Origin of the sequence: Chryseobacterium tagetis, from assembly GCF_016735585.2 — a bacterium.
Lineage (GTDB): Bacteria > Bacteroidota > Bacteroidia > Flavobacteriales > Weeksellaceae > Chryseobacterium > Chryseobacterium tagetis.
The window spans coordinates 57,672-173,014 of the sequence record NZ_JAERSE020000003.1 but is presented as its reverse complement, the minus strand read 5'-3'; the positions used below and the strand labels follow the sequence as shown (position 1 = coordinate 173,014).

Sequence of the window (115,343 nt, the reverse complement as noted above, 5' to 3'; positions counted from 1 at the left end):
CAAAGTGTGATCTCCAAATTCCTGGAGGAAGATTTTGATATTGAAGATTATAAAATGAAACGTAAAAATGCAATCATTTCATTAGCCAATCTTTCCGACAGCTTTCAGAGAATGATTTCTGAGCCTAAAAATCAGCAGAAAAAACTGGAGGTCGTTCATCAGTTTGTGGCAACTTCTCATTTGATTACCGCTTATACCGCCTCTCTTTCCCAATATATAAAAAATGATGAAAAATATCCTGAAATAGATGCAGAAGGATGGGGTAAAAAAATAGAGGCAGAACTTCAGCAGGTTTCCAATCTTTTGAATGGAGATACCATCAGTGAGTCTTTGAAAATGGAAAGCCGTATCGAGCCCGAAGATTCTTCTTTTGATGATTTAATTTCAAAAAGAAAAACTGAACTTGCAGACCATGAGGCTAGAAACCAAAGAGACCCCAACAAAATTTCGCACTTGACCGAACTGAAAAACGTTCACGATATTTTAGAACTTATTTATGATGTGGCGAAAGAACAGCGAAAAGTGATTGAAAAATACAGAAACGAATCAGAAAATGAGACCGCTTCTGAGATTATTCCTCAACAATCGTAAAACAATAGTCATCAAAAAACTCCACTCTGGCTTTTAATTCATCAGAGATCTGATCATCATGTACCCTGCATTTTATCTGATAAAGATGTTTTAATTCAAACGGTCGAACTTCGTAGTGTTTTTTCAAAGACCAGTGTTTGGAATGATGAATTTTATACATACTTTCTTTCACGCTCCAAATGATCGTGTAAAAAGTAACTTCATTATCAAAAGGAATAAATCCTCTCTCATTCTCGTAAGTAAACTTATCAATTACCCTTAAAATCTTAGGATTGAATCTCTCCAAATCAATCCCTATTTTATTTTTAGAAATGGCAATCGCAGCAAAAGGAAAAGAATGGGTGATAGAAATCTCGGCATCTTTTGGGGAAAGAAAAGGTTCTCTTTCTTTATATAGAATTTTTGAATTGGGTTTCAGCCCTTTCAATAGTTTTCGAACCATTAATACCTCCAATAGTTTTTTCGGATGATAATCTTTCACTTTTTCAGCATTTTCAGGCTCTAAAAGTTGATGAATGTCCAAGTCTTCAGTTTCATCGTATTTCCATACGAGAATAGTGGCGTTGTCATCAGAAAAATCGCGATAAAGAGGCATTGAATGATTTTATTCTGTAAAAGTAATAAAAAAGATAATGATTCCCAATTTGATACAATCAGTAAGGTTTCATCATAAAAATGGGTTGATTCATTTCTGAAAAAACCCATTTTATTTATCTATATACTTGAATTTATTTTGTCTGATGATTCACATCATTTCTGTGCTCCATAATTTCAAGATTTTCATCTACGAAATAGGCACTTCCGAATCCGTTCACATAAGAACCTTTCACCGGATGAAGCCCGATTAAAATAAAATCTTTCATTTCAGCAATTACATCTACTACTTTCCCATGAGTTTCTTTTAATTGAGAAACAACCGTATTCCATGTTTCAGAATCTCTTTCAACTTGAGAAGTTGATGCTTCGATTGTTAATCTTTCACGAGCGTAAATTTGCTTTGTTGCAGATTCGTCTTCAATAAACATTACTGAAGTTTTTCTCCCGTCCGCAAGATTTTTAGTATGTTTTGCCATGAATGAAACCAAGATATAGAACGTATTCTCCACCTGTACAAATGGTGCGTAGCTGGAATTAGGAGTTCCTTCTGCATCTACCGTTGCCAAAATTACACTTTTACTTCTCCCAATTAATTCCTTTACTTTCGGTGCTAATGGTTTTGCCTGTCTTTGAGCTTCTTCCTGAGTATTTGTATGATTCATAATAATGATTTATTTCTACAAAAATAGTTTATTTAGAATAAAGAAAAATAATTTCAGGTATGTATAATTTCATATAATTGAATCTTATTCAGCGTTTTTATATCTAGATTATATGTTGTAATTTTGCAATTCGTTATAAACCGAATTTTAAAAAATTATTCATCAGATATGAGTACTACAACACAATACGTTCCTTATAAAGTAAAGGATATTTCCCTAGCAGAATGGGGAAGAAAAGAAATTACCCTTGCAGAAGCTGAAATGCCTGGTTTGATGGCTATCCGTGAAGAGTACGGTCCGTCTCAACCATTAAAAGGAGCAAGAATTGCAGGATGCCTTCACATGACGATCCAGACTGCAGTTTTGATCGAAACTTTGGTTGCTCTTGGAGCTGAAGTTACCTGGTCTTCTTGTAATATTTTCTCTACTCAGGATCACGCTGCTGCTGCTATTGCTGCTGCAGGAATTCCTGTTTATGCATGGAAAGGTCTTAATGAAGAGGAATTCGACTGGTGTATTGAGCAGACTTTATTCTTTGGTGAAGACAGAAAACCATTGAACATGATCTTGGATGATGGTGGAGATTTAACCAACATGGTTTTTGATAAATATCCTGAATTCACAAAAGATATCAAAGGACTTTCTGAAGAAACTACAACCGGAGTTCACAGATTGTACGAAAGAATGAAGAACGGAACTTTGGTAATGCCTGCAATCAACGTAAACGATTCAGTAACTAAATCTAAATTCGACAACAAATACGGGTGTAAAGAATCTGCAGTAGATGCTGTAAGAAGAGCTACAGACGTAATGTTGGCTGGAAAAAGAGTGGTAGTTTGCGGATACGGAGACGTAGGTAAAGGGACGGCTGCTTCTTTCAGAGGAGCGGGTTCTATCGTTACTGTAACTGAAATTGACCCAATTTGTGCTCTACAGGCTGCAATGGACGGTTATGAAGTAAAAAGATTAGATACTGTGGTTGATAACGCAGATATCGTAATCACGACTACAGGTAACTTCAACATTGTAAGAAAAGAACATTTCTTAAAATTAAAAGATAAAGCGATCGTTTGTAACATCGGGCACTTCGATAACGAAATCGATATGGCTTGGTTAAATGAAAACTATGGCCACACGAAATCTGAAGTTAAGCCACAAGTTGACATCTACACCATTGAAGGTAAAGAAGTAATCATTCTTGCTGAAGGTAGATTGGTAAACTTAGGTTGTGCTACAGGTCACCCATCTTTCGTAATGTCAAATTCTTTCTCTAACCAGACGTTGGCTCAGATCGAACTTTGGAACAACTCTGCAGCTTACGGAAACGAAGTATATATGTTACCTAAGCATTTAGATGAAAAAGTTGCTGCTCTTCACCTTAAGAAATTAAGCGTAGAATTGGAAACTCTTTCTCCTGAACAGGCTGAATATATCGGTGTAGATGTGAAAGGACCATTCAAACCTGAATATTACAGATACTAATATTTTCTAATTTTAGTCAATAATAAAAACTCTCCAATAACTTGGAGAGTTTTTTTGTTTTTAATCATAAGATAGTTAAAATGTAAAGAATCTTTCCCATTCGGTAAGAAATACCTAATAAAAATTCAACATCAATAAAAAACATATATTAAATATTCATTAAATAAGTTATTTTTACAAAACAATTCATCACTAAATATTGAAATATGTTTAAAAAACTATTAACTGTTCTCTTATTTTCATTACTTTTTCAAAGCATTTCAGCCCAAAATGAGTTCATCACCATCTGGAAACCTAATATGATTTCCAACATGGTTGTTACAGCTCCTTATCCTGCAGGTTCTAATCAAATATGGTTTCCCGGAATTGGCAGCAACTATACTATAAACTGGGAAGAGGTAGGCTACCCTTCTCACAACGGCACCATGAATAATGTAACATCTACTGCACAGGTGTTAATCGATTTTGGAACTTCATTAAATCCTACTACTGCTCAAGCAACCTATAAAGTAAAAGTAAGTAACGGAAACGGATCTTTTCAGAAGATGCTTCCCTCTGAAATTGGAACAACCGGGTGGATATTTAATGGGAACATTGATAAGCTAATGGAGATTTCACAATGGGGAAACATTCAATGGACTTCTATGAATAATGCTTTTGCCAACTGTTACAATGTTAAAAATACAGCATCAGACATACCCAATTTATCTAATGTTACCGATATGTCTGGAATGTTCAGAAATGCTACCAATTTCACATCCATTATTTCAATAAACAACTGGGATACTTCGTCAGTTCAAGATATGTCTTATTTATTCTCCGCAACATTAGTATTTAACTCTCCTCTTGGGAATTGGAATACTTCCAATGTTACTACTATGTCGAATATGTTTTCGAATGCAAAAATTTTTAATCAGCCTCTAAACACTTGGCAGACTTCTAAAGTGACAGATATGACCGCGTTGTTTAAGGGCGCACAAGCATTTGATCAGCCTTTAAATAATTGGAATACCTCAATGGTTACAAGTTTGGTCGATATTTTTAGCAATGCAAAAGTATTTAATCAGCCAATTAATAGTTGGGATACTTCAAAAGTTACCGATCTTACCGGAGCTTTTGGGTTTGCAACGAATTTTAATCAACCTTTAAATAACTGGAACACTTCAAATGTCACAAAGCTTACCCGGACTTTTATAGGTGCGGTACTTTTTAATCAGAATATCAATAGCTGGAATACATCAAAAGTTACCGATATGTCTTATACCTTCTCGGAAGCTATGGCGTACAATCAGCCATTATCATCATGGGATACTTCTCAGGTTACCAATATCTCTTATATGTTTCATTTTATTCCTGTCTTTAATCAGCCAATCGGAAACTGGAACACAGGAAAGGTAACCAATATGGAGCATATTCTTCACGCATGTACTGCTTTCAATCAATCATTAGAAGATTGGGATGTTCACGCTGTCACCAATATGGATGTCATGTTCACTTCAGCAACTTCGTTCAACTATCCTTTAGAAAAATGGAATCTCAACTCATTGACAACTGCTGCCGTAATGATCAATTCAGCAGGAATGGATTGCGTTAATTACAGCAAAACGTTGGTTGGATGGGCTAATAACAGCAATACTCCTAACAATATAAATTTGGGGTTTGTTTCAGGTTTAACCTATTCAAACAATATAGCTTCTTATAGAGATACCCTTCTCAATTCAAAAGGATGGGCGTTTACCGGAGACATTTCTGGTGCGTGTGAATTTCATTTAGGTGTTTCAGACTATGAACATGATAATGAATTTTCGGTATATCCAAATCCTGCCACCGATGTTCTTTATCTTAAAAATATAAGAGATATTAAAAGTTACAAAATCCTTGATTTTAGCGGAAGAATTATCATACAGAATTCATTGAATAGTAATCATATTAGTATAAAAGAACTTAAAATCGGGAATTATATCCTGATGATCACTACTTCTGATAAGACCTATACTGTCAAATTTATAAAACAGTAAAAATGTAGTTGAATGTGGTTTCTTACTTTCTTACAATAAAGTTTCTGAACCCAAATTATCATAAACAGTCAAATAAAAATGATATATTTGAAACCTTTAACAAAAACATATATAAATGAAAAAACAAGGAGTATCGAATGCATTTGTTGCAGCATCCTGGATTGCTTTAGGAGCAGGAATGATTGGTTTTATCGTAGGTTTAGTAAGAGCTGAAATGCAGCTTAATGAAAAAGGGTATTATTTTACCATTTTATTATACGGTCTGTTTGCCGTGGTTTCTCTCCAGAAAGCTGTCCGTGATAAATTAGAAAATATTAAAGTAACCGATATTTATTACGGTATCTGTTGGTTTGCTACTTTATCATCCATTATTTTGTTAGCTATCGGATTATGGAATGCCACGATCCTGCCAAGCGAAAAAGGATTCTACGGATTTGCCTTTTTACTGGCTCTTTTCGGAGCAATTGCGGTCCAGAAAAATACAAGAGACAATATGATTCAGGAATAAAAAGAAAACTCTCCAATTACGGAGAGTTTTTTTATTTTAATTATTTATCGTAGTGATTAGGATGTTTGGCTTTAATATCATCCACTGTTCCCAACACTTTATCTTTCAAAGAATCCTGATATTTCTGAAGATTTTCCGCAACATTTTCATCAGAAGTCCCCAAGATCTTTACAGCCAAAATCCCTGCATTCAAAGCTCCGTTTAATGCAACTGTTGCTACAGGAATTCCTCCCGGCATCTGAAGAATCGACAGAACAGAATCCCATCCGTCAATAGAATTGCTTGATAAAATAGGAACACCAATTACAGGCAATGTAGTACAGCTTGCTACCATTCCCGGTAAATGTGCTGCTCCTCCAGCTCCTGCAATAATCACTTTTAATCCTCTTTCTTTTGCTGTTTTTGCATATTCAAACATTCTTTCCGGTGTTCTGTGCGCTGAAACTACCGTTAATTCATACGGAATGTCTAAAGATTTCAAAAAATTTGCAGCCAGTTCCATGATTGGTAAGTCACTCTGACTCCCCATAATAATTCCTACCATCGTCAATTTATTAGATGTTCAAAGATAAAGAATTAATGACTCTCAATGCAAAAAAGCAAAATCCAAATTCTGTTCCCTAAAAAACATTCTCAACTGTACCCATTTGCTTCACTCCAAAATAAATATATTTGTCAGTTACATTTATACCAACCATTGAAAGATTACAAACTTCTTTTTGCTGTTCTTACCGTTGCCGTTGTTTGGGGAACGACATTTTTAGCCATTCGTGTTGCTGTAGAAACCATTCCGGCCTGGTTTGTTGCTGGTATCCGTCAATTTCTGGCTGCCGTTATCATGTTTTTGATATTAATCTATAAAAAACAATTCCGATGGATTGGCTGGCAAAATTTAAAACTCCAGATTATTTTCTCAATCCTCATGCTAGTTATCGCCAACGGAATGACGACCGTAGCAGAAGAAACAGTTTCCAGCAGTTTAGCTTCATTGATTAACGCTGCCTCTCCTATTCTGGTATTTTTAGGAAGTGTAGCCATTGGTCTGCAAAAATTTAGTTATAGAGCTTTAACAGGAGTTCTATTATGCTTCAGCGGAATTCTTTTTATTTTTTGGGATGGTTTAAAAGATTTGGCAAATCCTGATTATAAAATGGGGATTATCTTTCTTTTCTGTGCTATTTCAGGATGGGCTTCAGGAACTATTTTCACTAAAAAACTGAATATACAGACCGGTAATATTTCTTTAAATTTATTTTATCAGTTTTTATTCGCAGGAATTGTACAAATTATTTTTGCGTTCATCTTTTCGGACCACTACAATTTTGAAAACTGGTCAATAAAAAGTATCTCAGCTATGATTTATCTTGCTGTTTTCGGTTCTGTGGCCGCTTTTTTTGCCTTTCATTATGCACTGACAAAAATTTCACCTGTTCAGGTTTCCATCATGGCTTATGTAAATACGATCATCGCAATCTTTTTAGGCTGGCTGATTTTAGATGAAAATATTTCCGCTAAATTTATCATTGCGACGGTTTTGATTATCTTAGGCGTGTTTATTATTAATTATAAACCGGAGATGTTTAGAAAGCAAAAAATTGAGTAATAAAAAAATAGTTTTATACTTTCAAGAGACTTACTTCTTATTTTCAATTAATTACAAGAAAAATTTAAAAAAAAGGATTTAAACAATTAAGTTAAGAATATTAAAATTCTATAAATTATTTTGATAAAAAATAAAATTAAGCTGAACACATTTATATTTGTAGCTTGAAATTAGTTAAATAAACCATGAAAAAAATTATTTTAATCTTTACTCTATCCTTCTCATTACATTTACTTTCACAAACAGATAAAAACGGTAACCCTGTTTTTAATTCAATTACAATTTCTGAAGAAAAAATAAATGATTATCAATTAAATTCTAATTACTATACATTATCAAATAACATTAATAATAAAAATTCTTCTGTTTTCATAGATGAAAAACCTACATTAGATCAGATTGAAGCAGCAGCAACAAAGCTTCCTTCAGATTTCTTCATGATTATTAAGGATAATTCTCCTGTAAATATGGTAATGATAGCAGATAAGCCAGAGCAAAGAGTTTTCTTTATAATTAATCCAGCAACTGGAAATAATGAAATTTTACCTTGTGATATCAAAGGTGATATTACAGAAAACAGAGCTAAAGAAATTATTGAACAAAAGTTTGATAAAAATGCTAAAATAACAGGGAATAAATTATTCTTTAATAATAAAGAATTTGAAATCATAGGTAACAATGAGATTAAATCTAAGGTGAAAAATCTTATCAAAGATAAAAAGTTAAATGAGGGGAAATCTTCAGAAATAAAAATCATGGATAAAAGCCTTCTCAAAAAAATGATTATTGAAGAGTCTAAAGATGGAGGAAAACTAGATTTTTTCTCAGAAATCAAAGGTCATGAAATGGATGCAGTTCAGATAAAAAAAGGAGTTTTCACAACAAATTTGGGTATTGCTCTCTACAAATGGGGACGTGAAAATTACGAATTGGGAGTAAATACTCTAGATGACGCATTAAAAATTTGGGAAGAAATAAAGAATAGAAAACCCAACCAAAGAGAAGCCGAATATATAAAAATGGGATTCAACAAAGAACTTGAAAAGTAGTGTTCAAATGAAAAAAATCTTTACAACTCTTGCCTCACTTCTACTTATACTCATCATTTCAATTACAATCTACTGGAATTTACCCATTGAAATCACCAGGAAATCTGACATCGAGGCTGGAAATACAATTATTAAAAACATCGAAGCTTATCAGAAAGCAAACGGTAAACTTCCTGAAAACAATGATTGGAAAACACTAAAGAAACTAGGTTTTAATTTAGAGAGTTCTGTATCTTATCTCAGTTATGCAACAGATAATCAGGGTAATTTTGAACTGGCTTACCTGGAAGGCTTTGATGGGCCTTATTTATTATGGAATTCCAAAGAACGAAAATGGACCATTGATCAGCCCAAAATCTACAAATAAAAAAGACTGCTCTTCAGCAGTCTTTTTCAATATCATACGTTAGATTATTCAGAAATCACTCTTACCATTCCTTTCACCATCACCAATTTCTCCATCAGCTCTTCTCTGGAATCTGCCAATACATTGATGTGGCCCATTTTTCTTCCCGGTTTGGTCTCTGTTTTTCCGTAAAGATGAATGTACGTTTCAGGAAGTCTCAATACCTCTTCCATTCCTTCGTAAACTACTTTACCTGAAAAACCTTCTGCTCCGACTAAATTCAGCATTCCGCTGTAGATAATCGCATCTGTATCTGCCAAAGGTAAGTTTTTTACCACTCTGTACATTTGCTCAAACTGAGAATTCGCATTCCCTTCCTGACTTTGATGTCCTGAATTATGCAATCTTGGTGCTGTTTCATTTACCCAAACTTTTCCTTCTTTATCTAAAAATAATTCGATCGCAAAAAGTCCTGGAGAATTTACAGCGTTCAGGAATTTTTCTGTGATAGCATTAATTTGCTCTTCAATCTCTTCTTCTAAAAAAACAGGACAAACATTGAAGTCCAATAAATTTAATTTAGGATCAGCAACCATCTCCGTTACAGGAAACGTTTTTGTTTCTCCGTTTTCGTTTCTTGCTACGATCACAGAAAGTTCTTTCTCGATATCAACCAGTTTTTCAATCACGGAGTCTTTTATCCAAAGATTTTTCATGTCTTCCGCATTACGGATCACCTGTACACCTTTTCCATCGTAGCCCCCTGTATTCATTTTTTGCACGAAAGGTAACGGCATTTTGATCTCATCAGAACTTCCGTCCATCACTTCAAATTCAGGACTTGGAATATCATAAGCTTTATAAAACTCTTTTTGAAGAATTTTCTGTTGAATGGTTTTAATAATCTTAGCATTCGGAACCACTTTTATCCCTTGGTTTTCCAACTTAGCCAAAGCATCTGCATTTACGTGCTCGATTTCAATGGTTACCACATCTTTGTCTTTACCAAAGTTTAAAACCGTTTCATAGTCATTGAAATTTCCTTGGGTAAAGTAAGAAATAGTATGGCAAGGCGCATCTGAAGCAGGATCCAGTGTATAAAATTCGTCATCGTATTTTAATGCTTCCTGAATCAGCATCCTTCCAAGCTGTCCTCCTCCTAAAATTCCTATTTTCATTTTTCTTTTATTTTTTCTATTAGATTTTCTTTGGTTTAAAACTTTTAAACGCAATGTTCGCAAAAGTTCTATTTAAATACTAAGTGTTTTTAATTTTGCAAAGGCGCTTCACTCAGCAAAAGTCTTTTATTTAATTTTATCAATGTTCAAATATCCTAACCCCATCGGATTTTTATGACCTTCTACATCTGTTTTCTTTAACACAATAGAATATTTCTCTTTCATTTTTTGAGGAAGAATGTCTGTTACGTTGAAAATATCATCAATATCAACTCCATGCTTATCATCAATATGGCTTACAGCTCCTTCAAACCCCATTGTTTTATAAAATTCGGTAGTTTTTGCTTTTTTGACAATATCTCCCATGGAGGTTCCAACCATCAGATGCTGCTCATGAAATTCTTCAAAAAATCCTTTTTTATAGCCTCCAAGATTAATAAAATACAGTTGCTCTTCGGAAGTTTTTTCACCTTTTTCTACGATTTCCACTTCATATCCATCCGCAAATTGCACTTCCTGATAACAGTCTAAATGAATCTTGCCTTCCGCTTCTTTCCAGAATTCTTTCATATCCGGAACCAGATCTTTTAAGCTTTCCGCAATTCCGAAAAATACATCATGCTGTTCAATATTCCTGCCTTTAGGAGTAGCACCGAGAATAATATAGAATAATTTCAGATCATTTTTCATGCTGCAAAAATACGTTAAATTTATCTTTTTTAAACGTTTGGCAGACTAGCGCAATAGTTTTATATTTGTAGCATGTCAGAAATCATTATTCTCTTCCTAGGAGCAATTTCGGCAGGACTTTTAGGTTCACTGACCGGTTTAGGAGGAGGAGTTATCATCATCCCCTTATTAACGCTGGGTTTCGGCGTTCCTATGCATTATGCAATTGGTGCTTCTTTAATCTCTGTAATCGGGACTTCTTCAGGAGCCGCCGTTGCTTTCGTAAAAGAAGGTTTTACCAATATGAGAATCGGAATGTTTTTAGAAATTGCCACCACCTCAGGAGCAATTATAGGAGCTTTAGTTTCAGGAATGTTGAATCCAAATACGATTGGGATTATTTTTGCCAGTATTCTTCTTCTGACTGTTATTTTAAATTTAAAAGGTAAACCAGATCACCAAGAACCTGTGGTAAAGGGCAGTCTTGAAGATAAATTAGAGTTGTACGGAACTTTTCCTGATAAAGGTGTTATAAAAAGCTATTCTGCAAGAAATACAGTACCCGGATTTTTGATGATGATGTTTGCCGGAGCAATGTCCGGTCTTTTGGGAATTGGTTCCGGAGCATTGAAGGTTTTAGCCATGGATAACATGATGAAATTACCTTTCAAAGTTTCTACTACTACCAGTAACTTTATGATTGGGGTAACTGCTGTAGCAAGTGCTTTGATCTACTTCCAAAGAGGAGAAATAATCCCTGCAATTGTAGCTCCTGTATTGGTCGGAGTAGTTGTGGGAAGTATTATAGGATCAAAAACACTGATGGTTTCAAAAACAAAAAAACTGAAAACATTTTTTGCCATTGTGATCACTATTTTGTCTGTGTATATGATGTATAAAGGTATTACTAAAAGCTTCAGCTAATGAAAAAGACTTTCACAGATGTAGACCTGAACCGCTCCGTCGGAAATCTTCTTAGATTGGGCGTTATTTTATCCGTTGCAACATCATTAATCGGTTTTGTCAAATTATTCTTAGAAGGCTTCAAAATGCCTGAAAAATACTCCAGTCTTGCTGTAGGATCTTCTTCCGAGAAAGTTTGGGGACAGTTTTGGAATTCTCTTTGTAAGGGAGAGGGATCCGCAATTATTCAGTTAGGAATTTTACTTTTAATTATTACTCCTTTAATGAGAATTATTTTTGCTTTAATCGGGTATTTAAAAGAAAAAGACTACGTGTATGTAGTCATTTCTTCGATTGTTTTGGCGATTATGGCAGTTAGCTTCTTTACGGGATACGCTCACTAATTTTTACATTTCATAAAACTCCAGAGGTAACTGATCGGGATCTTGGGTAAAGAAAAATTCTTTGCCTGTAAATTCGTCTATTCTTACCTCTTCGCAATTAAGTCCTTTTTGAATAAGTTCATCGCGCTTTTCATGCACACTTTCAACCGAAAATGCTAAATGCCTCAAACCGCAAGCTTCCGGACGTGAAGGTCTTGCCGGAGGATTTGGAAAAGAAAAAAGTTCAATAACATAATGATCTCCGATAGCAAGATCCAGCTTGTAAGATTGTCTTTCTTCACGATATACTTCACGAATAATATTCAGTCCTAAAATTTCTGTATAAAATTTTTTGGAAACTTCGTAGTCAGAGCCAATGATGGCAATATGATGGATTTTCATTTTTATTTAATTTCTTTACAGTTATCCTTTCTTCTTGTATCAATTATATATTGGATTTTCCACTCTTCATTTTGTTTTACCAACTGAAAGCTATTGGCTCCGCAATGTGAAAATTTGCCTTTAAAATAAAATGAATACGGTGTAAAAACACTTGCGAGATTTCCGTCTATATGAATGGCTTCAATGGTAATTTTTTCATCAAGATCACCTTTTTCTGTTTTAGAAATTGAAGTTATAAATTCCTTTATGTCTTCAGTTTTCACTCCAGTTTTTGTAATCGTCTGAAAAATTGCAGAGTCAGAAAAAGCTGAATTCAATAATTCCGGATCAGCATTTTTCATTCCTAAAAATAAGTTTCGGATGGGCTTTTCGATTTCCTGATTCTGATTTTGCTGTCCGAAGCAAAAACTTCCGGACAATAAAGCAATGGCAAAGATTTTATTCATTTTATTCTGTTTGAATCCGATGAATAAAAATAAGGAAATTTTCTTTTATTACTATTTTAAACTTTACTAAAGAACTTACTATTTTGTCATTCCGTAGGAATCTAAGTTATCTTTTTTACAGTATATCTTCAAATAAGTAATTCTAAAAATCTAAATTAGGATTTACGGATCTTATTAATTCTAACTTTTTATTTCTTGAAAAATTTTTAATCTCTTTTTCTCTTTCAATTGCCTGCTGAACCCAACCAAATTTCTCATAATAAATTAAAAATTCGACATTATACCTTGCAGTAAAACTACTTGAATTTTGCCTTATTGAATGTTGATATAAACGTTGATGCAAATTTCCGGTCACACCTGTATACAAAACAGTTTTTCTTTTGTTTGTGAGAATATAAACATAGTAATTATAAATTCCCTCTGAAAATTCTATCATCTGTGTTATGTTTTAAAATTGTAAAAAGGCTTAGATTCCTACGGAATGACAAATACCATTATCACATCTAATATAACGCAAACTTGTCATTCCGTTGGAATCTAAATTAGCATTAAATAAAAAAACGGACTAAAAAGCCCGCTTTATTTTATATTTAAATTCATTAAAATCTAAAACCTCATCACATCTTTCACCACTCCATTTTTCTGAGTAAATGGTAGAAGCTCCTGATTGATAAAGTCTTCAATTTTGTTTTGTTCCAGATCATTCGGGAAAAGCAAATGTACATTCGCACCAGCATCAAGTGTAAAAAACAACGGTAAGCCGGTAATTCTTCTGAAATCCCAAACTTTGTTTATCACTTCCAACGTCCCTGTCTTCATGAGAATAAATGCGGGATCACTCATCATCATCATCGCGTGAAGTGTTAATGCTTCATGTTCTACCAGTTTGATAAAGCCATGCATATCTCCGTTTCTCAGGATTTCTTTCATAGGCTCGAAATTTTCTCTCGCTTCCAGAAATCTTCTTTCCGCATAAGGATTGGTATTCATCAAACCATGTCCCACCGTAGACGAAACACTTTTCTGTCCTTCATGGATCAGTAAAACCCAGTCATTAAAATTTTTGAAAACATCGTGAATTTCATCATTCGGATATTGTACCGCGAATAAATCTGAACTTCCTTTTACCTGAGATTCTCCCCAAACCACCAATCCATTGTACAAACTTCTGCATGCACTTCCACTTCCCAATCTTGCCAAAAATGATGCTTTTCTTAATGATTCTTCCTCAGAATCTTTTCCTGAAAAAAATTCATCCAGCTGCATCAGACATTTTGCAATTGCTCCAAATCCGGAAGCTGAACTTGCAATTCCTGAACTGTGAGGAAAGGTATTTTCTGTTCTAATGATATATTTCCCCTGTAAAATCCAAGGAAGATATTGCTCTATATTGTTAAAATATTTTTCTATTTTTTCAGCAAACTTAATTTCTTCATTTCCTGATAAAAAAGTCTGTACAGAAAACGGCTCATCCGCTAAAAACTCAACGGTTGTATTCGTTTTACAATGATTTAAGGTATAACTGATACTTGGGTTCGCCGGAATCTGATTGTCATATTTTCCCCAGTATTTGATCAGGGCAATATTTGACGGACAGCTTTCCGAAACCGTCTGATTATTTATTATAAAATCTTTTTTTCCTAAAAATTCCTGTGTCGTTACCATAATTGAGTTTAAATAATAAACTATATTTTTATTTTAGTTATTAAGATATCTTATTACTTCCTGATCATCTTTTACAATATGATCTGTGATATGAAATACATCTTTTATCCAAGGATGATTTATAGCTTCTTCTCTTTGTAAAATTTTTCCTAAAATACGAGTATTCCAAGGAGATTCTTCACCATCCAAAATACTTACACCATAATTCCCTTTATCAAACCATAATCTAAACAAAAATGAGGTTCTACTTTCAGGAATTTCGTTTGTTCCCCATTCTCCTAAAGAAATTAGACCCAAAACATCTTTATCGTCGTGATCTTTAGTAAAACGGATGTAATAAATAGCAAAGGCATAATCATCTTCATAAACAAAACGTGTAAGTCTTACCATTGTGTTTCCACAACAATCACAGATATCATTCACCGGTTCTTCAAATTCAATTTCAATCATAAATTTGCAGAATTATAGTTTAATACATTTTTTCAATCACATCCGCGTATTTTTTCAGCACTACATTTCTTTTTATTTTCAATGTAGGAGTGATTTCTCCGGAGTTAATTTCAAATTCAGCAGGCATTAAAGTGAATTTTTTCACCTTCTCAAAGTCTGATAAATGAGATTGTAATTCTTGTATTTTTTCTTTATAAAAATGAACTACTTTTTCATTCTTCACAACCTCTGTCCAGTTCGTAAACGGAATATTGTTTTTCTTTATAAAATCCTGTAAAAATTCAAAATTAGGAACAATTAATGCAGACACAAACTGTCTTGCTTCTGCAATTAAAACAATTTGCTGAATGAAATTATTATTCGTCAACAAGTTTTCAATCTGTTGCGGAGCAATATATTTCCCGTTGGAAGTCTTCATAAGATCTTTCAATCGGTCTGTAATCGTAAGATTTCCTTTCTCATCAATTTTACCTGCATCACCCGTTTTAAACCATCCGTCTTCTGTAAATACTTTTTGAGTTTCTTCAGGTTTGTTATAATAGCCTTTCATGATCCCGTTTCCTTTGGCCTGGATCTCATCATCCTGACCAATACGGATTTCTACTCCCGGTAAAGCTTTTCCGCTTGTTCCGTGTTCAAAATGAGTTAAAGGGAATAAAGTTAGTGTTGCCGTAGTTTCCGTCAATCCATACCCTACCGTCACATGAATTCCTACAGATTCGAAAAACTTGGTAACTTCCGGTGATAAAGATGCACCACCACAAGGTAAAAACCAAAGTCTTCCTCCCATTCTCTCTTTAATTTTACTGAAAACAAGCATTTCAGCAACAGTTTCTTTTATTTTTAATCCGAAAGGGATTTCCTTTTCGTTTCTTTTTAATTCTGCAGTTTGCCACCCTATTTCTCTTGCCCAGTTAAAGATTTTTTTCTTTAATGATGAACCTTCTTCTGCTTTTTCGAGTACCCCCGCATAAATTTTCTGGAAAAATCTCGGTACAGCGCACATCATGGTTGGCTTTACCTCTTCCAGTGCTTTCGCAATATTTTTCGGATCTTCGAGGAAATATACTCGAGCTCCTCCGTATAAACACAATAAACTCCAGCTTCTTTCGAAAACGTGACTTAATGGTAAAAATGCTAATGAAAGCTCTTCTTCAAAGTTTTTAAATTTAAAAAACTCAAAATGAGCATCGAAAGCATTAATGAAATTTCCGTGTGTTAACATTACCCCTTTCGGAGTTCCTGTTGTTCCAGAAGTATAGATTAGAGTTGCAACATCTCCATCTTCTTTTTTACAGATTTCAAGTTTTAAAGGTGATTTAGCAATAAAATCTTCAAGATAAAAACTGTTGAGTTCTTTTTTGATCCAAACTGCTTTTTTAGAGACAATAATGGTCTGAAGCTGGTTATCTTCTTTTTGTAAAAGTTCCAGACAAGCATCATACTGAGCCTGATTACCTACTAAAATAACTTTAGAATCAGAATCTTTGATGATATATTCTGCCTGTTCTGCATTATTCGTAGAATAAATAGGAACGGTAATCGCGCCTATTGACATCGCAGCAAGATCAAAAATCATCCATTCGGAAGAATTATCAGAATAGATCGCGACTTTATCATTTTCCTGAACTCCCGCTTCTTTCAGTGCATTCGCCGTTTTATAGATAATCTCACTAAATTTTTTCCAGCTTAATTCTTTCCAGGCGGCTTCTTTCTTCTTGAAACCAATAGCAGCTTTTATAGCGTGTTTCTCTACATTTTTATGGATAATTGCTTCTGCAAGATTCATTTATTTCTTCTGCTTTTTGTCGTTAATATAATTCTTCAAATGAAAATCAATACTTTCCGTTAACGGGATAAACTGATAATCAAGTTTTTTTGTGATTTTCTGGTTTGAAATCACATTCAATGCTGATATAGCCTCAATATTAGATTTAGTAATAATCCTCAATGACGGAATCAACCATCCGAAAAGAATATTGGCTAATCTGCCGATGTTCAATTGAAATTTTGAAAGGATTTTAGCATTTTTCAATCCTAATGTTGATCGGATCTGATGTCCTAATTCAGCATATCTTTTATTTTCAGAGATCAGAATAAACCGCTCTCCGAAAGCATTTTTTTCCATCAGTTCAATGGCAATTTTAGCCACATCTCTTACATCTACATAGCTCGTTCCTCCGGAAAATGTAAAACCGTTTTTTTCAAAAGTCGGAAAAATATCTCCACTGCTGTTTCCCCAGTTCCCGCTTCCTACGATCATTCCGGGATTTATGATAATGGTATTCAATCCTTCTGCAGAGGCTCTCCATATTTCCATTTCAGAAAGATGTTTGGAAATGGCGTAAGCAGAATGTTCTTCTTTAGGATTAAAATCGGATGCTTCGTCCAGTTCTCCTTTTTCATTAAAGGTATCCAGCACAGCAATTGAACTTACATGGAGAAATTTTTTCACACCAGAACTGTCACAAGCATATAACAGATTTTCTGTACCTTTTACATTTGTATGATACATTTCTTTTTCATCTTTGGGATGAAAACTCACTTTTGCGGCGCAATGATATACTTCCTCCACCTCTCTCAAAGCATTCTGAAGCGAATGGATGTCATCAAAATCTACATTTACCCATTCAATTTTATTAAAGAAATCATCGGGGTTTTCCGTATAATAAGTATACGAATGTTGTACTTCATTTAAATTGCTTGTCGGCCTTTTAGCAGCGCGTACATTTTTTCCCTTTTTAAGAAGTTCCAAAACAATTATCCTGCCTAAAATTCCGGTTGCACCCGTTACAAAAACCATCGGTTATTTTTACTTGATTGCTGGCTAAATTATGATAATATTTTCAATTGGTAAGTCTTCATTTTCAATAAAAGAATTGATAAAAAATTACCTGTTGCAAATTTGCGATTTTTAAAACATATAATAAGAATAATTAGTCATATTTATGAAAATACTACCCCATATTGGAAAGCACTTTTCAATATGCAGATGTAAAGAAATTTCAGATATTAAACACAAAAAAAAGGAAACTTATCACTAAGTTCCCTATAAAATATAATTTGTTAATATGTCCTACTTATAAATTTTCATAATCTCCGACACTGCTAATGTATTTTTGCTAAATAAAATCAATATTTTGTTTATTTTCAATTACAATAAAAGATTATTTTTAAATTTTCAACAAAACTAATTTACATCTTTTTTCCCACATTAAAGAATAAAATAGGTTTTTAAGAAAACTTTAACAAAGATTAATTCTTTTACAGTGAGATTAATTAATTTGCAAAAAGTCTTTAACCACCGTCATAAAGTCGACAGGATTATCTGCCTGAACCCAATGCGCCGCATTTTTAACGGTGACAAACTGAGCTTTAGGAAACTGCTGTTTTATCGCAAAATGATCCTGTGGAAGAATATAATTTGATTTTTCACCCGCAATAAAAAGAGCTTCACCGTCAAACACTCCATATTTTATAGCATTGGAGACAAATTCATTATACTTTTCCGAAAGTGTTTTAAGGTTGAATCTCCAGTTTAATTTTTTATTTTCATCCCAATACAGGTTTTTTGTAAGAAACTGAATGGTAGATCTTTCAGGAATATACTGGCTTAAAACTGCTTCTACATCATTTCTTGAACCCACTGTATTGAAATCAACGGTTTCTAAGGCTTTAATAATTCCCTGATGATGTGGAGGGTATGCTTTCGGAGAAATATCAACCACAATAAGTTTTTCCACTTTTTCAGGGTATTTTATCGCAAACTGCATCACCGCTTTTCCACCTAAAGAATGCCCCAGAACAAAAGCTTTCTCCATTCCATAATGATTCATATAGTTAGCAATATCATCCGCTAAATCATCATGAGACATATTTTCAGAATGAAAACTTCTTCCGTGATTTCTCAAGTCAAGAAGATGAACCGGTATAAACTCTCCCAGATCTTTCCCGAAGCTCCCCCAGTTATCAAGCATTCCAAATAACCCGTGAAATACTAAAAGTGGTGTAGACGAAAGGTTTTCGCCAAATATTTTTGAATTTAAAATTTCCATAAGTATCAATTTTTAGGTTGGAGGTTGGATGATGGAAGTCGGAGGTTTAATGTATGCCGTTTTAAACTTCCATCTTCGGACTTTCGGCTTCCAGCCTTTTTACCATTTAGCCAATCTTTTCAAATACGCCTGAACCGTATTTTCCAATCCCATATATAGTGCTTCAGAGACCAAAGCATGACCAATGGAAACTTCTAACAAATTCGGGATATTGTCTGCAAAATATTTTAAATTGTCTAGGCTTAAATCATGACCTGCATTTAAACCCAATCCATAATCAGCAGCAACCACAGCTGTTTCATAATAAGGTTTAATAGCCAATTCTTTATTTAGCGGATAGTTTTTTGCGTAAGCTTCCGTATATAATTCAATTCTGTCCGCACCGGTTTTAGCCGCATATTCTACCAACTCTGGATTTGGATCTAAGAAAATAGAAGTACGGATTCCTGCATTTTTAAATTCAGCAATGATTTCGGTAAGAAAACTTAAATGTTTTACAGTATCCCAACCTGCATTTGAAGTAATCGCATCATCCGCATCCGGAACCAAAGTCACCTGCTCCGGCTTTACTTCTAAAACCATATCGATAAACGGACGATGAGGATTTCCTTCAATATTGAATTCAGTAATTACCAAAGGTTTCAGATCATAAACATCTTTTCTGGTAATGTGTCTTTCGTCCGGTCTTGGGTGAATCGTGATTCCCTGTCCGCCGAATTCCTGAATTTTCACAGCTGCTTCTGTCACACTTGGCGTTTCGCCTCCTCTTGCATTTCTCAATGTCGCAATTTTATTGATATTGACACTTAGTTTTGTCATTTTTAAATTTTTAAATTTTTAAATTTTAATATTAACCTGCATCACTTCCAGATCAAATTCCTTAGAAGCGACTAACAGATGATCAAAAATATCTGACTGAATCTGCTCAAAATGTTCCCATTTTGAATCGTTGGTAAAACAGTAGATTTCCAAAGGCAATCCTTGTGATGTGATTTCCATTTGTCTTACCAAGACTGTTTCCGACTGGTCGATATTTTTATTGTTTCTTAGATATTCGTAAGCATATTTTCTAAAAGTTCCAATATTGGTAAGCTGTTTCCCATTAATTATTTTGTCTGAATGGGTCATGCTGCTTCTCTGCTCATCCAACTCATCTTTTTTTCGTAAAAGATAGTCTTTCAGCAAATTAATTTCCAGCAACTTATTAAACATTTCATCATCTAAAAACTTAAATGATTTAATATTGAAAATAATAGATTTTTTAATTCTTCGGGTATTGCTTTCAGACATCACCTGAAGGTTTTTCACCTCCGTACTCATCAAATCGTACGTAGGAATTGTAGAAACTGTTTTATCAAAACTCTGAATTCTGGTCGTAAGCAGAGTGATATCTTCTATTGTTCCTTCCAGATTATATTTAGGAATTCCGATCCAGTCGCCGACTTTCATGTTTTTAGAAGTTGCCACGTGAATACCTGTTACAAAGCCTAAAATAGTATCTCTGAAAACCAACACCAAAACGGCTGTAATTGCTCCTAAGCTTCCTACAATAGTCGTTCCTTTGATCCCAAAAATAACACAGATCCCGACAATTGAGAAAATAAAAATCCCGAGAATCTTCATTGTTTCCGAAATAGCATTCAGCGCCATGATCTTGTAAAAATCCTGTTTGATGCTAAAATAATTTCTAAAAGCTGTCAAACTTCGATACAACATTCCCGCAAAAATCAAAACAACCCCTAAGTTAATTGACCGGCTGATAAATGTATTAGTCAATGGGATTGCTTTCGGAGGAAATATAAATGCCTGCAGACTTGCAACTACACCCAGAGCAATAAAATGAGCTACAGAGTTACTGACTCTCGACTCATAAATGGATTTAATGACCGGATATTTTTTTTCATTCTGAAAAAAACGGAAGATAAAATTAATAACAGGCTTTAATATAAAGTCTACCAGTAAAAACAGAGCAATAAGTAATGCCAGTTTCACAATCATATGAACGATCCAGTCAAAACCGGCAGGCGAGATCTTGCTTATATAAATATAAAGCTGATCGCTGAGATCCTGTATAAAGTTTCTTGTTTCTTGTAGTTGATCATTCATCACAGCAAATTTAGGAAAATTAAGACTGAGTTTTATTACAATTTTTCTATCAATTTTCATCCCAAAATTGATTATTCTTCAACATTTAATTTAAATGATTGAAAAATATCAAATTCACTACAACAACGATAAACAAATAAAAATTTAACTAAAAATAAACAATATAAATTAATTATTGAAAAAATATTTACACATTTAACAGTTTTGTATTAATTAATTATTTACATTTGAGTAAAACTAAACAAATCAAAATCAAAGACATATGAGAAAACACTACTTATTTATTCTGTTGTGTGTATTCACACTTTTAATTAATTGTAAAGGAGATGAATCAATGACCACTCTTGATGAAAATCCTTCCACGGTTATCCAGACCGGAAAACTTTCAGGAACAGTACTATCACAAAACGGAACCAAGCCTATTGGAGGGGCCTCAGTTTTTACATTTGATGAGAAGTATAAAATCTACTACACGACATCGGACTCAGATGGAAAATTCACATTGGATGCCCCTGTTGGAAACCACACTATTTACATACAGACCGGAAATGGAAGTAACTTCCGTACGGAAATTTCTGCAACCGTAAAAAATAATGAAACTTTAAATCTTGATGTAAGCCAAACCAAGCTGAATCAGGTGGCAAAAATTGCTTACGTAAAAGGTACTTATGACAAGATTGAAGATATTATACAGACCTTAGGTTACACAGCTACCGAAATAACCAATAACGATCTTGCCAATCTGGCCACAATTGCACAATATGATATTATTTTTCTAAACTGCGGTTCAAGAAATAACTACTCTTCAAACCCAGCGCTTTTTGCAACAATTGATACCAATCTGGCCACTTTCGTTGCCAACGGAGGAAGTATTTACGCTTCAGACTGGGATGTTGCCTACTTAGTCGGCGGAACAACCAATACCAACAATTGTTCGCTGGCCGGAGGATTTGTACCTGACACCAAACTTTGTTCTAAAAACATCGGAACAGTTGGAATGGTAGGCGCTACAGTAAATAATGCAGGACTTACGACTGCTTTAGGATTCAATACACTTAATATTGATTTTGACTTAACGGCCTGGCAAAAAATAATCAATTACGATCCGGCTTACTGGGAGGTTTTAGTGAAAGAAACCTCTACAAACGATGCTTTAATGATCAGAACCAACCATTTTACAGCAACAGGTACAACAACTCTACCGATTGGAAATGCTCCAACAACAACATTTGTGACGGTTTGCATTACGCTTCCGGGAAATATCCAGATCAGCCTTTCGGTTCCTCAGGCTTTGGTTCCTTATTTAGTTGCATTGGGAGCAACAGTAGGACCTTGCTCAGGATCTTCAACAAGCGGATATATCTATTATACGACTTTCCATAATCATGCTTCAGGAAACATTGGAAATGCAGGCGTTATTTTACAATATGTGATCTTAAATCTTTAGTCTCAATCATAAACGTAGTGTAAACATGCGAAGTGGCTTTTTAACAAAGCCACTTTTTTATATCTTGCATAGACAATTAAAGAAATGGATACAGCATTAATCAATATTCTCTGCCTGATTTTATTAATCATAGGAATTTTAGGAACCTTTTTACCCGTTCTACCCGGATTATTACTGAGCATTTGCGGATTATTAATTTATAAATTCGGCACAGATTCTGACCTACCCATGATTTATATCTGGGCTTTCGGAATCTTAACAGCAGTTTCTGTAGTTTTAAGCTATGTAATCCCTGCAAAAACAACAAAAAAATATGGCGGAACCCGTTGGGGAAGCATCGGATCTGTAGTAGGAACTATTATAGGGATGTTTTTACCTATTCCGCTAGGTTTTCTAATCGGGATGTTTGTCGGAGTTTTTATTGGAGAATTATTACACGACAGTAAAGACATGAATAAAGCCCTAAAATCAACAAAAGGAGCTTTCGTTGGATTTATTTACGGAACAGGTTTCAGTTTTGTGGTAGGTGTGGCAATGTTTTTGGTGGTAGTGTTAGATATGCTCAATATTATTTAATAAAGAAAATTATGTTATATAAAACCCTTATATTCAGCTTGGGATTATTGTTTTTAATCAACTGTAATGCTCAAAAAGAAACCAAAACCTCAACAAAAGTGAACGTTGACGAAACCGGAATAACAAAAGTAACCCAGAAAGACACAGAGATCATCTACTTCAATGAAGGTGGAAACAAATTCCTGAAAGAACAGCAAATGAATGTTACTTTCAAAGGGATTTCTGAAGACAGTCGTTGTCCGAAAGATGTGAACTGTATTTGGGCCGGAGTTGCAGTAGCACAGGTTGAAGTAATGGGAACCACCACCCGACCAATGACTTTAAATCTCGCAAGTGCAGATAATAAAGCTAAAAACTATAACCAATCTGCCACCTTCAATGGGTATACTATTTCCTTAGTGGATGTTCAGCCCTATCCCAATGCAGCAGAAGGAACAAAAGTCTTAAACGGAAAATACAAAATAGGAATCACCATCAAAAAAGCAGGAGAAAATCCTACCACGAAATAGGTTTCTTCCCTTTTGAAACAAGATATTCATTAATTTTTGAAAAAGGCTTGCTTCCGAAAAACCCTCTGTACACAGAAAACGGTGACGGATGCGCAGACTTTAAGATAAAATGTTTAGCCGGATCGATGAGTTCGGCTTTTTTTTGTGCAAATGCGCCCCACAATACAAAAACTACATTTTCTTTCTTATCTGAAATTTCTTTGATAATATAATTTGTAAATGTTTCCCAACCCAAATCTTTGTGCGAATTCGGAGTATGTGCACGAACCGTTAAAGTTGCATTCAACAATAAAACGCCTTGTTTTCCCCAGTCGTCAAGCTCTTTGGAAGTTCTTACAATTCCTAAATCTTCTTTTAATTCAATGAATATATTTTTAAGAGACGGAGGTGCAGTCACCTGTTCAGAAACAGAAAAACATAAACCATTCGCCTGAAAATCATTATGATAAGGATCCTGCCCGATAATCACTACCTCAACATCTTCGAAAGGCGTAATTTCCAACGCTCTGAAAATCTGATTTTTTGGCGGAAAAACTTTTGTCGTTGCGTATTCCTGTTTTACTTTTTCCCAAAGATTGGTAAAATAGGGAGTACTTTTTATAGGTGCTAATATTTCTGTCCAGGTCATATAATCAATTTGAAAATTTGAGAATCATTTAATTTGAAAATTCAAATACCTCTGCTTGTCATTCTGAACGAAGCAGAGCGTAGTGAAGAATCTCTATTAAACGACAAATTTAGTGAATAAAAAATTTAGATTCTTCCTTCATCAACATGACAGATGAAGTCTTCATTTTTCAGACTAAAAACTAAATTATCAGGAAAGCCTTCATCTTCTACTCCTTCTTGCAATACGAAATCATATTTTAAAAGAAGACCTTTCGAATTTTCGTTAAACTTATTGGTCATTGCGACAATTTCCTGCAAATGCAAATCATTAAAACCAAAATTTAAAACAGTCTCCAACGCTTCTGACATGATTCCCTGTCTGTGATAATCCGGTAATAATTCGTAGCCAACTTCTGCGACAGTCCGGTCTTCAGAAAAATTATACAGGCAGATGGTTCCGATCAGATTGGATTGATTTTTAAGCGAAATTCCCCAATAAAAAGATTGATTATCTTTAGTTCGTTCTTTTATGGTTAAAATAAACTGAAGCGCATCATAATTGTTTTTCGGAGAATTTCTCTGCACGAATTGATTGATGACTTCATTGCTTCTGATTTTCAGAATGTCATCAACATGACTTTCGTTGATTTCTTTTAATTGTAATCTTTCGGTGTCTAGTTTCATCTCTCAAATTTAATAAAAACTAAGCCATGAAATAAAATAGTTTTTTATAAACACATTAGAAAATTTAAGAAATTATCATATTGAAAATAGTAAAGATCACATAAGAAGAAAATCCGAGATTTTCAAAAGCTAATACGTTCTTCTTTGTAGTAAAAATTTAACTTCAAATAACTTATGTGTTAAAATTTTTGAAACTTTTGTGGTTAAATAAAATTCAAACCAACTCATTTTCAAATTAAATTCACATTTTCTCACTAAATTTGCAGTGTGTATATAGATAAAGAAGATTTAAACGAATTAGAGTTTCCGCAATTGCTCGCGGAAATTTCTCCTTTTGCGTATTCTCCGAAAACGAGAGAAAAAATTCTTCAACTTCGTCCGATGGAAATTGACGAGGCAGAACTTTCTTTGAAAAAAACTTCCGAATATTTGTCGAGTTTTGAAAGTTCAAATGCCATTCCGTTTGATGAGTATGAAGATATTGAAAGTGAGCTGAAGCTCATGCTGATCGAGAATTACCGTCTGGAAAACAGCGCTTTCATCAAAATAAAAACCATCACGGAGCAAATCGGAAAACTGCAGAAGTTCTTCCCGACCATGCCTGAAACTTTCCCTACATTGATAGGAGATGTTTCGGTCCTGGAATTCAGAAAAGAGATTATTGATAAAGTTGATAAAGTTTTTAACCGTTTTGGTGAAGTAAAAAGTGAAGCTTCTCCCATTTTAAAAGGCTTGCGAACAGAAATTCAGCACGCCAGAAAAGCGATCACAGAAAACTTTAACCGCGCATTATTCAATTACGGCCAAAGTGAATTTTTAGATGATATCCGCGAAACCATTATTGATGACCAAAGAGTTTTAGCGGTAAAATCTGCTTACAAAAAAAGAGTGGCAGGAAGAGTATTAGGACTTTCCAAAACAGGTTCTATTACTTATATGCAACCGGATAGCGTGGTGAAGCATTACTTCAAACTTAAAGAAAGCGAAGAGGAAGAGAAAAAGGAAATTGATAAGATTTTAAGACAGCTTACTGCTGAATTAGCCGAATTTCAACCTCAACTCTGGAGATATCAGAAGTATATTTTTGACCTTGATTTAACAAGAGCTAAAGCGAAATTTGCTGAACTCATCAAAGGAGTTTTACCGAAAATCAACCGTCATAAAACGTTAAGGTTAAAAGATGCTTTTCATCCTTTATTGTTTTTAAGAAATAAAGCAGAGAATAAAACGATTCATCCTCAAACTCTTTCTTTCACGGAACACAACAGGATTATCTGTATTTCCGGACCGAATGCAGGAGGAAAATCCATCACGCTGAAAACTGTCGGATTACTTCAATTAATGATCCAGAGCGGAATTTTAGTTCCAACCCATCCAAAATCTGAAATGTTTTTCTTTGATAAGATTATGACCGATATTGGTGATAATCAGTCTATTGAAAATCACCTTTCCACCTATTCATCAAGATTGAAAAAAATGTCGGGGATTATTCGTGAGGCAGATTCGGAAACCTTATTACTTATCGATGAATTTGGTACGGGTTCTGATCCTGAATTGGGTGGTGCTTTGGCAGAAAGTTTCCTTGAGTTTTTCTACGATAAAAAGAGCTTTGCAATTATTACAACGCACTACACCAACATCAAACTGGTGGTAGAGCAGCTTCCCAATGCTCAGAATGCAGCAATGCTGTTCAATGAAGAAACTCTTGAACCGATGTACAAACTGGAAGTGGGACAAGCGGGAAGTTCATTTACTTTTGAAGTTGCGGAAAAGAATAAAATCCCAAGGTTCATTATTCATTCTGCGAAGAAAAAAGTGGAACATGATATTGTAAATCTGGATAAAACGATTGTAAAGCTTCAACAGGAAAAATATGAAGTTGAAAAACTGAAAACCGATCTTGCCGAAAGAAAAGAATCTGTAGAAGACAAACGTGACAATCTGCAAAAACTGAATGAACAGCTTCAACAAAAGTTATTTAATTTCCAGAAATTATATGAAGAGGAACACCGCAAACTTCAGTTCGGAAATAAAATAGAATCTTTTATCGACAGTTATGTAAAAGGAAAATCCAGAAAGGATGTGGTGAAAGATTTTGTGAAAATTCTGGAACAGGAAAAGTTCAGAAAAATCGGGGCAGATAAAGATGAAACGAAACGACTTCAGGTTGTGAAGAGAAAAATTACACAACAATTGAAGAAAGAAGAAGTCATTGAAAAAATCACCGAAACCAATGAAAAAATGGAAGAGAAACGCAAAACTGACCGTGCTCTTTGGATGAAGATTGGTCAACGTGTCCGTATTTCGGGAAGTACAAGTGTAGGAACGATTGAAAAGATTTCCAGAAACAAGGTAATCGTAAACTACGGAACGTTCAAGACAACGATTGATGCGGATGAACTGGAAAGGATTTAATGAAAAATGATCACGGTAAAAACTCATATTACTTTTAAGGATTTTCTGATGTTTAATGTGAAAAATTCACTGACAAGGATTCTTATTTTCCCATTATTGGCTTTGGCATTTTTTGTTATAAAGCATTTTATGGAGGAAAGTGATGAAAGAGATCTTTTAGGATCGGCTTCGATGTGGTTTCTTGTTGTATTTGTTTTTATTGTTATCCGTTCGTATTTCCGATTGAAGAATGCTTTTTATTCCAATAAGAAAATTCAGGAGACCATTTCTTATACATTTACTGATGAAATCGTCCTGAACAAAGGAGAAACTTTTGAAGGGGAATTTGGCTGGAATACGGTTTATCGTGTTAAAGAAAAGAAGGAATGGTTTTTAATTTATCAAAGTGCCCATATCATGAATATGGTTCCGAAGAAGGATTTCACAAAGGACCAGATTTCAGAGCTTAGAAATATTATTAAGAATAATCATGTGAAAGCAAAGCTTAGAAATGATTAAGAACTAATTTAAATAAAAAAAGAGCGTCCTAATTGACGCTCTTTTTTTATTTTTTGATGAATTTTAATTTCACTGGGGTTTCTTTTTCTTTTATCTGAATAAAATAAACTCCTTTTAGTAAATGATTTACATTTACTGTTTTATTTTTAGTTTTTCCTTCGCTTACTTTTTGTCCGGCTGCATTATAAATTTCAAAATCTGAATCGGAGGTAATTCCTGAAATATTCAGAATATATGAAACAGGATTTGGGAAAACTGCAATTTCAGATCTTTTTGTATTTTCATCAGTTGCCAAAGCAGCCTTTGAGAAATAAACCGCATAATCTTCTACTTCCCCACTTGCAAACTGTCCGCAGGGATCGTTAATTGGACTATCTGAATTAATCACTCTTAAAACGACAGGACACTGTATATCTGAGGCAACAGAATTAGGAACACTAAAAATCATTGTTCCGCAACACAAATGAGAATTTTCTGCCATCACATTTTCCTGTGGTTCAAAGATTCCATTTCCGTTAAAATCTATCCAGACTTTTAAATAATTATGTGTGGAATTAAGATATCCTTTTTCATAATAGAAAAAATTATACATAGATCCTGCAAGAAGAGTAATCTTCCGAAGAGGATCATTTGTATAATCAGAATAATTTGATATAGATGAATAGCTAATCATTCCCGGAAAGCCTCCCTGAGTAGGCTCTACATGAACTGTCACCAACCATCCTCCCCCACTGTTTAGCGAAGAAGATGGGCAATACACAGGTTTTGCTGTAAAAAACACAGATCCTGATGTATCACCTGTAAGGTTTTCCATTATCTGTACTTCATATACAGTACACGGAGACAGGGAAAAAGCATCATATGCATTTATGTTAGATACAGGAAAAAGCATCCATGTTACTACTCCCTGCGGTCTTATTTTAACGGTAAATTGTGTCGAGCCTTGTATTGCATCCCAAGAAATATGTGCCGAACTGAAGGTTATATTACTTACTACGATATTCGTAGGAATAGTAAATTGGTTACCTGCATTCTGAAGCTTCTCCGGATTTTTACTATAAAAAAAGAGAAATGAAAAACATAATAGGTATAAAAAAAGGATTTTCTTCATATTTAGCGATTGATTTTCAGGTTATTTTTAGTTGTCTTTACTATTTTAATCTCGGCTTTATTTTTTGATGAAATTTTGCCTTTTTTCTCCAATCTGAATAAAGTAAACTCCTTTCTGCAAATCATTAACATCTACAGCAGATTGCGAAGTTTTTCCACTTGCTATTTTTTGTCCTGTCACTGAATAAATTTCATATTTTTCATCGGATGATAAGCCAGAAACAAAAATTCTATCTGTTGCAGGATTTGGATAGATGCTAAAGTTTTCCAACTTCGTTTCATTCGTTGACAAAACTTCTGGTCCTAGCTTTACTACCCAAAAATCAGGATAAGTGAGATTACCATAATGGAATGTAACATCTCCACTATTAGAATAGGAAAATCCTGCTATGACAAAACCTCCATCACTGGTTTGTCTTATTGATTTCGGAACATCACCATTAGTTCCACCAACAGCTTTTTGCCACAATAAATTTCCATTAGAATTTAACCTTACAATCCAAAATTTACCTGAACCTCCAAGATTTCCACTTGCATCTCCGTCAGAGGAGGAAGAAACTCCGGTAAAAATAAACCCTCCATCTGCAAGCTGTTGAATAGAAGTCGCATCTTCTCCTCCAGTCCCTCCAAGAGTTTTTTGCCATTGAATGTTTCCACTTCCATTTAATTTTACAATCCAGGCATCATAATTAATAGGACTTCCATAATGCCATGTTACATCATGGTCATTTGATTGAGAACGCCCTGCAACAATATAACCACCATCTGAAGTAGGTTGAATGGCATTGGCAAAATCATTATAACTGCCACCAAGAGATTTTTGCCATTCTAAATTCCCTGAATTATCAAGCTTTAATATCCAATAATCATACTCACCATAATTTACAGTCGCATCCCCCGTATCAGATTCTGAATTTCCTGCAACTATATATCCTCCATCTACAGTTTGTTTAACACTAAACGCTACATCTGAAGAATTAAGTCCTCCAAACGATTTCTGCCATTGAATAGTTCCGGAGCTACTAAGTTTTACCACCCAGTAATCATCATAATTATAAGGCATGTGTCCCGTTACATCCCCATCAGTTGATGATGAATAACCCGCCAAAATATAACCACTATCTGAAGTTTGATGAACAGAATAAATTACATCAGGATTACTGCCTCCAAGTGATTTTTGCCATTGAATATTACCGCTACCATCCAACTTCACAATCCAAGCATCACTATAAGCATCTATCCCATGATGTCCCGTCACATCTCCATCATTTGATTTTGATTCTCCAACTACGATATACCCACCGTCTCTAGTTTGCTGTATAGCGTAGGGATAATCATAATCACTACCTCCCAGTGATTTTTGCCATTGAATATTTCCATTGTTATCCAATTTCACTACCCAGTAATCGCCGTTCCCATGATTTCCTGTTACATTACCATCTGTTGAAGGAGAATAGCCTGCAACAATGGAGCCTCCGTCTGTAGTTTGCCATACAGAAGAGCCTTGATCCCAATTGCTTCCTCCAAGTGTTTTCTGCCATTGAATAGAAGGAGCTGTTTGTGCCGTTACGGTAAACGAGAGCATGAATGCTAAAAGTGAAAATATATTTTTCATTGTTAATGTGAGTTGTGAAAGTAATGTAGAGAACTTACTTTCTTCATGATTAATTAAGCCTCAAAAATAAGCCTTTTTACAACAATATAGATGCTTTAAAATAGATGAGAGACTGAGTTTTATAAGAAATATCTAATTTATATATTTGAGGAACAAAAAATCAAGAATGATAAGAAGTGTAAAGGTTTTATGGATTTTCTATTTTAAATTATTCATTCCCGCCATTCTATTTTCTTTACTCATAAATACGCAGCTTGGTTTTACTGTTGGCAATTTCGGATTATGCTTTCTTTTATTTTTACCGGCTTTCCATTTTCTGATTTATGAATTAAGATTAAAAGATGAATATTATTTTTATGCTAATTTTGGATTTTCAAGATTATTTCTTTGGATTTTAACAGCTGCATTAAGTTTAATTATCAATATAATTTGTCAATTTTATGGGTAAATTACATATAGACAGTCTCACAAAATCTTTTGACGGAAAAAGTATTTTAAAAGATATTTATCTCAGCTGCGAAACAGGAAAAATCGTTGGGATTTTAGGTAGAAACGGTACAGGAAAGTCGACTTTACTCAAAATAATCTTTGGGACCATGAAAGGAGATTATCAATATATAAGAGTAGATAATAAAGTCCTTCAGCATCAATGGGACAGAAAAGATAGGATTGCCTATTTGCCGCAAGATTTTTTCCTTCCAAAAGGTGTTAAAATTAAAAACTTAATTCCGATTTTTTGTAACAGGGAAAATGCAAAAAAACTTATGGAATTGGATCTTATGAAGCCTTTCCTAAATGAAACTTCAAGAAATCTTTCAGGAGGTGAAAAGAAAATCGTTGAAGGATTACTCATTATTTTTTCTGACTCAAAATTTATTTTACTGGATGAGCCCTTTAACGGACTTTCTCCGAAAATGACAAATGAAATACAGAAGTACATTAAAGAACAATCAAAATATAAGGGAATAATTATTTCGGATCACCGTTATCAGGAAGTACTGGATATTTCGGATGAAATTTATCTGCTTATTGATTCTCACTTAAAACCTATTAAAGATTTAAAAGAATTACAACATTATAACTATCTTCCGAAAAGTTTTTAATTTATATATTTGAACTATCAAAACAATTTTAAGATGATTTCTGTGAACAAAGCGTTGTATCTATCAATTTTCAGTCTTTTTTCTTTTGCTTTTGTGAATGCGCAAAACAAGATCCCTTTTGGAGTGGTAAAAGCAGAGGAAGGCTATGCAATGGTGCGTGTTCATAAAGATGATTATCGAAAAATCGTCGATAAAATCCGTATGAAAACCGGAGATGTATTTGTCTACGTAAAACCTGCACCGGGTGAAACGGAATGGATCTGGATCAAATATCCTGAAAAAGACGATACCGACAAACCTTTCGTAAGATACGACAGCATTACAAAGGAAGGAATGGTGAATAAAAACCGTGTTGTTTTTGTGGATCAGCTCCCTAAATTCACTCCTTCTAAATCTAAAAACGGAAAGTCTCTGATTTTCACAGACGATACGAATCCAAAAATACCGGGAAACCAGAGAACCAAAGTTACCATCGATATTTATCCTTCTTATGCACATATTAAGAAACAGGAAAAAGATGCAGAAGGAAATATCATTAAAATCGACAAACAGAAAACCTGGGGAATCGGTAAAGAACTCCCTGAAGGAATGACTGAGGTAAAGTCTATCCGAGTACAACAACCGGGAAGAGGTTCTGTTTTTGTAAGGGATGCAATAAAAAATCTGTTTCAGCCTACCATGGATTTTGATAAGGTAGGAGTTACCGCTTTGGACCCGGATCACATCTTCTTATATATGATCAATGGTTCCGGAGAAAACCGATATGTTACATTCTGGTCTATCAAACAAGGGGCTGCAATTAGTCAGATTATTTACAAAAACCCTGAATAATTCACCTTTTATTCTTATTTTTGCTTCCGAAAAAGTTTTACCACTTTATTCATCATAGAAATTGGTTCTGCTTAGCTGCTGATTAAAAGGGAATCGTGTGAAAATCACGAACTGTCGCGCAACTGTAAGTAACTAAAGTCTTTATTAAAAAATCCACTGTGCGCAGCATGGGAAGGAAATAAAGATGTTACAAGTCAGGAGACCTGCCTTTTCTTTAAACAAAAAACTTTCGCGATCTGAAGTTTATTGATCTGATGGATTTTAACAGGAATATCTTACGTTCCTGCTATTTTTCTGTTATTTTAATCTATTTCATTTTCGCTTTAATTTAATAATGAAATATGACTACAGAAGAAAGAATTGAAGCATCGGAAACCAGAATTTTCAAAGCAGTTTTCCCAAACACGACCAATCATTATGATACTCTTTTCGGAGGTACGGCGATGCAACTCATGGATGAAGTGGCTTTCATTGCAGCTACACGATTTGCAAGAAAACGTGTGGTAACCGTAAGCAGTGATAAAATCGATTTCAAAAGATCAATCCCGGCAGGAACCATCATAGAGCTGATCGGAAAAGTGTCTCACGTTGGAAAAACAAGTATGAAGGTAAATGTCGAAATCTACACCGAACAGATGTATTCTTATGAAAGAGAAAGAGCGATTGTAGGGGATTTTACTTTCGTAGCTATAGATGAATTCAAGAAACCAATCTCAATACTATAAAAAAGGTTCCGGCGACCTTCGGTCGCCGGAATCCTATATTTTCATCATGTTTATTAATTGGTTTCGGCGAGCAAAGCCCGCCGAAACTTTTTTATTTACTATCCTTTATTGTAAGCTAAACCTGCTCTGCAAATTATCTCAACACCTTTTCAGATTCAAGACTAAGATTCAATAAATGATGAAAGGCCTCTCCCATTTCATCGGAAGCTCTTACAATAGCATTTTCCAGCATATTTCTGATTTGTTTTTCCGTCACTCCGGCTTCCGTCCAGCTTTTTCCTGAAGTATGGGAGTTCAGAATGAAAGGCATAATCCGGTCTATTGAACAAGCAAAAATAGCATCAGGCGTTTTTTCTTCTTCAAATTCCAGCCACAGATTAAAAAATTCTGTACACAAAGGTTCATCTAAGATTCCAAAAATCTTTTGGGCTGAAATTTTCTCTCTTTCAAACTTTCCTACCATTGCTGCTTCATCAAATAAGAAGGTATCTCCTGCTTCAATCTCCACCAGATCATGAATGGAAAGCATTCTGATCACTCTTAATAAATCAATATCTGCTCTGTTTTTCGCGTAAGGAAAAAGAATCTGAGCTAAAATAATGATCTGCCAGGAATGTTCCGCTGTATTTTCTCTTCTGGTATCGTCTGCATTATAGTTTCTTCGCTGTACATTTTTCAGGGCATCAACTGCCAGGATAAAATCAATCTCCTTCTGTATTTTCATTCTTAATTATTATTTATACGATCATTTTATTTGAGTCTATTCATAGAATTTCATCAAAATTTCTGATCTAAAAATACGAAAATTTAAAATTTTTTGAAAATTTTTCGACTTAAATAAAGTTAACCAAAAAATTGAATTAAAATTATTTAATTGATTTTCAGTTATTTAAATATTATAATTTAAAAAATACACTACTTTGTATTGCATAATACCATTTTATTTATATATCTTTGTAATGTAAAATCGAAATAGGATCAACTAGCTAGGTTCCGAACTTCGAAAATTATATAACTAATTAACAAAACTTATTAAAGATGAATACTGAAAATACCAAAGCGCAAATGCGAAAAGGAATTCTGGAATTCTGTATTTTAAGTCTCATCAATCATCGCGAAATGTATGTTTCCGACCTAATAGATGAACTAAAAAAAGGAAAACTGGATGTAGTAGAAGGAACACTCTACCCTCTTTTAACAAGATTAAAAAATGGTGAGTTCCTTTCATACAGATGGGAAGAATCTACCGGAGGACCCCCTAGAAAATATTACCAGATTACAGAAAAAGGTAAATTATTTTTAGATGAACTTCAAAATACCTGGAGCGAATTAACAGATTCAGTAAACCAAATCACTCAAAAAAATTAAAAAACAAAGCTATGAACAAGACACTCTCAATAGGACTCGCAGGTTTTTCTTTCACCATAGAAGAACACGCATATATAAAGCTTAGCGATTACCTGAATGCACTGAGAAGCTCACTGGATGCTTCAGAAGCAGATGAGGTAATGCATGACATAGAAATCAGAATGGTAGAAATCTTCAGAGATGCTTTAGGAAAGCGTGAAGTAATCAATGACTCAGACGTAGAAAGAGTCATTGCGCAGATCGGATCTCCTGAAAAAATCGAAGAACAGGAAGAAGCTTATTATTCTGAAAAAAATACAAAAAAAACATATTCTTCAGGAACTGAATACACAGATAAAAAACAACTGTTCCGTGACCCTGAAAGACAAAAAATAGCAGGTGTTTGCGCAGGTCTGGCTCATTATGTAGGAATGGATATCACTGCAATGAGAGCAATCTGGTTAGGAATTTTCATTCTGGGAATTTTCACAGCAGCCGTTTCTTCAACCCTTGTTTTCTTACTTTATGTAATTCTTTGGGCAGTATTACCAAAAGCAGAGACCGCAGCAGATTTCCTGAAAATGAAGGGAAAGCCTATGAACTTCGACAATCTTAAGAATGAGTCTAATAAATTGGTACAGTTTGCCAATGAATCTACTCAGAGGGTCGGAGAAATCTATAACGAAAACAAACCTTACATCAATAACGCAGGAAGCGGACTTTGGAATGTATTCCGTTATATCTTAGGTGGAATCTTCGCATTTATGTCGTTATCTTGTTTAATCGGGGTATTCGTAGTATTCGGTTTCATGGGAGCAGACAGCGACTTCCCTCCTGTCAGCGAAATGAATTTCTATTTTGACAATGACAGTATGAAATACATCATCATGGCATTGATCACCTTAGGAAGCTTGATCCCTGCAATGATTTTCGGATTATTGAGTATCAAATTAATTTCTCCTAAAACTAAATTAAGAAATACAGGATGGGTAATCGGAGCGTTGTTCCTTGCGTTGATCTCTTTGGGAACTTATTTCGGATTCAGCATGGCAAGACAGGAAATGTTCCTTAAAGGTCACAAAGAAGATACAGAAGAAGTTGCCATCAATACACAATCAGACAGTATTTATGTAGATGTGAAACAGGTTACGATTCCTCAAAATTTTAAAGGATACGACAACGATCTTTATTCCGATAAAATCTCCGTATTCAAAAAAGACTGGATTCATGTGGATGTAACAAGAAAAGCTGATATTAAAACACCTTATTTAATCATTAAAAAAGAGGCTAAAGGATATAATCTTCCATTGAATGTAAGTGTTCCGGTAGAAGTTGTCAATAATAGAGTGATTCTTCCCAACTTTGTAAAATATCCTTATGAACACAGATTCAGAGATTACAGCATCGATTATGAACTGGTAATTCCTATAAAAACAGTTGTACTTCCTGCAAAACATGATCTTATAAGTTTCGACGGAGACCTGAATGCAGACGGAATCAATGATAACGACCAGGAAAAAGATGAAGACGGAAACATCAAAATTGAAAAAAATAAAATTACCGTAAACGGTTCCAGCATTGAATACAATTCTGATGATGAAGACAGCATTATTGTAAACGGTAAAAAAGTACCGAGCAACCAGGCAGACAAAGTAATTGATTCTATGAAGCACAGCATCAAAAAGATGAAAGGCGGCAATCTAGACATCAAAGTAAACGAAGGTAAAAACGAAATTTCCATACAAACTAAATAATTAACTGCAGAGAGTGGCGGAAGGTGTGAATGGATGGCAACCGTTTGAAATTCACACTCTTCTTCTCTCAAAAAGATTAAAAAAGATTATTTTTTTAGCTCTTTTATCAAAAAAATATCATACCTTCGTCAAGTTATTTTAATTTCCAAATCAATAACAAAAATATTTTTTAACCATGGTACAGTTAGCACTAGAAATTGTAATGAAAATTGTTGATTTAATCAGCAGTTTATTTTAAGAGCGATAATATTTCAATATATTTGTAAAGTATAACCAATATTTGGTTATACTTTTTTGTTTTAATACGAAGATTATGAGAAAGCTGATTGGCAAACTGATATTAAAAATGATAGGCTGGAAAGTCGTTTTACAAGGCGATGCAGACAGCCTGAACAGATGTATTCTGGTGGTAGCACCACACACCCACAATATGGAATATATCCTTGGAAATCTTGCCTATTGGTCATTAAAAAAGCCATTAAAAATTATCATCAAAGATGCCCATACAAAAGCCTGGTACGGTGGAATTGTAAAAGGTTTGGGCGGAATCGGAATCGACAGAAGCCAGAAAAATGATTTGGTAAATTTCGTAGCAAAACAATTTGAAAAAGATGATTTCAGTTTAGTAATCACACCAGAAGGAACAAGAAGCTGGGTGCCGAAATGGAGAAAAGGATTCTATCACATGGCTTTGGCAGCAAAAGTTCCTATTGTTCTAGCAGCAGGAGATTTCAAAAGAAAAATCGTTTATTTAGGATATACGATTCCTTATGAAAGAATTGCCTCTGTCCCGTTTTCAGAAATCATGGAGGAAATACAGGATTATTATATTAAAAATGATATTACTCCAAAAATTCCTGAAAACTGGAATCCGAAAATTATGGGGAATGATGCGGAAGTTAGAAGTTAGAAGTCTGAAGCAAAATTACTTGTTACTTGTTACTTTTCACTTTTCACTTTTTCACCAACAAAAAAATTACACTCTCACTATGTATAAAGATAAGACCAGAGAAGAAATATTAGCATTCATCAATAACTGGGGTGGCGAAACATTTGCCAAAACATTGGAAATAAAATTCATAGATATTGATCTTGAAAATGAAACATTAACGGCAACGATGCCTGTTCTGCCAAGAATACATCAGCCATTCGGAATTATGCATGGTGGAGCAAGTTGTGTTTTAGCAGAAACAATGGGTTCTAGCCTGTCTAATATTTTTATAGACGGTGAAAAATATTACGGTGTAGGTACTAATATTAACACCAACCATTTAAGAAGCAAAAAAGATGGTACAGTAACTGCTGTTGCTCGTTTTATAAGAAAAGGAAGAACAATGCATGTTTCCGAAATCGAAATTCGTGACGAGAAAGGTCAACTGATAAGCCATACTACCATGACAAACAGTATTATCAATAAATAAGAAATTTTCATACAATAAAAAAGACTCAACATTTTGAGTCTTTTTTTATATACATACTGCAACCTTTTTATTTTTCTGCATCATATTGATATAAAACTTTAAATTTATCTATATGAAAAGAATTCTACTTTTAGCCTATATTACTTCAGCGCTTTTCATGATATCTTGCCATGAAAATGAAGAAAATACGATTGCCACTGTTCCCGTAAACAGCCAGCTTATAGGAAAAGGATTTATATCATCTCATTCTATGCCGCAACAGAATACCGCGATTACCAATATAACACAATGGAATAATTTCCTTACCACTTTGGACAGTACTCATAATGTTTCAGGAAGTTTTACGGAAACGAACATCGATTTTAATCAGTATATGCTTATTGTAGCTTTTGATCAGGTGTATAATAACGGAGGACATTCTATAGATATTATAGCAATTGATGAATCTTCCCAAAGCATCAACGTGGATATTGAAAAACTATTGCAGGGAAATGCGACATCGGTTATTACACAACCTTATCACATTGTGAAAATCCCTAAAATTTTAAAACCTGTTGTATTTTATTAAAATCCACTGCAACTTTTTTACTTTTTGTCATCTTTAAAAGAAAAGAATAACCATGAGGACTCTTATTTTACCTTTTTTATTTTTATTGACATTTATATTTTCCTGTAGAGAGAATACAAATGATGAAATTCTTGAAAAAACAGTCAATTCAGTAGATGTATATGTAGCCGGCAAAGAAAATAATATTGCTTGCTATTGGAAAAATAACGTTAAAATAAACTTAGCCAACGGAACTGGAATAACTGCAAGAAAAATTATTGTTGAAAATAATGATGTTTATGTTCTTGGTTCGGGTGATGTAGCTCCATCTAATTTTTATCTTTGGAAAAATAATGTTAAAATAAATATTGATCAGTATATAGGAGTGAATTCAAATACTGTAAATCCTTCAGATTATTATCATATCATTGATGATTTTCTGGTAGACCAAGGTAACATTTATCTTTTCGGGAGTGTAAGAAGCCCTACTATTGCTGCAGCCTATACGCGTGAACTTTGTTATTGGAAAAATGGAGTAAAAACAGTATTATTTACTGAAGATTCTTCATTTTCATCGCCATATATGACCACAAGAAATTTCACAATGTACAACGGAGATATCTATGTTCCTGTTAACAAAAAACTAACTCATTTTGCCGATTCGCCCAATGAAGTGGGTTATTTTAAAAATAATATTTATAACACTGTTTCACCATACTCTGATCAAAAAAGTTTTAGACACATTTCAAGAGGCTCAAGCGGAGTATATTTATCAATGTATGATAACATTACTAATAATACTTACTATAAAAATCTTATAAATAATACAGACAGCTACATTTCCCAAACAGTAAAAGGTAAATTTAATCTTGACGGAAATGACATTTATGATTTCAGTAATGGACAAAATTATTTTAAAAATGATATCAATACTCCCTCAATGTACGCTTCAGGATTCAATACTATTGAAGACCTATTAGCTCTCAATCAAAATGTCTATCACATTAGATCCAGATCTATTAGTGATAATAAGGATTCCTATAAAGTTTACATCAATAATACTGAAATATTGCAAGTTAGTGCCATAAATGGTATTCTTACTTCAATTTTCGTCATACAAAACTAAATGTCAAAAACACAAATCAACTGGCAAAAGATCTATCTCGAACATTCCCCAAAACTTTTGGGGATTTGTCGTAGATATATTACTGATCTTCAGACTGCGGAAGATATTCTGCAGGACAGTTTTATAATGGCAATTCAGAAAAACCATCAACTGAAAGACGAAAAAGCCATTTTTGCCTGGCTGAAAAAAATCGTAGTCAATAATGCATTACAATCTATCCGTAAAGCCACTAAAGATAATTATGTCAACATCGAATCATCAGAAATCCCGGATACATTTACCGAAATGATAGCATCTGCAACAGAGGAAACAAAAAATATTTTAGCCTATACATTTACCCGAGAAGAGCTTTTAAAATCGATAGACAATCTTCCTCCTCATCACAAATCGGTTTTCAATCTGTATTACATAGAAAACTATTCCCATGCAGAAATTTCAGGCCTTTTGAGCATTCCTGTCAATACTTCAAAATCACATTTAATGAGAGCCAAAAAATTTGTTCAGAATTACCTGCTTACTCATTTTGTTACTAAAGAAACCCAGAAAAACAAAACCGCACAGCTTTTAGTTTTTTTAGGATTTGGAGGATTGGTGTGGGCACAGACATTTCAAAGTAAATTTTCAGATTTTTCCATTTCACCAAGCAAAAATCTTGAAATTCCATCTGACATTTCTACTAATAATCTCTCATTTTCTTCATCCGATTTTTGGAAACAGAAAGTGATTATCGGATGTACATTCTTTATTATCATCATAGGATCTATATTATTTTTAAATCCTAACAACTCTTTAATTAAAACATTCAATTCTACTCTATCAGATTCTAAAGTGGAAGAAAAAAACTCTTTTCTGAATGAAATCAAGCCCAATAATGATCAGAAAATATATTCAGAAAATATTTTAAAAAATGATGAAATTTCTTCAAAATCAATTTCAGAAACCAATACGGATTTAAAATCAGAAAATCAATCTCCTGTCAAAGCAAAAAACTTAGTATCTTCAAAAGCTATAATAAAAAAAGATTCTGCTGAATTTGTCTCTCACAAAGTGATTGTTGTCAAAAAGATAGTTCAGAGAGATACCATTTATATAGAAAGATAAACTAATCAAAACATGCTTCTAAAAAAGATATTTCTTCTCTTTTCCGTCATTATTATCAACTTTTCATTAGCACAAAAAAAAAGAAAAGTAGATACGGTGTATGTATATGAAAAAGTAGTTGTTTACGATACGGTTTATATCGAAAAACCTTTACAGTTAAAATCAAAAAATCTGGTTATATCTCCATTATTAGTTTCCGAGAGAGAAATAAAAGACTCTTACACAGAAAACACCGACAAACAAAAGAACGAGAAAAAAATAAAGCGAAAACTCCTTCATACTTTTCAATATGGTATTGAAGCGGGAATAGGTTTTAAAAATTCCGACTGGACAGCATTTATGTCCGAAAATAAGCAACAATTTGGAGAAAATATAGGAATCTGGGGCTCAAAAAACTTTTTCTCATTTCCACTCTCATTACTACTTTCCGCAAATATCTATCATTGGAATTCCTCCTTTGATTTGGATGCCAATAAAGAAGATACGTATCTCAATGGCTTTTATTTCACCAAAGATCAGCAACCTGTATTATTTCAAAGATTCAACAATAAACATGTTGAATATGCTTTACAGTTAAAAGTTGCTTACGAATGGAAAAACATTCGTCCGTTTGCCGGAATTTTAGTCAATAAAAACGCTTATAAAATGCAGTTTCTGGTTCCTGAGAACAATGTTTTAAGTAAGTTGGATGATTTTAAAAGTCAGCAAACTAATATTGGATTCTCATTCGGACTGCATTACAGAATTTTAAAACATTTTCTTGTTTTTGCAGAATATCAGCAATATAAAATGAAGAATATTTCATTAAAAAACAGCTCTTTTGATTTTGACATTTTTAAGACTAATAATACCTTTGCAGAAAGCAAAATCAACTTTGGAATTACTTATTCAATTTCTAAGTCCTGATTTTTCGAAAAGCCTTACATAATGATCTATTTCAAATTTCCATTCAACGAAAAGCTCTATTCAACAGACGAAAATTCAAGCGAAAACCACATCAGTTTTTATTCTTTCGACGGACTAAGGCAAATTGACTGTAATGGAAAAATTATTGAAATAGATCAGGAAGATTTTGATCAGACAAGAATTTCAAGCGACTTTTTAATAGAAGATAATAACAATTTTACGCCGGAAACTAAAAACGAATACCTAGAAAATCTGGATAAAGTAATCGAAGTCATTAAAAATAATCAGCTTCCTAAACTGGTCTATTCCAGAAGAAAAATATTCACTGATTTTAATCAGATTGATCTTAAAGAAAGCTTTAAAAAACTTTGTAATGCCTATCCCAATGCATTCAGATATATCTTTATTGATGGAGAAAATTCTTGGATGGGCGCCTTTTCAGAAGTATTAGGGAAATTCAATAAGCAGACTCACACTTTTGAAACGATGAGTCTTGCCGGAACTCTTCCGGTTTCTGAAAACTGGTCTGAAAAAGAAATTGAAGAACAAAAACCCGTTTCGAGCTATATCAGAAACATTTTAAAAAACTATTCCGAGGCTCTTGAAGAATCGGAAACCTATGATCATATTTCCGGAAATATTAAGCATCTCAGAACTGATTTTAAAATAAAAATTCAACCGGAAGATTTAGACACCATCATTCAGGAATTACATCCCACTCCGGCTGTTTGTGGTATTCCAAAGGATTTCTGTAAAGAAAACATTCAGAAGCTGGAAAAGTTTCCACGTGAATTGTATGCCGGTTATATCAAAACAGAAACCGAAGAAAATATTCAGTACTTTGTTAATCTACGTTGTTCTAAACTTTATAAAAACGCCATTCATCTTTTTGTAGGAGGCGGAATCACCGCGCAAAGTAATCCTGAAAAAGAGTGGATAGAAACTGAATTGAAATCAGAAGCTGTGTTGAAGAATCTTGTGGTTTCTTAAATTTATATCACTAAAAATCTGTTGAGATTCTTCATTTTATTCAGAATGACAAATCCTTAACTCGTAAATAAAAAACCTCTTTCAATATGAAAGAGGTTTATATTTGATAGGATAATTAAAAATAATTATTTTCTTACTCCAACTTTACTCCAGGTATTCATTACAAAAAGTAATATCAACCCAATAACTCCTGCTCCAATAGAGAAAACAAACTTCAGATTATCTTCAGATAAAAGATCTGTGTTAAAATCTATTGCATATACATTGATTCCGATAATGATAACGAAAACGATCAAAAATACTTTATAAAACTTCTGCATAATTTTTAAAAATTAATATAATTCTGCACCAATTGGGCAAAGTTTGCGGTAAATAATTTGATTGAAATTGCTAGAAGAATAATTCCAAAAACTTTCTGTAAAATAGCTAATGTTGCTTCCCCCATTTTCTTTTCCAGCCAAGTAGCAGATTTCAGCACCAAATATACGAAAATTGTATTGAGAATGATTCCAAAAATGATATTAATATCATGAAATTCAGCTTTTAAAGATAACGTAGTCGTTAAAGTTCCTGCTCCTGCCACCAATGGAAAAGCGATCGGAACGATAGACGCCGACTTTGCTTCGGAAGTTTTATTGATCTCAATTCCTAAAATCATTTCCAAAGCAATAATGAAAATTACGAATGCACCTGCAATCGCAAATGAATTGACATCTACTCCTATAAATTTCAGGATCTTATTTCCTACAAAAAGAAAAACAAGCATAATCCCACCTGCTGTAACGGATGCTCTTCTTGCTTCAATCTGTCCGAATTTTTGTTGCAAACTCACTACAATAGGAATAGAACCAATGATATCGATCACGGCAAAAAGTACCATAAAACAGGTGATAATCTCTTTGATAGAAAAATGTTCGAATACTTCCATTATATTACAATTAATAATTTCGCAAAAATATGAAAAATAATTAATTATTTGATAATACTAGAATATAATTTAACAATTGTATTAAATAGCTCATCAATTCCTTCTTCAGATTTCACAGGAGCATATTTTTCAATCTGAATTTTTTGGGATAAAATTCTATATTCCTCAGCAATATGAGCTCCTTTATAATTTTCTAGAAACAATGTGAAATCCTTTGAAGAACTTTGAAAATATTGATTTCGCACTTCCGAATCAAGTTCTTCTACTGTTTCAAAAAACTTAGCGTACTCTTTATTTTCTTTCAGATTTTTTAAATAATTAAAATTGTCTGCAATATCCGTTTTCAGCAGAGTACGAATTTCTTCTTCTGTTTCTGCCACCGAACCTAAAGATTCAGAAGATGTTGTTTTGCTAACCAAAGAACGCTTTTTTTGCCAATTTCTAAATAAAAGATAAGCGATAAATAAGCTTAGCAGAATAGCAATATTCACGAATAATACATTCCAATTGAACTTGTTTTTTTCTTTTACTTTAAATGAAGTTGTCTTTAAAACCGGGGTGTTTACCGTTTCTAAAAAATTGTTGGTATACTCATTCACTTTTTCTACAGTAGAACGTGATTCCAGCATTTGCTCATGTGAAAATGAATGGATACTTAATTGTTCAGCGGGAACTTCAACATATTCTTTTCTTTCTGGATCAAAAAAAGAAAAATCTTCAGTTCTAATTGAAATCGTCCCTTGCTTTTTCGGAATGACGATATAATTGGCAAAGATTTCGCCTTTCATTCCTACTTTTCCGGGATATACTTTTGAAGTAATTTGAGGGTTAAAAAACTCGTAGTCCTGAGAAGCTTCAATCCCGGGAAGTTTCATATCGGTAATATTCCCTTCTCCTGAAACTTTCACAATGACATGCATCGGTTTTTTAACTTCGTTTTTTTCTTTTGTAGGACAATAAATATCTACCTTAAAGTTTCCAACCGCATCTTTGAAGCTTTCGGGTGACCCTTCAGGAAGTTTTTTTACATTAAGTTTTACTTTATTGGAAAGTATTTTGCTCTTATTGGCAAGTGTACTTACAGAAGCCGAAACAGCCGGTACTTCCACATATCCTGCCTGATTAGGGAAAACCATAAATACAGCGATAACCTGTGAAGCCATATTCCCTCCCATATCGGAAGGATCAATCTCTGATTTTCTAAAATGTACGGGATGTACGTTGATGTTTCCCTGTTGAGGAAGCTGTATATTTTTAACCTTTCTAAGATTATCAATATTTCTGGAATATACTTTCAGCACCGCAATGGTAGGCTGATCCTGATAGACTTCTCTATCTTCGATCTCCATATTCAGAAATACATCATTCTGCGCCATAGCATGTGCAGCAGATTTTTTATCGATATCTTTTATGACAATATCAAAAGGCTCTGTTTTATAAATTTTGTTGCTGACCGTAACAAGAACAGAACCGATTCTCACTTTACCTTTCTTTTTAGGTTCAAGTGCCAAACGGGTAATTTTCTCGGTAATTACCGTATTGGTCAAAGGATCAATGAAACTGTTTGTTACAGAACCACTTCCTATTATAGTAAATTTTGAAAGGTCCGGTAATTGAAATCCGGATTGCTGTTCCAGCTCTCCTCCATTTAGCTCCAGTACAATGGTAAGATTTATGATTTCCTTCCCATTATACTCCGCTTTATCCGACTCCAGAGAAAGATTTACCTGTCCATAAGAGATTATGGATATAAAGAGTAATAATATGTAGATAAGCTTTTGCTTCATCACCAATCTTTCTCGTTGCTTTGCGGCATCGAATAAGAATTCTTATTTAAAATTCTTCTGGCGGTTTCCTTTTCTTTTTCGCTTACTTTGTTTAATATGGCATTTTCAAGATCTTTTGGTATTTTGCCTTCATTATTCTGGTTCTGATCAGGGCTGTTTCCTTCCTGATTTTTTCCCTTATTTTGCTGGCCTTTTCCCTGATCTTGTTTTTGATCTTTAGGATTTCCGTTTTGATCATCATTTTGTTTTTGGTTTTCACCACCGCCTCCTTTGCCTGAGTTGTTCTGCTGGTTCTTCTTTTGTTGATTTTCTTTTTCCTTCAGTTTGGCAATTTCATAGTTTTTTCTTGTTGCCTCACTTTTAGGATTTTGTTTTAAGGATTGCTTATAGTAATCTGCCGCCTTTTCCGGCTGGTTCATTTGCATATAAGTGTTTCCTAAATTATGTAGAGCTGCTGCTTTATCCGGAAGATTCTGAGAAAGTGCTTTTGCCTTTTCAAATTCTGCCTTTGCCTCTTCATATTTTTTGCTTTTATACAATGCATTTCCCATATTATAATGAGCCGTAAAATCTTTAGCATTTTGTTTTACCGCTTCCATATATTTAGAAGATGCGCCTTCATAATTTTTATCATTGAATTTCTGGTTGCCTTCATACACTAAAGTTCTGTAGCTTTCCTGCCCAAACATGCAGCCTGAAAACGTAAAGGCAAGTACAAACGATAAAAAAATGATTTTAGTATTCATCAAATGCAAAATTATTCCTTTATATGTTAATAAACAGATTCTAATTTGTTAAAATTGGGTTAAAGTATCTCTTAACCGACTGTAAACTAAACAGAAAATCAAACATTAAAATCTCTTTTAGGATTAAATATATAAATTAAAAAGAAAAATAAGATTGAAAAAACTAAGAAATATTGATAATAATGGTTGGCATTTTGAGATTTCACCAAAGTTTCAGAAGAAAATGATTTTTTACTCAGAATATCCATTATTTTATCAGGAGTTTCGTTGATGTTGTTCCCGTCAATATAATCACCTCCTGTTGACTGCGCTATTTTATGCAAAGCCTCCGTTTGTCTTTTGGAAATGACCGTTTCACCGTTCGTATCTGTTTTATACCCCATTAACTGTCCAAAAGAATATTCAGGAATGGGAGCTCCTTCTTCTGTCCCGATTCCTATAGTGGTTACAACAATTCCTTCTTTATTAGCCAGTCGTATCGCTGCAGCATCATTTCCTTCATTATCTTCCCCATCACTTAACAGCACTATTTTTCTAGCACCTTTGTTCACGTTTTTAAATTTTTCTACAGCCACTTCCATCGCTTTTAAAAAATCCGTTCCCTGAATCTGCATAGAATTGGTTTCGATACCGTTAATATAAGTCTCCGCAGAAGAATAATCGGTTGTCAAAGGCATGATAGAGGTTGCTTCTCCGGCAAAGATGACCACTCCTACTTTATCGCTTTTCATCTTCTGCATGGTATTTACGATTACATTTTTAGCCTCCATCAAACGGCTAGGTTCCACATCTTCGGCATTCATAGAATTTGAAACATCAAGCATGAAGATCACATTATTCAGTCTTTGTTTGGTCTCAACTTCATTGGAACCGCTCAACAGATCAATAATTGAAAATATGAGAAACAAAGTTCCTAAAAGATAGAGAGCAGGAAAAAACTTTGTAAATCCCGAATTTTTCTCAAATAATTGCTCATGAAACTGATGTTCTGCAAATATATTTCTTCTGTTCTTTTTCCATTTAAAAAAACGGATTAGCAAGACTGCTAGAAACGGCAAAAGCAACAGCAACAACAAATACCAGTAATTTCCTAAATACCAATCCATCAGCTTAAAAATTTATAAAACACCCATCTCAGTAAAGCATCAAAAACAAGCATTCCCAATGCAATCCAAAGAAAAATTTTAAAATACTCTTCGTAATTATATAGTTTTGAAACCTTTATATCAGATTTTTCCAATTGATTAATCTCATCATATACTTCTGCCAGTCCGGAATTTGAAGTTGCCCTGAAATACTTTCCTCCCGTCATCTGTGCAATGTCTTTCAAAACCGGCTCGTCAATTTTAACTTCCGTTTCCGTAAATACCAAATCTCCGAATATATCGGTCTGTGTAGGCATCAAGGCGTAACCATTGGTTCCGATCCCGATAGAATACACTTTTATATTATTGTTTTTAGCCAGTTCAGCAGCAATCTGTGGTGGCATTGCATTTTCTATGGTATTGACACCATCTGTCATCAGAATAATGATCTTGCTCTTCGCCTTGCTGTTTTTAAGATGATTGACTGCAACAGAAAGCCCTTCTCCGATTGCTGTTCCTGGTTGAAGTTCCAAAGGATTCAGATTTTTCAGCTCATCTATAACCACCTGATGATCGGAAGTTACAGGAACTTTAGTAAACGCTTCTCCTGAATAGGCAACCAAACCTATTCTGTCATTCGGGCGTTTTTCAACAAACTTAACTGCAATATCCTTTAAAGCCGTTAAACGGTCAGGTGTTAAATCTTTTGCCAACATACTTAAAGAAACATCCACCGAAAGCATAATATCTACACCTTTGGTATCATCTCTATCCTGAGAAATGGTAAATGTTCTTGGTCTTGCCATAGCAATAATCAAGGCAGACAGAATAATATACTTCGATATTTTCAGTAAAAAGAGCACGGGAAGAATCCCGTTGTTACCGCTCATATTCTTTACGGTAGGAACTTTAATTCCTTTTCTTTTCTGTTTCTTTATATCTTTAATTAAAAGAGGAATAAACAGTAAAAAAAGAAGCAAAAACCACGGACTATAAAATTCAAAATCAAACATCCTTTCTCAAATTTTCAAATTCCAAATCCTTCGACGAGCGTTTCACAAATTCTCTGATGTCTGCAAAATCTTTTTCCATGGCTTCTTTATCCGGAAAGGTTTTAGCGAATTTCACCAGATCTCCGCGTAAAAAAACTTCTTCCACTACTTTTTCATTTTCGAGAGAAATGGTATTGTTTTTTTTCATCAAATCAATCAAATCATCTGTTAACAAAACATCTGCAGGCAAATGATATTGTCTGGAAATAAATTTTCTGGAAATATCAATCAGTTCTACATAGAATGAACGGTAATTTCCACTTTCCACATATTTTTTCTTTTTTAAAGATTCCAGTTCCTTCAAAGTCTGATTAGTAGCTACTACAGGAGAATCTTTAGCTTTCCTTCCCCATTTAATAAACATCACAATAGCAATAATCAAAGCAATGATCGATAAACCTGCTAAAATATACCATTTGTAAAGTTCCCAATAGTCTTTAACTTCCAGATTAACCTCTTTATTCTGCATGATATCATTGATCTGGTCATCTTTTTTAGCTGTATTAATGACATCTATTTCATAAGGAATTGTTTTCAAAATCTTTCCGTCCACCTTAAATTCCAATGCGGGAATTGTAAAATTCCCTTCTTCAAATACCGCAAATTCAATTCTTCGGTAATAAATATCTTTAGTCTGGGCAATACTGTCCTTTACTTCTTCAAAATGAAAAGGCAACAGTTCATTTTCAGGAGCTGCAGAAACCTTTTTATCATGTAAATTATTGATCGTGATAACAATATGATTCACTTCTCCCAAAGCAATGGTTTTCTTCTCTACACTGGAAGAAAGTATCTGTGAAAAAGCATTCGCACAGATCAAAAAGCAAAATATGAATAGTAGTTTTTTCAATTTTATCATTAAATTTTAACCTCTCATCTGTCATTCTGACGAAGGAAGAATCTCTGATCAAAACAATAGATTCTTCATTTCACTTCCGTTACATTCAGAATGACAAAAGAATGTTTATTTTTATTTCTTCTGAAAATAATTATACAATAGTTTTGAGTAATCCGAACCTGTATTGATATTCATAAAACTCGCAGAACTGTTGGCAAAATCTTCTTCCAAAGCTCTCAGTTTCTGTTTCTGGGCTTCTGCAAAGGTATATCTCCACCTTGCACTGGATGTATTTGCCCAAACTTGCTGTCCTGTTTCTGCATCATACAATAAAGTATATCCAACATCAGGAATCTCATTATCTTTTTCATCAAAAATCCTCATTCCCAGCAACTGATGTTTTTTGGAAGCCACTCTCAGCATTTTGGAATCATATTCATCTTCAAAATCCGAGAAAAGAAATACCAGAGATTTTCTTTTGAAAATTCCCATCATGTATTCCATCGCCTTATCAATTCTTGAGACTGCAGGAACATAATCTGCCGTGAGAATATTACTGATAATAGACAAAATATGCTTTCTTCCTTTTTGCGGAGGAATCACTTTATATACTTTATCTGCAAATAAGATAAGTCCCACTTTATCATTATTCCCAGCCGCTGAAAAGCCTAAACTTGCTGCAATTTCTGCCACATATTCTCTTTTAAGCTGAGTTTTTGTTCCATAATCCATCGAAGCGGAAATATCTACCAGCAACATCATCGTCAATTCCCTCTCCTCTTCCATTACTTTCACAAATGGTTCACGGAAACGTGCTGTTTTATTCCAGTCAATTCTACGGATCTCGTCCCCAAACTGATACGGACGGACTTCCGAGAAAGTCATTCCCTGTCCTTTAAAAGCACTGTGATATTGCCCCATCAAAGTAGCTTCCGTCTTCTTACGGGTACGGATTTCTATTTGCTTGACTTTTTTTACAATATCTTTTATCTGCATACACTATTCTTTAAGGTTGAGACCAAGGCTAAGTTTGAGAAACTCACGAACCATTTCAACCTATTTAAATTCTATTGAAACATTCAACCATTCATCATCAAATTTCGGACTGTACTTTTTATAGAAATTGATCGCAGGTTTATTCCAGTTCAATACCTGAAAAACCATTCCGTTGTAATGATTAGATTTCCCATGCTCCATTGTTGCTTCAAATAATTTCTTTCCGATTTGCTTCCCTCTCAATTTTTCTGTCACCACCAAATCTTCCAGATACAGCCTTCTTCCTTTCCATGTTGAATACCTATCATAATACAATGAAATCCCAACGATTTGTCCGTCATATTCAGCTACAAAAGCTCCCCAAACAGGCGAACTTCCGAATCCATCTTTGATAAATTGCTCTAAAGTTAAAGTAACCTCGTGCAAAGCCTTTTCATAATCAGCCAGTTCCTTGATCAGCTCCAACATAGGAGCACAATCTTCCTGAACGGCTTTTCTAATGATCACATCACTCATTATGGAGCCTGGATTTTTGCTAAAATTCTATTGACAATTTCTTCTGAGGAAATTTCTTCCGCTTCTGCTTCGAAGGTCAAACCGATTCTGTGTCTCAATACATCTTTTGCCAGCTCTTTTACATCTTCAGGAATCACAAACGCTCTTCCTTTCAGGAATGCATAGGCTCTGGAAGCAATCGCAAGGTTAATCGAAGCTCTTGGTGAAGCTCCGAAACCGATATAATTTTTAAGTTCTGAAAGTCCGTAATTTTCAGGAAAACGGGTGGCAAAAACCATATCCAGAATATATTTTTCAATCTTTTCGTCAAGATAAATCTGATTGATAAGCTCCTTCGCATCTACAATATCCTGTAAAGAAATCACAGGTTTTACGGTAGGTTGATGTGAGGTTGAAACCATTCTCATCACGGTTCTTTCATCCTCAAATTTTGGATAATCAATGGTACATTTCAGCATGAAACGGTCGCTTTGCGCTTCCGGTAAAAGATAAGTTCCTTCCTGATCGATCGGATTCTGTGTTGCCAATACAAGAAAAGGCTTTGGAAGCTTCATTGTTTCATCCCCTATTGTCACCTGCTTTTCCTGCATCACTTCCAACAAAGCCGACTGTACTTTTGCAGGAGCACGGTTGATCTCATCCGCCAATACAAAATTGGCAAAAACAGGACCTCTTTTTATTGAAAAATCGTTGTCTTTAACGTTATAAATCATGGTTCCGACAACATCTGCAGGCAATAAATCCGGAGTAAACTGAATTCTTGAAAAGTCACCATGAACAGCATCTGCCAATGTTTTGATCGCCAGTGTTTTTGCCAACCCCGGAACGCCTTCCAAAAGAACATGACCATTCCCCAGAAGTCCGACTAAAAGGCGGTCTATCATATATTCCTGGCCGATAATCACTTTATTGATTTCCTGCCTCAGAAGAGAAAATAAGTTGTTTTTTTCTTTTACTTTTTCCGTCAATTGACGGATGTCTTCTGCTTGATATGTATCTGACATAGCTTAATTTAAAATAATTGGTAAATTTCTAATAAATACTTGCATTAATCAACACAACAGATGCCATTTTTGAGTTAAAGTTTGTTAAAAATTCCGGCACCGATGCGAGATCCAAAATAGTTGAAACCTTAAAACTCAATACGATTATTATTATTTTTCATAAAAATATATAAATTTTGCTTCAATCCACCGTTCAAAAATTGTCATTTCCAGTTTATTAAACTATTTTTGGTGATTAAAATTTTTGCAAAATGAATTATCATTTTCAAGCTCACAGACAAGTAAGAAAAAACCTTTTAGAGATCCTGCAAAACACTTCTCATGAAGATCTTTTGCTGATTCCTGACGGTTTCAACAACAATATATACTGGAATATTGCGCACACCGTTGCTACCCAGCAGCTTTTGCATTATTACCTAAGCGGAAACCCTTTCAGAATCGATAAATATTGGGTTGAAACCTATAAAAAAGGAACTTTACCCAACTTTGATGTTCAAAAATCTGAAGTTGAAGATCTGGAGTTTTTATTAGTAGAAACTTCAAAGATTTTAATGAAGGATTATGACAGCGATTTCTTTGCAGATTACACACCTTACACGACAAGTTTCGGGATGGATCTGAAAAGCATTCAGGATGCCATTATTTTCAATAACATGCATGAAAGTATACATTATGGGTATATTTTATCACAAAAAAGGGCAATTTTAGGAGAAAAAGGAAGATAGATTAAAAGTGAATTTTGCTGTATAAGTCAATAATCGAGTATGAGTTTTTTCAACTTAAAAATTGATTTTCAAAGTACTATTTACATTTAACAATTCAATATTTAAAATAATAAGATGACAGATAAAAAAGACGATTTTATTTTCGGGCTTCGTCCCGTAATTGAAGCTATAGAAGCGGGAAAAACGATTGATAAAGTTTTCGTGCAAAATGCATTGCAGGGAGATATTTATGCAGAATTAAAAACAATTTTAGCGAAAAATAAAATCCGTCCCAATTATGTTCCGGTTGAAAAACTGAACAGATTTACAAGAAAAAATCACCAAGGTGTTGTTGCTTTTATTTCGGATGTTCCGTTCCATAAAATTGAAGATATTGTTCCTCAATTATTTGAAGAAGGAAAAACTCCGTTTTTATTGATTTTGGATCGACTGACGGATGTAAGAAATTTTGGTGCCATTTGCAGAACTGCTGAATGTGTGGGAGTTGATGCTGTTATTATTCCTGAAAAAGGAGCTGCACCCATCAATTCAGATGCAATAAAGACTTCGGCAGGAGCACTTTATAATGTAAAAATCTGTAAAGAACCGAATTTAGCACACGTTGTAGATTTCCTTCAACAGAGTGGAATTTCCGTATTTGCGGCAAGTGAAAAGGCACAGAAACTGATCTACGACGTAGATTTCAAAGAACCTTGTGCTATTGTAATGGGAAATGAGGAAACAGGAATTTCTAAAGAAGTACTTCATCATGCAGATGACAAAATAAAATTACCGATTGAAGGAAAAACTCAATCACTGAATGTTTCTGTAGCATGCGGAGCGATTTTATATGAAGCGGTAAGGCAGAAAATGACTGCAATCCCCAATCCATAATATATGAAAACCCTATTGCTTTTACCTCTGTGCTTTGCATTTGCTGCATGTCATGCACAAAACAAAAAAATTCCTACAGACAACCCTCTTGCTACTGAACTCGATCAGTTAGTTCAAAAAGAGGCTTCTGCTTATATGCAGGATCCCGCTCGTGTTGGGATTTCAATAGGAATTTTTAAAGATGGTAAAAGTTATTTTTACAATTACGGAACAACGGAATTAGGAAAATCAGAACTTCCGACTTCCAAAAGTGTTTATGAGATTGCATCGATCACCAAAACATTTACAGGAACACTTTTAGCACATGCTTTAGTGGATGGTAAAATTAAGCTGAATGATGATATCCGAAAGTATTTAAACGGAAATTATCCCAATCTTGAGTTTGAAAAGCATCCGATAACAGTTGCCAATCTTGCGAATCATTCTTCGGGATTGCCCCAGTTTTTACCGGATCAGTCAGAAACTTTTAAGAAGCCGATGGATTCTGTAGCTTTCATATTAGCTGATTTTTATAAAAACTATTCTAAAAAGAAGTTTTATAAAGATCTTCATCAGGCAAAAATGGCTTTTGTTCCCGGAACAGATTATAGATATTCTAATGTAGGAACGCAGATCGCAGGCGATATTCTGGAAAAAGTATATCACAAGAGCTATGAAAGTCTACTTTCGGAATACATTACCCAGCCTTTGAAAATGAATCATACCATAATTAGTACAGATTCTACAAAACTTTTGACTTGCTATAATGAAAAAGGAAAGGTAATGCCTCGAAATATTACAACAATCATGGCACCAGCTGGAGGAATTCTTTCAACAACGGAAGACCTCGTAAAATATATGCAGTATCATCTTCGTGAAAACGATCAATATGTAAAAGCCTCTCACACACCTGCTGCAAAAAATGAAGGCGATCAGATAGGATTATACTGGCGAATTCATTCATATGATGATGGTACCAAAACCATTTTTCATACAGGCGGAACGTTTGGTTTTTCGAGTGTGCTCCAGATCTACCCTTCAAAAAACATGGGTGTAGTGGTCCTTACCAACGAATCTGATGGCGAATCTCAAGGAAAACTGCAGAATATTGCAGACAGTATAGTAAGAAATAGTAGTAAAAAATAAAATTAAAAAAATTCAAATGAAAAATATTGCGGCGCTTGCGCTAGTATCAACAATAGCATTGGTTTCTTGTAATAAAAAAGAAACAGCAAAAATCACAAAAGTAGATCCTAAGACAGGAAAAACAGTGACGGTAGAAGTTCCTGCCGATTCTATTGTAAAAGTAGAAGCCAACCCAGCTATCAAAGATTCTTTGGGAATCTTCAGGCAGTCTTTTAAACTGGAAAAAGGGAAGACATATCCGCTTACCACTTACCAGAGAGATGTAAAGACGATGACCGACCCTCAAGGAAAGTCAATCACCGCAACCAGCGAATCTACCGATGAAATGAATTTTGTAGTGAACGATATCAAAGGAAATGTATATGATATGACCTTAAATCTTGTCGCTAAAAGAAATTCTCAGTCAGCTCAGGGAAAAACACTGGTGGTAGACACTAAGCTTCCGGAACCTAAAGAGGAAGATCTTAAAATGCTTTGGATCGTTAATAAAGCGCTTACCAGCAATAAACTAAACGTGAAAATGGATACTCAGGGAAATGTAATTTCCATTACAGGTTTTGAGCCTATCTACACAAAAGTAGCGAATGCAGTAGGTGCTATTGTAAAAGATCCGACTCAGAAAGCAGGTGTAACAGCCAATTTGAAGGAAAGCTTCAATGAAAAAATATTAAAAGACCAGCTTTCTAAAAACCTTACCCTTATTCCTAAAAAAGGAGTGAAAATAGGTGAAAAATGGGTAAATAGCGAAAACGCAGATCCTAATGGGAAAATAAAAGTAACCTCTAACTACACCTTAAAAAGTGCAGGAAATGGTATCGTAGAAGTTTCTATCTCAGGAGGAATTCCTAAAAAGACAGAAAAACAGGCTCAAGGTGCTATCACACACAGCATGAGCAGCGAGCTTGTTCAGAACGGAACCATTAAGTTTGACCAAAATACAGGATGGATTACCAACCAGAACATCAATGTGAAAACATCACAGATTGAAACCATTTCAGACGGAAAACAGTCTCAGTCTATGAAAAGTATTTCAACCTCTTCTGTAATGGTAAATCCTTCCGGTAAATAAGAAAAAAGAGTTTGAGAAGAACTTATTTCAAACTTTGAACAAAAATCAAAAATTATGAAGTACATTCTTGAGTTAATACTCTCTGCTATTATTATTTTCTTTGTCTGGAACATTCTGAAAAGAATTTTCTTTAAAACTTTTTACAGTTACAGATTCAACAACAATAATGGCTCAAACAACAAACAGCAGGACATTCATAGTTCAAACAAAGGAAAACAGAATCTTAAATGGGATGCAGAAACCGTAGATTTTGAAGAAGTAAAAGAGAGCAAAGACAAAAGGTAATAATTCCGAAAAATAAAAGATAATAACCATCAATATGGCGAAAAATAAAAACTTAATTTATATTGCAATTTCATTAGTTGTATTTATAGTTTTAGCATTTTTATATTCCACTCCTGTTTTTACGGGAAAACAGCTTTTCCAGCATGACATTGTACAGTACAGAGGAGGTGCAAAAGAGCTTTTGGACTACAGAGCAGATACAGGAAACGAAACCTATTGGAGCGACTCCATGTTTGGAGGAATGCCTACTTACCAAATGGGAAGTAGATTTAATGGTGATATTATTAAGAAAGTTGACAGCTACCTGAATATTCTTCCGAGACCCGTCAATTATATTTTCTTACTTTTTTCAGGATTTTTCCTTTTAGGAATGGTAGTAGTCAGAAACTGGAAATATGCTCTTCTGGGCGCCACATTCTTCGGACTTTCCACCTATTTTTATATTGCTATTGCAGCAGGCCACAATGGTAAAATTAATACCATTGAATATTTCGCACCACTTTTAGCAGGGATCTTGCTTGTTTATATCCGGAAGCAATACATTTGGGGATTCATTGTCACCACCCTTTTCATGGGGCTTCAGATTGCAGCGAACCACCCACAAATGACCTATTATCTGTTTATAGCCTTAGGTTTCTTATTTATTTCTGAAATTGTAAGAGTGATCCAAAAGAAAACAGAGGTAAAACATTTCCTGATCTCTTCAGGGATCATTGCAGCATCATGTTTAATCGGTGTAGGAATGAATTCCCAGAGAATCATGGCTAACTCCGAATACATCAAAGAAACCGTGCGTGGGAAACAGATCTTAACCAACGACAGCCATACCGGAGGAAATTCAGGAATGGATAAAGAAAGTATGTTGATGTGGAGCTACGGAAAACTGGAAACCTTAAACCTTTTCATTCCAAGATTGATGGGAGGCGGAAGTCAGGAGCCGGAAGGAAAAGAAATGATGGCAAAAATCCAGGAACTGGTTCAGCAGAATGTAAAATCTCAGACCGAATATGACAGAATTTCCCAAGGATTCGGAAGCCTTACCTATTGGGGAGATCAGCCCGGAACTTCAGGCCCGGCTTATCAGGGAGCCATCGTTTGTTTCTTAGCAGTTTTAGGATTCTTCTTTGCTTCTAAAAAATACCGTTACTGGATCTTAGGTGCTTCAATCCTTACCATCTTTTTAGCTTGGGGAAGCAACTTTATGGCACTTTCAGACTTCTTTATAGACTTTGTACCATTTTATAATAAATTCAGAGCTCCGTCATCTATTTTGGTGGTGGTTGAATTGCTATTCCCATTAATGGCAATTATCGGATTGTATAAATTCTTTACAGATGAAAAACTTACGGAAGAATACAAACAGAAAATTCTGACTTACGTAGGCGGAGGAACATTAGGATTGATCTTAATTCTTCTTGTCTTCGGTAAATCTTTACTAGGATTCCATACAGATAACGAACAGGCTTATTTGCCTCCTTTTCTGTTGGATTATCTGACAGATGAAAGATTTAAACTGTTCAGAATAGATGCCATTAAAGCATTTATTTATGTAGCCATCACTGTTATTCTTTTATTTTTAAGCTTAAAGAAAAAACTGAATCAGAATATCGTTTTAGTCGTGATCGGAGCGGTAAGCTTATTTGATCTTTGGACGGTTAACAAGCGTTATTTAAACGATGATAACTATGTAGACAAGATCTTTGCTGAAAACCCTTTCCAGACAGAAAGTTCGGAACTTTTGGAGGAGAAAGTGCAGGAAAATCCTAATCTGGAATCTATTATTGCAAATGTAAACGTCAATAGAACATTAGAAACGATTGCTGAAAAAGACAAAACGCATTACAGAATTTTTAACAACATTTTAGGAACATTCAGCGAAACAAACACTTCATACTTCAAATCTTCAATCGGTGGTTATCATGCCGTAAAGCTGAGAAGATATGATGATGTCATCAACGAATACTTCCAGGTCATGGATTCTGTAAAAGTTCCGAATATCCTGAACCTTTTAAATGCAAAATATTGGGTAGTGGGAAGACCTGAACAACCTCAGGCAGCTCCGAACCCGACAGCAAACGGAAATGCATGGTTTGTAAGTGATCTAAAATTTGTAAATACTCCTAACGAGGAAATCAAATCTATCGGGATTATTGATAATAAGAAAACAGCAGTTATTGCTGCCACCGACAAAGAATATTTCAGCAACAAACCTGTTCAGGCAGACTCTACTGCAACGATCAGCTTAACGGGATATCAGCCAAATGAACTTGAGTTCAAATCCAAATCAAGAACCCCTCAATTAGCCGTATTCTCTGAAATCTATTATCCTCACGGATGGAAAATGTTCGTAGACGAAAAAGAGGTTCCTTACATCAAGGCAGATTATCTTCTTCGTGCCGTTCACGTTCCTGCAGGAAACCATAGCATAAGAATGATCTTTGAACCGGAAGTTATTGAAAAAGGAAAATGGATCTCTCTTCTTTGTTTCGGTCTTTTCATCATATTAAGCGGACTTGGAATCTTCATGATGAATAAAAAGAAGAAGGAAATCACACCTGAAAAAGCTTAAAGTACGTAATGTCATTCTGAACAAAGCAAAGCGTAGTGAAGAATCTCTTTACATCAAGAATTCAAATTAACACTATGAAAAAAACACAACAATGAAAACTTTAGGAACTCACAATTATTATGTCTACATATTGACAAATAAGATCAAAACAGTTTTATATACTGGAGTAACTAATGATTTAGAAAAAAGATTATACTGGCATCAAAACCCAGAAGCAACAGATAAAAGAAGCTTTACTTTTAAATATAAATGTTTCTTTTTAGTTTATTTCGAACATTTCACAGAGATTGATCTTGCAATAAGTAGAGAGAAACAAATAAAAGGCTGGATTAGAAGTAAAAAAGATAATTTAATTAATAAATTTAATCCAACTTGGAGATTTCTGAATGATGAAATTAAATGAGATTCTTCATTTCGTTTCACTACATTCAGAATGACAAAAAGAATTTAAAGTGTAATGGAACACAAAAAAATATTAATCATCACCTATTACTGGCCTCCTGCGGGAGGTCCTGGTGTTCAAAGGTGGCTGAAATTTGCAAAATATTTGCCCGATTTCGGGTGGAAACCTATCATTTATACCCCGGAAAATCCCAGCTATCCGTTATTGGATGAAAGCTTACTCAAAGACGTTCCTGAGCATCTTGAAATCGTAAAGACCAAAATATGGGAACCTTATCAACTGGCGGAAAAGCTGAATAAAAGCAATAAAAAATTCAAAGCCGGGCAATTTGATGTAGGCAAAAACCAAAGCTGGAAATCAAAACTTTCGATCTGGGTGAGAGGAAACTTTTTCATACCTGATGCACGGGTTTTCTGGGTAAAGCCATCCATACAGTTCCTTGAAAAGTATTTAAAAGAAAATAAGATCGATGTTGTGGTGACTTCCGGTCCGCCCCACTCTTTACATCTGATCGGTTTAGACTTAAAAAAGAAACTTCCCAATTTAAAATGGATCGCCGATTTTCGTGATCCGTGGACGGAAATTTCATATTATAAACATTTAAAGCTTACCAAAAGTTCAGATCAGAAACACCGCCAACTGGAAAGTGCAGTTTTCAAAAATGCAGACATTACCTTGGCCACCAGTTATACAGATGCCGAAAACTTCAGAAAGAATGGTGCCAATGCAGTTTGTATCACCAACGGTTTTGACGAGACAGATGCCTCTCAAAAGATCTCAAATACCGATCAAAAGTTCACTTTGAGTTACATTGGAGTTTTAGAACAACTAAGGAACCCGAACAATCTTTGGAAAGCACTTGAGGATTTGGTTAAAACCTCTTCATCTTTTGCTGAAAAGTTCAGCTTGAAATTTGCAGGAAGAATAGATGATAAAATCTTACATGAAATTGAGAGTTCCGGTTTGAAAAAATACATCTCAAATCTGGGTTACCTTTCTCATGACAAAGCTATTGAGGAAATGGCGAAATCCTCGCTTTTACTGATCACCAATTTTCCTAATGAATCCTCCAAAGGAATTATTCCCGGGAAGATCTTCGAATATCTGGCTACAGGAAAACAGATTATTTCTTTTGGTCCGGATGATGCCGATGTTTCAAAAATACTGGAAGAAACCCAGTCTGGGAAACATTTCAGCTATAACGATTCCGAGAGCATCAAACGCTTTATTTTAGAGAAGTTTGAGCTTTGGAAAAACGGAAATCTTTCTGACAATACGCAGAATATTGAGCAATTCTCCAGAAGAAACCTCACCAAGAAACTAGCTGAAATTTTAGAATAAACTGATTTTTTTAACGCAAAGATTTATTTTTGATTATTTCTAAACTAAGGAAGCGAAGAGTCTATCAATTCATTGATTATTTGAAGTACGATTGATATATGGCTTTGTCAGCCTCTTTTCTTTCTTTACCTTGAAATTAAGATGAATTAAATCTTTGCGTTATTATATTTTATATGGTCCACTGGTCATTCACTACCGCAACCAGATAATATTTCCCCAGAAGCTCTTCAAAAACCAGACGAAGGCTTTTCCAGTCCATTTCTGCATTGGCTTCTGATCCTTTTATATAATTCTCTGTAAAATCTGCTTTGGGATACATTGCTTTTAGGTTGTTCAGTGAATTACCCTTCCCTAAGAATTCATTAAGGGCAACCTGGCCAGTCGCAAAATCTTTTGAATACACCCATTTTGTAAGGTAATTATCTATAGTGGCTTTGTAAAGATCTCCCGAACCATCCAATGTTCCCCATGTGAAAAGAGTTTTGGTCGGCTGATATTTCATAAATTCGGTTTTCGAAAAGGTCTTATCTTCTTTAGGATTTACAAAAGCATACATTGAAAAACGGACTCCTTTATCAGGATGGATGAAATCTGAAAATTTCTTATAATTCTTATCTTTTAAAGCCTGAATGATCTCTTCATTAAGCTGTTTTAAGGCCTCATCTTTATTCACTTCCACCGGACTCACCTTTGTGGCATCCGTTTTTACATATCCGGTAGAATCTGTTTTATCGTTGATAAATTTCTCGGGATTTTTCTTACAGGCAGCAACTAGACTTAGAATAAGCAGAGAAGCAAATAGTTTTTTCATATTTTTTAATGTTTGATCTAAAAAATTCACCAAAAGCAATGCCATATTTGCTTTCCGGAATTAATGAGATACAGATTGATGATAGCCTCTATCGATTTTTTGTATATCGCTGAAGGCGCTTTGCATCATGTTTTTTGTACTTTTGCTACATGGAAATTTTGGATATTCTTATTATCGGAGGCGGCCCCATCGGATTGAATTGTGCATTAGAGGCTCAGAAAAATAATCTTACCTACTTAATTATAGAAAAAGGAACCATTGTAAATTCTTTATACAATTATCCTTTATATATGAGATTCTTCTCTACCGCAGAAAAACTGGAAATTGCCAACATCCCTTTCATCTCTACGGCTCCAAAACCCGGAAGACAGGAAGCGCTGGAATATTATCAGGGAATTACAAGACAACGGAACCTCAACATCAACTTATACGAAAAAGTAGAAAAGGTTTCCAAAGAAAATGAAATCTTCACGGTGACCACTTCTAAAGGAGAATATTTTGCCAAAAACGTAGTGATTTCAACCGGATTTTATGACATTCCAAACCTGATGAACATTCCGGGAGAACATTTACCTAAAGTTAAACATTATTACACGGAACCTTATCCTTATGCGCAACAGAAAATTGTGGTCATAGGTTCGAGCAATTCTGCGGTAGATGCCGCTTTAGAAACGTATAGAAAAGGAGCAGAAGTTACGATGATTGTGCGCCATTCTGAGATTTCAAAAAGTGTGAAATACTGGGTAAAGCCAGATATTGAAAACAGGATTGCAGAAGGAAGCATCAAAGCTTTTTTTAATTCGGAGATGTTAGAAGTTAAGGAACGTTCCGTAATTTTTAAAGACGAGAAAGGAGAAATTCATGAGGTTGAAAACGATTTTGTACTGGCGATGACGGGTTACCTTCCCGATTTTGATTTCCTGAAAAATTCCGGAATAGAATTGCAGGGAGACTGCCTAAATCCGTTTTACAATACTAAAACAATGGAAACGAACGTTTCTAATCTTTATCTTGCCGGTGTAGTTTGTGGTGGAAAAGACACTCATCTTTGGTTTATTGAGAATTCAAGAATTCATGCTGAAATGATTGTGAAAAATATTCTTTCGAAATAATTTTTCATTAAAAAAATATACAGATACTTCGTTTAGTATTGTTATTTTTAAAGCATAGATTATTACCATGAAAAAAATTTCACTCATTTTATCTTTGATAACAACTTTATCTTCAACTATTATTTCAGCTCAATCGGATAGCGTAAAAACCTATATAACTGATGCGCTGACAATTATGAAAGATAAATCGGTAAATAAATCAAAGGTAAATTGGGATAAAATTTATAGTAAAACCTTAGCTGAAGCCTCAAAAGCGAAAACTATCAGAGAAACATTTCCAATTTTAAAAAATGCTCTTGTTTCGTTGGAAGATTCTCATTCTAATTTTTATCCTTCGGAAGTTGTGAAGGAATATACTTTAGGTTATAAGGCTACAGGACAGGAATTTCCAGTGATTAAAAGTGAGCTGTTAGAAAATAAATATGCGTATATCAGTTTGCCCGATATCGGATCGTTTAACAATGACGACTGGAATTTATATATCAATACTTTTTATACAAAAGTAAACGAGCTGCAAAAACATAATCCAAAAGGCTGGATTATAGATCTAAGAGACAATTTCGGAGGAATGCTCTATCCGATGTATGCTTCTATTGCTCCATTTTTAGATCATAAAAACGTAGTCGGAACCAAAGATTCCCAAGGAAAAATTGAGTATTTTAATTATAAAAATGGTAAATTTTATGAAGGTTCAAAAGCAACTCAACAATTTAAAATTACACAAAAAGAACCTAAACCAACAGGCAAACCTATTGCTGTATTAATAAACAAAGTAACCGGAAGTTCGGGGGAATTTATTACAGCGGCTTTTGTTGGTCAACAAAACGCAAAATTAATTGGCGTAAATACTCAAGGTTTAACCTCTGCAAATCAAGAATATAAATTATCAGATGGTTCTTTTCTTGTTTTAACAATTGGAAATATTGTAGACAGAAACGGAAAAGAATACGATAAAATTGGCGAAGGAATTGCTCCCAATATTGTCATAGAAAATTCATCAGATAAGAAAAAAATCGATGAAGTTTATTTCAAAAAAGCTTTTGAATACATTAATAGTAAATAAATTATAATTTATTCGAAAAAAGAAAGTTACATTGTGTAGCTTTCTTTTTTTATTAGCTTTCAATCTCAATATCTTTTTTATCTCCAATCAACCAGGGAACAATAAAATAAAAGGCAACAGCAATTATTGTCGCCAATATTCCCGTCCCTATCCATAATGCATTGAATCCGAATTTTTCAGCAATTAAAGTTCCTACATAAGGCGTTACTATAAAAGCTACCGAAAATGAAATCCCGTTCAGTCCCATATAAGCTCCTTTATTGTTTTGCCCGGACCTCAAAGCTGTAATAGTTGACATAAAAGGCAATGTCCAGATTTCTCCGATACAAAGCAAGGTCATGGAAATAACTAGAGTAATGATACTGTAATCAAATGCCATCATGGCGTATGAAAACCCACAAATAAAAGTTCCCAGTAACATTGTTACGGACAGATTAAAGTACTTTTCGGCAATCTGTACAAATCCCATTTCAAGCAGTACGATCAGAAAACCACTGTATCCTAAAATATATCCGATATTCTGCTGACTTAATTTTGCGGTATCTTTATAGAAGATCGTCAATGTACTGAACAGCTGAAAGAAGCAAATGGAGAACAGCATACAAAAGAAGCAATACACCAGGAATCTGCCGTCGCGATATGGAGAATTTTCTTTTTTAATGACCACCGCTTCTTTTACTTTTCTTGCTTTTAATCTGGCAATTTTATTACGCTTTCTGAAAAATACAATATAGAGAATCCCTGCTGACAAAGCAGCCAAAGCATTAGAGTAAAACAAGAATTCATATGAAATCGCAGACAGAATTCCGCCCAAAGCCGGACCAATTGAAAATCCTAAATTGACCGCCATTCTGTTTAATGAAAAGGCTCTGGTAATATTCTCAGGTTTCGCATATTTTGTAATAGCCACAGAGTTTGCAGGACGGAAAGCATCACTTACAATACTTTGCAGTAAAATGATCGAAGCCACTCCAATCTCCGTTTTAAAGACAGGAATAAGACAAAATAAAGGAACGCTCAACAGCAGACTTATATACTGAACTTTATATTCTCCAATTTTATCGGTGATGTAGCCTCCCAACCATGATCCAATCACAGATCCTATTCCGAAAAAGCTGAGAACAATCCCCGTATTTTCTATACTGAATTTCAAATGATCGGTCATATAAACTCCCAAAAACGGAAGCACCATAGAACCAGCCCGGTTGATGAGCATTACCAACGCAAGCATCCAGCTTTCCTGAGAAAGCCCTTTGAAAGAGTTTGTATATAGATGGATAATTTTCAAAACCAGAGAATAAGTAATGCAAAAATACTTAAAACCTTCCCTAGAGAAAGGATTTTATATTAAAAAAAATAATTCACCCTTTAACAGCAACGCTTAATAATGAGAATATTTTTTCTTATTTTTAAATGAAAATTTAATAAAATTCGTAAATTGTATACGTATTGATTTATTTTTCTACTTTTTAGACCCAAATCTTAAAATACCACCGGAATGATAGCTTATGAAAATTTACATGACACTCTTTCATTTTACAGTATTGATTGCCGTGAATCTTATTATATCTCTTCCGGGAAAACAATCTTCAGCTTTCCTGAAGAATCTTTCAGGATGGATTATTATGCGCTCTGCATCTGTACTTCCGGGCATATAAATATTGAGATCGACAGCAAAAAATATACTGTTTCAAAACACGGTTTCCTTATTTCTGCACCTTCTACGATTGTACGGTTTTTGAAAACCAGCGACGATTTCAGAATGAAACTTCTCTTTTTTGATAAGAATTTCCTTCTTAAAAACATCTCCAATCCTTTTATTATTGAGAAGATGAATATTTTCAGAGATACCTCTTTCAGTATCATCAATTCTAATGAAAATGACGTTTCCGTACTCATCAGTCTTTTAGAATATATGGATAAAAAAGTTCAGAAAAAAGGAAAGTATATTGATGAGATTATACGTACCATCATTTTTAATATTTTACTGGAGACCGCTGAAATCATCAATAAGGAAGATATCAACATTGAAAGCGATGAAGTAAAGAATAATCTGTTCTTTAAATTCAATAAACTCATCAGGGAAAATATTCAGCATTCCAGAAATGTTCAGTTTTATGCAGAGCAGTTATTTATTTCAAGAAAGTATCTTATTGAAGTGGTAAAAAAAGCCTGTGGAAAAACACCTCATCAGATTATTGATGAAATCCTTTTAAAAGAAGCATACAGTATGTTGGGAAATCCTAGTTTAACGATTTCCGAGATTGCTTTTGAGCTTCAGTTCAACTCCGTTTCTGCATTTGGCAGATTTTTTAAGAAACACACCAACACTTCTCCTTCCGAATACAGAAACAGCGAAAATTTCAGCTATTGAGAATTTAGGGATAATAATTCTGACATTGGGGATATAATACCTCCCGTAAGTCAGCGTACCTTTATATTGTTAATAAAAAACAATACAAAATGAGTACGATTACATCAAAATTCGACAAAGTTTTAAATGCTTACGATGGGTACGGAAAAGTAAACCACGAACCAGATTCCAGTAAAGAAGTACAGATTAACACCCCTGAAAAGACGATGCCTTTTTCAGATCAGATTGGAAACTACCAAAGAAACAAAGGGATTCCTGTAAAGTCTTATGAAAATAGTAAAATCTATATCGTAGGAAGCGGAATTGCAGGAATGTCTGCTGCATATTATTTTATAAGAGACGGCCATATTCCCGGAGAGAATATTATTTTCTTAGATCAGTTACATATAGAAGGAGGTTCTCTGGATGGCGCCGGAAACGCTAAAGACGGATATATCATTCGTGGAGGCCGTGAAATGGATATGACATATGAAAATTTATGGGATATGTTCCAGGATATTCCTGCATTGGAATTGCCTGCTCCTTATAGCGTACTGGATGAATATCGATTAATTAATGATAATGATCCCAACTATTCAAAAGCCAGATTAATTCATAATCAGGGGAAAATACAGGATTTCAGCAAATTCGGTCTAGAGAAAAAAGATCAATTGGCCATTGTAAAGCTGCTGCTTAAGAAAAAAGAGGAGCTGGATGATCTGACGATTGAAGATTATTTCAGTGAAACCTTTTTAAACAGTAATTTCTGGTTTTTCTGGCGTTCTATGTTCGCTTTTGAAAACTGGCACAGCTTACTGGAATTGAAACTGTATATGCACCGTTTTTTACACGCCATAGACGGAATGAAAGATTTCTCTTGTCTAGTTTTCCCTAAATACAATCAGTATGACACCTATATTACTCCGTTAAAAAATTATCTGGTAAGTAAAGGAGTGAAAATAGAGTTCAATACATTAGTAAAAGATCTTGATATACATATTGACACGGAAGGAAAAACCGTAGAAAGCATCATCACCGAACAAAATGGCGAAGAGGTAAAAATACCTGTAGGAAAAGAAGATTACGTTATCGTGACTACAGGTTCTATGACGGAAAGTACTTTTTACGGAGATAATAAAACGGCTCCGGTCATTACGATCGACAATTCTTCAGGTGGACAAAGTGCAGGCTGGAAACTTTGGAAAAACTTAGCCGCAAAATCTGAAGTATTCGGAAAACCTGAAAAATTCTGTAGCCATATCGAGAAATCTGCCTGGGAATCTGCAACACTGACTTGCCGTCCTTCTGCTTTTGTTGAAAAATTAAAAGAACTATCTGTCAACGATCCTTATTCAGGAAAAACCGTAACGGGTGGTATTATTACCATTACAGACTCTAACTGGGTGATGAGTTTCACCTGTAACAGACAGCCACACTTCCCAACTCAGCCGGATGATATTCTGGTAATATGGGTATATGCATTGCTGATGGATAAAGAAGGTAATTATATCAAAAAAACAATGCCTGAATGTACCGGAGACGAAATACTTGCAGAGCTTTGTTATCATCTGGGAATTATAGACCAATTGGATAACGTGGTGGAAAATACCATTGTAAGAAGCTCATTCATGCCTTATATTACTTCTATGTTCTTGCCTAGAGCTAAAGGAGACAGACCAAGAGTCGTTCCGGAAGGCTGTAAAAACCTAGGTTTGGTCGGTCAGTTTATAGAAACCAATAACGATGTGGTATTTACCATGGAAAGTTCTGTGAGAACAGCGAGAATAGCCGTTTATGAGCTTCTTAATCTCAACAAACAGGTTCCGGATATCAATCCTCTTCAGTATGACATCAGACATTTATTAAAAGCCACTCAGTCACTGAATGATTATAAACCGTTTTTAGGAGAAGGCATTTTAAGAAAAATCCTTAAAGGAACTTATTTTGAACATATTCTGGTAAACCGTCCTGAAGAAAAAGAAGAACATGAATCTTTCTTTATGGAGCAGGTAAATAAATTCCAGGATTGGATAAAAGGAATTAAAAGCTAATTCCAGTCAATTAAAATAAAAAGTTATGAACTTTAAAAATGTAACCATAGCAGGAAGCGGAGTTCTTGGATATCAGATTGCATTTCAGTGTGCTTTTCATGGGTTTAATGTTACCGTTTATGATATCAATGATGAAGTTCTGGAAAAAGCAAAAGCCAAATTTGATGGAATGGCAGACAATTTTAAAAGAGATATGAATGCTACCCAAAATCAGCTTGATGCCACATTCAAAAATTTACATTACAATTCGGATCTGGCAGAAGCTGTAAAAGATGCTGATCTTCTCATAGAAGCTGTTCCGGAAAATCCGGATATCAAAATAGAATTTTATCAAAAGCTTGCGAAGGTCGCACCGGAGAAAACAATATTTGCAAGCAATTCTTCTACCTTGCTTCCAAGTCAGTTTGCAGAATATACAGGAAGACCTGAAAAGTTTCTGGCATTCCATTTTGCCAATGAAATATGGAAGCATAATACCGGAGAAGTCATGAAGCACCCGGGAACTTCACAGGAGGTTTTTGATGCGGTTCTCCAGTTTGCCAAAGAAATTGGAATGGTGGCTCTTCCCATTAATAAAGAACAACCGGGCTATATTGTAAATTCTTTACTGGTTCCGTTACTGAGTGCAGCTATGGAACTTTGGGTAAAAGAAGTTGCCGATATAGAAACCATTGATAAAACCTGGATGGTCGCTACAGGAGCTCCGACAGGACCATTCGGAATATTGGATGTTGTTGGGATAACAACTGCTTATAACATTAATAAAATGGAAGCAGAAGCCACACAAGATCCGGATAAACTGAAAATTGTAGAAACCCTAAAATCTGAGTTTATTGACAAAGGAAAACTGGGAGTGCTTTCAGGAGAAGGCTTTTATAAATATCCCAATCCGTCTTATCAGGAAAAAGACTTTTTGAAATAAGTTGATTAAGTATATTTAAAAAGAAAGAGGATTCATTAACTGAATCCTCTTTTTGTATAGTATTTCTTACAAGTATTACGGTTTATAAGAATCTTTCAAAGTCACTGTTCTGTTGAAAATCATTTTTTCTTCAGTAGAATCCTTGTCTTTTGTAAAATATCCGATTCTCTGGAATTGAAGAGGTTCTTCAACAGCCACATCTTTCAAATTAGGCTCAGCAAATCCCTGAACGATAGTTACAGAATCCGGGTTGATGAAATTTAAGAAATCAACATCTTTTTCAGCATCCGGCTGTTCAACAGTAAACAGTTGATCGTAATTTCTTACTTCCACAGGAATGGCATGTTTTGCAGACACCCAGTGAATAGTCCCTTTTACTTTTCTTAAGCTTTCTTCAGTTCCGCTTCCTGACTTAGATTTTTCATCGTAAGTTGCATAAATGGTCGTGATGTCTCCGTTTTCGTCCTTCTCTACTCTTTCACCTTTGATGATGTAAGCAGATTTTAAACGAACTTCTCCACCTAACTTTAATCTGAAGAACTTATTATTTGCTTCTTCTTTAAAATCTTCACGTTCAATATATAATTCTCTGGAGAACGGAACTTCTCTTGTTCCTGCATTTTCCTGTTCAGGATTGTTTTCTGTTTCCAGCCATTCTTCCTGTCCTTCAGGATAGTTTTCAATCACTAATTTAATAGGATCTACAACCGCCATTACACGTTTTGCCACCTTATTAAGATCTTCACGAACACAGAAATCCAATAATTGAATTTCAATAAGGTTTTCTCTTTTGGCAACTCCTACTTTTTCAATGAAATTTCTGATAGCTGTTGCTGTGAAACCTTTTCTTCTCATTCCTGAAATGGTAGGCATTCTTGGATCATCCCATCCGCTCACCACATTTTCAGCGACAAGCCTTTGCAGTTTTCTTTTGGAAGTGATCATATAAGAAACGTTCATTCTTGCAAATTCTCTCTGCTTATTTCTTACTTTGCCTTCATCATATACCTGATCAAGATACCAGTCATAAAGCGGTCTGTGGTTTTCAAATTCCAAAGAGCATAATGAGTGTGAAATTTGTTCAATATAATCAGACTCACCATGCGCCCAATCGTACATCGGATAAATTTTCCAGTCTGTACCTGTTCTGTGATGAGGTTTATTCAAAATTCTATACATCACAGGATCACGCATATTCATATTTGGTGAAACCATGTCTATTTTTGCACGAAGAGACATTGAACCACTTTCGAATTCACCGTTTTTCATTTTTTCGAATAAGTCTAAAGACTCTTCAACAGGACGGTTTCTGTATGGAGATTCAATTCCCGGTTCTGCCGGATTTTTTCTTTGTTCAGTAATCACTTCAGAAGGCTGCTCGTCTACGTAAGCTTTTCCTTCTTTAATTAACTTAACGGCCCAATCGTAAAGCTGCTGGAAGTAATCGGATGCGTACAAAACTTTATCCCATTTGAAACCTAACCATTCAACGTCTTTCATAATAGAATCTACGAATTCTTGTTCTTCTTTTTCAGGGTTCGTATCGTCGAAACGAAGGTTTACGGGAGCATTGTATTTTTCACCAAGACCAAAGTTGATGCAAATGGCTTTTGTATGCCCTACATGCAGATAACCGTTGGGTTCTGGTGGAAAACGGAAACGGATCTGATCATTTCTCAGACCGTTTGCCAAATCATCTTCGATAATTTGCTCAATAAAATTGAGAGATTTTTTTTCTTCTTCCATTAAAATTCGCTTTAATAAGATGCCGAAATAATACGACAAGCTGCAAATTTAAGAAAATTTAAGAGGTAAAAAAATAGATTGTCATTACATTAAATTTAAAAAATTCACCAATTTGTTATTTTTCTTTAAACACGTGATAAAAAACATCAAATAATTCTTTAAACAATGATTTTTAATTGTAATTTTGCGCTATTCAAATACAACACTAAGGTAGTATAATACTATCGAAAAAAAATATCACTATATTATGAAAAAATTAAAATCTAAATTCTCCGACTTTATCGATTACATCAAAAAAATTATTTTTGTAGAAAATGTAGTTTAAGATTTACACGCTTCAGAGCAGTTAATTTTTAAAATAAAGCTCCTCACCTTTCAATTCTAATTGGGTCTCAAAATTATTAGTGAACAATCCCCCAGTTCCTAATCCCTGCGGCATTGTATTATTTTTGGTAAATGTATACTGGGCAATTGCATTCAAACCAATATTGCTTTCCAACGCAGAAGTGATCCACCAACCGATGTTTTCCTGCTCAGCAAGAGCAATCCATTCATCACTGCCTGCAAAACCTCCTACTAAAGCCGGTTTTAAGATAATATATTGTGGCTTTATAGTTTCCAGTAATTCTTTCTTTTTATCGAAATCAATAATTCCTATCAATTCTTCATCCAAAGCAATAGGAGTTGGCGTTTGAGCACACAATTCCGCCATATCATTCCAGTTTCCTGCTTTGATAGGCTGTTCAATAGAATGAATATGTAAATCTGCTAACTGCTGCAGAACAACTTTCGCTTCTTCTTTAGTGAATCCTCCATTGGCATCAACACGGAGTTCCAGTTTTTCTTTCGGAAATTTTTGTCTTAGTTTTTGAAGAACTTCATGTTCAGATTTCCAGTCTACTCCTATTTTTAATTTAATACAATGAAAACCTTTTTCAAGCTTATCCTGAATCTGTTCTTCCATGTAGTGAACATCTCCCATCCAAATCAAACCATTGATGATAATCGGAGCTTTTCCGTTGGTAAATTCACTTGGAAAATAAAGGTGTTCTCCATATTTCAGGTTTGAAACTGCCTGTTCATAGCCAAACCAAATCGATGGAAATTCTTTTAATTTCTCTTTTAAAACATCAGAATCCTGATTAATATTTTCACAAAGCCATTGCAGCTTTTCTTCATAGTCAGGTTTGTCATCAAAACTTAATCCTCTGAAAACCGCACACTCTCCTATTCCTTTTTTTCCGTTTTCCGAAACTTCAAGAATAAAAGTCTCTTTTTCATGCAAAACGCCGCGAGATGTTCCACTCGGGCGCTTGAATTGTAATAAATATCTTGAATATTCTGCTTTCATTATTTTACGCTATCGATTCGCATAAATTCTTCTGCTTTTTCTACCATATCTACACTTCCACAGAAGAAAGGAATTCTTTGGTGAAGCTCTGTCGGTTCAATTTCCAGAATTCTTCTGAAACCGTCTGTAGCTTTCCCCCCCGCCTGTTCTGCTAAGAAAGCCATTGGGTTACACTCATACAATAGTCTTAATTTTCCGTTAGGCGCCTGTGAATAAGACGGATAAATATAAATACCACCTTTCAGCATATTTCTGTGGAAATCTGCTACCAATGAGCCAATATATCTTGATGTATATGGTCTGTCACCTTCTTCCATCTGGCAATATTTAAGGTAATTTTTTACACCTTGAGGGAATTTAATATAGTTTCCTTCATTTATTGAGTAAATCTTACCTGTTTTTGGAAAATTCATATTCGGATGCGAAAGATAATAGGTTCCCAAAGACGGATCAAGAGTAAATCCGTTGACTCCGTTTCCTGTTGTATATACAATCATGGTTGATGAACCATAGATTACATATCCTGCCGCAATCTGATTCACGCCTTTTTGTAAAAAGTCTTCTAACTGAACGGGAGTTCCCGGCTCGGTAACTCTTCTGTAGATTGAGAAAATTGTTCCTACAGAAACATTCACATCAATATTGGAAGAACCGTCCAAAGGATCGATCAACACAACATATTTGCTTAAATGACCGTTTTCACCGCATTTAATATCGATGAAATCATCATTTTCCTCAGAAGCAATCCCACAAACAACCTCTCTCTGAGACAAAGCTGTAATAAAAATTTCATTGGCAATCACATCCAGTTTTTGCTGTTCTTCGCCCTGAACATTTTGGTTTCCGGCAGCTCCTGCAATGTCTACAATTCCTGCTTTGTTTACTTCTCTGTTTACCACTTTAGAAGCTAGTCTTATTGCACTTAGAAGACGAGAAAATTCTCCTGTAGAATACTGAAAATCATCCTGTCTATCAATAAGAAACTCTCCTAAAGTCTGTAATGGTTGCTCTGACATATTTTTCTTTTTACGTTTTCTCCAAATTTCGTAAAATTTATCACAATTAAAAAGAATTATCAACAAAAGACCTTATCCACTGTATATCAACTCAGTACAACTCTATTCTCCATCTATAACACGACCTTATCATAAAAAGGCTTCCCCGTTTTCTTAAAGCAATCTGAATAATTTCATCATATTCTTAATTTTTAATAAAATCTTAAGCCTATAGAATCACTGGGCTATTTCATATCTCGTCGTAAATGTATAATTTTGTCACCCGTAAAAAACTCTCATAAATTTTTATCTAACAATTTTATTATTAACAATTTAATGAAAATTTTCAAGTTTGGTGGAGCATCAGTAAAAGATGCCGAAAGTGTAAAAAATGTATCTATGGTCTTAAAAAGCCAAGGATTTGCTAAATGTTTGCTGGTTATTTCAGCTATGGGCAAAACCACTAATGAATTGGAAAAGGTTGTAGAACTTTATTTCAAGAAAGATAACTACCAAACTGAAATTGAAGAGATAAAACGAAAACACATTGAGATTGCTGAAGGACTTTTTCCTGAAAACCATGCAGTTTTTGCAGAAATCAATCTGTTTTTTGATGATATTGATTCTTTTTTAAGAAGAAACAAATCTCCAAACTACAGCTTCGTTTACGACCAAGTAGTGAGCTGCGGTGAAATGATTTCTACAAAAATCGTAAGTGAATATTTAAATGAAATTCAGTTTGCCAACCAATGGCTGGATGCAAGAGATTATGTAAAAACAGACAATTCTTACAGAGAAGGAGTTGTAAACTGGGCAAATACTGAAGAACTGATTTCTCGTTTGAATAAAGAAAACTGCTACGTTACGCAAGGTTTCATTGGTTCTGATGAAAACAACTTCACCGTAACATTAGGCAGAGAAGGTTCAGATTATTCTGCTGCGATCTTCGCTTATTGTTTGGATGCAGATGCCATGACGATCTGGAAAGACGTTCCGGGAGTAATGACAGGTGACCCAAGAAAATTCCAGGATGTTACTTTGCTTTCAAATATCTCTTATGAGGAAGCGATAGAAATGGCCTATTACGGAGCCAGTGTTATTCACCCGAAAACATTGCAGCCTCTTCAGCAAAAAAACATTCCTTTTTACGTAAAATCTTTCGTAGATCCTACCAAAGAAGGTACAAAAGTGGGAGCTTCTGACAAAAACCAAAACGAAGAATCATATATTTTAAAAGAAAATCAAACTTTATTAAAAATTTCAACAAGAGACTTCTCATTTATTGCAGAAGATCACATGAGTTTAATTTTCGGATATTTATCTAAATATAAAATTAAAGTTTCTTTGATGCAGAATTCAGCTATTTCATTAGCATTATGCCTGGAAGACAAGTTTAATACTATTGATGATCTTAATAATGAACTGCAAAAAGTATTTGAAACAGAAGTTGTAAAAAATGTATCTTTATTTACCGTAAGAAATGCGAAGATAGAGAACATTGATAAATTTTACCAGGAAAAAAGTGTATTATTGGAGCAAATTTCGAAGAATACGCTTCAAATGGTAACAAAATAAAACAAATTGCAGCTAAACACACATGAGTTTAATATCGAAAAACGATTTGATTAAAGCTTCCGGCTTAAGTAAAATGGGGTTCTTAAAGAATCCTATTGCAGCTGCTGTAATGAGCATTGCAAAAATAAATGAAGTCAACAAATTATACGATAAACTAAAAGACAAGGAAGATAAAGACTTTTTCGACTCATTTGTGAGAGAAAGAAACCTAAGCTATGTTGCTTTTGAAGAAGATCTTGCAAAAATCCCTAAAACAGGTCCATTTATTTTGGTTTCCAATCATCCGTTGGGTGCTATTGACGGGATTTTAATGTGCAAAATCTTATCAGAAATTCGCCCCGATTTCAAGGTAATGGGTAATTTCCTTTTGGAAAAAATAAAACCAATGGAACCTTATGTGATTTCTGTAAATCCTTTTGAAAACAGAAGAGCCGCCTATAGCAGCTCATCCGGAATGCGTGAGACCTTGAAGCATTTACAAGACGGAGGTTGTATCGGTATTTTCCCCGCAGGAGAAGTTTCGAATAAAAACAATCCTTATGGAGAAATCTTAGATAAAGAATGGGAAAAACCGGCATTAAAGCTTATCAGAATGGCAAAAGTACCGGTAGTTCCTATGTATTTTCATGCAAAAAACAGCCGTTTGTTTTATCAGGTGGCAAAGCTTCATCCGAATTTACAAACCCTGATGCTTCCTGCAGAAATGATGGCCGATAGGGAAAAGCCTATCAGGATCAGAATTGGAAGACCTATTACGGTAAAAGCAATGGATGATATGGAAACCATTGAAGAATTGGGAGAGTTTCTGAAACGTAAGGTGTACATGATGAAATCTTACTATGAAAAAAGAAAATCTTTAGCCCAAAGCATCAATCTTCAAAATCTATATGTAAAATTTCCTTTACTTAAAGAGGAAAATATCGTTCAGAATATCATCGACGAAACTCCAAAAGAGGATATCCTTAAAGACATCAATAAACTGAGAGGCACCGATAAAATGTTTTTCAGTAACGGAAATTACGAGGTGTATTTCACTTCTTACGAAGAGATTCCTTCTATCATGAGGGAAATCGGACGTCAAAGAGAGCTTACTTTCCGTGCAGTAGGTGAAGGAAGCAACCTTCCTTTTGATCTGGATGAATATGATAAGCATTATCATCATCTTTTCCTTTGGGACAATGCAGAGGAAAAACTGGTCGGAGCGTACCGAATGGCTTTAGGTAAAGAAGTCATGAAAAAATTCGGGATCAAAGGATTCTACACCAGTTCTTTGTTTGAGTTTGAACAGGACATCCATCCATTCTTCAAAAAGGTTATTGAAATGGGACGTGCTTATATCTGTCAGGAATATCAGCAAAAACCACTTCCGCTTTTCCTTTTATGGAGAGGAATCGTACATGTTTGCCTGAGAAATCCGGATCATAAATTCTTAATGGGAGGTGTAAGTATTTCCAATAAGTTTTCCGAGTTTTCAAAGTCTCTGATGATCGAGTTTATGCGTTCTAATTATTATGATTCTGCCGTAGCTCAATATATCACTCCTAGAAATGAATATAAAGTAAAGCTTAGAGACCGGGATAAAAATCTTTTCTTTGATGAAATGGAATCTGATTTAAATAAATTAGATAAAATCATTGATGATCTAGAACCGGAACTAAGACTTCCTGTTTTAATAAAAAAATACATCAAACAAAACGCAAAAGTTATAGCTTTCAATGTTGATCCTAACTTCAATGATGCGATCGACGGATTGATGTATATAAGAATAAGTGATCTTCCTGAAAACACGATAAAGCCTGTATTAGAGGAAATGAGCGAGCAGATAAGAAAAGAGCAGGAAAATAATTCAACTGAGAATCAATAGGTTTTTAAGTTTTATTAAAAAAAGTACGATTAATACTTGCTTTGTATATCAAAACTTACTACTTTTGCATCACTTTAAAACAACGAAGTAAGTAAAACAAAAATATAATGGTTTCTTAGCTCAGTTGGTAGAGCAATGGATTGAAAATCCATGTGTCCCTGGTTCGATTCCTGGAGAAACCACTTTAAAACCTCTAATTTATTTAGAGGTTTTTTTGTTTTTATATAGAAGAAGAATTTATTCAGAAGAATGCTCAATAATCCCTTGTATTCTTATTAAACTTTCTTTTAAGTCAGGAAGGCCGTAGTAATTATTCTTTTTAAACACTGAGATTATATTTTTATCTTTTACTACACTATTGTAAAGCACGCTTTCAGCATTCCATACAGCATTTCCTGAATTAATACCCGCAAAATTCAAATAAAACGGATCAACGGTATTTCCTATGTAAGCAAGGATTTTATATTTTTCATCTGCAGTAAAACTCTTATTATCTTTCAAAGCATATCCAAAATTCTCTAAAGCCGTTAAAAGCCTATTTTCATCTGATTTTGTATGTTCTTTTATATATTTCAATAAGTCAGTTCTTATTTCTAATTTTCCATTGCAGTTTCTTGTAAAAATAACATCACCAATCGCAGCAGAAGTTTGATAATTGTTCAGATAATCATTCATAACAAGATCATTAAACTTAGGCTCTTTCGTATACCCGAATTTAGTAACCAACATTTTAATAAAAAAAGTATCTTGAGTAATTAACCATGTTACATACGTTTTATTGTCATTGAATAAATACATATTTCTGGCAACGATCGTCTTAATATTTACGTTTCTTTGTTCTTTCAGGTTGGAAACGTCTTTCCAATGAGGTATTTCGACTTCTGTTCCTTGAGCACCTGAAGATCGAATGATTTTGCTTGATTCTATATTATTTAATGCCGGATATTCTTTCTGATAATCAATAATTTCAGGGATGTAATAAAAATCAGTAAAAAGTTTTCTTTTCTTATCGACATATCCTCCTTCATAATCAACACTATTATTACTATATGTAATAAAATTTCTATCACATTTATCAAAATAATTTATATATAAAAATGGATTATTTGAATTACGATCAATAATTCTTCCAAAAATATTTTTGATTTTAGCATCAAAATCACCATCCGACAATTCTTTAAAACCATTGGAAAGCAATATGTTTTTAGCAATTTCGGCCGATGCTTCCAATTCTTCCAGCTCAAAAGGCATTTTAGCTAACTCAGCTCCGGCTTCATCAATTGATTTACTTGATCCTTGTTTAAGTTGTTTTGCTAAAACTATTTCAACAATATTATCACCCTGATTTTTCTTGGCAGTAGTAAAATAAGCATCTTTCTTTTCCTGAGACTTATTATTGCAAGCACAACAGAATAGAACAACCATTAAAATACTTAAAATTTTCATCATTATTGTTTGTGTTTAGGGAATGGAAAAGGATATCTTAAGATATCCTTTTTATTTTTTACGAAAATTAATCTGGAGCTCCTACACTATCAAATAAATCAGCATATTCGATCATTGATTTTAAATTGGGTAAATTATAATAGTTGTTTGTTCTATATTCATTCTTAACTTTATTCCATTCTTCTTGACCTATAAAATCCCTGTAATCAGCTAATATTGTCACTTCGCCCCAATTTTGCCCGTCATGATGATACTTTTTAAATAATGGATCATATGTGTTTGCTAAAGAAGCAAGAATCCTCATATCTTCTTTATTACTAAAACTGTTTTTAGTTTCACCATTGATTATTTTTGAACTTACATATTTTAATATCAAGATATCATTTACATTTTTCGAGCTATTATAAATAGATTCATAAGAATTAAGGAAGGAATTTCTTAATTTTAATTTTCCTCCGCAATCTTTTGAAGCAATGTAATTCAATAGTTCCTTTGCATTATTTAAAGAATTTGAATTCAAATTATTAATAACATATTCATTAAATTTTGGTTCCTTATCATATCCAAAAAATTTGATAAGATTTTTAATGAAAATTTGATCATTCTGCACTAGCCATGTTGCATAAGATTTATTATTATTGAATAGATACATATTTCTAGCAACAATCGTCTTAATATTTTGCTTTCTGATCTCTTTTAAATCCGTTACATCCTTCCAATAATATATTTTCACATCTGGTATGTGATTATTATTTTGGGCATTCTTTTCATATTCGGATAATTCAGAATTTTTAGTATAATCTAGTAATTCAGGGATACTATATAAATCTGAAATGAATAGCCCTTTTTTAAAAACATATGTACTATATGGATCAGCATCTATGCTATTCGAATTTTTAAAAAGTTTAAAGTCTTTCGAACATTTATTATCAAAATTGATATGCAAATACTTAGATTCTGATTTAGGATCAATTATCCTTTTGAAAACTGCGTTAATTTTATTAATAAATTCCTCTTGAGCCGGCTTCTTATATCCGTTATCCTCCAATTCTTTTGATATAATAGATTCAGTTGCCTCCAAATCTTTTAATGTAAACTTATATGTTGGATAATCCGTTTCGTTTTTCTCTCCGCTTACACCAGATGATAGCTGTGATTTAAGAACGGGAAGAAAAGAACTTTCTTTGTTGAATGCTAGATTTTGTGAATACAAATCATTCAATATTAATATCGTTAAGGAAATTATAATCTTTTTTATCATTGTTGTGTTTTAAAATAAAAGCACAGTTAAGTTTAACTGTGCTTTAAATATTATTTTTTAGGATGTTTCTTTCTCCATTCCGTTATATTCATCGGCTGATTGTCCGGACCGCATGTTCCGTTGTATTCACATTCTTCAACGAAATATTCATCATAATCTGCATTATCCCACCACTCTTTAAATTTTGGAAGGCCAAAATAATTATTTTTCTGTAGAATATCTCTGGAACTATCTCCCAAAAAGAACCGCAGTCTCCCCATCATTCTTGTCCCATCCTTGTAAGACGAATCGTATTTATACTGTTCCGCAAAATAAGCCAGATTAGCCATTATTTTTACTTTATCAGTTTCTGTCAAGGTTTTTGATTCAGCATTCTCGTTATTCTCCAAATATTCTAAATATTCTTTAATATTGTTGAGGATAAATCTGTTTTCAGAGGAGTCATTAGGAATATAAAGTTTTTGTAGTTCTTTAAAGGTATTAGTATGAAGTCTTATACCTTCATTACAATCTTTTATCCAGAAAAGTTTACCATAATCAGACGGATCTTTTTTATCAAACTTCGTTCTTTCAACAACCCATTTCAATAAATCAACATCCTGCGTATATCCAAAGGTTTTCACTAAACTTTCCATAAAATATGGATCATTAAGTATAAGCCATTTGTATTGGGCTTTATTATCATTGAATAGATACAGGTTTCTGGCAATTAATGTTTGTATATTCTTTTTTTTCTGTTCTTTAAGATTGGAAACGTCTTTCCATAAGTATTTTTTGACTTCATTACCGCTCGCATCTTTATAGTTTTTAGAAGCAGTATTTTCTTCCTGAGCGGTTTCAGCATACGTTTTTTGATATTCAATAATAGTTGGAAGAGGATAAAGATCTGTAATAAAATTCTGATTTTTCACCACGAATATTCCGTTATTTTCAGCATTATTCGGAATATAATTCAATGCTTTATCACACTTATCAATAAAGTTAACATAAAGAAATTTACTCGATGACTTCTGATCAATAATTCTGTTAAATATCTGCTTTATTTTGGTATTAAATTCTTCACTACTGATCACTTTATATCCATTATCCAAAAGTAATTGGTTGAGTATTGGAATTGTCACTTCCAGATCTTTCTCAGAATACTGGTACGGGTTATCAAAAGAAGGTTTTCCGTATTCCAACTGTTTTTTTAGCATAGTATTAACGTCTTGATTAAACTGCAAACCCGCTGAGCTTTCTTTAACAGCAATTGTACTATTTTTATTATCAGATTTTTTATCCTGGCAGGACACCAAAACTGAAGAAATAAAAAGCAGGCTAACTAAAATTTTATATTTCATCTTTTTCTTTTTGTTTAAAGTTCCGATCCTTTTGCTCCAGGATTCCCTTTATATTCAGGTAAATTATAATCTGCATCAGTAATTTCATAATTGTTTGGAACTATATATGCAAAATAGTCAGAAATATCATAAGATACACAATATAATTTTTGCGACTGATTTCCTCCTAATATCACAACTTTATTCCCTTTCTTACCGGCAACAAAACCAACATGTCCTCCTCCTGATCTGGTTTTCACAGCAATTGCACCATACACTGGCTTCTTCAAATCTTTTCCTTCAGCCCATGTTGCCCATTTTAGTGCTCTTACAGCATCGTACCCTTTATCAGTAGTAACTCCTTCATATCCGTAATGTTTCATGATCCAATTAACAAATGCTGCACACCATGCTATATCTTCTTCATTTTTTGTACCATTTTTCATTTGACTCTCATAAGGCGTTCCGTCAAAAAACTTCTGAATTTCTTTATTACTCCCTGTTTCAACAAGGTTTTTAGCTTCTTCTTTCCAAACCAACTCCATCCATGGGGCTCTTCCTTCAAGATTTGGCATAGCTACAGCTTCTCCGTCACAGACTTTTTTATCGTATTTAAACCATGTTTTTAATTTCCCCAAAGCCTTTTTACGTCCTTCCCACCCTATAGGTGGTTTTTCTAATCTGTCGGCAGGAGCATATCCATTCAAAATTTTCCCCTGTAAGAAAAAATATTTTTCTTCTTCTTCTTCCATCAAAATCCCAAGCTCCGTAAGGCTCTTCCCTAATCCTTTACTAAAGTAAGTGCGCTTCCAGGCAAGGGTTTCCGTAAGTTCTTTAGAATAAGTCTTTTTAGGATTAAGCTCCCATGAAGGCACTTTTTTGAAATTAAAAATCCAGCCCCCTACATCTACCGCATTGTGAAGATCTTTAGAAATAAGATCAGCATTATCATCAAGGAATTTATTCTCATTGGCATACTTATCTTTCCCATAGTTTTTATAAGGTCCCGGACTATTATAGTACCCTGTTCCGTCATCAATACCAGTAATCTGAAGTATACCTCTTCCTTTGTAAGTACTCTGACTAGACAGGTATTTACTTTTTTCTTCTTTACTCTGTACAAAAAAACCTGTTTCTTCAGATACATTTGCAAGGAATGATATTTTCTGCATACAACGATTAATTCCATTGCTGGCAAACATAGCATTTACCTCAGCTGTTAAGCTCTTAATAGTTTTATCTGTAATATCACAACTTTCTTTTATTCCTTTCCAAATTTCAGTACCTCCTGTCATTGCTTTAATGAGGTCTTCCATTTCTTTTTCAGTAAAACCGCGGTTACAATAACAGGATTTCTGCTTTCTCACCTCTGCCATCTCCACCATTACAGGCGTTACATCATTATCAATAGTTTCAGGTGTTTCTTTCTGAGAAACCTTTAGACATCCATTTTCATAGAAAATAAACTGTTTACGCAATTCCAACATCTCCTGCTGAGTAAACGCCGTTCCATCTTTCTTTTTCGCATGAATTCCCAGCTTCTCCATATCCTCTGTCCGTACCAGATCTGCAGGAAGTGTACTATTGATTGTAAACTGGCTTTTTTCTATTTTCCAGACTTTCTTTTTGGGATCGGCAGGATCCTGAACCTGTCGGGAAACCTGTGCTATATAATAATCAAAGTTTTTTGGTGGATTTTTCCATTCTTCCTTGGGGGTGAAGGAAACTTCGAGCAAGCCATCTTTTCCTGTTTTTTCTTCGTTATAGCTTTGTTTACTTTCGTGGGTATAGGTGATATGATCATTTTCATTCATTCCTTCTTTAGGAATTTCTTTCAGCACATCTATTTTAAGCGTTTCTTCCGTCATATTAACGGTATGCACCCAAAGCTTATGGGTTTTTCCATAGAAGGTCTGCATACGCTGGATATCTTTACCGTCTTCCGTAGAAAACATGATGGAAACAATTTTCTGTTCTGAAGTGATTACCAGTTCTTCATTAGAATCCAACACTTCCAGATAAGTGGTGGTTCCGTCTACAACCACCGGACGCGTTCCCTGAATGGAAATAGCAGATGGCAGGACAACTTCTGTAGATGAGCCCGCCTGAAGCTCCACGGTAAATATTAATCGGTAAGAAGGATTAGGATTTTCTGTCGTTTTAGGAATGGCCGCCTCCATCTTTTTCTTATAATCATCATTCGTAGTGATCATAAAGGAAGCTTTTCCTTCATTATTAAGAGTCACACTTTTCTCCTCCAGCATGTATTTCTCTTTCTCTTTGTAGAAATCATCTCCTTCTCCTTTTATCCAGACTTTCACTTTCAGTGCCTGATTCTGGAGACCATCGATTTCCAGAAAGCCGTATGTTTCTTCCGCGAATCCTGTTTCTGTACGTTTAACGCCGGTTCCATACGCCCAAAGTGCTCTTTTCACAGAGGGTTCAGATACTTTTATTTTAGCTTCAATCTTTTTATTATCAGTGTAATCACCTGTCAGATAAGCTGAAATGGTATATTCACCTAGCTCATTAAAAGTAAGTGTTCCATCTCCGTTATCGGTAACATTTTGGGGGACTTCCACTTTTACAGCTTCATTTCCGGCAAGAGTGGCAATTCTTGCTGTGGCGGTATATTTTACTTTTGTTCCTTTAGGAATATTCGCAGCAGGAAGCGTAAATTTATCTACAACATTTTTAATGACTTCAAAATTAAAACAGTCGGATCCTGAAAATGCAGGCTGCTTACCACTTCCCAGTGGATTAGCATAAGCTTCCAATGTATATTTACCAAAATATTGGCTACTATCAAGGTGAGCATCATTATACAACAGTTCTGAAACTTTTTTATTAATAGATCCAGTTTTAAATGATGATGAGCCCTCAAATGCAGTAAGCCGGCCTGCTCCTTCTTTTTTCAGATACCAATGTACAGAAGTTCCCGAAGGCATATAGTTGACATTGAACTTTGAAGCTCTCACTTTCAATATATCACTAAACCTCAGCAGACCGGCATCTCCTGTAACCCCCATAACCCCTAAAGAGTTTTCTATTTTAACCTGTATGGATTCCGGTTTTGGATCTGTAGGATCTGTAAATGCTTCTACAGTATAGGTTCCGGCGTTTTTAAAAGTTAATAATACTTTTCCCGCCACAGTGCTCACACCAACAAGATGAGAAGCTGAAGTCCCAGTAGAACTGTTATACAATACTGTTGTTCCCTGTTTTACTTTCCACTGAGCTGTATTCACAATAGGAGTGAAAACATTGCGGTTTAATATTTTCAATTGATCTGCGCTTGTATTCAGTTTCAGCTCTACGGACAGGGGAAAAGGAATATTAACCAAGGTAGAAGTACCGGGAGCGACAATTTTTTTAACAAAGTCTTTGACAACTTCTATGATTACCGAGCAATTATTATCACCCGGTTTCTTTCCATAAGCTTCGATACGGTATTTTCCTTCTTCAAGACCACTGAATATCTTACTCATTGATTGGTTAAAGACACTGCCTAAACCAATAAAGGTTTTGATTTTATCTTTGGTACCATCACCTTTAAAAAGAGCCCAGATAATTTTTGTACTATCTCCTTTGAATTGTGCGGTAAGAGAAAGATTATCTATTGCTATAGGATTCATAAATGAGTTAAAAATCCCTCCCGTCATCTGAATATAATAATACGTTCCTGACGGTTTGGCTACAGAGATTGGCAATGTCATGGAAACTGAAGCTACGGATGTTGTAGAAGCAGCTGCAGATGACGTAGACCATTGCGGTGATGTATTGGCTACTGAAAATTCATCAGCTTCCTTCACATCAATCTGCGAAACATTATTAGCCTGTCCGGTTGTTGCAAAAGCGACAGTTCCCGGAACTCCATATCCGGGGCAGTTTCCAGTGGAAACATCCAGCAGGATTTTCATGCTTTTATTGAACTCTACATTTTCGTAGTAATCTTTGTACTTGATATTGCATTTGCCTTTACAAGGATATGTTTTTCCATCAGATCCTTTACAGTTTCCAAAGCCGTTTCCGCCACCGAAACTTTCTGCTTTATCATCCAGATAAGTGGCTACAGGTTTGCTCTGGGCAAAATATTTGTTCTTGCCTAATTTTTTCTTCTGGCTTTTCACTTCCATCGGAACGGCGGTTCCGTTGGAATTGTTGGTTACGGAACTGCTGCAGTATGCAGTGGCTCCTTCTATAATGATGTATCCTTTATCCGCCATGTCATTTATTCTAAGGTTAAGTCATTGTAATCGTTTCCCGGTATACTGTTTTTTCTCCGTCTGATAATATAAAGTCTGCTTTCTTTGTGGAATATTGTTTTTTCCGGGAGTTGTATTCCATCTTTATATTCAATTTCATCTGATATTGCCCTTTCTGATATGGGTATTTTTTATCCAATTCTTCTTTTATGATTTCAGGAGCTTTTATTTCTGATGTAAAAAAGGCTTCAAAACCATAGTCTCTCTGTTCAGCACTGATCACTCCTGTACATTCTACATCGCCTATTCCTTTGATATTCCATACGATGGATTCGTTAGTTTTTTTTCCGTTGTCTACGTAATGAGGGGCGAACAACAGCAAATTCCAAAAAGGTTCTTTCAGCTTATTTTTATAAAAACCGGCTTCATCTTCAAATGCCACCAGATATTGGTTTCTGAAAACATCAACATTATCATACTTTTCCTGAAGACCCGCTGTTTTCTGTTTCCAGTCTTCTATATTTTTCTGATGACCTACAGCTTCTAAAAAATTTCCTTTTTCATCAACTTTTATTTGTAACGGATAAGAATCCTGCTCCAACACATGCAGGATTTCCATAAATTTATTTTCAGACGGAAAAGAAGAATCTTCTACTTTATCTATCTGCCAGTTTTTGGTCTGGTCTTCATTTATTTCTTCCTGTAATGTAATTTTATAGGATGAATAAAACCCTTTAGATTCTCCAAACTGTATTTCAAGAGCATTTTCCACCTGATAATCATGGATTACTGATGTATATTTCTGAAAAGGTTTTACTCTGGTTTCTACCATATTACTTTTTTATTACCTATTATCTTACTATCTAAAACTTCAAAATTTCATTTCTATCCATCCTAAATTTTACGGCCCTTTTCCTAAAAATCAAAATACTTATAACCGCCAGAAAAACCATAATCAAAATAGAATATACTATCGTTGAAAAAAATTCTCTATCATATTTTTCCGGATCATAAACTCCATCTCCAGTAAGCGAATCATTCGTTAAAAAGGAATAAATAATATATGCTCTTACCAGAAAAAGAAGTTCGAGAAACATTATAATTCCAATGACTATTTTTGATCTTTTATCTATTATCATACTATTGCTCCTTAATAATCTGAATGGTAAACCATGAGAAAATAAAAACCATTATACTATTCAAGAGATATAATGCAGAAGAATTAATTACCATATCATTATAACAGCCTACTTCATACACTTTACCATCAAGAGAAATACCTTTTATCAAATTCTTTATAAAATCAATTTCTAATATGTGATAATTAATCCAAGCAAAAATTAATGGCAAAACAAATAAAACGACAATAGAGAAAACAATTTTTTTGCTTTTAGAAAGTTCATTTGCCACTCCATAGTATAAATAGAAAAATAAGAGAGCAAGAACAACCGGAACTATAAATATCATATTAGAAAACTCCGTTGAAGGTGTTGAAGCACACGGATCTATAACTTCATAAGAATTTTCAAATACAAATTCTAAAAATAAAAACCAAAGAACTGAATATATAAAAAGGCTAATCAATTTATTTTTAATCAAACTCATACATTACAAAGGTTTAAATGTTTTCATATCATCTGGTACTCCTTCTGGACTAGGGGTGGTTTTAAACTCTTAAAATTCAGGTTTATTGACCTCTTTTCTTAAGTATTGAAATGAAATCCCACTAGGATTATAAAGTTTGCAACAAAAAACAATTTTATATTTATAAAATCTTGAATCTAGTTTTAACTTATTAATCTCCCTTGCTATATTTTTAGATTTTCCATATATTGAATCTTCTTTTATTTCACAAAAATCTTTACTGTACAAGTACAAAGCATAGGTTACTGTATCCTTTTTCACTTCTCTTTCAAAAGCTGGTGTACGTTCTACTTCCTGTAAATGGTAGTCCTTTTTAATTTTTTCAATTAAATTTTCGTCTCCCATACTTTCAATTCTAGGAGGATTTGAAAAATAACTCAACCAGGAAACAGCAAAGAACTTAATTCCAAAATATAATAGGGTACAAATTATTACCAGACCTAACAACCACTTTAGTGTTTTATTCATAATTCGTTATGATTTTTCGTATTCATTTTTTGAATGCTCGTGATAAGTTTCTTTGTTTTTATAAATTCTTATGAATTGCTTATTATGCTTCATTCCACTGCTTTTATAAATATTTACTTTCATCGGTATTGAAGTCGCTGGCCCCAAACCATCTGAAGGCATACGCTGATATACGGTTTCAGTACGGCTAAAAGTTAAAGTAATAACTTCAAGATCTTCAAACCAATCCCATACATATCCTTCTAACTTAGTATTAGCATGGCCATATTGATCATGCCCTGGGTTTTGCATTAAACCAGCAGCCTTGATACTTCCAATATAATCTCTATCATTTAGATTTTTATACATTAAAACAGGGTCCCAACTTATATCGAGTTGGTATGTTTTATCCGGATAATTTGCAGAAAACCCTGAATTATCTGCGGGAGATAAATGCACTACTTTTTCAACATCAAGTTTCTTTTCTTTTAAAACACTAATCACACCTTCTGCAAATGCCCCTCCCATACTATGAGATACCACCATTATCCTTCGAGAATCTTCAAAAACTGCTTTATAGAATTTGGATTGCTTATTACCAAATCTGGAAACAGCGAAATCTCTACCATTAGCATATCTTTTATTTCCACTGCTAAAAGCTGTATCCGCTCCATTTAAAAAAAACACTTCTGAATCACTTCCAAAATATTGAATTGCTTTTGATCTTAAGCTATTTCCCCAATAACCAGCTAATGATTTACCATCAGAGAATCCCAATGCATCTTTTTGCAACCAGCTTACATTCCAGTATCCATTAACAAAAATAATAATCGGAGGCAAGATTTTAAAAGAAACATCTGCTTTTACCTTTTCATCTGGAGCTTTAAAAAAAGCATATACTTTTAGTTTTGTTAGTTTTCTTTCTTTAGGAACCGTGTAAGAAATTTTTTCTTCTCCTGTTACCTGAGATGCATTAGCCAAAGGAGTATCATCATATTGAATCGCCCATTTAAGGTTTTTCAGCTCAGCCTTGGAAGGAGTTCTACTGTACTGAGTTGCTTTAAAATAATATTTAACCCCCTTTTTTATCGTTTTAATTTCTTTTGTACATGCAAAATCTTCATAACATTTTACCTCCTTTACCAGTAATGGCTGTGTTTCTTTTTTACCTTGATATTCATCAAATTTCTTCCCTCCTTTTTTCCCATAAAAGGTATTTTCCTGTGGAGATTTAAAATCCAGTGTCCCATTGGAGGCATCTTTCATGATGCCTTCAGCCTCTTTATAAGACTTTCCAAAGACATTCCGTACGATATTTCCGCCTTCCCCTGCCATACTATTGCATTTTTACCTGTTTACCACTATTGATAAGGACTTCCTTGGCACTTTCCACATTGATGGCGTCTTTTGTGCTGATATAAGAGCCGGATTCCATATTTTCTGTAATATTCTTTGCTATGGAGCTTCTTCCTACTTCAGCCGTTTCGATAATATTACTTGCCGTCAGATTATAGTCATCATTGGCTGTTTCCGTGATATCTTCTCCGGCCATAATATTCACATTTCTCTGGGCAGAGGCAATGATATTTTTTCCAGCATTAATTTGTACATTTTCTCCTGCCATGAAGGTTATATTTTTAGGAGCATTAACGGTAATATTTCCTTTCCCATCCATGAGGTAAGTATTCCCGCTTGGATCTTCAATAAAAATACTTCCTTCCTGATCATTAAAGATTACTTTATTTCCGCTTCTGGTTTGTATAGATTTAATATGATTATTGATACTTCCTCCTAAAGCTACCTGTCCATGAAACATTCCTCCCATTGCGAAAGGAAAATCAGGATGATGATATTCAAAGCCGACCATTACCTGATCGCCCACTTCAGGAACTGCTACAAAACCTCTGTTTTGGGTGATCATATCTGTCCCACCTGCATCCGGACTCATCATTCTGATAAAATGAGTGGTATCTGGATTTTTCTGCCAGTCAAACTGCACCTGAATTCGCCCTTGGTTAAGAGGATCTGTATTGGAAATGACAGTCGCCACCTGCGGCTCTGCCTTAGGCTGTACAAAATCAGGCTTCGGCATAAAGCCTGTCCCATCTGCAATAGCTTCAAAATTTCCGGTGTAGTCTCCCCTTTCTTTTACTTCATGAAAAACTTCTGTAATCGTAATTTTTGTAAAATAAGAAGTCTGGTTGCTGTCCGGTTTCCTCATTTCAATATCAGCAAGGCAGCCGGGATATAAAAACGGAACTGTAGTGTTTCCTGAAACCGTGAAAACTTCTACGGCTGCACTTCCTGCTGCACTTTTCTGCGAATCATCCACATCCACGAACATATTGGCATTGATGGGTGCCGGAGAAAGCGAGCGTGTTTTAAAAATACTGTTATTAAGCTCATAAGCCTCGGAAGGAATTCCTCCTACATGCTTAATATTGTTTTCAGCACCCTCCATTTTGGTGTGGCTGCTGCTGTTGTATCCAAAGAATTCGGGATTGGTATGTACAGCATTCAATTCCACCTGAACATCAGTGGCATTGCTTCCGTATACAAGGCGGATTGGTTTTTCAGAAGGAGGAAGCTTTCCGAAATGAAGAACTTCACCATCATAATAAAACTGTTCTCCGTAAGCTTCAGCAGTCCTAGCAAGATAATTGTAATGGGTTTCATTATACTGCGAACTGTAATTGATATAGCTTTTGTTCTGATTTTCTACCCTGAAATCAAATTTTCCTGATCCGAAGGCATCTTTGATTATTTTATTGGCAATAATACCTGTATTGACAGCCTGATCACCTCCAAAACTCTGAGTATGGGGAGCCGCATCCATAAGAATCGTGGGACTTTGCCCTTTAAGAACAATATTTCCAAGACTCATTTGTTCCTGACTGAAAGCTACTTTGGTGATAACGCCAACAAAATTTCTTTCAGGACTCGCGTTTTCATAGTCTTTATATTTAAAAACGATGGTAATCCGTTTTCCTAAAAACTGGCGTGCCTGTTCTAAGGTATGATTCTGAGTTTCTCCCAGAGAGTCATGAGCAAGAACAAGTTCAAAGTTGTGATGCCGTCTAACACTCTGCTGCAGACGGAAACGCTTGAAGTGCTTGATAATCTTACCTTCAATCACAATATCCAATTTCACTACACGGTTGATTCCCGGAATATGATTCTCAGAAATCTTATCGGAATTCGAAGCATTTGTATTCATAATAATGATGTGAGGTGTTTTTTAATTTCTTAAAAATAAATAACTGCTTTAGAGCAATATCCTTCAGTCGGAATGCGATTCTGCCTTATATTTAATTTCAAACCATATTTAAGAAGGCCATCCTCCATCATAGGAAGAATTGCCCAGATCAATCTGCTCAGCACTTACAATAAAAGTGATATACATGCTGTTGTTATCTACTGCATCAAAATCTACTTCGTGCTGAATCACATATCCGTTGCTCCACTTTAAAGTGGTTAAGGTTCCTTCTTCATGAGATTTATTAAATGTGACTTCACCTACTGTAGGTTTATATTTTCCATTCAAAAAGCTTTCCAAAATGTCTGATTTTTCTGTAGCTTCCACGGTAATTTTAATAAGAGCGTTGGATGGATCTGATGCTACGCGTCCTGACACATCTGTAGATCTTGATACAGTGTAGTTTAACTTTAGTACTTTCTGCCCTTCACCGTTGTTAAATTTTAAAATTCCTCTTGAATTTCTATCTGCCATTATTTATAAATTATGATTGGTTATTTTTTTCTATATCACCAAATATAGATGTAATAATAGATTAAAACTTATATTTTTCATTAAATTTAAAAAAATGTAGTAGTTCTACGACTAACAATTACTAGGGCAATATAAACTATACAAAATCAATGATTTATAAATCATACATTAAAAATTTAACGTTGTAAGGCTTTAAAAACCAACATTATTACTGTAACTAAGTAGAAAAATGGTAATATTTATACGTTATTTTACAAACAGCTCAATAAATAAGGCGAATCATCGTGACTAGTTTTATTGTTAAAAAGATTATCTGGAGAATTAAAACAAAAAAACACCAAAAATAAATAACTGAATAGCAATTAATTAAAAAACAAAGTAACCTCTTCCTGTAGATTTTTTCAAAAAGATGCTTTAAAAACTTGTCTGATATTATAAAATGTTATACTTTTGCACCACTTCAAAAAAGAAGTACCACAAAATGGTTTCTTAGCTCAGTTGGTAGAGCAATGGATTGAAAATCCATGTGTCCCTGGTTCGATTCCTGGAGAAACCACTTTAAAACCATCTCACTTGAGATGGTTTTTTTGTTTTCAGCATCAATTTACATTCATTTAAAATAAGTATCTTCGCTTTTTTAAATTTCAAATTGAAAATGAAAAGTATCGTTTCAGGGTTATTCATATTGATCTCTCTTTTCACCTTCGCTCAGGATGGAATCCAATTCCAAGATATTCCTTTTAAAGATTTAGTAGCCAAAGCAAAAAAAGAAAAAAAACTGGTTTTTATAGATGCTTATGCTTCCTGGTGCGGACCTTGTAAAATGATGGAGAAAAACGTTTTTGTTACAAAATCAGTAGGTGATTTTTTCAATAAAAATTTTGTCAATGCCCGAATTGATATGGAAAAAGGGGAAGGCAGAGAAGTAGCTGCTAAATTTGCAGTTCGTTCATACCCTACTTATCTTTTCTTAAATGGGGAAGGAGAATTAGTTTCTCAAAACTACGGATATATGGAAGAAAGCATGTTTTTGCTTATGGCACAAGACATCAATTCTCCCAATAATGCCAAAGGATCTTTAAAGGAACGATTTGCCAAAGGGGAAAAAGATCCTGAATTTTTGGTCAATATCATCAAGCTCAACTCTACTTCTGATTTTGAATTTGCTAAAAAGGCTTCCGAAAGATATTTTGAAAACAAGAAAAAAACCGAAGCGTTAACGAAAGATGAAATCGGCTATTTATTATATTTCTTAAAATCTACAGAAGACCCGAATTATAAAACTTTTGTTGCAAGAAAATCAGACATCATTAGCTTTTTACCCGAACAATCATATTCCGATTTTGATCATCAGTTGATTTTATCTAAAGTTGTCGCGCAGTCTATAGATGAAAAAAATAAAAAAATAAATGAAGACTACTTCATGAAAACTGCCGAATCTTTAGTTGGTAAGGAAGAAGCACAAATTAAGCTTAACCAAACCAAGCTGGCTTATTACGAACAAACTGCCAACTTCACTGAATACGAAAAAACAGCTCTAGAATATTATAAAAAAACAGATTCATTCGAACCTAATGAACTATTAAAAGCTGCCTGGATTTTTTCTGAGCACGTAAAAACCCCAAGCTCTCTAAAAAAAGCGGCTGAATGGGCAGAACAATCAGTAATGCGTGGTGAAACTTCTGAAAACACTTATATTTTAGCAAAAATTTATTTTTTAACTGGAAATAAAGAAACCGCTAAGAACTTCGCTGAAATGTCCAGAAATATTGCTGTTCAAAATAATAAAGACGCAGGTCTTGCAGAAGAATTATTAAAACAAATCAAATAATATAGTCTTGAAAAATAAAATTTTAATCTCTTTATTCGGATTATTTGCATTACAAACCATACATGCACAAATAGCTGATGTCCCTGAAGAAAAAACTGAAACACAAATATATGTAAAAGGAAATGCTTTACTCATTCCTGTTGGGATTGTAAATGTGGGAGTTGAACATCAATTAAGCAAAAAATTCACTTTGCAGGGCGATATCTTTATTTCTCCATGGAAATCTTTTGCTGGAAAACATGCACAAGCCTACTTATTAGGTTTTGACGGAAGATATTATTTCAGCAAAGCTTTTGAAAAATTTTATATTGGTGCCAATATTTCAGGAGGAGTTTTCAATATACAGAAATGGAACTACTGGAATGATAATTTATATACTCATAAAGATGGTGAAGAGACTCCATATATACAATCTAACCTATACCAAAAAGGATTTACTTTTATTGCAGGGGCAGTAGGAGGATACCAGTTCAAATGGAAAGACAGATGGAATATCGATATTTATCTTGGAATAGGAACCATGCAGAGTTTTTATAAGGGATATGATAAGGTAAGCGGTGACCGTTATGATAATCTGAAAGACAGAATGGGACGCGAATGGGACAGAAGTGGAGAATGGCTTCCTTACCGTGGCGGTGTAATGATCTCGTATAAATTAAGATAATCACTATGAAATTATTTGGAAGAAATCATATTTTAGTCTGCGCTATCACCTTTGCGATTTTATTTTTAATGAATTACTTAGGAAATGAAGAAGCTGATAAGATAGAACGGGCTTTAATGATTGCATCAGCCGGGGTAATCGGATTAACGATAGGTCTTTTCATTATGAACAAAGGCAAAAATGACAAAAATCCGCCTCAGGATTTTGATTAAAAATAAAAAAGGTCAATTGTAAGTTTACAATTGACCTTTTATTTAGTAGCTATTCTTTAATTCTCATAAAGAATATATTTACTTCTTATCTTTTCAAAATCTTTCAAATCAGATTTCCATGATGCTTTTATCTCCTGGATTGATTTTCCGGCAATGATCTGTTTTCTTAATTCATCAGTTCCGGATAAGGTGTCAAACCATAGATTTTTAAGGAAAAAATCCAGCTCAGGATTCTTATAGTTTTTATATGCTTTTATCACCCATTCCAAATTCAGTTCTCTTAAATCGGTTGTATAATCAGACAGATTTTCTCCATAACATAACTTTCCGTTTAAAAATGGATCTTTCGCCCCAAAATTAGGTTTAGGAGTAAATTGATAAGGTAAATTTGGCGTCCACGGGGAACCGTAAATCTGAAACGGCAAATCTGTTCCTCTTCCTACAGAAACCTGTGTTCCTTCAAAAAAACATAAGCTTGGGTACAGATTAATGGATTTATCATTCGGTAAATTAGGTGAAGGTTTATCTAAAATCGGATAACGTTGTTTTTTATGATAATCCTTCATTGGAATTACGGTATATTTTGCCTGAACGCCATTTTTCAGCCATTTTTCACCATTCACCATTTTCCCATATTCCCCTATCGTTAAGCCATACACAACAGGAACTTCGTGCATTCCGACAAAGCTCGCCCATTTTTTCTTTAAAACAGGTCCATCTGTATACCCGTCATGCGGATTCGGACGATCTAAAACCATGATTTCAACATTGTTTTCCGCTCCGGCTTCCATCAGATAAGTTAAAGTTGAAATATAAGTATAGAATCTCACTCCCACATCCTGAATATCAAAAACAACCAGATCAATTCCTTTCAATTGTTCAGGTTTTGGCTTTTTATTGTTTCCATATAAAGAAACGATCGGAATCCCTGTTTTTACATCTACTCCGTTTTTCACTTTTTCTCCGGCATCTGCATCGCCACGAAAACCATGTTCCGGAGCGAAAATGGATTGAATCTTAATGCCATTTTTAACTAAAAAATCTACCAAATGTGTTCTATCACTCATAAGACCTGTCTGATTCGTCACCACACCAATTGTTTTACCTTTCAACAAAGGCAGATAAAGTTCCGGCTGATCGGCTCCCGTTTTGAAATCAGATTGAGTCTGAGAAGAATATTGATTGAATACTCCTAAAAAAATTAGGCAAATAAGAAGTAAATTTTTAATTTTGAAATCTAAATTCATAAGCTTGAAATTTCCTTTATATTTCTCTAGAAAAATAGCGTTTTCCAAAGATAACAAAAATAATCTCTCAAGGGTTATCATCTTCATCGGCAGACTCTCTGTAGCTTTAGGGATCATTGTTTCTCTTATCACCGTTTCTACAGGTTTTGGTTCAAAGAAAGCAATCAAGGAAAGATTAGCCGACTTTAGTGGGCACATTACCATAAAGTCTACAAAATCCAATTCATCTTACAACACTTCGGTTCTGGACAATCAGGGACTGGAACTTCAGAAAATAAAGGATCTTCCCGATGTGGCAAGTGTACAAAAATATGCTACCGTGACAGGTATTATGCGTAATGAGCATAATTTTGCCGGAATTATTTTTAAAGGAGTCGGAAAAGATTTTGACAGCTTACGTTTCAAAAAATTCCTAATTGAAGGACGTACTCCTGTGGTAACAGAAGTAGGTTATAATCATGGAGTCACTATTTCTCAAAAAATTGCCAATGACCTTCATTTAAAACTTAAAGACAGCATTGTTACCATATTTTCTAAAATTGACCAAAAACCAATTTACAGAAAATTTGAAGTGGTCGGAATTTATAAAACCGATATCAAGATGATTGATGAACAATTCGTTATCGGAGGAATCAATCATGTAAGAAAAATTCAGGATATGAAACCTGATGAAGTAGGCGGAATCGATATTTTTCTAAAAGATGTCAATGATATCGATAAAGATTATCCTGAAATCGAAAAATTGATCGGCTACAAAAATTACGCAGAAAAAGCGAGTGATAAATTTCCTCAGATTACGGACTGGATAAGTATTTATGATACAAATATTGCACTTATCATCATTATCATGCTGATTGTAGTCATCATCAACATCATCATGGTGCTTTTGATTCTTATCATCGAAAGAACAAATTCAATCGGTCTACTTAAAACACTGGGAGCAAGCAATTCTCAGATCAGAGCGACTTTTATTAATTATACCTTAATCATTATGATTCCCGGACTTTTATATGGGAATGCAATTGGTCTTGGATTAATTTTAATTCAGAAGTTTTTTGGAGTAATCAAACTTAATCCGGAAAACTATTATGTAAGTACTGTTCCAGTAGATCTGAACCCAATTGCTATCATCTCTATTTCTGTTGGAATTTTAATTATTTCCGGGCTGGCTTTAATTATTCCTAGTTATTTAATCAGTAAAATATCCCCTGTTAAAGCAATTAAATACAACTAATTGACTGTACACATTCAATAAAGAATCGTGAATTTTTGATTTCTTTCATTTACTTTTTAAATGAGGACTACCATTATTCTAATTCTTGATCTTCATCTGAATAACATTTAAAAACCTTATCTTTGCAAGGCTTATAAAACATTTATGAAATACGCAAAAAATATTCTTGAAACTATAGGAAACACCCCATTAGTAAAGCTTAATAAAGTTTTAGGGGAAGATTTTCCTGCATTAGTTTTAGCAAAAGTTGAGACTTTCAATCCCGGAAATTCTGTAAAAGACAGAATGGCTCTTAAAATGATTGAAGATGCCGAAAAAGACGGAAGATTAAAACCAGGAGGCACCATCATTGAAGGAACTTCCGGAAATACAGGAATGGGATTGGCTCTTGCTGCGATCATCAAAGGGTACAAATGTATTTTTGTAACCAACTCCAAACAATCAAAAGAAAAATGTGACATCCTTCGTGCAGTTGGAGCTGAGGTAATCGTTTGTCCTACAGACGTAAAACCTACAGATCCACGTTCTTATTATTCAGTTTCTAAAAGACTGGCAAAAGAAACAGAAAATGGATGGTATGTAAACCAATACGATAACTTATCAAACAGAGCCGCTCATTACGAGTCTACAGCTCCTGAAATCTGGGAACAGACTGAAGGAAAACTTACACATTTCGTAGTTGGAGCCGGAACAGGAGGTACCATTACGGGTTGTGGAAAATTCTTCAAAGAAAAAAATGCTGATATCAAGGTAATTGGTGTTGATACGTATGGTTCAATCTTAAAGGAGATTCACGAAACAGGAGAAGTTAATTTAGGAAATGCTTACACCTATATCACTGAAGGAATTGGTGAAGATATTCTTCCTGAAAACTACGATATGTCTGTGATTGATCATTTTGAGAAAGTGACAGATAAAGACGGTGCTGTTTATGCCAGAAAACTGGCTAAAGACGAAGGAATTTTCTGCGGATATTCTGCAGGAAGTGCAATCGCTTCTCTGGTTCAGATGAAAGATCAGTTCACAAAAGATGATGTGATTGTCGTTCTTCTTCACGACCACGGTTCAAGATACGTTGGGAAGATCTATAATGACGAATGGATGAAAGAAATGGGTTGGTTGGATTAATCAGCTTTTCATGATAAAAATAAAACTCAGAGTATTTTGCTCTGAGTTTTTTGTTTTTATTATTCCTTTATATTTTTCTTTAAAACCTGTTTTAAAGTACTGTAATCTTTCTCATTCATTGATTTTCTGGGAAACATATAGCTGTACTTTCCTTCAAGGGTAATAAACTCATTATTACTATCGAAATATTCGAAATCTTTCCATTCGCTTGTCTCTTTTTCATCATCAATATTGACTGTAAAGAAATTTTGGTCGAATGCAATTTCATAAATTCTACAATTCTCAAGTTTGGTTAAATAACGATTTACCTGTTTTTTCCATCTCGAAACTTTGTTAATGCTTACTGAAAGAAAAACTGCACACAGCAAAAACAAAAAGCTGGCAAAGTATAAAATCCCAAATTTTTCTTTGGTAAAGTCATCTTTAAAGAAAAACATGATCAACAAAATCAATCCTACAACAATGGTCGTAATCGTTCTTCCTCTCGTGGTTGATGAAAAGAACAGACTTCCCTGATTTCCACTAAAATATATTTCCTCGAAATCCTGCCTCTTAGGTTTTAAAACAATTACTTTTTCTTCACTCATATATATTGATTTATTCTCACAGCCTGCAAAGCTAAAAGAAATAGTCTGAATTTTGAATAAAACCCTCTAAAAACTATCTATTTTTTAAACCCTTTCCCACTTCTCACCTTTCACTTATCACTTCTTACTAAACATCTTCATACTCACCACCGATCGCCGAAAGCTTATTCATCAGTTCACGATTTCTTCGCTTTAAATATTCCATTTTCTGAAGCATATCATGAATCACCTCCAATCCCGGAAGATTGATTTCCAAATCGTAATGCCAGTTTGCAAATCTTTCAAAAGAAGGCAGATCTTCATACATCAGATACCGGATTTCATTTTCCGTCTGAATATTTAGTAATCCGGAGTCCACCAATTCATCAAAAAAAGTGATTTCAATATTGTATATTTTTACGAGCTCTTCTCGCGATATTCTTTCACTCATGGCTTAGGAATTTTTAAGTTGTTCAAAAATTTCTTTCTGCTTTTCAGTAAGATTAGTTGGTAATTTCACTTCATACGTCGCGAATAAATCACCAAATTCACCCTCTTTTTTATATACAGGAAAACCTTTTCCTTTCAATCTCACTGTTGTTCCGTTCTGGGTTTCAGGTTTCACTTTCAGATTTACACTTCCATTCAATGTATTTACTTTTACATCACCTCCTAAAACGGCTGTATAAAGATCAATCGGGACTTTCGTTTTCAGATCATCTCCAATTCTTTCATAATCCGGATCAACAGCTATGTTAAAAGTGATATATAAATCTCCGTTCGGACCGCCATTAAAACCAGGATTCCCATGGCCTTTCAATTTAATCTGTTGCCCATCATACACTCCCGCCGGAATGGTAATTCTTACTTTTTTACCATTGATATCAAAAGTCTGCTGATGAGTTGTGGCTGCGTCTTTTAAACTTAAATTCAATTCTGCATGTACATCCTGTCCTTTGAATTTTCCTGAAGCACTTCCTCTCGAGCTTCTCCCGAACCCACCTCCTGCTCCACCGAACATATTCTGGAAAAAATCTGAAAAATCTTCACCTTCTCCAAAATCAGCACCGGAAAATCCACCTCCGAAATTTCCGCCCTGACTCTGATTCTGATATTGTCTTTGTTGTTGCTGAGCTTTTTCGTATTCCTCACCATGCTTCCAGTTTTCTCCGTATTTATCATATTTTTTACGGTTTTCAGGATCGCTCAGAACTTCATTTGCTTCATTCAGCTCTTTGAATTTTCTTTCAGCCTCTTTATCGTCAGGGTTTAGATCGGGATGCAGCTTTCTCGCCAATTTTCGGTAGGCTTTCTTAATGTCATCTTGCATTGCATTTTTATCTACACCTAAAATTTTATAGTAATCTATATAAGCCATAGAAACGTTTTTACTCAAATTTAAGGAATTTATGGATGAAATTAATACAACTGAATGTTAAAAATAAACCTATCTTTGATTAAAAAGCACCGCATGAAAGAAGTGTTGAAAAACTATTCAGGAATCATCCTTTTATTGTTTGGAATTGCCATTGGAAGTATTATTGGAATCGTTGCTCCCAATATTGTTGATTTCATAAAACCATTGGGTGATATTTTCCTGAATCTGCTTTTTGTGAGTGTAGTCCCATTGGTATTTTTTGCCGTTTCCAATTCCATCGCTTCCTTAGAACAGCAGTCCAAATTTGGTAAGATCATGGCGACAATGGCTTTTACCTTTTTGTTTTTTATTTTAACTGCCGCTGTTTTTACTATTTGCGCAGTTTATGTATTTCCTGTTTCAGGCATTTCCGGAAGTTCGGAAATTATAGAGGCGACTTCCAATAGTGACAGTTGGGGGAACAGAATTGTAGGATTTTTTACCGTTGGAGAATTTACACAGCTTTTCTCAAGACAAAATATGTTAGCGCTTCTAATTTTTGCTTTCATGACCGGATTTTCTGCCAGAAAAGCAGGAGAAAAAGGACAGGCTTTCCGGTCTTTTATTGCATCGGGTTATGAAGTCATGAAGGAACTTCTTTTATTAATTATGAAAGTCGCTCCGATTGGATTGGGAGCGTATTTTGCTTATCAGGTTGCTACTTTAGGACCTCAGCTTTTCGGGTTTTATGCCAAACCTTTAGGCTTGTATTATATTGCAGGAGTTGTTTATTTCTTTGTCTTTTTTTCACTGTATGCTTTTATAGCGAAAGGACAGAATGGTGTGAAAAGCTTCTGGACGAATGCCATTTATCCGACTTTAACCGCTTTAAGTACTTGCAGTAGTTTCGCAACCATGCCGGCCAATTTACAAGCCGCAGCAAAAATTGGAGTTCCCAGCCAGATTTCAAATATTGTAATTCCGATCGGGACAACTTTGCATAAAAATGGCTCTTCGATGTCTTCGATTATTAAAATTTATGTTGCTTTTTTAATTATCGGAAGAGATTTTTTTGATCCGATGAATCTACTTTTAGCTTTAGGAATTACTGTTTTTGTAAGTATTGTTGCAGGAGGAATTCCAAACGGTGGCTATATTGGAGAAATGCTAATGATCTCTGTTTATAAATTACCGCAGGAAGCAATTCCGGCTGTGATGATTATCGGAACTTTGGTTGATCCTTTAGCGACTGTTTTAAATGCAGTTGGGCAATTAGTGGCATCTATGTTTGTGAGTCGGTTTGTGAAAGTTTGATTTTCCGTTTAAAAATAAATTGCACGATTTTTTTTTACGCTAATTTTCACAAATGATTTTTTAATAAATCTCTTTTAAATTTTATTGATGTTTATATGAACTCTTTTTATAAAAGTATTGGACTTTTTGATAGTTCCAATTTCAGTATTGAAATGGAGAAATCTGAATTTGTAGACAGTTTAAAGAAAATTACTTACAAAACAAATACATCTTTTATCTCATTAATTCCTGACAATGGTATTCCTACGAGATTTGAATATAGGGGAATGTGAATAATGATGATTTTACAATTAAAAGAAGACTACATTTTTTTGATTTTAAAATTCCTAACTCTATTATAAGAGGAAATATTTCAGAAGAAAACGATAAAACATTAGTTAAAATAGAATTTATGCCTCTTATTTTTCATTTTCTATCTTTTATATTCGTATCACTTTTTGCTCTAATTATTGTCATACAAATTAGTAAAAGTGAAAAAAATTATTTCATCCTTGCCATCCCATTTATCATAACAATCATTCAGTATTTTTCTTTAAAAAGAAACATACAAAGAAATAAATATGATTTTGAAAGAGAGTTAAATTTTATTGCTCAAAAGAATAGTACGTTTAAAAATTTCAAATAAAATTATTCACTGCGTTTTACAGGTTCCAAATTTTCAAGTTCTTCAGGTGTGAAAAGTCTGTAATTGACTTTAAATGTTTTTCCTAACGGCGTTTCCAGAGAAAATCCGCCCGGTCCGAAACCATCCACAACATCTAATGTAAAGTGTGAATATTTCCAATATTCAAATAAATCACGATCTATCCAGAATTCATGATTATTGATGGAGCCAATCATTGCATCGTTCATTCTTGGGTAGAATCCTCCTTTTTCGAAACATTGAGGTTGTGTCCCTTCACAACATCCTCCTGCTTGATAAAACATGAGGTCACCGTATTTTTTTTCTAACTCCCAGATTACTTCCAAGGCTTTTTCTGTTGTTGAGAGACGTGATATTTTGGTTTGCATAGCTTTTTCTTTTTTTATTTAATGTTCTTTTGTCTTGAAATCGAAGATTCGACGTAGTCAAACAAAAGAACCAAAAATTCAAGACTTGGAAACTCCGGCTAAAAATGAATTTTACTCTCTAAAAATTCTAAAACTCGCGCGAATTTAACACTTGTTATTTCATTCAAAATTCATGTCGCGCTGAAACAGTAGAATTTTCTTCACGTTCACAAAAATCATTTTCTTAACGCCTACGTTTTCTAGGTCGTTTTTCCTACAAATTTTCAAAAGAGGTTTATCATTCAGAGCGCAACGAAGTGAAACGTGGAATCTAGGCTTACTAGATCATTCTAAATAATTTGCTGAGATTCCTACGGAATGACAAACATTCTGGATAATTTTACTCTTTTTTGAGATTGCTTTGTCGCTCCGCTCTTCGCAATTCATATATAAAGTTAAAAAAGTTCGGCGAAATTTCATTTCGCCGAACCCCAAAAACTCATCATAATTTAATTTGAGCCGGCAATATCGAGAACGATTCTGCCATCAATCTGCCCTTTTTTCATTTTATCAAAAACGTCATTGATATCTTCTAATTTCGCGGACGTTACCGTTGCTTTTACCAATCCTTCATTCGCAAAGTCCAAAGCTTCCTGAAGATCTTTTCTTGTTCCTACAATTGAACCCCTTACCGTAATTCTTTTCAACACCGTTTCAAAAATCGGTAACTCAAATGAGCCTGGAGGAAGACCGTTTAAAGCAATCGTTCCTTTTCTTCTTAGTACATCAATCCCCTGTTTGAAAGCAATAGGAGAAACTGCCGTAATCAATGCGCCGTGCATTCCGCCGACTTCTTTATGAAGATATTCTCCAGGATCTGTGTTTTTTGCATTGACTACCAAGTCCGCCCCTAATTTTTTTGCCAATTCTAATTTATCATCTGCCACATCAATTGCTGCCACATGCATTCCCATTGCTTTTGCATATTGTACTGCAACGTGTCCCAATCCTCCAATTCCTGAAATAGCTACCCATTCTCCCGGTTTTGTTTCGGTTTCTTTCAAACCTTTGTAAACCGTTACTCCCGCACAAAGAATCGGTGCAATTTCTAAAAAGTTGACATCCGATTTCAAATGTCCTACATATCTTGAATCTGCAATTACATATTCTGCAAAACCTCCATCTACACTATATCCTCCATTTTTTTGGGCTTCACAAAGGGTTTCCCAACCTGTAATACAATAGTCACAGCATCCACAAGCAGAATACAGCCATGGAACTCCAACAGCATCACCTTCTTTTACCTGAGCTTCCGGTCCGCAAGCCACTACAATTCCTACTCCTTCATGTCCGGGAATTAAAGGCATTTTGGGTTTTGCCGGCCAGTCACCATCAACAGCGTGTAAGTCTGTATGGCACACTCCACAAGCAATTACTTTTACCAGTACTTCATATCTTCCTGGTACTTTTACAGGAACTTCTTTAATTTTTAAGGGTTGCCCATAGCCTTGAACAACTGCAGCTTTCATTGTTTTTGGAATCATATTTTGATTTTTTGATTTAGTTTTTAATTTGAATTGATTATTATTTTAACGCAAAGAACACAAAGTTTTCTTTGCCTATTATCCTGTATATTTTTAGGTTCTCAAAGGCGTTTCACTTAGCTAAGACACAAAGATTCTTACCTTTTTTATTTAGAAAGCCTTTAAAATGTTCAATAAGGACATACAATTTCTTACTTACCCAAAAATTTCGGATAAGGATAAGTATTGTTTGCGTGAGGGATAGGAAGGGTCTCGTTTGAAAAACGAAAGTGCAAAGCACCGAAGCGAAGTGAAACCCTGGATAGCCCGACCGTTTTTCCCCATTGCCGAGATGGGGAAAACGGGCACGCTCTAATATTTAAAATTAAAAGAAACCTAATTTGTTTTTGTTGTAGGAAATCAACATGTTTTTAGTCTGACGATAATGATCTAACATCATTTTGTGGTTTTCACGACCAATTCCTGACTGTTTGTATCCTCCGAAAGGTGCTCCTGCCGGATAAGAGTGATACTGGTTTACCCAAACTCTCCCTGCCTGAATCTGACGAGGAACATTATACAACTGGTGTGCATCTCTCGTCCAAACTCCTGCTCCAAGACCATAAATAGTATCATTTGCTATTTTGATTCCTTCTTCTTCGTCTTTGAACGTTGTAAATGCCAACACAGGTCCGAAAATTTCTTCCTGGAAGATTCTCATTCTGTTGTTTCCTTTGAAGATGGTTGGCTGGATGTAATATCCGTTTTCAAGACCTTCTCCTACATTGTTTACATCTCCACCAACAAGAACTTCTGCTCCTTCTTCTTTTCCTAATTTGATATAAGAAAGAATTTTATCTTTTTGAATCTGAGAAGCCTGCGCTCCCATCATCACCGTTTTATCTAATGGATTTCCTACTTTGATCGCTTTTACTCTTTCAATAACTTTTGCAATGAAAGCATCTGCAATGTCTTCCTGAACTAATAATCTTGACGGACACGTACAGATTTCACCCTGATTTAAAGCAAAAAGAACTGCTCCTTCAATTGCCTTATCTAAAAACGCATCATCTGCATCCATTACAGAGCTAAAGAAAACATTTGGAGACTTCCCTCCCAATTCCAAAGTAACCGGAATGATATTTTCTGTTGCGTATTGCATTACTAAACGACCTGTTGCCGTAGAACCTGTAAATGCAGCTTTTGCCACTTTTGGATTGGTTACTAATGCTCTTCCTAATTCTGCTCCAAAACCATTTACGATATTTACTACGCCATCAGGAAGTAAATCTCCGATGATCTCCATCAACACCATGATAGAAATCGGTGTACTTTCAGCCGGTTTTAAAACTACACAGTTTCCTGCCGCCAAAGCCGGAGCCAATTTCCATACTGCCATTAAGATGGGAAAGTTCCAAGGGATGATTTGAGCGATTACTCCAAGAGGTTCGTGAACAATAAGAGATACTGTATCTTTATCCAGTTCGTTGTGTGAACCTTCCTCCGCTCTGATAACTGAAGCAAAATATCTGAAATGATCAACTGCCAAAGGTAAATCTGCCGCCAATGTCTCTCTTACTGCTTTACCGTTATCAATTGTTTCAACGGTTGCTAAATATTCTAAATTCTGCTCGATTCTGTCAGCAATTTTATTTAAAATAATACTTCTTTCTGTAGATGATGTATCTTTCCAGGTTTGAAATGCTTTTTCCGCTGCATTTACTGCCAATTCTAAATCTTCTTTTGAAGAGTGAGCTGCCTGCGTGAAATTTCTTCCGTCTACCGGAGAAACAACATCAAAATACTGTCCGTTTACGGGTGCTGTAAATTTTCCGTTGATATAGTTATCGTATCTGTTTTTGAATTCAGGCCACTGTAATAAAGTGCCTGATTGCTGTTGTGTTGTAGTGCTCATATTAGTATAAGTTTAATTTTTTTTATAACACCAAATTACACTTACCTCCAACATTCGTATAGCACAATCGTACAAAAAAACTTCAAAATCGTGCAGACCGCAAACTTTATAATTTCATTAACAGTAATGTAAGTTGATAATTTTCTATATTTGAGTGACAGGCAATAAAAAATGTTTAGAAATGAACAATAACAAGATTTTATTAGAAACTCCTGAATTAAAAAGGGAAAACCAACTATTACACTTAGTTGAAAATCAGACAAAATTCAATCTAAACAATTGTGAATTTAGCATTTATGAAACTCATAAGGCCGCTTTTGACGTAAAACTGCATTTTGAAACAATTGCATTTACAGCCATGCTTCGTGGAAAAAAACATATGAAACTGGATAATAAAACCAGCTACTTTGATTATTATCCGGGAGAAAGCGTACTTGTTTCACCGGGAGAAACCATGGTTATTGATTTTCCCGAAGCTGACGAAACTCCTTCACAATGCATTTCTTTGAGCCTGAATCCCGAATTTATTGAAAATTCTCTGAATCATTTGAATTACCATCTCCCAAAAGTGGATGAAACTTCACAATGGAATATTGAACTGGATGAATATTTTTTGTTTAATAATCAGTCTTTGGCTTCGGCTACCAATAATATTATGAGAATTGCGATGGATGATAACTCGCAAAAAGATATTATGGCTGATTTTGCATTAAAGGAACTTTTGATCCGGCTGATGCAGACCCAGGCAAGAAGCATGATGGAAAAGAATATTGCTAAAAACAAGTCGAGAATTGGTTTTGTGGTAGATTATATCAAAAAAAATATTCACCAAAAGTTATCGATTGACAGTATCGCCAAGATGGCTTATGTGAGTAAGTCTAATTTCTTTAAAATGTTTAAAGATGAACTGGGAACTTCTCCAAATGATTTTATTTTGCAGGAAAGAATAAATCGTGCTAAAGAGTTGTTGGCAAGCCAGAACAGCATTAAAGAAACGGCTTATCAGACTGGTTTTTCGGATACTAATTATTTTACAAGAGTATTCAAACAATTGGTTGGAATTACTCCGAAAAATTATCAGGATAAGATTTTGTTTTTAGAATAAAAAAAACACCTCAAAAATTGAGATGTTTTTTTATTTTAGTATTGATTTGATTATTCTTGATAACCGTAATATCTTGCTCCTTTCAAAACAGGACTTTCCAGTTCTAAAGCTTGTAACCCGAAACCTTTATAATTCTCGTTCACCGAGTTTTCCAACTGCTTTCTGTGAAGTTTTTCATAGGTATCAAAATCGATGGCGGTTCTTTTTTTTAAGCCTTCAAATAAATCCCATTTTGCCACCACATTTTTCCAGTTCTCTGAAACTCGTCCTGCAAAAACTTTAGATTTAGATCCACTTCCATAGCCTAAAAATCCTATTTCCTGACCTGCTAATTCTTCATTTTCATTGAATGAAGTCTGCAATGCAGAAAGTAAAGCCATAAAAATAGAAGCAGTATACATATTTCCTATCTCTGAAGAAGCTCTTTGTGATTTTTCAATCTTGTCATTAATAAACTGAATATAACCTTCAGATTTAGCTACTGCTTTCTGCTCTTCCGATGTTTCATAGGAAAGTCCGTTTTCTAAGCTGTAAATCTCAGTAAAAACTCTCTTCCCATGAAATGCGTAAGGAAGATGGAAAATAAGGTATTTCCAGGCTTCATAAGGCTTATTTTCGCCTGTGATTTCTTTATAATGGTTGTATGCTTCTCTGATTCTGTCCTGATAACATTGGTTTGAATATTGCCCGTCAAAAACAGGTTCATCTGTAAAGATCTCTATTTTCTCCGGAAAATTTTCAGGAGCATTAGTCAACTCTTCTTTTTTGAAATGACGTCTCGGTTTGAAAAAGTCAAAAACACTTTCTGTTGCGACTCCCCAATTGTTTTCAATTTCAAGTAAATCAGGCTTAGAAGAGACCAAAACTGAAACTGCACCTCCTCCCTGTGTATATTCACCTGAAGAAGCCAACTCATATTTTGCATAATCACTTGCAATAACCACCGCTTTTTTGTCAGGATTAACTCTTACAAAATCCAGAGAATTGTGAAGCGCATCTACTGCTCCGATACACGCAAAAGTCATATCTACCACATCACAGTTTATGAAACATCTTTCTCCAAATTCTGCTTCCAACACTTTTTCAACCATCTGCATCGCGTAAGAAGCCGTCGGTTTTGCTGCATCCAGAGCACTTTCCGTTCCCAGATAAATTCTTGCTATTTCTTTTGGATTGATGTTGTAATCTTTGATGAGCTTCAACAAAGCTTCTGCTGCAAAAGTTGCCGCATCTTCGTGAACATCAGGAAATCCCATTTTATGCAATCCCAACCCTTTTTCCAGCTTTGCCGGTTCTATTCCTCTTTTTTCTGCTAAATCCTTAATTTCCAAATACAAAGAAGGCACATAATAGCTTGCAGCCTCAATTCCAAAAGTCATATTATTTTAATTTTTATACGAATTTAAAAAATGTAAACGTTTAATCGATTATAATAGGGAAGTATTTTAAGCTTGTTTTTAAATATTACTCATGTTATTATTCCGACAAAGAAAATCTTATATCATTTTTAGGACATAAAATTAAAAAGCACCTCTTTTCAGAAGTGCTTTTTACTATGATTGGTATTGATCTATTTAAAATCTGCAATCGCTTTATTGATTACATCGATCTGCTTATTGATACTTGCAGCATTTTGAGGATTTTGCTTCAAAAGCTCCATTTTTTTACTTAAGCCGTCTTTTAACATCTGAACAATCATCATTTTTGCCTGTGGATTGTCTCCTATCTGTCCTTTTACATGACCCAGCATTTTTGTAATGCTTTCTGTTGCTTTCAAATTGTCAGAACTCATGATCCAGTTGTATCCTTCTTCCCCAGATTTTCCTAATTCAGGATTCTGGAATTTGATAAACGGATAAAAAGCCACTACCTGAGCAATATTTGGCATTTGAGAGGTTACTTTATTTTTAACAATAATTGGTAACAATTTCTCCAATAGTTTATCCGAAGCTCCTTCTAAATCAATTTTATCTGCTAAAGAACTGGCTCTTGAAGGATCAACATCAATAATTGCGCTCACAGAACTTGCCTTTACAGCATTGGAAATCGCATTTAATCCTTTTTCGAAAATAGGAAGGTATTTTTTATCTTTTGTTTTTGCCAACGCCGAAATTGCCGCTGCCTGAACCAATGTTTTCGGATCGTTGGTAGCCAATTTTTCAGCATCGGCTCCCATCGCTTTGAATTGTTCTGCATTGGATAAATCCATCGTCTTTAATGCTCTCATTCTTACTCTGAAGAAAGGATCTTTGATCGCAGCCGTCAGTAATTTCGTTGCCGCAGGACTTTTCCCTACCTGATCTTTGATCCCGTTTAATGCATCATATCTGCTTTTGAATTCTTTTGAGCCTAAATATTGCATTAAATTTTGCTCAGGTGTCTTCTGATCTGTAATATCTGCCAACAATACTCCGTCTGCATTGATATTTACCAAATCTGCATTTTTAGATACATCAAAATTAAAGGTATTTTTTGCCGTAGCATTTACCCAGACATTATATCTTTTAGGTTTTCCGTTATCATATACATCAATTGCCAAAGGAAACTGGAATGGCAATTCCTGAGTCTGCTCGATAACCACTGCAATTTGTTTTTTAACAGGTTCAAACGTGTAAGAATATTTAAGTTTCGGGTTTCCGCCTCCGAAATACCATTGATTAAAGAACCAGTTCAGGTCTTTTCCGGAAACTTTTTCTAAAGATAATCTTAATTGGTGCGCTTCTCCGTTTTGATATTCATACGTTTTCAGATAGTCATTTAATCCTGCAAAGAAAGCATCATCTCCTAAATAATTTCTCAGCATATGAAGGATCGCCCCTCCTTTTTGGTACGTTACCAGATCAAAAACATCTTCACGGGAATCATAATCGAATCTCACTAAATGCTTATCGAAATTACCCGGCGTTGTAAGATACATATTGACATCCATCATCTGATGGTAATCTGCCTGATCTTTTCCGTATTTGTATTCATTCCAAAGATATTCTGAATAGTTTGCAAAAGATTCGTTTACGGTAAGATTACTCCAGCTTTCTGCTGTTACTAAATCTCCAAACCATTGATGGAATAATTCATGCGCAATAGTGTCTTCCCAAGTATTTTCATCGATCAATTGTCCCGGTTTTTGCAAAATATCACTTCCGTGAAGCGTTGCTGTTGTATTTTCCATCGCTCCACTCACGTAATCTCTTCCGGAAATTTGCGCATATTTTGCCCAAGGATAATCATATCCCAGTTTTTTAGAGAAAAACTCAATCATTTCAGGAGTATTTCCATAAATCTGTTTTGCGTACGGTTCGTATTCTTTTTCGATATAGTAGTCAACGGCAATATTTCTCCACTTGTCTTTCACTATTGCATAATCTCCCACTCCCATGAAGAAAAGATACGTAGAGTGTCTTTTATCCATTACCCAATGATCGGTTCTCAATCCGTTTGCTTCTTTTTGAGAATCTTTTAAAAGTCCGTTGGAAAGGGTTACATATTTATCAGGAACCGTCATGTAAATTTCCTGAGTTGTTTTTTGGTTGGATTTATCAATTGTAGGAAACCAGGCAGAAGAAGATTCTGTCTCTCCCTGTGTCCAGATCTGAGTCGGCATATCCGGATCTTTTCCCTGAGCATTAATGAAATACAAACCTTTTGCATCATTAATTGCCGCACTTCCTTCCTGCTTCACTTCACTCGGACGCGCTGTATATTTGATGTAAACCGTGTAATCCTGATTTTTCTGATAGGTTTTATCTAAAGTAATTTTTAAAACATCATCCTTATAGTCATATTTCAAAGGAGATTTTTTACCATTTATATCCAGTGCTACTTCATGAATCAGCATTCCTTTTGCATCAAGCGTCAATTCGTTGGTCGGATAGAAAAACGGAGCCGCAGTCAGCCATTCTTCTCCATTCATCTGTTCTTTCTGATAATCGAAATTTACTTTCAGCTTGGTATGTTTCAGTTCTGTTACTTTCGTATGTGTAGCTCTGTACACTTTTTCTCTGCCTGAAGTTTCGGTTTGTGCTGCTATATTTGTGGAAAAGAAAATTCCACTCAAAAGAGCAATCGATAAAATGGCTTTTTTCATTAGTATTGTTTAGAGTTATTTTTTATTTAAATATTGATTTGTTTTTTAACATTCAATAATATGTATTTTTTTTATTATTCTTTTGTGAACGTATTTTTTGTTCCTCTCTGCTTGATGTCAAACTGTTTTTTTTCCGGATTAAAATCGATTCCGATTCCTGCTGCATCAAATTCAAAACTGGTATTTGAAGTCGCTTCCAAAGGAAATGCACTTTGTCCCGTTGCCTGCGCCATCAGTTTTTTATTCTGGATAAAGATATTAATTTTTAAGGGTACATCTTTACTTGAATAAGTGCCGACATATTTCTGAAGTACATTTTCCGGAACTTGCACCGTTTTAAAGCTTGGCATTGTAAAATCTTTTCCCATTGCAGTCTCTATCATTTTAATAGAAATTTCATTAGTATCCATATTTGACTGATTGGTAGTGAAAGCCACTGCAACTTTTAAATCAGGGAAATAGAACAATACCGATCTGAAATTATCAATTCCTCCTGTATGCCCAAATCCCCAGTATTGCTGAAACGGAACTTTCATCAAGCCAGACCCATAGTTATCCATAAAGGTTTTCATTTTTTCCAGACCTTCTTTTTTGATCAGTTTTCCCTGTTCCAATCCCAGAATAAAATTCAAAAGATCTCTTGGTGTCGAGATGATATTTCCCGCTCCAATCGGAATACTCATATCTGTTTCAGATGAAGCCACATATTTTCCATTGGTAAAGTCATAAGATTCTGCCTGATTTTTCGAAGGATCGATTTTCCCTCCTACTTCCGTTGACGTCAACTTTAAAGGCTTCGTAATTTTATCTTTTATCAATTCTGCATACGACTTTTTGTATACTTTTTCAAGGATAAAGCCCAGCAAAATATAGTTTGAATTGCTGTATGCATATTTTGAGCCCGGTTCAAAATCACTTGTATATTTTTTAATAATATTAACCAGACTGCTTTCCGTCTGAGCTTTTGTATTATATTGTAAATATTCTGATTCATCGGTCAGATTATGAATTCCGCTTCTGTGCTGCAATAAATTTTCAATAGTAATTTTATTCGCATTAGGAATTTCAGGATAAAAGTCTGAAAGTTTTTTATCTAAAGAAATCTTTTTGTCTTCAACAGCTTTCATGATCAGTACCGCTGTAAAGGTTTTGCTTATGGAACCGACACGATATTGGGTATTTACATTGGCTTTTTGCTGTTTTGCTGCATCTGAAAACCCTACCACTTTGATAAAAGTCGGGCGATTATCTTCTGCCAAGGCAAAACTCCCCATTACTTTATGATGTACATACAGAGAATCGAAATAATTGCTTAGCTTTTCTTTTACATTATTTTGGGAAAATGCAACAGCGGAAACACTGATTGCAGATAGTAAAAATAACTTTTTTAACATATTCTGAGATTTAATGAATAGGTAGTAAAAAAGTTAATTTTGTTACATATAAACGGCTTTATTTAGTAGGATATTCACCCGGAAAGATCCCATTAGGTTCTAATTCTTTTAAGATCTCATGATCATCACTGAACGGAGTATCTTTTTTCAGATAAGTAAGAATATATTCTTTATTTTCGGGATTCCTGAACGATAACAATTCCGACAGAACCATTTTTTTATTATAGAGAAAAGAATCATTTTTAATCATTGCAATAAGTTCTTTTTGAATACCATCAGCATAATCTCCCTTATGCCAATGCGCAAGATACCTTACTGCATCCATACTATGATTTTTAAACGCCAACTCTTCAATTCGTTTTCTGTAATTCTTGGAATATACTCTATACCTGAATGCCTCCTGTAAAAGACTTTCCGGTGAATTCGGAGTAAAGATGATCAAACTGTCTAGTTTACGTAATTTGGAATCTGTTCGTACATTTTTTAAATCCAAAGAACGGTAATAGGCGCTATACAAAGGTTCTGCTGGATTTTGATCTCCAACAATACAACCATCCTGTGTATGAATTGTAGTGGTAAGGTTTAAGAATTTCTGAAAAATCTCTTCCAGAAGTTCAGGTTTTCTGTTCAAAAGTCCTACCGATACATATACCGCAACAGTTTTATTTTTATTATTTAAAAGGGATACTAATTCATCGTCAGAAGCAGACTTCTCAAGTTTTTTAAAGTTTTCGAAATTTTCAGATCTCCCCTGACCTTTTCCTAACACTCCGGTTTCGTACGTATTAATTCCTGAAATCTGTTTTACAATGCTTCTCAGATGTTGAGGAACCGATACTGTATCAAAAACAGCATCTTTAGTATTGTCAAAAACTTCTATTACATCCGTATAGTCTGTCTTTTTCTCTTTTTCACAATTAAAAAGAAAATGAGCAGAAAGTATTAAAAGTACAAAATGAGAAATTTTCATTAGATCGCAACAGGTGCTTTGATCCCCGGATGCGGATCATAATTCTCCAATGTAAAATCTTCAAAATCAAAATCGAAAATCGATTTAATTTCAGGATTTAACTTCATGGTAGGAAGTGCTCTAGGCTCTCTTGAAAGCTGTTTCTGAACCTGCTCAAAGTGGTTGTTATAAATATGAACATCACCAAAACTGTGAACATAATCTCCTACTTCCAAATCACAAACCTGCGCTACCATCATCAATAACAGAGCATAACTTGCAATATTAAAAGGAACACCTAGGAAAACATCTGCACTTCTCTGGTATAATTGAAGCGACAATTTTCCATCTGCAACATAAAATTGGAATAAAGCATGACAAGGTGCTAAAGCCATATTAGGAATTTCAGCCACATTCCAAGCAGAAACGATTAGTCTTCTGGAATCGGGATTTTTTTTGATCTGGTCAATAACTTCCGTAATCTGATCCACCACTTTTCCATCTGCACCATTCCAGCTTCTCCATTGCGCTCCGTAAACAGGTCCCAAATCTCCGTTTTCATCCGCCCATTCGTCCCAGATCGAAACTCCGTTGTCTTTTAAATATTTAATGTTGGTATCTCCTTTCAGGAACCAAAGCAGTTCATAAATAATAGATTTCAAATGCACTTTTTTGGTCGTTACCATAGGAAAACCTTTCGACAAATCATATCTAAGCTGGTATCCGAAAACACTTCTGGTTCCGGTTCCCGTTCTGTCGGTTTTGTCTGTTCCGTTATCTAAAATATGTTGTAAAAGGTCTAAATAATTTTGCATTTTGAAAGCTGTTTATAGTGTCCAAATTTAGAAAAAACTTAATGATTTTTTGTTATTGTAAGATATAAAAAAAGCATTCATGGTGATGAATGCTTTCTATGATTTTGAAGTTCTTTTGTTTTTAAAAATAAGAACTCCTGATTTAAATTGCCGTGTATCCTCCGTCGACAAGATAATATCCTCCTGTCATAAATGATGATTTGTCAGAGCTTAAGAAAAGAACAAGTTCTGCTACTTCCTGAGGTTTTCCCAATCTTCCCATTGGGTGTTTTGCAATCAGCGCTTCTTTCATATCTCCACTTGTATTTTCTAAAAGTGGTGTTTCAATATAAGCAGGGCCTACTGAATTACATCGGATATTTTTTTGTCCGTATTCTGCTCCAATATTTTTTGTAAGACCTACAACCGCGTGTTTTGCCGAAGTATAAGCCGATGAAAGCGGTGCTGCCACTGTACCATGGATGGATGCGATGTTCACAATTACTCCGCCTCCATTTTTATCCATTTGTTCCAGTTCATATTTACAGCCGTAGAAAACACCGTCTAAGTTTACACTTAATACTTTTCTCCAGCTATCGAGACTGTAATTTCCTGTCAATTCCTGTTCACCACCGATTCCTGCATTGTTACATGCAATATCCAATCTACCGTATAGTTCAACTGTCGACTTTACCAACGCTTCCACTTCTTCTGCTTTCGATGTATCTGCTTTTACAAATGACGCTTCTCCTCCTGCTGATTTTATTTTTTCTACCGCCTGTTTTCCATGCTCTTCATTAATGTCTGAAACAATCACTTTTGCTCCTTCTTTAGCGTACGTTTCTGCGATAGCCAATCCGATTCCTGAACCAGCACCTGTCACAATTGCTACTTTATTTTCTAAAATTCCCATATTGATAAAATTTTATATGTTTCATTAAATAACTAACAACAAGTTACAAAGAAACCGTACACGTTTTAAAATTTTAACAATAAAGTTTTCTTAATTTTACAACAGTTTAGTTAAATTTCCTAAAACTGTTTTATAAAAATCAATAATTCTTAGAAAAATAAAATAAAAAGGCAATGTTCTCACTATTTTGATTAAAAATTATAATTTCATGAAAGGAGAAATCTACCTATTCATAGATTCTTCATTCCACTTTGTTTCATTCAGAATAACAATTACACATTTACAACTAAAGCGGATTCTTTTATTGGGTCACAGTTCCATTTACCATATTTTTTCAATTACCTGTTGGATATTGTTTATGATAAAGGTTTCTTTTTCTTGCTTCCCCAACATTGCTTTTATTAATGGAGATTCTATTGAAACGGTCATAATTTTTTGATTATCGAGAATAATTTCTCCCAATGAAACCGAAACATAGAATAACCCTTTGTCCGTCTTCACCAACGCTCCGTTTTGTACTTTTAAAGAAGGTTCTGAGGTGATCTTCTGAAGCAAAGCCTGCTGGTTGAGTGTTTCATTGAGTTGTCTTGTAAGGTTATTGATTTCCTGCTGAAGCATTTCCCGGCCCGTTTCATACTTATCTCCCATGGAACTTTTGGTGTCGTTATTTGAAGCTCTTGTTTCAGCTATTAACTTTTCAAAAGTATGAATCTTGTCTGCCGTTTTTATTTTTATAGTATCTAATATCTGTTGTTTATCCATTTTTTTCTTAAAAATAGTATTCATTTGAAAATGTATTCTACAATGAATAATAGTGCTTTCTCAAATTTTTAATCATTTGAAGAAGTAAGTGTCTATTTTGCCTTACTAACTATTTCTCAAATACTGCGTAATCTGAGACTTGAAAATTAAAATATTTCCCTTGATTAAAATCGCGTTTGGAACCGTCAAAAACATTTACAAAAGCTCCGGATAAATAATCATCTTCAATCGTAAATTCAACCGGATCTTTTGACATATTCAATACCACCAAAATCTCATGTTCCCCATTTTTTCTTACATAAGCAAAAATCTTTTCATTTGCTGTTGTATTCAAAATATAGGTAGAAGCTGCAGGATCACCTCCTCTTAAAGCAGGATTGGAAGATTTTAAATTCAATAATGTTTTATAGAAAGTAGCATTCTGATAGTTATTCGTCCATTTGATCGCGTCTTTTTCAAAAAACTCCAGTCTTTTGTTATTAGGAAGTTCTTGCCCTGAATACAACAACGGAACCCCATTCCAAGTCACTGAAAAAACAGCCATTGGTTTTGTGATGACTCCATATTTTTCATATTCCGTTCCGTTCCACGAGTTTTCATCGTGATTGGACGTGAACCAGGCTCTCATAGAACCATTACCAATTTTTGCATATTGTTCGAGTAAGTTTTTCAGATCATGCAAAGGCTGGTTTTTGTTGTAATAGTCATTCGAAGCATGCATCCACTTCCATGAATAGCTTGCATCAAATACTTTTCCGTATTCAGGATTTTCCAGTTCGTCAAATTCTCCCAGCCAGAAAAGAGGTTTTATAGTTTCTACTTCCGGCCTTGCCTGCTGCCAAAAATCCACTTCAACCCAAGATGCCAAATCACATCTGAACCCGTCTATATTGGTTTCTTTTACCCAAAACTTCATAGCATCAATCATTGCTTTTCTCATTTCCTGATTTTTATAATCCAGTTCAATGATATCATCCATTCCGGACGCAATATGGAATTTCCCATCGGGATCTTTTAAATAAAATTCAGGATGGGTTTTCGTCCACACATGATCCCAACCTGTATGATTGGCCACCCAATCGATAATCACTTTGAAACCTAATCTGTGAGCAGCATTTACCATGTGTTTAAAGTCTGCCATCGTTCCAAATTCGGGGTTGATAGAAACATAATCTGAAGCCGCATAAGGACTTCCCATGCTTCCTTTTTTATTTTGCTGGGCAATAGGTGTAATAGGCATAAACCAAAGCGTTTTCACTCCCATTGCTTTCAGTCTGGGCATTTCTTTTTCAAATGCTCTGAAAGTTCCTTCTTCTGTATATTGCCTTACGTTGACTTCGTAGATATTAGTTGTATGCTTCCATTCTTTCGGAAAATCCATAGTGCTTTTGTTTATATTTTGTGTTGTACAGGAAATCATTCCTGCACCAATTATCGTCGATAAAATCCATTTTTTCATTTATCTATTTTTAACAAAAATAACGAATTGGGTTATAATAGATATGAATCACAGATGATAAATATTGTTAATAAAATATTTTTTTATTCGGTGTATTCAACAAAAAGCCCTGAATTTTCATTCAGGGCTGTATTATTTTTTAGCTATTTTTTATCTTTCATCGTCATTATCATCTTCTTCGTCAAAAGCATCATCATTGTAGTCTTCTTCCTCATCATCAAAGTTGTCATCATCTTCA

111 protein-coding genes, 2 tRNA genes and 1 riboswitch (2 of these 114 cut by a window edge) are annotated in these 115,343 nt (G+C 34.5%); of the genes, 52 read left to right on the top strand and 61 right to left on the bottom strand.

Going from position 1 to position 115,343, the window contains the following annotated elements; all coding sequences use genetic code 11:
* On the top strand, positions 1-591 hold the end of the coding sequence (locus JI747_RS10790) for an FUSC family protein (protein ID WP_225688543.1). The gene continues 1,692 nt to the left of window position 1, outside the view; 591 of the gene's 2,283 nt are visible here — the last part of the coding sequence; its start codon lies off the left edge, out of view; its stop codon occupies positions 589-591.
* On the opposite strand, the gene JI747_RS10785 is transcribed toward JI747_RS10790, so the two are convergent.
* Both JI747_RS10785 and JI747_RS10780 read right to left on the bottom strand, forming a co-directional pair.
* Positions 572-1,186 (bottom strand): 4'-phosphopantetheinyl transferase family protein, encoded by a 615-nt coding sequence (locus JI747_RS10785; protein ID WP_225688542.1) that lies wholly within the window; start codon positions 1,184-1,186, stop codon positions 572-574. The genes JI747_RS10790 and JI747_RS10785 overlap by 20 nt on opposite strands.
* Before the next feature lie 133 nt (positions 1,187-1,319).
* A complete protein-coding gene (locus JI747_RS10780) occupies positions 1,320-1,850 on the bottom strand; it encodes a HugZ family pyridoxamine 5'-phosphate oxidase (RefSeq protein WP_225688541.1) in 531 nt (176 codons plus the stop codon).
* Between the two features lie 168 nt (positions 1,851-2,018).
* Here JI747_RS10780 and ahcY point away from each other — a divergent pair, with 168 nt between their 5' ends.
* From ahcY to yiaA, 3 genes are all read left to right on the top strand, one after another.
* On the top strand, positions 2,019-3,332 hold the full coding sequence (gene ahcY / locus JI747_RS10775; protein ID WP_225688540.1) for an adenosylhomocysteinase: 1,314 nt from the start codon (positions 2,019-2,021) through the stop codon (positions 3,330-3,332).
* Between the two features lie 206 nt (positions 3,333-3,538).
* Complete coding sequence (locus JI747_RS10770) at positions 3,539-5,350, top strand: BspA family leucine-rich repeat surface protein (RefSeq protein WP_225688539.1); 1,812 nt, start codon at positions 3,539-3,541, stop codon at positions 5,348-5,350.
* A gap of 115 nt (positions 5,351-5,465) precedes the next feature.
* Positions 5,466-5,858: an inner membrane protein YiaA gene (gene yiaA, locus JI747_RS10765; RefSeq protein ID WP_225688538.1), complete on the top strand. Its 393-nt coding sequence runs from the start codon at positions 5,466-5,468 to the stop codon at positions 5,856-5,858.
* Between the two features lie 40 nt (positions 5,859-5,898).
* On the opposite strand, the gene purE is transcribed toward yiaA, so the two are convergent.
* Positions 5,899-6,402 carry a 5-(carboxyamino)imidazole ribonucleotide mutase gene (gene purE, locus JI747_RS10760; RefSeq protein WP_225688536.1) on the bottom strand — a complete coding sequence of 168 codons (504 nt, stop codon included), beginning with the start codon at positions 6,400-6,402 and terminating at the stop codon, positions 5,899-5,901.
* A 153-nt stretch (positions 6,403-6,555) separates the two neighbouring features.
* On the opposite strand from purE, the gene JI747_RS10755 reads away from it, so the two are divergent.
* From JI747_RS10755 to JI747_RS10745, 3 genes are all read left to right on the top strand, one after another.
* The gene (locus tag JI747_RS10755) at positions 6,556-7,461 is read left to right on the top strand and encodes a DMT family transporter (protein WP_225689486.1); all 906 of its coding nucleotides are present in this window, start codon (positions 6,556-6,558) and stop codon (positions 7,459-7,461) included.
* Between the two features lie 185 nt (positions 7,462-7,646).
* Positions 7,647-8,510: a hypothetical protein gene (locus tag JI747_RS10750; protein ID WP_225688534.1), complete on the top strand. Its 864-nt coding sequence runs from the start codon at positions 7,647-7,649 to the stop codon at positions 8,508-8,510.
* Positions 8,511-8,517: 7 nt separating this feature from the next.
* A complete protein-coding gene (locus JI747_RS10745) occupies positions 8,518-8,877 on the top strand; it encodes a hypothetical protein (protein ID WP_225688532.1) in 360 nt (119 codons plus the stop codon).
* Between the two features lie 44 nt (positions 8,878-8,921).
* Here JI747_RS10745 and JI747_RS10740 read toward each other — a convergent pair whose 3' ends face one another.
* Positions 8,922-10,034, bottom strand: a complete 1,113-nt coding sequence (locus JI747_RS10740) for a 5-(carboxyamino)imidazole ribonucleotide synthase (RefSeq protein ID WP_225688530.1) — start codon at positions 10,032-10,034, stop codon at positions 8,922-8,924.
* 126 nt (positions 10,035-10,160) lie between these two features.
* Entirely contained in the window at positions 10,161-10,724 is a 564-nt protein-coding gene (locus tag JI747_RS10735) for a DUF1543 domain-containing protein (protein WP_225688528.1), read from the bottom strand.
* Between the two features lie 72 nt (positions 10,725-10,796).
* Here JI747_RS10735 and JI747_RS10730 point away from each other — a divergent pair, with 72 nt between their 5' ends.
* Entirely contained in the window at positions 10,797-11,627 is an 831-nt protein-coding gene (locus tag JI747_RS10730; RefSeq protein ID WP_225688526.1) for a sulfite exporter TauE/SafE family protein, read from the top strand.
* Positions 11,627-12,010, top strand: a complete 384-nt coding sequence (locus JI747_RS10725) for a DUF1634 domain-containing protein (protein ID WP_225688524.1) — start codon at positions 11,627-11,629, stop codon at positions 12,008-12,010. Before JI747_RS10730 ends, JI747_RS10725 begins: the two co-directional genes overlap by 1 nt.
* 3 nt (positions 12,011-12,013) lie before the next feature.
* On the opposite strand, the gene gloA2 is transcribed toward JI747_RS10725, so the two are convergent.
* From gloA2 to JI747_RS10675, 10 genes are all read right to left on the bottom strand, one after another.
* Entirely contained in the window at positions 12,014-12,391 is a 378-nt protein-coding gene (gene gloA2, locus JI747_RS10720) for an SMU1112c/YaeR family gloxylase I-like metalloprotein (RefSeq protein WP_225688522.1), read from the bottom strand.
* A gap of 2 nt (positions 12,392-12,393) precedes the next feature.
* Positions 12,394-12,837 (bottom strand): nuclear transport factor 2 family protein, encoded by a 444-nt coding sequence (locus JI747_RS10715; protein ID WP_225688520.1) that lies wholly within the window; start codon positions 12,835-12,837, stop codon positions 12,394-12,396.
* 142 nt (positions 12,838-12,979) lie between these two features.
* Positions 12,980-13,273 carry a GIY-YIG nuclease family protein gene (locus JI747_RS10710; protein WP_225688518.1) on the bottom strand — a complete coding sequence of 98 codons (294 nt, stop codon included), beginning with the start codon at positions 13,271-13,273 and terminating at the stop codon, positions 12,980-12,982.
* A 170-nt stretch (positions 13,274-13,443) separates the two neighbouring features.
* Positions 13,444-14,502, bottom strand: coding sequence for a diphosphomevalonate/mevalonate 3,5-bisphosphate decarboxylase family protein (locus JI747_RS10705; protein ID WP_225688516.1), 1,059 nt, complete (start codon positions 14,500-14,502; stop codon positions 13,444-13,446).
* Positions 14,503-14,535: 33 nt separating this feature from the next.
* Positions 14,536-14,952 carry a hypothetical protein gene (locus JI747_RS10700; protein WP_225688514.1) on the bottom strand — a complete coding sequence of 139 codons (417 nt, stop codon included), beginning with the start codon at positions 14,950-14,952 and terminating at the stop codon, positions 14,536-14,538.
* 19 nt (positions 14,953-14,971) lie between these two features.
* A complete protein-coding gene (locus tag JI747_RS10695) occupies positions 14,972-16,741 on the bottom strand; it encodes an AMP-dependent synthetase/ligase (RefSeq protein ID WP_225688513.1) in 1,770 nt (589 codons plus the stop codon).
* Complete coding sequence (locus JI747_RS10690) at positions 16,742-17,755, bottom strand: NAD-dependent epimerase/dehydratase family protein (RefSeq protein ID WP_225688512.1); 1,014 nt, start codon at positions 17,753-17,755, stop codon at positions 16,742-16,744.
* Between the two features lie 472 nt (positions 17,756-18,227).
* Entirely contained in the window at positions 18,228-19,007 is a 780-nt protein-coding gene (locus JI747_RS10685; protein ID WP_225688511.1) for an alpha/beta fold hydrolase, read from the bottom strand.
* 99 nt (positions 19,008-19,106) lie between these two features.
* A complete protein-coding gene (locus tag JI747_RS10680) occupies positions 19,107-19,826 on the bottom strand; it encodes a pyridoxine 5'-phosphate synthase (protein ID WP_225688510.1) in 720 nt (239 codons plus the stop codon).
* Between the two features lie 18 nt (positions 19,827-19,844).
* Positions 19,845-21,113 carry a mechanosensitive ion channel family protein gene (locus JI747_RS10675; protein WP_225688509.1) on the bottom strand — a complete coding sequence of 423 codons (1,269 nt, stop codon included), beginning with the start codon at positions 21,111-21,113 and terminating at the stop codon, positions 19,845-19,847.
* A 262-nt stretch (positions 21,114-21,375) separates the two neighbouring features.
* Here JI747_RS10675 and JI747_RS10670 point away from each other — a divergent pair, with 262 nt between their 5' ends.
* The 3 genes from JI747_RS10670 (at position 21,376) to JI747_RS10660 (ending at position 23,645) form a co-directional block, all read left to right on the top strand.
* The gene (locus JI747_RS10670; protein WP_225688508.1) at positions 21,376-22,560 is read left to right on the top strand and encodes a carboxypeptidase-like regulatory domain-containing protein; all 1,185 of its coding nucleotides are present in this window, start codon (positions 21,376-21,378) and stop codon (positions 22,558-22,560) included.
* Positions 22,561-22,644: 84 nt separating this feature from the next.
* The gene (locus JI747_RS10665; protein ID WP_225688507.1) at positions 22,645-23,136 is read left to right on the top strand and encodes a DUF456 domain-containing protein; all 492 of its coding nucleotides are present in this window, start codon (positions 22,645-22,647) and stop codon (positions 23,134-23,136) included.
* An 11-nt stretch (positions 23,137-23,147) separates the two neighbouring features.
* Positions 23,148-23,645, top strand: a complete 498-nt coding sequence (locus JI747_RS10660; RefSeq protein ID WP_225688505.1) for a hypothetical protein — start codon at positions 23,148-23,150, stop codon at positions 23,643-23,645.
* On the opposite strand, the gene JI747_RS10655 is transcribed toward JI747_RS10660, so the two are convergent.
* Complete coding sequence (locus tag JI747_RS10655; protein WP_225688503.1) at positions 23,632-24,273, bottom strand: uracil-DNA glycosylase; 642 nt, start codon at positions 24,271-24,273, stop codon at positions 23,632-23,634. The genes JI747_RS10660 and JI747_RS10655 overlap by 14 nt on opposite strands.
* 125 nt (positions 24,274-24,398) lie before the next feature.
* Positions 24,399-24,938: a GNAT family N-acetyltransferase gene (locus tag JI747_RS10650; protein WP_225688501.1), complete on the bottom strand. Its 540-nt coding sequence runs from the start codon at positions 24,936-24,938 to the stop codon at positions 24,399-24,401.
* Positions 24,939-25,205: 267 nt separating this feature from the next.
* Between JI747_RS10650 and JI747_RS10645 the strand changes: the two genes are divergently transcribed.
* Together JI747_RS10645 and JI747_RS10640 are read left to right on the top strand one after the other, a co-directional pair.
* Positions 25,206-27,353, top strand: coding sequence for an endonuclease MutS2 (locus JI747_RS10645; protein ID WP_225688500.1), 2,148 nt, complete (start codon positions 25,206-25,208; stop codon positions 27,351-27,353).
* A gap of 6 nt (positions 27,354-27,359) precedes the next feature.
* Entirely contained in the window at positions 27,360-27,851 is a 492-nt protein-coding gene (locus JI747_RS10640) for a YcxB family protein (protein WP_225688498.1), read from the top strand.
* A gap of 46 nt (positions 27,852-27,897) precedes the next feature.
* Here JI747_RS10640 and JI747_RS10635 read toward each other — a convergent pair whose 3' ends face one another.
* Complete coding sequence (locus JI747_RS10635; RefSeq protein WP_225688496.1) at positions 27,898-28,962, bottom strand: GEVED domain-containing protein; 1,065 nt, start codon at positions 28,960-28,962, stop codon at positions 27,898-27,900.
* 57 nt (positions 28,963-29,019) lie between these two features.
* Positions 29,020-30,576, bottom strand: a complete 1,557-nt coding sequence (locus JI747_RS10630) for a T9SS type A sorting domain-containing protein (RefSeq protein ID WP_225688494.1) — start codon at positions 30,574-30,576, stop codon at positions 29,020-29,022.
* A 440-nt stretch (positions 30,577-31,016) separates the two neighbouring features.
* Between JI747_RS10630 and JI747_RS10625 the strand changes: the two genes are divergently transcribed.
* From JI747_RS10625 to JI747_RS10615, 3 genes are all read left to right on the top strand, one after another.
* A complete protein-coding gene (locus JI747_RS10625; RefSeq protein WP_225688492.1) occupies positions 31,017-31,679 on the top strand; it encodes an ATP-binding cassette domain-containing protein in 663 nt (220 codons plus the stop codon).
* A gap of 33 nt (positions 31,680-31,712) precedes the next feature.
* The gene (locus JI747_RS10620; protein WP_225688482.1) at positions 31,713-32,510 is read left to right on the top strand and encodes a hypothetical protein; all 798 of its coding nucleotides are present in this window, start codon (positions 31,713-31,715) and stop codon (positions 32,508-32,510) included.
* Positions 32,511-32,554: 44 nt separating this feature from the next.
* Positions 32,555-32,735: riboswitch (cobalamin riboswitch) on the top strand.
* Positions 32,736-32,851: 116 nt separating this feature from the next.
* Positions 32,852-33,235 carry an acyl-CoA thioesterase gene (locus tag JI747_RS10615; protein WP_225688478.1) on the top strand — a complete coding sequence of 128 codons (384 nt, stop codon included), beginning with the start codon at positions 32,852-32,854 and terminating at the stop codon, positions 33,233-33,235.
* A gap of 133 nt (positions 33,236-33,368) precedes the next feature.
* Here JI747_RS10615 and JI747_RS10610 read toward each other — a convergent pair whose 3' ends face one another.
* On the bottom strand, positions 33,369-33,959 hold the full coding sequence (locus JI747_RS10610) for an HD domain-containing protein (RefSeq protein ID WP_225688476.1): 591 nt from the start codon (positions 33,957-33,959) through the stop codon (positions 33,369-33,371).
* Positions 33,960-34,273: 314 nt separating this feature from the next.
* On the opposite strand from JI747_RS10610, the gene JI747_RS10605 reads away from it, so the two are divergent.
* The 9 genes from JI747_RS10605 (at position 34,274) to JI747_RS10565 (ending at position 42,427) form a co-directional block, all read left to right on the top strand.
* A complete protein-coding gene (locus tag JI747_RS10605) occupies positions 34,274-34,603 on the top strand; it encodes a PadR family transcriptional regulator (RefSeq protein WP_225688474.1) in 330 nt (109 codons plus the stop codon).
* 11 nt (positions 34,604-34,614) lie between these two features.
* Positions 34,615-36,336, top strand: coding sequence for a PspC domain-containing protein (locus JI747_RS10600; protein WP_225688472.1), 1,722 nt, complete (start codon positions 34,615-34,617; stop codon positions 36,334-36,336).
* A 313-nt stretch (positions 36,337-36,649) separates the two neighbouring features.
* The gene (locus tag JI747_RS10595) at positions 36,650-37,246 is read left to right on the top strand and encodes a 1-acyl-sn-glycerol-3-phosphate acyltransferase (protein WP_225688470.1); all 597 of its coding nucleotides are present in this window, start codon (positions 36,650-36,652) and stop codon (positions 37,244-37,246) included.
* Between the two features lie 79 nt (positions 37,247-37,325).
* A complete protein-coding gene (locus JI747_RS10590) occupies positions 37,326-37,757 on the top strand; it encodes a PaaI family thioesterase (RefSeq protein WP_225688468.1) in 432 nt (143 codons plus the stop codon).
* A gap of 112 nt (positions 37,758-37,869) precedes the next feature.
* Positions 37,870-38,325 (top strand): protease complex subunit PrcB family protein, encoded by a 456-nt coding sequence (locus JI747_RS10585; RefSeq protein ID WP_225688466.1) that lies wholly within the window; start codon positions 37,870-37,872, stop codon positions 38,323-38,325.
* 52 nt (positions 38,326-38,377) lie between these two features.
* Positions 38,378-39,430 (top strand): hypothetical protein, encoded by a 1,053-nt coding sequence (locus JI747_RS10580; RefSeq protein WP_225688465.1) that lies wholly within the window; start codon positions 38,378-38,380, stop codon positions 39,428-39,430.
* Positions 39,431-40,531, top strand: coding sequence for an RNA polymerase sigma factor (locus JI747_RS10575; protein ID WP_225688464.1), 1,101 nt, complete (start codon positions 39,431-39,433; stop codon positions 40,529-40,531).
* Positions 40,532-40,543: 12 nt separating this feature from the next.
* Positions 40,544-41,437, top strand: a complete 894-nt coding sequence (locus JI747_RS10570) for a hypothetical protein (RefSeq protein ID WP_225688462.1) — start codon at positions 40,544-40,546, stop codon at positions 41,435-41,437.
* Between the two features lie 21 nt (positions 41,438-41,458).
* Positions 41,459-42,427, top strand: coding sequence for a chorismate-binding protein (locus JI747_RS10565; protein WP_225688460.1), 969 nt, complete (start codon positions 41,459-41,461; stop codon positions 42,425-42,427).
* 125 nt (positions 42,428-42,552) lie between these two features.
* Here the strand turns inward: JI747_RS10565 and JI747_RS10560 are convergent, their stop codons facing one another.
* From JI747_RS10560 to JI747_RS10515, 10 genes are all read right to left on the bottom strand, one after another.
* Positions 42,553-42,747 carry a hypothetical protein gene (locus tag JI747_RS10560; RefSeq protein WP_039367297.1) on the bottom strand — a complete coding sequence of 65 codons (195 nt, stop codon included), beginning with the start codon at positions 42,745-42,747 and terminating at the stop codon, positions 42,553-42,555.
* Between the two features lie 5 nt (positions 42,748-42,752).
* Positions 42,753-43,355 (bottom strand): MarC family protein, encoded by a 603-nt coding sequence (locus tag JI747_RS10555; RefSeq protein ID WP_225688458.1) that lies wholly within the window; start codon positions 43,353-43,355, stop codon positions 42,753-42,755.
* A 44-nt stretch (positions 43,356-43,399) separates the two neighbouring features.
* Entirely contained in the window at positions 43,400-45,142 is a 1,743-nt protein-coding gene (locus tag JI747_RS10550; protein WP_225688456.1) for a BatD family protein, read from the bottom strand.
* The gene (locus JI747_RS10545; RefSeq protein ID WP_225688454.1) at positions 45,142-45,888 is read right to left on the bottom strand and encodes a tetratricopeptide repeat protein; all 747 of its coding nucleotides are present in this window, start codon (positions 45,886-45,888) and stop codon (positions 45,142-45,144) included. The genes JI747_RS10550 and JI747_RS10545 overlap by 1 nt, the downstream gene beginning before the upstream one ends.
* Positions 45,889-45,986: 98 nt before the next feature.
* Complete coding sequence (locus tag JI747_RS10540; protein WP_225688452.1) at positions 45,987-46,994, bottom strand: vWA domain-containing protein; 1,008 nt, start codon at positions 46,992-46,994, stop codon at positions 45,987-45,989.
* Entirely contained in the window at positions 46,994-47,986 is a 993-nt protein-coding gene (locus tag JI747_RS10535; RefSeq protein WP_225688450.1) for a VWA domain-containing protein, read from the bottom strand. Before JI747_RS10535 ends, JI747_RS10540 begins: the two co-directional genes overlap by 1 nt.
* Entirely contained in the window at positions 47,979-48,875 is an 897-nt protein-coding gene (locus tag JI747_RS10530; RefSeq protein ID WP_394371145.1) for a BatD family protein, read from the bottom strand. Before JI747_RS10530 ends, JI747_RS10535 begins: the two co-directional genes overlap by 8 nt.
* A gap of 120 nt (positions 48,876-48,995) precedes the next feature.
* Positions 48,996-49,859 carry a DUF58 domain-containing protein gene (locus JI747_RS10525; protein ID WP_225688446.1) on the bottom strand — a complete coding sequence of 288 codons (864 nt, stop codon included), beginning with the start codon at positions 49,857-49,859 and terminating at the stop codon, positions 48,996-48,998.
* Between the two features lie 60 nt (positions 49,860-49,919).
* A complete protein-coding gene (locus tag JI747_RS10520; protein WP_225688444.1) occupies positions 49,920-50,375 on the bottom strand; it encodes a GNAT family N-acetyltransferase in 456 nt (151 codons plus the stop codon).
* Positions 50,375-51,379 (bottom strand): AAA family ATPase, encoded by a 1,005-nt coding sequence (locus JI747_RS10515; RefSeq protein ID WP_225688441.1) that lies wholly within the window; start codon positions 51,377-51,379, stop codon positions 50,375-50,377. The genes JI747_RS10520 and JI747_RS10515 overlap by 1 nt, the downstream gene beginning before the upstream one ends.
* Positions 51,380-51,630: 251 nt before the next feature.
* On the opposite strand from JI747_RS10515, the gene JI747_RS10510 reads away from it, so the two are divergent.
* The 8 genes from JI747_RS10510 (at position 51,631) to JI747_RS10475 (ending at position 59,769) form a co-directional block, all read left to right on the top strand.
* On the top strand, positions 51,631-52,104 hold the full coding sequence (locus tag JI747_RS10510) for a DinB family protein (protein ID WP_225688439.1): 474 nt from the start codon (positions 51,631-51,633) through the stop codon (positions 52,102-52,104).
* Positions 52,105-52,218: 114 nt separating this feature from the next.
* Positions 52,219-52,977 (top strand): 23S rRNA (guanosine(2251)-2'-O)-methyltransferase RlmB, encoded by a 759-nt coding sequence (gene rlmB, locus JI747_RS10505; RefSeq protein ID WP_225688437.1) that lies wholly within the window; start codon positions 52,219-52,221, stop codon positions 52,975-52,977.
* Positions 52,978-52,980: 3 nt separating this feature from the next.
* The gene (locus JI747_RS10500) at positions 52,981-54,102 is read left to right on the top strand and encodes a serine hydrolase domain-containing protein (protein ID WP_225688435.1); all 1,122 of its coding nucleotides are present in this window, start codon (positions 52,981-52,983) and stop codon (positions 54,100-54,102) included.
* A 16-nt stretch (positions 54,103-54,118) separates the two neighbouring features.
* Entirely contained in the window at positions 54,119-55,171 is a 1,053-nt protein-coding gene (locus tag JI747_RS10495) for a DUF6263 family protein (RefSeq protein ID WP_225688433.1), read from the top strand.
* A 54-nt stretch (positions 55,172-55,225) separates the two neighbouring features.
* A complete protein-coding gene (locus JI747_RS10490; protein WP_225688431.1) occupies positions 55,226-55,456 on the top strand; it encodes a hypothetical protein in 231 nt (76 codons plus the stop codon).
* Positions 55,457-55,490: 34 nt separating this feature from the next.
* Positions 55,491-58,025: a hypothetical protein gene (locus JI747_RS10485; RefSeq protein WP_225688429.1), complete on the top strand. Its 2,535-nt coding sequence runs from the start codon at positions 55,491-55,493 to the stop codon at positions 58,023-58,025.
* A gap of 91 nt (positions 58,026-58,116) precedes the next feature.
* Complete coding sequence (locus JI747_RS10480) at positions 58,117-58,428, top strand: GIY-YIG nuclease family protein (RefSeq protein WP_225688427.1); 312 nt, start codon at positions 58,117-58,119, stop codon at positions 58,426-58,428.
* 54 nt (positions 58,429-58,482) lie between these two features.
* The gene (locus JI747_RS10475; protein WP_225688426.1) at positions 58,483-59,769 is read left to right on the top strand and encodes a glycosyltransferase family protein; all 1,287 of its coding nucleotides are present in this window, start codon (positions 58,483-58,485) and stop codon (positions 59,767-59,769) included.
* Between the two features lie 169 nt (positions 59,770-59,938).
* Here JI747_RS10475 and JI747_RS10470 read toward each other — a convergent pair whose 3' ends face one another.
* On the bottom strand, positions 59,939-60,580 hold the full coding sequence (locus tag JI747_RS10470; RefSeq protein ID WP_225688425.1) for a hypothetical protein: 642 nt from the start codon (positions 60,578-60,580) through the stop codon (positions 59,939-59,941).
* A gap of 149 nt (positions 60,581-60,729) precedes the next feature.
* Here JI747_RS10470 and JI747_RS10465 point away from each other — a divergent pair, with 149 nt between their 5' ends.
* The gene (locus JI747_RS10465; protein WP_225688424.1) at positions 60,730-61,692 is read left to right on the top strand and encodes a YpdA family putative bacillithiol disulfide reductase; all 963 of its coding nucleotides are present in this window, start codon (positions 60,730-60,732) and stop codon (positions 61,690-61,692) included.
* A 67-nt stretch (positions 61,693-61,759) separates the two neighbouring features.
* The gene (locus JI747_RS10460; RefSeq protein WP_225688423.1) at positions 61,760-62,755 is read left to right on the top strand and encodes a S41 family peptidase; all 996 of its coding nucleotides are present in this window, start codon (positions 61,760-61,762) and stop codon (positions 62,753-62,755) included.
* 52 nt (positions 62,756-62,807) lie between these two features.
* On the opposite strand, the gene JI747_RS10455 is transcribed toward JI747_RS10460, so the two are convergent.
* Positions 62,808-63,986 carry an MFS transporter gene (locus tag JI747_RS10455; RefSeq protein ID WP_394371148.1) on the bottom strand — a complete coding sequence of 393 codons (1,179 nt, stop codon included), beginning with the start codon at positions 63,984-63,986 and terminating at the stop codon, positions 62,808-62,810.
* 267 nt (positions 63,987-64,253) lie between these two features.
* Between JI747_RS10455 and JI747_RS10450 the strand changes: the two genes are divergently transcribed.
* From JI747_RS10450 to JI747_RS10440, 3 genes are all read left to right on the top strand, one after another.
* Positions 64,254-65,129 (top strand): helix-turn-helix domain-containing protein, encoded by an 876-nt coding sequence (locus JI747_RS10450; protein WP_225688420.1) that lies wholly within the window; start codon positions 64,254-64,256, stop codon positions 65,127-65,129.
* A gap of 89 nt (positions 65,130-65,218) precedes the next feature.
* Positions 65,219-67,159 carry an oleate hydratase gene (locus tag JI747_RS10445; protein WP_225688418.1) on the top strand — a complete coding sequence of 647 codons (1,941 nt, stop codon included), beginning with the start codon at positions 65,219-65,221 and terminating at the stop codon, positions 67,157-67,159.
* A gap of 25 nt (positions 67,160-67,184) precedes the next feature.
* Positions 67,185-68,081: a 3-hydroxyacyl-CoA dehydrogenase gene (locus JI747_RS10440; protein ID WP_225688416.1), complete on the top strand. Its 897-nt coding sequence runs from the start codon at positions 67,185-67,187 to the stop codon at positions 68,079-68,081.
* A 75-nt stretch (positions 68,082-68,156) separates the two neighbouring features.
* On the opposite strand, the gene JI747_RS10435 is transcribed toward JI747_RS10440, so the two are convergent.
* The 3 genes from JI747_RS10435 to fbp all read right to left on the bottom strand — a co-directional run bounded on the left by JI747_RS10435 (position 68,157) and on the right by fbp (position 72,194).
* Positions 68,157-69,827, bottom strand: a complete 1,671-nt coding sequence (locus tag JI747_RS10435; RefSeq protein WP_225688413.1) for a glutamine--tRNA ligase/YqeY domain fusion protein — start codon at positions 69,825-69,827, stop codon at positions 68,157-68,159.
* A gap of 346 nt (positions 69,828-70,173) precedes the next feature.
* Positions 70,174-71,178 carry an o-succinylbenzoate synthase gene (menC, locus tag JI747_RS10430; RefSeq protein WP_225688411.1) on the bottom strand — a complete coding sequence of 335 codons (1,005 nt, stop codon included), beginning with the start codon at positions 71,176-71,178 and terminating at the stop codon, positions 70,174-70,176.
* Complete coding sequence (fbp, locus tag JI747_RS10425) at positions 71,178-72,194, bottom strand: class 1 fructose-bisphosphatase (protein ID WP_225688409.1); 1,017 nt, start codon at positions 72,192-72,194, stop codon at positions 71,178-71,180. The genes menC and fbp overlap by 1 nt, the downstream gene beginning before the upstream one ends.
* 315 nt (positions 72,195-72,509) lie before the next feature.
* On the opposite strand from fbp, the gene JI747_RS10420 reads away from it, so the two are divergent.
* From JI747_RS10420 to JI747_RS10410, 3 genes are all read left to right on the top strand, one after another.
* Positions 72,510-73,748 (top strand): aspartate kinase, encoded by a 1,239-nt coding sequence (locus JI747_RS10420; RefSeq protein ID WP_225688408.1) that lies wholly within the window; start codon positions 72,510-72,512, stop codon positions 73,746-73,748.
* A 22-nt stretch (positions 73,749-73,770) separates the two neighbouring features.
* Complete coding sequence (locus JI747_RS10415) at positions 73,771-75,612, top strand: lysophospholipid acyltransferase family protein (protein WP_225688407.1); 1,842 nt, start codon at positions 73,771-73,773, stop codon at positions 75,610-75,612.
* A 109-nt stretch (positions 75,613-75,721) separates the two neighbouring features.
* Positions 75,722-75,794, top strand: a tRNA-Phe gene (locus JI747_RS10410).
* Positions 75,795-75,849: 55 nt separating this feature from the next.
* On the opposite strand, the gene JI747_RS10405 is transcribed toward JI747_RS10410, so the two are convergent.
* From JI747_RS10405 to tssD, 10 genes are all read right to left on the bottom strand, one after another.
* On the bottom strand, positions 75,850-77,061 hold the full coding sequence (locus tag JI747_RS10405; protein WP_225688405.1) for a hypothetical protein: 1,212 nt from the start codon (positions 77,059-77,061) through the stop codon (positions 75,850-75,852).
* A 64-nt stretch (positions 77,062-77,125) separates the two neighbouring features.
* Entirely contained in the window at positions 77,126-78,319 is a 1,194-nt protein-coding gene (locus tag JI747_RS10400; RefSeq protein WP_225688403.1) for a hypothetical protein, read from the bottom strand.
* A gap of 50 nt (positions 78,320-78,369) precedes the next feature.
* On the bottom strand, positions 78,370-79,659 hold the full coding sequence (locus JI747_RS10395) for a hypothetical protein (protein ID WP_225688401.1): 1,290 nt from the start codon (positions 79,657-79,659) through the stop codon (positions 78,370-78,372).
* 14 nt (positions 79,660-79,673) lie between these two features.
* Complete coding sequence (locus JI747_RS10390; protein WP_225688399.1) at positions 79,674-83,864, bottom strand: TIGR02594 family protein; 4,191 nt, start codon at positions 83,862-83,864, stop codon at positions 79,674-79,676.
* Between the two features lie 16 nt (positions 83,865-83,880).
* Positions 83,881-84,675: a hypothetical protein gene (locus JI747_RS10385; RefSeq protein ID WP_225688397.1), complete on the bottom strand. Its 795-nt coding sequence runs from the start codon at positions 84,673-84,675 to the stop codon at positions 83,881-83,883.
* Between the two features lie 308 nt (positions 84,676-84,983).
* Complete coding sequence (locus JI747_RS10380) at positions 84,984-85,448, bottom strand: hypothetical protein (RefSeq protein ID WP_225688395.1); 465 nt, start codon at positions 85,446-85,448, stop codon at positions 84,984-84,986.
* A 69-nt stretch (positions 85,449-85,517) separates the two neighbouring features.
* The gene (locus tag JI747_RS10375; protein ID WP_225688393.1) at positions 85,518-85,955 is read right to left on the bottom strand and encodes a hypothetical protein; all 438 of its coding nucleotides are present in this window, start codon (positions 85,953-85,955) and stop codon (positions 85,518-85,520) included.
* A gap of 6 nt (positions 85,956-85,961) precedes the next feature.
* Entirely contained in the window at positions 85,962-87,269 is a 1,308-nt protein-coding gene (locus JI747_RS10370) for a hypothetical protein (RefSeq protein WP_225688390.1), read from the bottom strand.
* 1 nt (position 87,270) lies between these two features.
* The gene (locus JI747_RS10365; protein ID WP_225688388.1) at positions 87,271-89,151 is read right to left on the bottom strand and encodes a type VI secretion system Vgr family protein; all 1,881 of its coding nucleotides are present in this window, start codon (positions 89,149-89,151) and stop codon (positions 87,271-87,273) included.
* Positions 89,152-89,259: 108 nt separating this feature from the next.
* The gene (tssD, locus tag JI747_RS10360) at positions 89,260-89,664 is read right to left on the bottom strand and encodes a type VI secretion system tube protein TssD (protein WP_225688386.1); all 405 of its coding nucleotides are present in this window, start codon (positions 89,662-89,664) and stop codon (positions 89,260-89,262) included.
* 483 nt (positions 89,665-90,147) lie between these two features.
* On the opposite strand from tssD, the gene JI747_RS10355 reads away from it, so the two are divergent.
* From JI747_RS10355 to JI747_RS10340, 4 genes are all read left to right on the top strand, one after another.
* Positions 90,148-90,220, top strand: a tRNA-Phe gene (locus JI747_RS10355).
* Between the two features lie 99 nt (positions 90,221-90,319).
* Entirely contained in the window at positions 90,320-91,495 is a 1,176-nt protein-coding gene (locus JI747_RS10350) for a thioredoxin family protein (protein ID WP_225688384.1), read from the top strand.
* A 7-nt stretch (positions 91,496-91,502) separates the two neighbouring features.
* Positions 91,503-92,159 carry a DUF3575 domain-containing protein gene (locus tag JI747_RS10345; RefSeq protein ID WP_225688382.1) on the top strand — a complete coding sequence of 219 codons (657 nt, stop codon included), beginning with the start codon at positions 91,503-91,505 and terminating at the stop codon, positions 92,157-92,159.
* Positions 92,160-92,164: 5 nt separating this feature from the next.
* On the top strand, positions 92,165-92,371 hold the full coding sequence (locus JI747_RS10340; RefSeq protein WP_225688380.1) for a hypothetical protein: 207 nt from the start codon (positions 92,165-92,167) through the stop codon (positions 92,369-92,371).
* Between the two features lie 56 nt (positions 92,372-92,427).
* Here the strand turns inward: JI747_RS10340 and JI747_RS10335 are convergent, their stop codons facing one another.
* The gene (locus tag JI747_RS10335; RefSeq protein WP_225688378.1) at positions 92,428-93,618 is read right to left on the bottom strand and encodes an exo-beta-N-acetylmuramidase NamZ family protein; all 1,191 of its coding nucleotides are present in this window, start codon (positions 93,616-93,618) and stop codon (positions 92,428-92,430) included.
* A 4-nt stretch (positions 93,619-93,622) separates the two neighbouring features.
* On the opposite strand from JI747_RS10335, the gene JI747_RS10330 reads away from it, so the two are divergent.
* Together JI747_RS10330 and JI747_RS10325 are read left to right on the top strand one after the other, a co-directional pair.
* Entirely contained in the window at positions 93,623-94,852 is a 1,230-nt protein-coding gene (locus JI747_RS10330; RefSeq protein WP_225688377.1) for an ABC transporter permease, read from the top strand.
* 144 nt (positions 94,853-94,996) lie between these two features.
* Positions 94,997-95,980: a PLP-dependent cysteine synthase family protein gene (locus tag JI747_RS10325; RefSeq protein ID WP_225688376.1), complete on the top strand. Its 984-nt coding sequence runs from the start codon at positions 94,997-94,999 to the stop codon at positions 95,978-95,980.
* Between the two features lie 59 nt (positions 95,981-96,039).
* On the opposite strand, the gene JI747_RS10320 is transcribed toward JI747_RS10325, so the two are convergent.
* The 3 genes from JI747_RS10320 to JI747_RS10310 all read right to left on the bottom strand — a co-directional run bounded on the left by JI747_RS10320 (position 96,040) and on the right by JI747_RS10310 (position 97,924).
* Positions 96,040-96,567, bottom strand: a complete 528-nt coding sequence (locus JI747_RS10320; protein ID WP_225688375.1) for a hypothetical protein — start codon at positions 96,565-96,567, stop codon at positions 96,040-96,042.
* Between the two features lie 127 nt (positions 96,568-96,694).
* Positions 96,695-96,997, bottom strand: coding sequence for a chaperone modulator CbpM (locus tag JI747_RS10315; protein WP_225688374.1), 303 nt, complete (start codon positions 96,995-96,997; stop codon positions 96,695-96,697).
* A 3-nt stretch (positions 96,998-97,000) separates the two neighbouring features.
* The gene (locus JI747_RS10310) at positions 97,001-97,924 is read right to left on the bottom strand and encodes a DnaJ C-terminal domain-containing protein (RefSeq protein WP_225688373.1); all 924 of its coding nucleotides are present in this window, start codon (positions 97,922-97,924) and stop codon (positions 97,001-97,003) included.
* A 93-nt stretch (positions 97,925-98,017) separates the two neighbouring features.
* On the opposite strand from JI747_RS10310, the gene JI747_RS10305 reads away from it, so the two are divergent.
* The 3 genes from JI747_RS10305 to JI747_RS10295 all read left to right on the top strand — a co-directional run bounded on the left by JI747_RS10305 (position 98,018) and on the right by JI747_RS10295 (position 99,842).
* Positions 98,018-99,217, top strand: a complete 1,200-nt coding sequence (locus tag JI747_RS10305) for a dicarboxylate/amino acid:cation symporter (RefSeq protein WP_225688372.1) — start codon at positions 98,018-98,020, stop codon at positions 99,215-99,217.
* 95 nt (positions 99,218-99,312) lie between these two features.
* Positions 99,313-99,489: a hypothetical protein gene (locus tag JI747_RS10300; protein WP_225688370.1), complete on the top strand. Its 177-nt coding sequence runs from the start codon at positions 99,313-99,315 to the stop codon at positions 99,487-99,489.
* Entirely contained in the window at positions 99,486-99,842 is a 357-nt protein-coding gene (locus tag JI747_RS10295) for a hypothetical protein (RefSeq protein WP_225688368.1), read from the top strand. The genes JI747_RS10300 and JI747_RS10295 overlap by 4 nt, the downstream gene beginning before the upstream one ends.
* Positions 99,843-99,844: 2 nt before the next feature.
* Here the strand turns inward: JI747_RS10295 and JI747_RS10290 are convergent, their stop codons facing one another.
* The 3 genes from JI747_RS10290 to JI747_RS10280 all read right to left on the bottom strand — a co-directional run bounded on the left by JI747_RS10290 (position 99,845) and on the right by JI747_RS10280 (position 103,645).
* Positions 99,845-100,228, bottom strand: a complete 384-nt coding sequence (locus tag JI747_RS10290) for a DUF779 domain-containing protein (RefSeq protein WP_225688366.1) — start codon at positions 100,226-100,228, stop codon at positions 99,845-99,847.
* A 488-nt stretch (positions 100,229-100,716) separates the two neighbouring features.
* Positions 100,717-101,751, bottom strand: coding sequence for an alcohol dehydrogenase AdhP (adhP, locus tag JI747_RS10285; protein WP_225688364.1), 1,035 nt, complete (start codon positions 101,749-101,751; stop codon positions 100,717-100,719).
* A gap of 364 nt (positions 101,752-102,115) precedes the next feature.
* A complete protein-coding gene (locus tag JI747_RS10280) occupies positions 102,116-103,645 on the bottom strand; it encodes an aldehyde dehydrogenase family protein (RefSeq protein ID WP_225688362.1) in 1,530 nt (509 codons plus the stop codon).
* 181 nt (positions 103,646-103,826) lie between these two features.
* On the opposite strand from JI747_RS10280, the gene JI747_RS10275 reads away from it, so the two are divergent.
* Positions 103,827-104,750 (top strand): AraC family transcriptional regulator, encoded by a 924-nt coding sequence (locus JI747_RS10275; RefSeq protein ID WP_225688360.1) that lies wholly within the window; start codon positions 103,827-103,829, stop codon positions 104,748-104,750.
* Positions 104,751-104,800: 50 nt separating this feature from the next.
* Here the strand turns inward: JI747_RS10275 and JI747_RS10270 are convergent, their stop codons facing one another.
* The 9 genes from JI747_RS10270 to JI747_RS10230 form a co-directional block, all read right to left on the bottom strand.
* On the bottom strand, positions 104,801-106,129 hold the full coding sequence (locus JI747_RS10270; protein ID WP_225688358.1) for a hydroxymethylglutaryl-CoA synthase family protein: 1,329 nt from the start codon (positions 106,127-106,129) through the stop codon (positions 104,801-104,803).
* A 191-nt stretch (positions 106,130-106,320) separates the two neighbouring features.
* Positions 106,321-108,834 (bottom strand): M1 family metallopeptidase, encoded by a 2,514-nt coding sequence (locus tag JI747_RS10265; protein ID WP_225688356.1) that lies wholly within the window; start codon positions 108,832-108,834, stop codon positions 106,321-106,323.
* 74 nt (positions 108,835-108,908) lie between these two features.
* Entirely contained in the window at positions 108,909-110,228 is a 1,320-nt protein-coding gene (locus JI747_RS10260; RefSeq protein ID WP_225688354.1) for a serine hydrolase domain-containing protein, read from the bottom strand.
* A 58-nt stretch (positions 110,229-110,286) separates the two neighbouring features.
* Complete coding sequence (locus tag JI747_RS10255; RefSeq protein WP_225688352.1) at positions 110,287-111,198, bottom strand: hypothetical protein; 912 nt, start codon at positions 111,196-111,198, stop codon at positions 110,287-110,289.
* Entirely contained in the window at positions 111,198-111,992 is a 795-nt protein-coding gene (locus JI747_RS10250; protein ID WP_225688350.1) for a thymidylate synthase, read from the bottom strand. Before JI747_RS10250 ends, JI747_RS10255 begins: the two co-directional genes overlap by 1 nt.
* A gap of 142 nt (positions 111,993-112,134) precedes the next feature.
* Entirely contained in the window at positions 112,135-112,884 is a 750-nt protein-coding gene (locus JI747_RS10245) for an SDR family NAD(P)-dependent oxidoreductase (protein WP_225688348.1), read from the bottom strand.
* Between the two features lie 321 nt (positions 112,885-113,205).
* On the bottom strand, positions 113,206-113,646 hold the full coding sequence (locus JI747_RS10240) for a hypothetical protein (protein WP_225688346.1): 441 nt from the start codon (positions 113,644-113,646) through the stop codon (positions 113,206-113,208).
* Between the two features lie 109 nt (positions 113,647-113,755).
* Positions 113,756-115,105 carry an alpha-amylase family glycosyl hydrolase gene (locus tag JI747_RS10235; protein WP_225688344.1) on the bottom strand — a complete coding sequence of 450 codons (1,350 nt, stop codon included), beginning with the start codon at positions 115,103-115,105 and terminating at the stop codon, positions 113,756-113,758.
* Between the two features lie 150 nt (positions 115,106-115,255).
* A protein-coding gene (locus JI747_RS10230) for a plasmid pRiA4b ORF-3 family protein (protein WP_225688343.1) crosses the window boundary here: on the bottom strand, positions 115,256-115,343 show its 3' portion. The gene runs 512 nt beyond the window's last position; the window shows 88 of its 600 coding nt (coding positions 513-600); the start codon falls outside the window, past its right edge; it ends in the stop codon at positions 115,256-115,258.

What these genes read in the sequence shown, in the direction of transcription:
- JI747_RS10785 (WP_225688542.1), bottom strand. Translation starts at nt 1,186, where the DNA reads ATGCCTCTTTATCGCGATTTTTCTGATGACAACGCCACTATTCTCGTA.
- JI747_RS10780 (WP_225688541.1), bottom strand. Translation starts at nt 1,850, where the DNA reads ATGAATCATACAAATACTCAGGAAGAAGCTCAAAGACAGGCAAAACCA.
- ahcY (WP_225688540.1), top strand. Translation starts at nt 2,019, where the DNA reads ATGAGTACTACAACACAATACGTTCCTTATAAAGTAAAGGATATTTCC.
- JI747_RS10770 (WP_225688539.1), top strand. Translation starts at nt 3,539, where the DNA reads ATGTTTAAAAAACTATTAACTGTTCTCTTATTTTCATTACTTTTTCAA.
- yiaA (WP_225688538.1), top strand. Translation starts at nt 5,466, where the DNA reads ATGAAAAAACAAGGAGTATCGAATGCATTTGTTGCAGCATCCTGGATT.
- purE (WP_225688536.1), bottom strand. Translation starts at nt 6,402, where the DNA reads ATGGTAGGAATTATTATGGGGAGTCAGAGTGACTTACCAATCATGGAA.
- JI747_RS10750 (WP_225688534.1), top strand. Translation starts at nt 7,647, where the DNA reads ATGAAAAAAATTATTTTAATCTTTACTCTATCCTTCTCATTACATTTA.
- JI747_RS10745 (WP_225688532.1), top strand. Translation starts at nt 8,518, where the DNA reads ATGAAAAAAATCTTTACAACTCTTGCCTCACTTCTACTTATACTCATC.
- JI747_RS10740 (WP_225688530.1), bottom strand. Translation starts at nt 10,034, where the DNA reads ATGAAAATAGGAATTTTAGGAGGAGGACAGCTTGGAAGGATGCTGATT.
- JI747_RS10735 (WP_225688528.1), bottom strand. Translation starts at nt 10,724, where the DNA reads ATGAAAAATGATCTGAAATTATTCTATATTATTCTCGGTGCTACTCCT.
- JI747_RS10730 (WP_225688526.1), top strand. Translation starts at nt 10,797, where the DNA reads ATGTCAGAAATCATTATTCTCTTCCTAGGAGCAATTTCGGCAGGACTT.
- JI747_RS10725 (WP_225688524.1), top strand. Translation starts at nt 11,627, where the DNA reads ATGAAAAAGACTTTCACAGATGTAGACCTGAACCGCTCCGTCGGAAAT.
- gloA2 (WP_225688522.1), bottom strand. Translation starts at nt 12,391, where the DNA reads ATGAAAATCCATCATATTGCCATCATTGGCTCTGACTACGAAGTTTCC.
- JI747_RS10715 (WP_225688520.1), bottom strand. Translation starts at nt 12,837, where the DNA reads ATGAATAAAATCTTTGCCATTGCTTTATTGTCCGGAAGTTTTTGCTTC.
- JI747_RS10710 (WP_225688518.1), bottom strand. Translation starts at nt 13,273, where the DNA reads ATGATAGAATTTTCAGAGGGAATTTATAATTACTATGTTTATATTCTC.
- JI747_RS10705 (WP_225688516.1), bottom strand. Translation starts at nt 14,502, where the DNA reads ATGGTAACGACACAGGAATTTTTAGGAAAAAAAGATTTTATAATAAAT.
- JI747_RS10700 (WP_225688514.1), bottom strand. Translation starts at nt 14,952, where the DNA reads ATGATTGAAATTGAATTTGAAGAACCGGTGAATGATATCTGTGATTGT.
- JI747_RS10695 (WP_225688513.1), bottom strand. Translation starts at nt 16,741, where the DNA reads ATGAATCTTGCAGAAGCAATTATCCATAAAAATGTAGAGAAACACGCT.
- JI747_RS10690 (WP_225688512.1), bottom strand. Translation starts at nt 17,755, where the DNA reads ATGGTTTTTGTAACGGGTGCAACCGGAATTTTAGGCAGGATAATTGTT.
- JI747_RS10685 (WP_225688511.1), bottom strand. Translation starts at nt 19,007, where the DNA reads ATGGAAATTTTAAATTCAAAAATATTTGGCGAAAACCTTTCGTCTACA.
- JI747_RS10680 (WP_225688510.1), bottom strand. Translation starts at nt 19,826, where the DNA reads ATGACAAAACTAAGTGTCAATATCAATAAAATTGCGACATTGAGAAAT.
- JI747_RS10675 (WP_225688509.1), bottom strand. Translation starts at nt 21,113, where the DNA reads ATGAATGATCAACTACAAGAAACAAGAAACTTTATACAGGATCTCAGC.
- JI747_RS10670 (WP_225688508.1), top strand. Translation starts at nt 21,376, where the DNA reads ATGAGAAAACACTACTTATTTATTCTGTTGTGTGTATTCACACTTTTA.
- JI747_RS10665 (WP_225688507.1), top strand. Translation starts at nt 22,645, where the DNA reads ATGGATACAGCATTAATCAATATTCTCTGCCTGATTTTATTAATCATA.
- JI747_RS10660 (WP_225688505.1), top strand. Translation starts at nt 23,148, where the DNA reads ATGTTATATAAAACCCTTATATTCAGCTTGGGATTATTGTTTTTAATC.
- JI747_RS10655 (WP_225688503.1), bottom strand. Translation starts at nt 24,273, where the DNA reads ATGACCTGGACAGAAATATTAGCACCTATAAAAAGTACTCCCTATTTT.
- JI747_RS10650 (WP_225688501.1), bottom strand. Translation starts at nt 24,938, where the DNA reads ATGAAACTAGACACCGAAAGATTACAATTAAAAGAAATCAACGAAAGT.
- JI747_RS10640 (WP_225688498.1), top strand. Translation starts at nt 27,360, where the DNA reads ATGATCACGGTAAAAACTCATATTACTTTTAAGGATTTTCTGATGTTT.
- JI747_RS10635 (WP_225688496.1), bottom strand. Translation starts at nt 28,962, where the DNA reads ATGAAGAAAATCCTTTTTTTATACCTATTATGTTTTTCATTTCTCTTT.
- JI747_RS10630 (WP_225688494.1), bottom strand. Translation starts at nt 30,576, where the DNA reads ATGAAAAATATATTTTCACTTTTAGCATTCATGCTCTCGTTTACCGTA.
- JI747_RS10625 (WP_225688492.1), top strand. Translation starts at nt 31,017, where the DNA reads ATGGGTAAATTACATATAGACAGTCTCACAAAATCTTTTGACGGAAAA.
- JI747_RS10620 (WP_225688482.1), top strand. Translation starts at nt 31,713, where the DNA reads ATGATTTCTGTGAACAAAGCGTTGTATCTATCAATTTTCAGTCTTTTT.
- JI747_RS10615 (WP_225688478.1), top strand. Translation starts at nt 32,852, where the DNA reads ATGACTACAGAAGAAAGAATTGAAGCATCGGAAACCAGAATTTTCAAA.
- JI747_RS10610 (WP_225688476.1), bottom strand. Translation starts at nt 33,959, where the DNA reads ATGAAAATACAGAAGGAGATTGATTTTATCCTGGCAGTTGATGCCCTG.
- JI747_RS10605 (WP_225688474.1), top strand. Translation starts at nt 34,274, where the DNA reads ATGAATACTGAAAATACCAAAGCGCAAATGCGAAAAGGAATTCTGGAA.
- JI747_RS10600 (WP_225688472.1), top strand. Translation starts at nt 34,615, where the DNA reads ATGAACAAGACACTCTCAATAGGACTCGCAGGTTTTTCTTTCACCATA.
- JI747_RS10595 (WP_225688470.1), top strand. Translation starts at nt 36,650, where the DNA reads ATGAGAAAGCTGATTGGCAAACTGATATTAAAAATGATAGGCTGGAAA.
- JI747_RS10590 (WP_225688468.1), top strand. Translation starts at nt 37,326, where the DNA reads ATGTATAAAGATAAGACCAGAGAAGAAATATTAGCATTCATCAATAAC.
- JI747_RS10585 (WP_225688466.1), top strand. Translation starts at nt 37,870, where the DNA reads ATGAAAAGAATTCTACTTTTAGCCTATATTACTTCAGCGCTTTTCATG.
- JI747_RS10580 (WP_225688465.1), top strand. Translation starts at nt 38,378, where the DNA reads ATGAGGACTCTTATTTTACCTTTTTTATTTTTATTGACATTTATATTT.
- JI747_RS10575 (WP_225688464.1), top strand. Translation starts at nt 39,431, where the DNA reads ATGTCAAAAACACAAATCAACTGGCAAAAGATCTATCTCGAACATTCC.
- JI747_RS10570 (WP_225688462.1), top strand. Translation starts at nt 40,544, where the DNA reads ATGCTTCTAAAAAAGATATTTCTTCTCTTTTCCGTCATTATTATCAAC.
- JI747_RS10565 (WP_225688460.1), top strand. Translation starts at nt 41,459, where the DNA reads ATGATCTATTTCAAATTTCCATTCAACGAAAAGCTCTATTCAACAGAC.
- JI747_RS10560 (WP_039367297.1), bottom strand. Translation starts at nt 42,747, where the DNA reads ATGCAGAAGTTTTATAAAGTATTTTTGATCGTTTTCGTTATCATTATC.
- JI747_RS10555 (WP_225688458.1), bottom strand. Translation starts at nt 43,355, where the DNA reads ATGGAAGTATTCGAACATTTTTCTATCAAAGAGATTATCACCTGTTTT.
- JI747_RS10550 (WP_225688456.1), bottom strand. Translation starts at nt 45,142, where the DNA reads ATGAAGCAAAAGCTTATCTACATATTATTACTCTTTATATCCATAATC.
- JI747_RS10545 (WP_225688454.1), bottom strand. Translation starts at nt 45,888, where the DNA reads ATGAATACTAAAATCATTTTTTTATCGTTTGTACTTGCCTTTACGTTT.
- JI747_RS10540 (WP_225688452.1), bottom strand. Translation starts at nt 46,994, where the DNA reads ATGGATTGGTATTTAGGAAATTACTGGTATTTGTTGTTGCTGTTGCTT.
- JI747_RS10535 (WP_225688450.1), bottom strand. Translation starts at nt 47,986, where the DNA reads ATGTTTGATTTTGAATTTTATAGTCCGTGGTTTTTGCTTCTTTTTTTA.
- JI747_RS10525 (WP_225688446.1), bottom strand. Translation starts at nt 49,859, where the DNA reads ATGCAGATAAAAGATATTGTAAAAAAAGTCAAGCAAATAGAAATCCGT.
- JI747_RS10520 (WP_225688444.1), bottom strand. Translation starts at nt 50,375, where the DNA reads ATGAGTGATGTGATCATTAGAAAAGCCGTTCAGGAAGATTGTGCTCCT.
- JI747_RS10515 (WP_225688441.1), bottom strand. Translation starts at nt 51,379, where the DNA reads ATGTCAGATACATATCAAGCAGAAGACATCCGTCAATTGACGGAAAAA.
- JI747_RS10510 (WP_225688439.1), top strand. Translation starts at nt 51,631, where the DNA reads ATGAATTATCATTTTCAAGCTCACAGACAAGTAAGAAAAAACCTTTTA.
- rlmB (WP_225688437.1), top strand. Translation starts at nt 52,219, where the DNA reads ATGACAGATAAAAAAGACGATTTTATTTTCGGGCTTCGTCCCGTAATT.
- JI747_RS10500 (WP_225688435.1), top strand. Translation starts at nt 52,981, where the DNA reads ATGAAAACCCTATTGCTTTTACCTCTGTGCTTTGCATTTGCTGCATGT.
- JI747_RS10495 (WP_225688433.1), top strand. Translation starts at nt 54,119, where the DNA reads ATGAAAAATATTGCGGCGCTTGCGCTAGTATCAACAATAGCATTGGTT.
- JI747_RS10490 (WP_225688431.1), top strand. Translation starts at nt 55,226, where the DNA reads ATGAAGTACATTCTTGAGTTAATACTCTCTGCTATTATTATTTTCTTT.
- JI747_RS10485 (WP_225688429.1), top strand. Translation starts at nt 55,491, where the DNA reads ATGGCGAAAAATAAAAACTTAATTTATATTGCAATTTCATTAGTTGTA.
- JI747_RS10480 (WP_225688427.1), top strand. Translation starts at nt 58,117, where the DNA reads ATGAAAACTTTAGGAACTCACAATTATTATGTCTACATATTGACAAAT.
- JI747_RS10475 (WP_225688426.1), top strand. Translation starts at nt 58,483, where the DNA reads ATGGAACACAAAAAAATATTAATCATCACCTATTACTGGCCTCCTGCG.
- JI747_RS10470 (WP_225688425.1), bottom strand. Translation starts at nt 60,580, where the DNA reads ATGAAAAAACTATTTGCTTCTCTGCTTATTCTAAGTCTAGTTGCTGCC.
- JI747_RS10465 (WP_225688424.1), top strand. Translation starts at nt 60,730, where the DNA reads ATGGAAATTTTGGATATTCTTATTATCGGAGGCGGCCCCATCGGATTG.
- JI747_RS10460 (WP_225688423.1), top strand. Translation starts at nt 61,760, where the DNA reads ATGAAAAAAATTTCACTCATTTTATCTTTGATAACAACTTTATCTTCA.
- JI747_RS10455 (WP_394371148.1), bottom strand. Translation starts at nt 63,986, where the DNA reads ATGCTTGCGTTGGTAATGCTCATCAACCGGGCTGGTTCTATGGTGCTT.
- JI747_RS10450 (WP_225688420.1), top strand. Translation starts at nt 64,254, where the DNA reads ATGATAGCTTATGAAAATTTACATGACACTCTTTCATTTTACAGTATT.
- JI747_RS10445 (WP_225688418.1), top strand. Translation starts at nt 65,219, where the DNA reads ATGAGTACGATTACATCAAAATTCGACAAAGTTTTAAATGCTTACGAT.
- JI747_RS10440 (WP_225688416.1), top strand. Translation starts at nt 67,185, where the DNA reads ATGAACTTTAAAAATGTAACCATAGCAGGAAGCGGAGTTCTTGGATAT.
- JI747_RS10435 (WP_225688413.1), bottom strand. Translation starts at nt 69,827, where the DNA reads ATGGAAGAAGAAAAAAAATCTCTCAATTTTATTGAGCAAATTATCGAA.
- menC (WP_225688411.1), bottom strand. Translation starts at nt 71,178, where the DNA reads ATGAAAGCAGAATATTCAAGATATTTATTACAATTCAAGCGCCCGAGT.
- fbp (WP_225688409.1), bottom strand. Translation starts at nt 72,194, where the DNA reads ATGTCAGAGCAACCATTACAGACTTTAGGAGAGTTTCTTATTGATAGA.
- JI747_RS10420 (WP_225688408.1), top strand. Translation starts at nt 72,510, where the DNA reads ATGAAAATTTTCAAGTTTGGTGGAGCATCAGTAAAAGATGCCGAAAGT.
- JI747_RS10415 (WP_225688407.1), top strand. Translation starts at nt 73,771, where the DNA reads ATGAGTTTAATATCGAAAAACGATTTGATTAAAGCTTCCGGCTTAAGT.
- JI747_RS10405 (WP_225688405.1), bottom strand. Translation starts at nt 77,061, where the DNA reads ATGATGAAAATTTTAAGTATTTTAATGGTTGTTCTATTCTGTTGTGCT.
- JI747_RS10400 (WP_225688403.1), bottom strand. Translation starts at nt 78,319, where the DNA reads ATGATAAAAAAGATTATAATTTCCTTAACGATATTAATATTGAATGAT.
- JI747_RS10395 (WP_225688401.1), bottom strand. Translation starts at nt 79,659, where the DNA reads ATGAAATATAAAATTTTAGTTAGCCTGCTTTTTATTTCTTCAGTTTTG.
- JI747_RS10390 (WP_225688399.1), bottom strand. Translation starts at nt 83,864, where the DNA reads ATGGCGGATAAAGGATACATCATTATAGAAGGAGCCACTGCATACTGC.
- JI747_RS10385 (WP_225688397.1), bottom strand. Translation starts at nt 84,675, where the DNA reads ATGGTAGAAACCAGAGTAAAACCTTTTCAGAAATATACATCAGTAATC.
- JI747_RS10380 (WP_225688395.1), bottom strand. Translation starts at nt 85,448, where the DNA reads ATGAGTTTGATTAAAAATAAATTGATTAGCCTTTTTATATATTCAGTT.
- JI747_RS10375 (WP_225688393.1), bottom strand. Translation starts at nt 85,955, where the DNA reads ATGAATAAAACACTAAAGTGGTTGTTAGGTCTGGTAATAATTTGTACC.
- JI747_RS10370 (WP_225688390.1), bottom strand. Translation starts at nt 87,269, where the DNA reads ATGGCAGGGGAAGGCGGAAATATCGTACGGAATGTCTTTGGAAAGTCT.
- JI747_RS10365 (WP_225688388.1), bottom strand. Translation starts at nt 89,151, where the DNA reads ATGAATACAAATGCTTCGAATTCCGATAAGATTTCTGAGAATCATATT.
- tssD (WP_225688386.1), bottom strand. Translation starts at nt 89,664, where the DNA reads ATGGCAGATAGAAATTCAAGAGGAATTTTAAAATTTAACAACGGTGAA.
- JI747_RS10350 (WP_225688384.1), top strand. Translation starts at nt 90,320, where the DNA reads ATGAAAAGTATCGTTTCAGGGTTATTCATATTGATCTCTCTTTTCACC.
- JI747_RS10340 (WP_225688380.1), top strand. Translation starts at nt 92,165, where the DNA reads ATGAAATTATTTGGAAGAAATCATATTTTAGTCTGCGCTATCACCTTT.
- JI747_RS10335 (WP_225688378.1), bottom strand. Translation starts at nt 93,618, where the DNA reads ATGAATTTAGATTTCAAAATTAAAAATTTACTTCTTATTTGCCTAATT.
- JI747_RS10325 (WP_225688376.1), top strand. Translation starts at nt 94,997, where the DNA reads ATGAAATACGCAAAAAATATTCTTGAAACTATAGGAAACACCCCATTA.
- JI747_RS10320 (WP_225688375.1), bottom strand. Translation starts at nt 96,567, where the DNA reads ATGAGTGAAGAAAAAGTAATTGTTTTAAAACCTAAGAGGCAGGATTTC.
- JI747_RS10315 (WP_225688374.1), bottom strand. Translation starts at nt 96,997, where the DNA reads ATGAGTGAAAGAATATCGCGAGAAGAGCTCGTAAAAATATACAATATT.
- JI747_RS10310 (WP_225688373.1), bottom strand. Translation starts at nt 97,924, where the DNA reads ATGGCTTATATAGATTACTATAAAATTTTAGGTGTAGATAAAAATGCA.
- JI747_RS10305 (WP_225688372.1), top strand. Translation starts at nt 98,018, where the DNA reads ATGAAAGAAGTGTTGAAAAACTATTCAGGAATCATCCTTTTATTGTTT.
- JI747_RS10300 (WP_225688370.1), top strand. Translation starts at nt 99,313, where the DNA reads ATGAACTCTTTTTATAAAAGTATTGGACTTTTTGATAGTTCCAATTTC.
- JI747_RS10290 (WP_225688366.1), bottom strand. Translation starts at nt 100,228, where the DNA reads ATGCAAACCAAAATATCACGTCTCTCAACAACAGAAAAAGCCTTGGAA.
- adhP (WP_225688364.1), bottom strand. Translation starts at nt 101,751, where the DNA reads ATGATTCCAAAAACAATGAAAGCTGCAGTTGTTCAAGGCTATGGGCAA.
- JI747_RS10280 (WP_225688362.1), bottom strand. Translation starts at nt 103,645, where the DNA reads ATGAGCACTACAACACAACAGCAATCAGGCACTTTATTACAGTGGCCT.
- JI747_RS10275 (WP_225688360.1), top strand. Translation starts at nt 103,827, where the DNA reads ATGAACAATAACAAGATTTTATTAGAAACTCCTGAATTAAAAAGGGAA.
- JI747_RS10270 (WP_225688358.1), bottom strand. Translation starts at nt 106,129, where the DNA reads ATGACTTTTGGAATTGAGGCTGCAAGCTATTATGTGCCTTCTTTGTAT.
- JI747_RS10265 (WP_225688356.1), bottom strand. Translation starts at nt 108,834, where the DNA reads ATGAAAAAAGCCATTTTATCGATTGCTCTTTTGAGTGGAATTTTCTTT.
- JI747_RS10260 (WP_225688354.1), bottom strand. Translation starts at nt 110,228, where the DNA reads ATGTTAAAAAAGTTATTTTTACTATCTGCAATCAGTGTTTCCGCTGTT.
- JI747_RS10255 (WP_225688352.1), bottom strand. Translation starts at nt 111,198, where the DNA reads ATGAAAATTTCTCATTTTGTACTTTTAATACTTTCTGCTCATTTTCTT.
- JI747_RS10250 (WP_225688350.1), bottom strand. Translation starts at nt 111,992, where the DNA reads ATGCAAAATTATTTAGACCTTTTACAACATATTTTAGATAACGGAACA.
- JI747_RS10245 (WP_225688348.1), bottom strand. Translation starts at nt 112,884, where the DNA reads ATGGGAATTTTAGAAAATAAAGTAGCAATTGTGACAGGTGCTGGTTCA.
- JI747_RS10240 (WP_225688346.1), bottom strand. Translation starts at nt 113,646, where the DNA reads ATGGATAAACAACAGATATTAGATACTATAAAAATAAAAACGGCAGAC.
- JI747_RS10235 (WP_225688344.1), bottom strand. Translation starts at nt 115,105, where the DNA reads ATGAAAAAATGGATTTTATCGACGATAATTGGTGCAGGAATGATTTCC.